Source organism: Pseudomonas sp. MAFF 730105 (assembly GCF_055380705.1).
Map to the genome: position 1 here is coordinate 6,211,778 of NZ_AP018438.1, position 111,869 is coordinate 6,323,646.

Genomic DNA, 111,869 nt, shown 5'->3' on the forward strand with positions numbered 1-111,869 from the left:
TCTACACCCATGACGAGCGCCTGACCACGTTCGAAGCCAAGGGCGAACGCCTCGAGCGTGGCGGGCAGAAAGGCAGTTACCGCGACAACCCGGTGGACGCCATCGCCGCCGCCCTGCTGCTGCAGGGCTGGCTCGATGCCAATAGCGCCCTGTTCGACACCTGATTTTGAAAGCGCCGCCAAGGCGCTTTCTTTTAGCGATAGACCGGGCCTTTCACCGCCGGCCCGGGAACCTGAAGGAGCCAGCATGAGCCTGCCCAATCCTGCCGACCTGATCAGCCAGATGGCGATCCGTCTCACGGCACACCTGGAACAACGCGGCATCCGCGAACCGCGCTACATCGGCATTCGCACCGGCGGCGTCTGGGTTGCCCAGGCCTTGCTCGAGGAGCTTGGCAGCCAATCGCCGCTGGGCACCCTGGACGTGTCCTTCTACCGCGACGACTTCAGCCAGAACGGCCTGCACCCACAGGTACGCCCTTCGGCGCTGCCGTTCGAGATCGAGGGCCAGCACCTGGTCCTGATCGATGACGTGCTGATGAGCGGCCGGACCATTCGCGCCGCCATGAACGAGTTGTTCGACTACGGTCGCCCGGCCAGCGTGACCCTGGTGTGCCTGCTGGACCTGGATGCCGCCGAGTTGCCGATCCGCCCGAACGTGGTCGGCGCGACGCTGACACTGGCCGCACACCAGCGGGTCAAGCTCTCCGGCCCCGCACCGCTACAACTCGAACTGCAAGACCTTGCCCTTTAACTGCCCTTGTAAGAGTCCATCGCGATGACGCCTCTCGAAACCAAGCGCCCGCTGCAGCTCAACGATCAGGGCCAGCTGCGGCACTTCCTGTCCCTCGACGGCCTGCGCCGCGAGCTGCTGACGGAAATCCTAGACACCGCCGACTCGTTCCTCGAAGTCGGTGCCCGGGCGGTGAAGAAAGTCCCGTTGCTGCGCGGCAAGACCGTGTGCAACGTGTTCTTCGAAAACTCCACCCGCACCCGCACCACCTTTGAACTGGCGGCCCAGCGGCTGTCGGCGGACGTGATCACCCTCAACGTGTCGACGTCCTCGGCGAGCAAGGGCGAAACCCTGCTCGATACCCTGCGCAATCTCGAAGCCATGGCGGCGGACATGTTCGTCGTGCGTCACGGAGACTCCGGCGCGGCACACTTCATTGCCGAACACGTCTGCCCGCAGGTGGCGATCATCAACGGCGGCGACGGCCGTCACGCCCACCCGACCCAAGGCATGCTGGACATGCTGACCATTCGCCGGCACAAGGGCAGCTTCGAGAACCTCTCGGTGGCCATTGTCGGCGACATCCTGCACTCGCGGGTGGCTCGCTCGAACATGCTCGCCCTTAAGACCCTCGGTTGTCCGGACATCCGCGTGATCGCGCCGAAAACCCTGCTGCCCATCGGCGTCGAGCAGTACGGCGTGAAGGTCTACACCGACATGACCGAAGGCCTCAAGGACGTCGACGTGGTGATCATGCTGCGCCTGCAACGTGAGCGGATGACCGGCGGCCTGCTGCCCAGCGAAGGCGAGTTCTACCGCCTGTTCGGCCTCACTACCGCCCGCCTGGCCGGGGCCAAGCCGGACGCCATCGTCATGCACCCGGGGCCGATCAACCGCGGGGTGGAGATCGAGTCGGCGGTGGCCGATGGCCCCCATTCGGTAATTCTCAACCAGGTGACCTACGGCATCGCCATCCGCATGGCCGTGCTGTCCATGGCCATGAGCGGGCAAACGGCCCAGCGCCAATTCGACCAGGAGAACGCCCAGTGAAGCTCAGCATTCTCGGCGCACGCGTGATCGATCCGGCCAGCGGCCTGGATCAAGTGACTGACATCCATATCGATGCCTGCAAAATCGTCGCCCTGGGCGCCGCCCCGGCCGGTTTCGTGGCGGTCGAGACCCTCGACGCCCAAGGCCTGGTGGCCGCCCCCGGCCTGGTCGACCTGAACGTTGCCCTGCGCGAGCCTGGCTACAGTCGCAAAGGCAGCATCGTCAGCGAGACCCGGGCCGCCGCCGCCGGTGGCGTGACCAGCCTGTGCTGCCCGCCACAGACCAAGCCGGTGCTGGATACCTCGGCCGTGGCCGAACTGATCCTCGACCGCGCTCGCGAAGCCGGCAATACCAAGGTCTTTCCGATTGGTGCATTGAGCAAAGGCCTCGATGGCGAACAACTGGCGGAGCTGATTGCGTTACGCGATGCCGGCTGCGTGGCGTTCGGCAACGGCCTGAACAGCTTCCGCAACACCCGTACCCTTTGCCGCGCCCTGGAATACGCAGCCACCTTCGGCCTGACGGTGATCTTCAACTCCCAGGATCACGACCTGGCCGAAGGTGGCCTGGCCCACGAAGGCCCGACCGCCAGCTTCCTCGGCCTGCCGGGCATACCTGAGACCGCCGAGACCGTGGCCCTGGCCCGCGACCTGTTGCTGGTGGAGCAAAGCGGTGTGCGCGCGCACTTCAGCCAACTGACCAGTGCCCGCGGCGCGGCGCTGATCGCCCAGGCCCAGGCCCGCGGCTTGCCGGTGACCGCCGATGTGGCGCTGTACCAACTGATCCTGACCGACGAAGCCCTGATCGACTTCAACAGCGTCTATCACGTCCAGCCACCGCTGCGCACCCGCGCTGACCGGGATGGCCTGCGCGAGGCAGTGAAATCCGGAGTGATCTCGGCCATCTCCAGCCATCACCAACCCCATGAGCGCGATGCCAAGCTGGCACCCTTCGGCGCCACCGAACCGGGCATCAGCAGCGTCGAACTGCTGTTGCCGCTGGCGATGACACTGGTGGAAAACGGCCTGCTTGACCTGCCGACCTTGCTGGCGCGCCTTAGCGCCGGCCCGGCCCAGGCACTGCAACTACCAGCCGGGAAACTGGCGGTGGGTGCGGCAGCGGACCTGGTGCTGTTTGACCCGGCCGCCTCCACCGTGGTCGGGGAAAACTGGCGCTCCAAGGGCGACAACTGCCCGTTCCTGGGCCACAGCTTGCCGGGAGTGGTGCGTTATACCCTGATGGATGGGCGGGTCACTCATCAGGCCTGACACCGCGTCGCGCCTATCGCGAGCAGGCTCGCTCCCACATTGGGTTTCAGGGCATTCACACAATTTGTGTGCGCTGAAGATCCCTTGTGGGAGCGAGCCTGCTCGCGATGGGAGCAACCCGGTTTTACTGAAAAGCCCCACGCTTCTGCGCATTGCGAATCGAAACCTGGTCGTTCAGCGTCCAGAAGTCATACAGCACCCCCAGGAAGAACACCCCGCCAGTCAGCAGGTAGATGATCCCGCTGAGCCATTTGCCTTGATACATCCGGTGCACGCCGAACACCCCGAGAAACGTCAACAGGATCCACGCCACGGTGTATTCGATAGGTCCTGGGGTGAAGCGCAGGTCCGCTTCGCGGTCCATGGCAGGAATCAGGAACAGGTCGATCAGCCAGCCTATGCCCAGCAGGCCAAAGGTGAAGAACCAGATCGTGCCGGTGACCGGCTTGCCATAGTAGAAACGATGGGCCCCGGTGAAACCGAAAATCCAGAGCAGATACCCGATGATTTTGCTGTGGGTGTCATGGCTAGCGTCCAGCTGATAGCTGTTCATGAATGGCCTCTTTTGCCTCGATAGATAAATTTGTTCAGTTTATTTGTGACTTTTGTGTGTCTTGCCGACAAGCGGTCCTTGGCGCCTTGGGCGCAGCGGAGCCCCCGTATTCCGGGGCCTGTGCCGGACAATCGGGGCAAAATGGCGCATTTTCAGGGGTTACGCGCAGGATTTCGGATCGACAAACGGCCTCGGAATCCGCCAAAAAGCTGTTATAAAGTTGCGCGCTAACCTATAAGAGCCCTGCCTAATGCGTCCATTTTTCAAGACATGGCTAACCATTTGCCTATTATTGCCACTGGCCGCCCACGCCACCAATCGTGAGCAACGTCTTCCCAACGTCAACGGCTACACCCCGAAATCCCATGTTTCTGCTCCTTCGAGCAAGAACAAGCCCAGCGTCCAGTATACGAACACGGGCAACAGCAAGCTGGTTCCGCCCATGGCGACCAAAGCGAGCAGCAACGTATTGAGCCGTGCCGTGAATGTACTCGGCACACCTTATCGTTGGGGCGGCAGCAGCCCAAGTAAAGGCTTCGATTGCAGTGGCCTGGTGAAATATGCGTTCAACGACGCCACTTTCGACCTGCCACGCACCTCGAATGCCATGGCGGCCGGTCACGGTGAGAAAGTCGAGCGCAAGGACCTCAAGCCCGGCGACCTGATCTTCTTCAAGCTCAAGAGCCGCCGGGTCAACCACGTGGCCATCTACCTGGGCAACGACCGCTTCATTCACGCACCACGTCGCGGCAAGTCGGTGACCATCGACACCCTGAACAAACCGTACTGGGACACCCACTACGTGGTTGCCAAGCGGGTGTTGCCGAAAGAGCCGGGCGGGATGCGGGTCGTCCAGCGCTGATGATCGTTCCCACGCTCTGCGTGGGAATGCCTCAGCGGACGCTCTGCGTTCGGCTCTCAGGGACGCGGAGCGTCCCCGGCTGCGTTCCCACGCAGAGCGTGGGAACGATCGGAAAATCCCTCAGAAATTATCCGGCGTACGCGCCCGCTCCCGCGCGTGCTCACGGCTGATCAAGCCTTTGGTCACCAGGTCCTTCAGACACATATCCAGCGTCTGCATCCCCAGCGAACCGCCGGTCTGGATCGCCGAGTACATCTGCGCCACCTTGTCCTCGCGGATCAGGTTACGAATCGCCGATGTGCCCAGCATGATCTCATGAGCGGCGACCCGGCCGCCGCCGATCTTCTTGATCAGCGTCTGGGAAATCACCGCCTGCAATGATTCGGACAACATCGAGCGCACCATGGACTTCTCGTCTCCTGGGAACACGTCCACCACCCGGTCGATGGTCTTGGCCGCCGACGTGGTGTGCAGGGTGCCGAATACCAAGTGCCCGGTTTCGGCGGCGGTCAGTGCCAGGCGGATGGTTTCCAGGTCACGCATCTCCCCTACCAGGATCACGTCCGGGTCTTCCCGCAGGGCCGAACGCAGTGCCGTGGAAAAACCTTGGGTGTCGCGGTGCACTTCGCGCTGGTTGATCAGGCACTTGCGTGGTTCGTGAACAAATTCGATGGGGTCCTCGATGGTGAGGATGTGGTGATGCTTATGGGTGTTGAGGTAGTCGATCATCGCCGCCAGGGTGGTGGATTTGCCTGAGCCGGTTGGCCCGGTCACCAGCACCAGCCCGCGAGGAGCCTCGGTCACTTTGCGAAACACCTCGCCCATGCCCAGCTCTTCCATGGTCAGGACTTTCGACGGAATGGTCCGGAACACCGCCCCCGCGCCGCGATTCTGGTTGAACGCGTTGACCCGAAACCGGGCGACCCCGGGTACATCGAAGGAAAAATCGGTTTCCAGAAACTTTTCGTAATCTACCCGTTGCCGGTCGTTCATGATGTCGTAGATCAGCTCATGAACCTGTTTGTGGTCCAGTGCCGGCAGGTTGATCCGCCGCACATCGCCATCAACCCGGATCATCGGCGGCAGCCCGGCGGACAGATGCAGGTCCGAAGCCCCCTGTTTGGCGCTGAACGCCAGCAGTTCAGTGATATCCATAGCGCTCCTCAATTCCAGTAGAATGCCGCGAACCTCAGACCGCTGGCGCTTCTTTATGTCCACGATAGCAGACAACATCGCTCAGGTTAGATCGCGCATCCGCGCTGCGGAGCAAGCCGCCCACCGTGTCGCAGACAGCGTCCAATTGCTGGCTGTGAGCAAGACCAAGCCCGCCCAGGCCCTGCGTGAAGCCTATGCCGCCGGCCTGCGGGACTTCGGTGAGAACTACCTGCAGGAAGCGCTGGGCAAGCAGGCCGAACTGGCTGACCTGCCCTTGATCTGGCACTTCATCGGCCCCATTCAATCGAACAAGACCCGTGCTATCGCCGAACATTTCGACTGGGTGCATTCCGTGGACCGCTTGAAAATTGCCCAACGCCTGTCCGAGCAGCGTCCGGACGGGTTACCACCGCTGAACATCTGCATTCAAGTCAACGTCAGCGGGGAAGCCAGCAAATCCGGTTGTACCCCGGAGGATCTGCCGGCCCTGGCCGATGCCATCGGCGCATTGCCACGCCTGACGCTCCGCGGACTGATGGCGATCCCCGAGCCAACCGAAGAGCGCGCCGCCCAGGACGCAGCCTTCGCCGCCGTCCAACGTTTGCAAGCCAGCCTGGCCCTGCCGCTGGACACGCTGTCCATGGGCATGAGTCACGATCTCGAATCCGCCATTACCCAGGGCGCCACCTGGGTCAGGATCGGTACCGCCTTGTTTGGTGCTCGCGACTACAGCGCCAACCAACCGTAAGCCATGCCGACTCAACTCCTCAATCAAGGACCTGTCATGAGCAACACGCGTATTGCCTTTATCGGCGCCGGCAACATGGCCGCCAGCCTGATCGGTGGCCTGCGGGCCAAGGGCCTGGACGCTGCGCAGATCCGCGCCAGCGATCCGGGTACCGAGACCCGCACCCGGGTGAGCAGCGAACACGGCATCGAGACCTTTGCCGACAACGCACAAGCCATCGATGGCGCGGACGTCATCGTGCTGGCGGTCAAGCCGCAAGCGATGAAAACCGTGTGCGAAGCCCTTCGCCCAAGCCTCAAGCCCCATCAACTGGTGGTGTCGATTGCCGCCGGCATCACCTGCGCAAGCATGAACAAATGGCTCGGCGACCAGCCCATCGTGCGCTGCATGCCCAACACCCCGGCGCTGTTGCGTCAGGGCGTCAGCGGCCTGTTCGCCACCCCACAGGTCAGTGCTGAACAGCGCCAGCAAGCTGAAGAGCTGCTGTCGGCCGTCGGCCTGGCGCTGTGGCTGGAGACCGAGCAGCAACTGGACGCGGTCACCGCCGTTTCCGGTTCAGGCCCGGCGTACTTCTTCCTGCTGATCGAAGCCATGACCGCTGCCGGCGAAAAACTTGGCCTGCCCCGTGAGATTGCCGCGCAGCTGACCTTGCAGACGGCCCTCGGCGCAGCCCACATGGCGACTTCCAGCGACGTCGATGCCGCCGAACTGCGCCGGCGCGTGACCTCGCCGGCCGGCACCACCGAAGCCGCCATCAAAGCGTTCCAGGCCGGGGGATTCGAAGCCCTGGTGGAAAAAGCACTCGGCGCCGCCGCGCACCGCTCGGCCGAAATGGCCGAACAACTGGGCCAATAAGGAGCCATTCATGATTGGATTGAACACCGCAGCGGTCTACGTGCTGCAAACCCTTGGCAGCCTGTACCTGCTGATCGTGCTGATGCGCTTCGTGCTGCAACTGGTCCGCGCCAACTTCTACAACCCGCTGTGCCAGTTCGTCGTCAAGGCCACTCAGCCACTGCTCAAGCCCCTGCGCCGGATCATCCCGAGCCTGTTCGGCCTGGACATGTCGTCGCTGGTATTGGCGATCCTCGTGCAAATGGCACTGATGGCCCTGACCCTGCTGCTGACCTACGGCACCACCGGCAACCCGCTGCAACTGCTTATCTGGTCGATCATCGGCGTCACCGCGCTGTTCCTGAAGATCTTCTTCTTCGCCCTGATCATCAGCGTGATCCTGTCCTGGGTCGCCCCGGGCAGCCACAACCCGGGCGCCGAGCTGGTGAACCAGATCTGCGAACCAGCCCTGGCCCCGTTCCGTCGCATCGTGCCGAACCTCGGCGGCCTGGATATTTCGCCGATCCTGGCCTTCATGGTGCTCAAGCTGCTCGACATGCTGGTGATCAACAACCTCGCGGCGATGACCATGATGCCGGATATCCTGCGCGTCCTGATCTGACCTGACCCTGTGGCCTGATCGTTCCCACGCTCTGCGTGGGAACGCTGCCAAGGACGCTCCGCGTTCTGCCCTGGGGTGACGCAGAGCGTCACGGGATGCATTCCCACGCAGAGCGTGGGAACGATCGGCGTCAGTCGGCGATTTCCTTGGTTGCCGCTAACCCCAGCGGTCTTTAGACTTACGCCTCATTTCAACGAGAGCAGGGTCGATGCCAGCTGCCTTTCCCCCCGATTCCGTTGGTCTGGTGACGCCGCAAATGGCGCATTTCAGCGAGCCCCTGGCCCTGGCCTGCGGCCGTTCGTTGCCAGCCTATGACCTGATCTACGAAACCTACGGCACGCTCAACGCCACGGCGAGCAATGCCGTGCTGATCTGCCACGCCTTGTCGGGGCATCACCATGCCGCCGGCTATCACAGCGTCGACGATCGCAAGCCCGGCTGGTGGGACAGTTGCATTGGCCCCGGCAAACCGATCGACACCAACCGGTTCTTCGTCGTCAGCCTGAACAACCTGGGCGGCTGCAACGGCTCCACCGGCCCCAGCAGCCTCAACCCGGACACCGGCAAACCATTCGGCGCCGACTTTCCGGTGTTGACCGTGGAAGACTGGGTCCACAGCCAGGCCCGCCTGGCCGACCGCCTCGGCATCGGTCAATGGGCGGCGGTGATCGGCGGCAGCCTGGGCGGGATGCAGGCCCTGCAATGGACCATCACCTACCCTGATCGCGTGCGCCATTGCCTGGCAATCGCCTCGGCCCCCAAGCTGTCGGCACAGAACATCGCCTTCAACGAAGTGGCGCGCCAGGCGATCCTCACCGACCCGGAATTCCACGGCGGTTCGTTCCAGGAGCACGGCGTGATCCCCAAGCGCGGGTTGATGCTGGCGCGGATGGTCGGGCACATCACCTACCTGTCCGACGATTCCATGGGCGAGAAATTCGGCCGTGGCCTCAAGAGCGAAAAGCTCAATTACGACTTCCACAGCGTCGAGTTCCAGGTGGAAAGCTACCTGCGTTATCAAGGTGAGGAATTCTCCGGGCGCTTCGACGCCAACACCTACCTGTTGATGACCAAGGCACTGGACTACTTCGATCCGGCGGCGAACTTCGACGATAACCTGGCGAAAACCTTCGCTGGCGCCACCGCCAGGTTCTGCGTGATGTCGTTCACCACCGACTGGCGCTTCTCCCCGGCCCGTTCCCGGGAACTGGTGGACGCACTGATGGCTGCGCGCAAGGACGTCTGCTACCTGGAAATCGACGCGCCCCAGGGCCACGACGCCTTTCTGATTCCGATCCCGCGCTACCTGCAGGCGTTCGGCAACTACATGAACCGTATTACGCTGTGAGGACGCCATGAGAGCCGATCTGGACATCATCCAGGAATGGATCCCCGCCGGCAGCCGCGTGCTTGACCTGGGCTGCGGCAACGGCGAACTGCTGACTTGGCTGCGGGACAACAAGCAAGTCACCGGCTACGGCCTGGAAAACGACCCGGACAACATCGCCGAGTGCATCGCCAAGGGCATCAACGTCATCGAACAGGACCTGGACAAGGGCCTGGGCAACTTCGCCAGCAACAGCTTCGACATCGTGGTCATGACCCAGGCCCTGCAAGCGGTGCACTACCCGGACAGGATCCTCGACGAAATGCTCCGGGTCGGACGTCAGTGCATCATCACCTTCCCCAACTTCGGACACTGGCGCTGCCGCTGGTACCTGGCGAGCAAGGGCCGCATGCCGGTGTCGGAGTTCTTGCCCTACACCTGGTACAACACGCCGAACATCCACTTCTGCACCTTCGAGGACTTCGAAGCGTTGTGCCGCGAACGCCAGGCCAAGGTCATCAACCGCCTGGCGGTGGATCAGCAGCACCGCCACGGGTGGGCCAGCAAGCTATGGCCTAATCTATTAGGTGAAATAGGCATCTATCGGGTCAGCAGCCCAGGCCTTGCCGATCATCAGGTCGCCGTGTGAACCCCGACCCCGTTCCCAGGAGTGCAACATGAAACGTCTCGCGTTGTTTCTCATCACTGCTTGTCTCTGCGCCGGCGTCATGGCCGCCGACGCCATCAAGGCCGAGCGCAAGGAAGTGTTCGGTGACGTCACCGTGCACTACAACACCTTCAACTCCACCTTCCTGACATCGGACATCGCCAAGGCCGCCGAGCTGGTCCGCAGCAAGAACCAGGGCGTGATCAATGTGTCGGTGATCAAGGATGGCAAGCCGTTGATGGCCGAGGTCAGCGGCACGGTCAAGGACCTGACCAGCAAGACGGTCCCCCTGACGTTCCGCCAGATCAGCGAACAAGGCGCGATCTACTACATCGCCCAGTATCCGGTAGAGCAGCAGGAAACCCGTACCTTCGAGATCAAGGTCAAGACGGGCGACAAGGTCAACACCCTCAACTTCAACCAGGAGCTGTTCCCCGCCGAATGATGAACCTCAGCCAACTCGTACTCGCCAGCCATAATGCCGGCAAACTCAAGGAACTCCAGGCCATGCTCGGCGGATCGGTGCACCTGCGCTCGATTGGTGAGTTCAGCCAGGTGGAGCCGGAAGAAACCGGCCTGTCGTTCGTCGAAAACGCGATCCTCAAGGCCCGCAACGCCGCGCGCATCTCCGGCCTCCCGGCGCTGGCGGACGATTCCGGGTTGGCGGTGGATTTCCTCGGCGGCGCGCCGGGCATCTACTCGGCCCGCTACGCCGACGGCAAGGGTGATGCGGCGAACAACGCCAAGCTGCTCGACGCCCTCAAGGACGTGCCTGAAGCCGAGCGTGGCGCACAATTCGTTTGCGTCCTGGCGCTGGTGCGACATGCCGATGATCCGCTGCCGATCCTCTGCGAAGGGCTGTGGCAGGGGCGCATTCTCACCGAAGCCAGCGGCGAGCACGGCTTCGGCTACGACCCGCTGTTCTGGGTGCCGGAGCGCAATTGCTCCAGCGCCGAATTGGGCCCGGTGGAAAAAAATCAACTGAGCCACCGCGCCCGCGCCATGGCCCTGCTGCGTCAACGCCTGGGCCTGCAATGAACAATGACTCTCCCGCGCCGCTGATTCATGGCGGCGCACACACGCCACGGGCACCGCTGCCAGTGTTGCCGCCCCTGGCGTTGTACATCCACATCCCGTGGTGCGTACGCAAATGCCCGTATTGCGATTTCAACTCCCACACCGCCAGCCCGCAGCTGCCGGAAGAAGAGTACGTCGATGCCTTGCTGGCCGATCTCGACCAGGATCTGCACGGGGTCCATGGCCGCAAACTGAGCTCGATCTTCTTCGGCGGCGGCACTCCCAGCCTGTTCAGCGCCCAGGCCCTGGGCCGGCTGCTCAAGGGTGTCGAAGCGCGGATAGCCTTCGCCGACGACATTGAAATCACCCTGGAGGCCAACCCCGGCACCTTCGAGCAAGAGAAATTCGTGGCTTACCGGGCCTTGGGCATCAATCGCCTGTCCATTGGCATCCAGAGCTTCCAGCAAGCCAAGCTCGAAGCCCTGGGCCGGATCCATAACGGTGACGAAGCGGTGCGCGCCGCCGGCATGGCCCGCCAGGCCGGTTTCGATAACTTCAACCTTGACCTGATGCATGGTCTGCCCGACCAATCCCTCGACGATGCCTTGAGCGACCTGCGCCAGGCCATCGCCCTGAAGCCCACCCATCTCTCCTGGTATCAACTGACACTGGAGCCGAACACGGTGTTCTGGAACCAGCCGCCAACGTTGCCGGAAGACGACACGTTGTGGGACATCCAGGAAGCCGGACAAGCGCTGCTGGCCGAACACGGCTACGCCCAATACGAAGTGTCGGCCTACGCCCAACCAGGTCGGGCGGCACGGCATAACCTCAATTACTGGAGCTTCGGCGACTTCATCGGCATCGGCGCCGGCGCCCATGGCAAGCTCAGCCATCCGGACGGGCGCATCGTGCGCACCTGGAAGACCCGCCTGCCCAAGGACTACCTCAACCCGGACAAGCGTTTCCTGGCCGGCGAGAAGATCCTGGCCAACGAAGAGCTGCCGTTTGAATTCCTGATGAACGCCCTGCGCCTGACCGAAGGGGTGGACGCGCGGCTATACCCGGAACGCACCGGCTTGCCCCTGCAAAGCCTGGCCGAAGGTCGCCGTGAAGCCGAACAAAGCGGGTTGTTGCAGGTCGAACCGTCACGTCTGGCGGCCACCGAGCGCGGACAGCTGTTTCTCAATGACTTGCTGCAGAAATTTCTGAGCTGATCAACACAAGGAAATCGAATGGATCTGGTACTCGACCTGCTCGCCACCGTGTCCCGCTGGAGCCGCAGCAACCTGTCGGAAATCTCCCTGGCATTGGTCGGCTGCCTGCTGGTGCTGTTCGGCGCAGATATCAAGGCCTGGGTCGAACAACGCCTGGGCAGCATCGCCGGCGCGTTGCGCGTCCCGCTGATCGCCCTGCTGTGCATGATCGGCAGCGGCGCGGCGCTGATCTACGCCACGCCGTGGGTGGTGCGGGGGCTGAGCCAGTTCAACAACTACAGCCTCGCACCGGTGCTGTTGGTGGTGCTGGTATTGATCGGGGTGGTGGCGGACCGTCGCTGACCTTCGCAGCGCCCTGAAACAACTGTGGGAGCGAGCCTGCTCGCGATGAGGCCATCACAGTCAACATCCAGGTGACTGTCAGGCCGCCATCGCGAGCAGGCTCGCTCCCACATTGAACTGCGTATGGCTTAGGACTGCTTCTCGAACTTCAGATCCCAAACCCCATGCCCAAGCCGTTCACCACGGCGCTCGAACTTGGTGATCGGCCGTTCGGCCGGACGGGGCACGCACTTGCCGTCTTCGGCGAGGTTGCGATAACCCGGGGCGACGTTCATCACTTCCAGCATGTACTCGGCGTAGGGTTCCCAGTCGGTGGCCATGTGCAGCACACCGCCGACCTTCAACTTGCTGCGCACCAGCTCGGCGAATGACGCCTGGACGATACGACGCTTGTGGTGACGGCTCTTGTGCCATGGGTCCGGGAAGAACAGCATCAGCCGGTCCAGGCTGTTGTCGGCCACGCAACGGTTGAGCACTTCGATGGCGTCGCAATCGTAGACCCGCAGGTTGGTCAGCCCTTGGGTCAGCACGCCATTGAGCAACGCACCGACACCCGGACGGTGCACTTCCACGCCGATGAAGTCCTGCTCCGGCGCAGCGGCGGCCATTTCCAGCAGCGAATGGCCCATGCCAAAGCCGATTTCCAGCGAGCGCGGGGCCGAGCGGCCAAACACCTGGTCGAAGTCCACCGGCGCGTCGGCCAGGGGCAGGACGAACAGCGGCGCGCCCTGCTCCAGGCCGCGCTGCTGGCCTTCAGTCATACGCCCGGCGCGCATCACAAAACTCTTGATGCGGCGGTGTTGGCGCTCTTCGCCTTCGTCCGGCTGGACAGGCGTGTCGTTCGATTCAGTCATCAATGGCTCTTACTTGATCAGACCATCCAGCGGCGAGGAGGCGCTGGCGTAAAGTTTTTTCGGCATGCGGCCAGCCAGATAGGCCAGGCGCCCGGCGACAATGGCGTGTTTCATGGCTTCGGCCATCAGGATCGGCTGCTGGGCGTGGGCGATGGCGGAGTTCATCAGCACCGCTTCGCAACCCAGTTCCATGGCGATGGTGGCGTCGGATGCGGTACCGACGCCGGCATCCACCAGCACCGGGATCTTGGCTTCTTCAAGGATGATCTGCAGGTTGTAAGGGTTGCAGATCCCCAGGCCCGTACCGATCAGGCCGGCCAGCGGCATCACCGCGATGCAGCCGATTTCCGCCAGTTGCCGGGCGATGATCGGATCGTCGCTGGTGTACACCATGACGTCGAAACCTTCCTTGACCAGCGTCTCGGCGGCCTTGAGGGTTTCGATCACGTTGGGAAACAGGGTCTTCTGGTCGGCCAGCACTTCCAGCTTCACCAGGTTGTGGCCGTCCAGCAGCTCACGGGCCAGGCGGCAGGTGCGCACGGCTTCGATGGCGTCGAAGCAGCCGGCGGTGTTGGGCAGGATGGTGTAGCGATCCGGCGGCAGGATATCCAGCAGGTTCGGTTCGCCCGGGTTCTGGCCGATGTTGGTCCGACGCACCGCGACGGTGACGATTTCGGCGCCCGAAGCCTCGATGGCCAGGCGGGTTTCTTCCATATCGCGGTACTTGCCGGTGCCTACCAGCAAGCGCGACTGGTAGGTACGACCGGCCAGGACGAAGGGCTTGTCGCTACGAACGATGCTCATGGGAAATCCTCTGTTGGGATGAGGTTCTTGCGAAATGCTGCGAAACCGCTAGCCGCCGCCGATGGCGTGCACGACTTCAACCTGGTCACCCTCGTTGAGGGCGGTGTCGGCATGCTGGCTGCGCGGGACGATATCCAGATTGAGCTCCACCGCGACACGGCGTCCGGTGAGATCCAGACGGGTCAGCAGGGCCGCAACGGTTTCACCGTCGGGCAATTCAAAGGGTTCGCCGTTCAACTGAATGCGCATGCCGGATGCCGCCATCATTTTTAGGGGCTGGCATTCTAGCCCGATCAGCCTGGGCGACCCAAGCCATTCGTCATGAAATGGACCGGCCGGTCAACCCAGCCGCCAGGCGGCGAGCCCCAGGCACAGCCAACCCATCAGGAACGCCACACCACCGAACGGAGTGATAATGCCCAGCTTGCTGATACCCGTGAGCGTCAACAAGTACAAGCTACCGGAGAACAGCAGGATGCCGACCACGAAGGAAATGCCGGCCCAAGTGACGATGCGACCGGGAATGTGTGTGGCCAGCAGCGCGACGCCCAGCAACGCCAAGGTGTGCACCAATTGATAGGTGACGCCTGTATGAAAAATGGCCAGGTAGTCGGCGCTCAAGCGGTTCTTCAGACCATGGGCGGCGAAGGCCCCCAGAGCGACGCCCGTGAAGCCGAAAAAGGCAGCCAGCATCAGAAAGCTACGCAGCATGAGAACTCCAGTCAGACTCAGTGGACAGGGTCTGTATAATGGCCCGCTCGACGGGTTCGGCCAAGCCATCTCTATGCTGCGTACATTGTTTCGACGATTCCTCAAAGCCCTGCTCTGGTTCGCCGTCGGCAGCGTTGTCCTGGTGCTGCTATTGCGCGTGGTGCCACCGCCGTTCACAGCGCTGATGATCGAGCGCAAGGTTGAATCCTGGGTCGACGGCGAGCCGATCGACCTGCAACGCACCTGGCAGCCCTGGGACCGGATCTCCGACAGCCTCAAGGTGGCGGTGATCGCTGGCGAAGACCAGAAATTTCCCGAGCATTGGGGCTTCGACATCGGCGCGATCCAGGCCGCATTCGCCCATAACGGCCGCGGCGGTTCGATTCGTGGCGCCAGCACCCTCAGCCAGCAAGTTTCCAAGAACCTGTTCCTGTGGTCGGGCCGCAGCTGGCTGCGCAAGGGCTTCGAAGCCTGGTTCACTGCGCTGATCGAGGTGCTCTGGCCCAAGCAGCGGATTCTTGAGGTGTACCTCAATAGCGTGGAGTGGGACAACGGCGTATTCGGTGCCGAGGCCGCGGCGCGACACCATTTCCGCGTTGGTGCCGATGCCCTGTCCCGGCAGCAGGCAAGCCTGCTGGCGGCGGTACTGCCCAACCCTCGAAAATGGAGCGCCAGCCGGCCAAGCCCCTATGTACTGCGACGGGCAAGCTGGATACGCCAGCAGATGAGCCAACTGGGGGGCGATAGTTACCTGCTGGGACTCAATGACTCGCGACGGGCGCCCTGGGCTCAATAGCCGCCACACCACAGTTCCCTTGTGGGAGCGAGCCTGCTCGCGATGGCGGTGTGTCAGTCAGCAGTCATGTATCAGGTATACCGCTATCGCGAGCAGGCTCGCTCCCACAGGGGATGGCTTGCAGCACGGGACGCTCCGCGTCCCAAAGCGTGACGCGGAGCGTCACAGGATGCGTTCCCACGCAGAGCGTGGGGACGATCACACAACCAAAAACGCCCCGATCATCGCTGATCGGGGCGTTTTTTATTGCCGTGTGCCGGTTAAGCCGCAATCGACAACTTGAGCTTGTTCATCGCACTTTTCTCAAGCTGGCGAATCCGCTCCGCAGACACGTTGTACTTCTGCGCCAGGTCGTGCAGCGTGGCCTTTTCCTCCGCCAGCCAGCGCTGGTAGAGAATGTCGCGACTGCGCTCGTCCAGCACTTCCAAGGCTTCGTGCAGGTTGGTGTTGGAGTTGTCGCTCCAATCGGCGTCTTCCAGCTGACGCGCCGGGTCATACCGGTGGTCTTCCAGGTAGTTGGCCGGCGATTGGAAGGCGCTGTCGTCGTCCGCTTCAGCGGCCGGGTCGAAGGCCATGTCCTGGCCGGTCAGGCGACTTTCCATCTCGCGGACTTCACGAGGCTCCACACCCAGGCTTTCGGCCACCCGATGGACTTCTTCGTTGTTCAGCCAGGCCAGACGCTTCTTCTGGCTGCGCAGGTTGAAGAACAGCTTGCGCTGGGCCTTGGTGGTCGCGACCTTCACGATGCGCCAGTTGCGCAGGATGAACTCGTGGATTTCCGCCTTGATCCAGTGCACCGCGAACGATACCAGGCGCACACCCATTTCCGGGTTGAAGCGCTTGACCGCTTTCATCAGACCAACGTTGCCTTCCTGGATCAGGTCGGCCTGGGCCAGCCCGTAGCCGGAATAGCTGCGGGCGATATGTACGACAAAACGCAGGTGGGCGAGCACCATTTGCCGAGCCGCCTCAAGATCCTGCTCATAATAGAGACTCTCGGCCAGTTCACGCTCCTGCTCGGGTGTCAGCAAGGGAATGCTGTTCACCGTGTGCACATAGGCCTCCAGGTTCGCACCCGGGACCAGAGCATACGCAGGTTGCAAAGAAGTGGTCATACGAAAAAACCTCCGACTCACATAACTCGTGCAGTTCAGCACTGCGAAAATTGACCGGGAACCGTAGGACAAGTTCCCACAAAAACTGAAAGGTCAATACGCGCAAAATGACTCTATTTTGGCGCAAGCTCACGTAAGTGGCGTGCGACCGCAATCCATGCACCGATATAACCCAACAGCACCGCGCCAAGCAAGAGCGACAGACCGTCGGCGACTGGCACTCCGGCCAGCGCGAAATCACTGCCGTACAAACCGGCCAATCCCACTACCGCATCGTTCAGCCAGTCCAGGCCGAACGCCAATACGCCCCAGGACAGGATCCCGGCACCAAAGCCATACAGCGCGCCCATATAGAGGAAGGGTCTGCGCACATAACTGTCCGTGCCGCCGACGAGTTTAATCACTTCTATCTCGGTGCGGCGGTTTTCAATATGAAGACGAATGGTATTGCCTATCACCAAAAGTAATGCAGACACCAGAAGCACCGTCAGACCGAAGACAAACCGGTCGCCGAGCTTGAGGATCGCCGCAAGACGCTCGACCCAGACTAGATCAAGTTGCGCCTGTTGTACCTTCGGCAGTTCGGAAAGTCTTTGTCTTAATGCTTCAAGAGTCGGCTTGTCGACTTCCTTCGGCGTCACCAGAACCACGCCCGGCAATGGGTTTTCCGGCAGTTCCTTGAGCGCCTCACCCAGGCCGGACTGCTGCTGGAACTCCTCGAGCGCCTGATCGCGGCCGATGTATTCGGCATCGGCCACGCCCGGCATGGCTTTGATCTGCTCGAGCAGCGCCTGGCCTTCGCCCGGCGTCGCCTCCAATTGCAGGTACAGGGAGATCTGCGCCGCGCGCTGCCACGAGCCCCCCAGACGCTCCACATTATTCAGCAGTAATGACAGCCCCATCGGCAGACTGAGAGCGACCGCCATGACCATGCAGGTGAAGAAGCTGCCGATCGGCTGCTTACCCAGGCGCCGCAGGCTGTCGAGCAGGCTGGCGCGATGGCTTTCGATCCAGGCATGCAGCAGCGTGCCGAAGTCCGGGCCGTCGTCATCGTCGCGTTTTTTCTTTTGCGGTTGCGGGTCGGAGGCCTTGGGGGCCACGCGCTCGGCCACTTTCGGGCTGCGGGTTGCGCTCATACGCCAGCCTCCCCGTCACCGATCAAACGACCGCGCTGCAAGGTGAGCATGCGATGGCGCATGCGTGCGATCAGGGCCAGGTCGTGACTGGCGATCAGCACGCTGGTGCCCAAACGGTTGATGTCTTCGAATACGCCCATGATTTCCGCCGCCAGACGCGGGTCGAGGTTACCGGTAGGTTCGTCCGCCAGCAGCAAGGCCGGGCGGTGCACGATGGCTCGGGCGATGCCGACACGCTGTTGCTGGCCGGTGGACAGGTCGCCTGGGTACAGGTCGGTCTTGTCCGACAGGGCCACGCGTTCCAGAGCCGAATCCACCCGCTTGTTGATCTCGGCCTTGGACAGGCCAAGGATCTGCAAGGGCAACGCCACGTTGTTGAACACAGTACGATCGAACAGCAACTGGTGATTCTGGAATACCACGCCGATCTGCCGCCGCAGGTAGGGGATCTGTGCGTTGCTGATGGTGCTCAGGTCCTGGCCGGCCAGCAGCAACTTGCCGGTGGTGGGCCGCTCCATCGCCAGCAGCAGGCGCAGCAATGTACTTTTACCGGCGCCGGAATGGCCGGTAACGAACAGAAACTCACCTCGACGCACCCGAAAGCTCAGCTCATGCAGGCCGACGTGACCGTTCGGATAGCGTTTACCGACCTGTTCGAAACGAATCATGAATGCTCCCGCTCGGCAAACAGCGCCTGGACAAAGGGCTCGGCCTCAAAGGTACGCAGGTCGTCGATGCCTTCGCCCACGCCGATGTAGCGGATGGGCAGGCCGAACTGCTTGGCCAGGGCGAAGATCACCCCGCCCTTGGCGGTGCCGTCGAGCTTGGTCAGGGCCAGTCCGGTCAGTTCGACGGTCTGGTTGAATTGCTTGGCCTGGTTGATGGCGTTCTGGCCGGTACCGGCGTCCAGCACCAGCAGCACCTCGTGGGGCGCATCGGCATCGAGCTTGCCGATCACCCGGCGAACCTTCTTCAACTCTTCCATCAGGTTGTCTTTGGTGTGCAGGCGACCGGCCGTGTCGGCGATCAGCACGTCGATGCCACGGGCCTTGGCGGCCTGCACGGCGTCGAAGATCACCGAAGCGGAATCGGCGCCGGTGTGCTGGGCGATCACCGGGATCTTGTTGCGCTCGCCCCACACTTGCAGTTGCTCTACCGCGGCGGCGCGGAAGGTGTCGCCGGCGGCGAGCATGACCTTCTTGCCTTCGAGTTGCAGTTTCTTCGCCAGCTTGCCGATGGTGGTGGTCTTGCCGGCCCCATTGACGCCAACCACCAGGATCACGAACGGCTTGTTCTGTGAAGCGATCACCAGCGGCTGCTCCACAGGCTTGAGCAGGTTGCCCAGCTCGCTTTGCAGGGATTTGTACAGCGCGTCGGCATCGGTCAATTGTTTGCGCGCGACCTTCTGGGTCAGGCTCTGGATGATCACCGACGTCGCCTCGACGCCGACATCGGCGGTCAGCAGGCGGGTTTCGATGTCATCCAGCAATTCGTCGTCGATGACTTTCTTGCCCAGGAACAGGCTGGCCATGCCTTCGCCAATGCTGGCGCTGGTCTTGGACAGGCCCTGCTTGAGACGGGCGAAGAAACCGACCTTGCCTGGCTCGGAGGAAGGTGCCGGCTCGACGACGGTCGGTGTATCAGCCATGACGGGCTCGGCCTGGGGAGTGGCAGGAGCAACCATGGCTGACGGCACCTCGACGACAGGCTCCGCGACAGCTGGCGTCGGGGCTGGAATCGGCGGTGTGACATGGGGAGCCTGCGCATCCTCGACCAATGCCACCGGCTCTTCCGCCACCGGCAAGGTCAGCCAGGGGCTTTGCCCTACAGGCGGCGTCAGCGGTTGTTCGGCCGCCGGCGCGGTAACGGGCTCAGGCTCGGCCGGTTGCAGTACCGGTTCGGCCAGCGGCAGCACGATCGGCGCAGCGTCTTCGGCCACCGCCTCGGCGGCAGGTTCTGCGGCAGGCTCGGGCAGCGGTTGCGGCTGCTCGACGACGGTTTCCTGCGGCTTCTTGCGCAGCCATCCGAACAGGCCTTTTTTCTCGCCAGCCTCAGCTGGGGTCTTCTTGTCGTCGTTGGAACCAAACATGGAGGACGGCTATCTCACGGTAGCGATGCGCCACGAGGGCGCCTCGGTGATGAATATTCGATGCTGAACAGACTGCGTTTCATCCAGCTTGTTCACGCGCAACAGATTGTCGAAATGTCCCCAGGACATCTCATCGTCGATCTTTTCGAAGGACTGGCAAGGCATCGTCGGCGAAAACGCAGGGATCCACGGAAAAACCCGATGCTTCTGCGTAAAACCCGGACAACCCTGGGCCGATAAAACGCCCGATAGGCGTGGCCGCCAGTAAAACGGATCAGTATCCTAGCACCCTCTCGCCCGCCGACGCTAAGACCTAGCGGGCAGCCCAACAGGTTTAAACACGAATGAATGCTCTTGCCCGCCGCGTTGCAGGCCTGCTGTTCAGCACAGTTTGTCTGCCCCTTTCAGCCTTGGCTGCCGATCCACAACCCACCCATGAGTTCACCCTCGACAACGGCCTGAAGGTCGTGGTGCGCGAAGATCATCGTGCGCCGGTGGTGGTCTCCCAGGTCTGGTACAAGGTCGGCTCCAGTTATGAAACACCGGGCCAGACCGGTTTGTCCCACGCCCTGGAACACATGATGTTCAAGGGCAGCGAAAAAGTCGGCCCCGGCGAAGCGTCGCTGATCCTGCGGGACCTGGGCGCCGAGGAAAACGCCTTCACCAGCGATGACTTCACTGCTTATTACCAGGTGTTGGCCCGGGATCGCCTGGGGGTGGCCTTCGAGCTGGAAGCCGACCGCATGGCCAGCCTGCGCCTGCCGCCTGAAGAGTTCAGCCGCGAGATCGAAGTCATCAAGGAAGAGCGCCGCATGCGCACCGACGACAAGCCGATGTCCAAGGCCTTCGAGCGCTTCAAGGCCATGGCTTATCCGGCCAGCGGCTACCATACGCCAACCATCGGCTGGATGGCCGACCTGGACCGCATGACCGTCCAGGAACTGCGCCACTGGTACGAATCCTGGTACGCACCGAACAATGCCACCCTGGTGGTGGTCGGCGACGTGACACCGGACGAGGTCAAGGCCTTGGCCCAGCGCTATTTCGGCCCGATTGCCCGGCGTGCCGTACCGACGGCGAAGATTCCCCTGGAACTGGCCGAACCCGGCGAACGCCAGATCACCCTGCATGTGCAGACCCAACTGCCCAGCCTGATGCTGGCCTTCAACGTGCCGAGCATCGCCACCGCGACGGATAAGCGTTCGGTCAACGCCCTGCGGCTGATCTCGGCCTTGCTGGATGGCGGCTACAGCGGCCGGATTCCAACCCAGTTGGAGCGCGGGGAAGAACTGGTGTCCGGCGGTTCGTCGAGCTACGACGCCTACACCCGTGGCGACACGCTGTTCACCTTGTCGGCGGCGCCCAATACCCAGAAGAACAAGACCATGGCCCAGGCAGAAGCCGGCCTGTGGCGCTTGCTGGACCAATTGAAAACCACCGCGCCGACCGCCGAGGAGCTGGAGCGCGTCCGCGCCCAGGTGATCGCCGGTCTGGTGTACGAGCGCGACTCGATCACCAGCCAGGCCACCGCCATCGGCCAGCTGGAAACCGTCGGGTTGTCCTGGAAGCTGATGGACACCGAACTCGCCGAGTTGCAAAGCGTAACCCCGCAAGACATCCAGAAGGCAGCCCAGCTGTATTTCACCCGCCCGCGCCTGAGCGTTGCGCACATCCTGCCCGAGGAGAAAGCTCATGAGTGAGCGCAAATCATCACGCTTGCTGCTGATCGGCCTGGTGGTCATTACCCTGGTCGCAGCCTTGGCCTTCTATCTGTCCCCTGCCACTGATGTCACTGCCAGCCAGGCCCTGGATAACGCCAAGTCCGGCAACAAACTGCAATCGCTGGCGGAGCTGGACGGCAAGGCGCCCGGCCACCGCCAGCTCGACGTGCAAGCCTGGAAAACCGCCGACGGTGCCAAGGTGCTGTTCGTCGAGGCTCGCGAACTGCCGATGTTCGACCTGCGCCTGACCTTCGCCGCCGGCAGCAGCCAGGACGGCAACGCCCCCGGCCTGGCACTGCTGACCAACGCCATGCTCAACGAAGGCGTGGCCGGCAAGGACGTCAGCGCCATCGCCGAAGGATTCGAAAACCTCGGCGCGGACTTCGGCAACGGTGCCTATCGGGATATGGCCGTGGCCTCCCTGCGCAGCCTCAGCGCGGCGGACAAGCGTGAGCCGGCATTGAAGCTGTTCGCCGAAGTGGTCGGCAAACCGACCTTCCCCGCAGACTCCTTCGCCCGTATCAAGAACCAGATGCTTGCCGGTTTCGAGTACCAGAAACAGAACCCCGGCAAACTGGCGGGCCTGGAGCTGATGAAACGCCTGTACGGTGACCACCCTTACGCCCACTCCAGTGATGGCACCGCGCAAAGCATCCCGCCGATCACTCTGGCCCAGGCCCGTGCCTTTCACGCCAAGGCCTATACTGCTGGCAACGCAGTGATTGCATTGGTGGGAGACCTGTCCCGCGCCGAGGCCGAGGCGATTGCCAATCAGGTGTCCGCCGCGCTGCCCAAAGGTCCGGCGCTGGCAAAAACCCCATCGCCCGTGGAACCGAAGGCAAGCGTCAGCCACATCGAATTCCCGTCCAAGCAGACCAACCTGATGCTCGCACAACTGGGTATCGACCGGGACGACCCAGACTATGCGGCCGTGTCCCTGGGCAACCAGATCCTTGGCGGCGGTGGTTTCGGCACGCGATTGATGACTGAAGTACGGGAAAAACGTGGCCTGACCTACGGTGTGTATTCGGGCTTCACGCCGATGCAGGCTCGCGGCCCGTTCATGATCAACCTGCAGACCCGTGCTGAAATGAGCGAAGGCACACTCAAGCTGGTGCAGGATGTCTTCGCCGACTACCTGAAGAACGGTCCAACCGAGAAGGAGCTCGATGACGCCAAGCGCGAGCTGGCCGGCAGTTTCCCGCTGTCCACCGCGAGCAACGCCGACATCGTCGGCCAACTCGGGGCCATGGGCTTCTATGACTTGCCGCTGAGCTACCTGGAAGACTTCATTCGCAAGTCCCAGGCGTTGACGGTCGAACAGGTCAAGTCAGCAATGAACAAGCACCTGAGCACCGACAGAATGGTCATCGTCACCGCCGGTCCGACCGTGCCGCAAAAGCCGCTGCCGGCCCCCACTGACAAACCTGCCGAGCAACCGCTCGGGGTTCCGGAGCACTAATGGCCCGTCCATCGAATTCCAGCAAGAAACCCGCTCACAACGGCATCAATCAGCTGCGCATCATCGGCGGCGAATGGCGCAGCAGGCGCCTGAGCTTTCCCGATGCCCCGGGCTTGCGCCCTACACCGGACCGGGTGCGTGAAACCCTGTTCAATTGGCTCGCCCCCTACGTGCCAGGCGCCCGGGTTCTCGACCCGTTCGCTGGCAGTGGCGCGCTGTTTCTCGAAGCGCTGTCCCGTGGCGCCGCCATGGGCCAGGCCCTGGATGCCAGCAGCCTGGCGGTCTCCAGCCTGAAAGAACACCTGGGCACCCTGCGTTGCACGGTGGGCCAAGTGCAGACGGCCGACGCCTTGCGCTATCTGGACAGCCAACCGGCCAGTCCTTTCGACCTGGTGTTTCTCGATCCGCCGTTCAACCAGAACCTGTTGCCGACGGTCTGCGCGCTGCTCGAGGAACGCCAGTGGCTGGCCGAGGATGCCTGGGTCTACACTGAAAGTGAGACCGCTCCGTCGATCCTGGCTTTGCCGGGCAACTGGCGTTTGCATCGCGAGCAGAAGTCCGGACGGGTGTACTACGCATTGTGGCAACGCATGGCAGAAGCCGTTGGCTGACGGCTGGCCGCAGCATCGAGAACAATAATAATGGCCGCCGCATCTGAACGATTCATCCCCGCCAAGGGCCTAGGCAACCCGCACTTGCAAACCCTGTGGGGCCCGCTATGGCGCAAGACCACACACATCCCTCGTCAACGCGAGCGTTTGTGGCTGGACGACGGTGATTTCCTCGACCTCGACTGGCATGGCCCCCACAGCGCCAAGGCGCCGCTGGTGTTGGTGCTTCACGGACTGACGGGCTCCTCCAACTCGCCTTACGTGGCCGGTTTGCAACAAGCCCTTGGCCATCAGGGCTGGGCCAGTGTCGCGTTGAACTGGCGCGGCTGTTCAGGCGAACCGAACCTGCTGCCCCGCAGCTACCACTCCGGCGTCAGCGAAGACCTGGCCGCCGTCGTTGCTCACCTGCGAACGCGACGGCCCCTGGCGCCGCTGTTTGCGGTGGGTTATTCGCTAGGCGGCAATGTGCTGCTCAAGCACCTGGGAGAAACCGGCAGCGACAGCCAACTGCTCGGTGCCGTGGCGGTTTCGGTGCCGTTTCGTCTCGATCAGTGTGCCGACCGCATCGGGCAAGGGTTTTCCAGGTTCTATCAGGCGCATTTCATGCGGGAGTTGGTGGCTTACGTGCGCAATAAGCAACGCCGGTTCAAGCACGATGGACGTCACGAAGGGCTTGCCACCCTGGCGGCGCTGGGTCCATTGGAAAACATGCGCACCTTCTGGGATTTCGACGGCCGCGTGACCGCGCCGCTGCACGGCTTTTCCGACGCCTCGGACTATTACCGTCGCGCCTCCAGCCGCTATTACATGAGCGAAATCAACACCCCGACCCTGGTCATCCAAGCTGCCGACGACCCTTTCGTATTCCCCCACAGCCTGCCCCAACCCGACGAGCTGTCCGCCTCCACCCAGCTGGAACTGCATGCCCAGGGTGGGCACGTGGGATTTGTCGAAGGGACCTTGCGCTCACCCGGATACTACCTGGAGCGGCGCATTCCTCAGTGGCTGGCGAACCTGGGTCACGGATGAGCCGCCGCCAACACAACCCCCTGAGGGAGCGAGCCTGCTCGCGATAGCGGAGTGTCAGTCACTTCAATGCTGCTGACCCGCCGCTATCGCGAGCAGGCTCGCTCCCACAGGGACTAGCGCCAGCAGGAAGAAACACGCCGACTGCAAGGCCTCGCCCCGCCCCGCCTCGCTTTGCTTTTGCTTTTGCTTTTGATCTTCAGGCCCCGTTAACCACGCTGACCGAACGCAGGCATTGCGCAGTGGGCAACCCGGCATGGATGCCGGGTTAGCCGCGCTGGGCCATGGATGGCCCTTCGCGGCGGGCCCACGGAGCAATGCCGGAGTGAGGGCACACCGAGCCTAGGCGAGGTGCCGAGTGGTGGGGCCAAGCCTTTTTTGCTTACTTTTTTTGGCGTTTGAAAAAAAGTAAGCCGCCGTAAGGGCGGAACCCTAAGCCGCCGTTACCGCAGCAATGGATATGTACCCGGTCAAAAACACCAGGTGAGAGTGTCAGGTCGCCATTCGCAGCTATTCACCCTTCGCCACCCCACGCCCCGAATCATTAATCCACTCACTCCACGACCCGGCATACAACCTCCCCAACGGATACCCCGCCAGGCACAAGGCAAACAGGTTATGACACGCCGTCACCCCGGAGCCGCAATAAGCCACCAACTCAGTCGGCGAACGCCCCCCCATTTTTTCGGCAAAACGCTGCCTGAGCCGATCAGCCGGCAGAAAACATCCATCAGCGCCAAGGTTGTCGGTAAATGCCGCACATTGCGCTCCCGGGATGTGTCCGGCCACCGGATCGATCGGCTCGACTTCGCCCTTGAAGCGCGGCAACGCACGCGCATCCAGAAGCGTCATCTCCGCTTGGCCAAGGCGTTGTTGCAGCGCATCGGCGTCGAGCGACAGGGAATCATCCGGCGAACCGCTGAACGTCCCACGGTTACCCGTCGGCGGATCGAGGCTCAAGGGCAAACCATTGGCGTGCCAAGCCTTGAGTCCGCCATCGAGCAGGTACACACCCTCGCGTTTACCCAACCAGGCCAGCAACCACCAGGCCCGAGCCGCATAGGCACCGGGACCATCGTCGTACAACACGATGTCGCTGTCGTTGTCGATGCCCCAGGTCCGCAAGCGCTCCATCAACGCGCCGGGCTCCGGCAGCGGATGACGCCCGGTCACCCCCTTGATCACCGGGCCACTCAGGTCGCACTCAAGGTCCGCGAACGACGCACCGGCGATATGCCCCTCGGCGTAGCTGCGCTGGCCATAATCCGGGTCTTCCAGGGCGAAACGGCAATCGAGGATCACCAGCCCGGGCTGCGTCCTCCTCTGCTCGAGGGCTTGAGGGCTGATGAGTTGCGCGATGGGCATGGCGTGCTCCTGTGGCGGAATGAGTGGCCTGTAGGGTTCAGATCCGATTCCTACTGCCCTTCCTCCAGGGTCTGAGGCAGAGGGACGTAATACTCTTTGAACAGTGCATCCACCGCTTCGCGGGCCTGATCGGTCACGAAACCGGCCTCCAGCACCAACACCTGGTATACCCCGCGCTTGATGGCCTGCTCACTCAAATGATTGGAGTTTTCCCGCGTGGTGCAAAGAAACCGCACCCAGGAGGTCAGGATGATCCAGGCATTGAGGGTCAGGGACTCGATCTGCACCCGGTCCATTTTCAGGATGCCGGCCGCGACGAAGCCCTCATAGATGGCAGTCCCGTGGATCAGGCAACGCTGGGAAAACCGGCGATAGCGAGCCGCGAGGTCCGGATCGCTGTCGAGCAGATGCTCCAGGTCCCGGTGCAGGAAGCGATAGCTCCACATCGCCGATAGCAGCTCCTGGAGATAGAAGCGCTTGTCCTCCACCGTGGCCGCCCGGCCCTGGGGTGGGCGCAGAAAACTGTCCACCAGGTTTTCGTATTCGCTGAACAGCACGGCGATGATCGCCTGCTTGTTAGGGAAGTGGTAGTAGAGGTTACCCGGGGACATGTCCATGTGGGCAGCAATGTGGTTGGTGCTGACACTGCGCTCGCCCTGTTGGTTGAACAGCTCGAGGCTGTTTTGCACGATGCGCTCGCTGGTTTTCATTCGTGTGACCATGGCTTGGGCTTTAATTCGACGAAAGCATTGCGGCATCTTACGACCTATCGCCCGGAGGACAAACCCATAGCCATCAAGGATGTCATTTGACTTTCTAGAGCATAAGCTCTAGAAAACACCCACAACTAATAAGAACTGGTGCCTGACGATGCCTGCCGACATTGCTTATCTGCACGACTCCCAACGGCAATTGGATGAGCTGCAGTCACTCTTCGAGGCACAGCGCCAGGCCTATGCCGTTCACCCGATGCCTTCAGCCGACCAGCGCCGGCAATCGCTCAAGTCCCTCCGGGAGACGCTGAGCAATGAACGACAGGCCCTGATCGACGCCATCAGCAAGGATTTCAGCCACCGCAGCGCCGACGAAACGTTGTTGGCCGAGCTGATGCCGAGCCTGCACGGCATCCATTACGCCAGCCGACACCTCAAGCGCTGGATGAAACCCTCCCGACGCAAGGTAGGCATGGCCTTCCAGCCGGCTTCGGCCAAGGTGATCTATCAGCCGCTGGGCGTGGTCGGGATCATCGTGCCTTGGAATTATCCCTTGTTCCTGGCCATCGGGCCGTTGGTCGGCGCGTTGTCGGCGGGCAATCGGGTGATGCTCAAGCTCAGCGAAGCCACACCTGCCACCGGGCAGTTGCTCAAGCAATTGCTGGCGCGGATCTTCCCCAGGACCTGGTGTGCGTGGTGCTCGGTGAAGCGGACGTCGGCGTAGCCTTTTCCAGATTGCCGTTCGATCACCTGTTGTTTACCGGCGCTACCAGTATCGGCAGGCACGTCATGCGGGCCGCCGCCGAAAACCTGACCCCCGTCACCCTCGAACTGGGTGGAAAGTCGCCCGCCATCGTGTCCACCGATGTGCCCCTGAGCGATGCCGCCGAGCGCATCGCCTTCGGCAAAATGCTGAATGCCGGGCAAACCTGTGTCGCGCCTGATTACGTGTTGGTGCCGCAAAACCGCGTCGGTGAATTCGTCGATGCCTATCGCGAGGCGGTTCGCAGGCTTTATCCGAGCCTGGCTGACAACCCGGACTACACCGCAATCATCAACGAACGACAACTGGCACGGCTAAACGGTTACATCAGCGACGCGACCGGCAAGGGCGGTTTGCTGATCGAGTTGTTCGACCAGGGCCAGGGACGCCGCATGCCCCACAGCCTGCTACTCAACGTCAACGACGACATGACCGTCATGCAGGACGAGATCTTCGGCCCGCTGCTGCCTATCGTGCCCTACAACGACCTGGACCAGGCGTTTGCCTACATCAATCAACGGCCTCGTCCGTTGGCGCTCTACTATTTCGGCTACAACAAGGCCGAACAGAACCGCGTACTCCACGAAACCCATTCCGGCGGCGTCTGCTTGAACGACACCTTGCTGCACGTTGCCCAGGACGACTTGCCGTTCGGTGGCATCGGTCCGTCGGGGATGGGGCATTATCACGGGCACGAAGGTTTCCTGACCTTCAGCAAAGCCAAGGGCGTGCTGAGCAAACAGCGCTTCAATGCCGCCAGACTGATTTATCCGCCCTATGGCAAACCGCTCCAGAAGTTGATTCAGAAGCTGTTTGTCCGTTAACCGGTGCCTGCGCGGGAAATAACAATAATGAACCCAAGCCTGACCGATACACCCGTGCTGTCACGGCGCGGACTGCTGAAATTCAGCCTCGGCGCCAGCGCATTCCTGAGCACCGTTGGGCTGGGGGCCAGCCTGAGCGGCTGTTCGCCAAGCCAAGCGGCCAAGGGCCTTGCCGTCCTGCGAGACAGCGACCTGCCGTTTTTACGCGCGCTCATTCCCGTGATGCTGGAGGGCGCCGTGACCGTTGAACAGCGCACCGCCACTGCTGACGCCACCCTTGTAAGCCTGGATAACGGCCTGGCGCACCTTTCCCCACCCATGCTCAAGCTCACTCGCCAACTGTTCGACGTCCTTACCCTGGGTATTACCCGCGGGCCGCTGACCGGCGTCTGGGGCTCGTGGGAAAACGCCAGCGCCGATGACATCCGCCAGTTTCTCGATCGCTGGGAAAACAGCTCGCTGAACCTCTTGCGCCAGGGCCACAGCTCATTGCTGCAAATGGTGATGATGGCGTGGTACAGCCGGGCCGAAGCTTGGACACATTGCGGGTATCCAGGGCCGCCCAACATTTGAAGCCCAGCCGAAATCCCTGTGGGAGCGAGCCTGCTGGCGAAGGCGGAGTGTCAGCCAACCTCAATGTTGCTGGTCCACCGCTTTCGCCAGCAGGCTCGCTCCCACAGGAGGTCCATTGCACATCCATAACAACAAGAGAGCCTGAACATGCCCGTACCCGATCCCTTCCGCGAGGGTCTTGCCCGCGGCTGGACCACCTACAACGCTGCGCGATTGACCCAGGACCTGACCCTGGAGGCTGATGTGGCAATCATCGGCAGCGGCGCGGGTGGCGGTACCACGGCAGAGATCCTCAGCACTGCCGGCTACAACGTGTTGCTGATCGAGGAAGGCCCGCTCAAGACCAGCAGCGACTTCAAGCTGCTCGAGGACCAGGCCTACACCAGCCTGTATCAGGAAGGCCTGGGGCGCATGAGCAAGGATGGCGCCATCACCATCCTCCAGGGCCGGGCCGTGGGTGGCACGACCTTGATCAACTGGACCTCGAGCTTCCGCACACCGGACCAGACCCTGGGTCACTGGGCGGCCGAGCACAACGTCAAAGGGCACAGTCCTGCCGAAATGGCGCCCTGGTTCGAACGGATGGAACAACGCCTGGGTGTGGCACCGTGGCTGATTCCACCGAATGCCAACAACGATGTCATCCGCAAAGGCTGTGAACGATTGGGCTATAGCTGGCACGTCATCCCACGCAACGTGCGCGGCTGCTGGAACCTGGGCTATTGCGGCATGGGCTGCCCGACCAACGCCAAGCAGTCGATGCTGGTCACCACCATCCCGACCTTGCTCGACAAGGGCGGCGCGCTGCTTTACCTGGCGCGGGCCGAGCGCCTGACCCTCAAGAACGATTCGGTCATCGACCTGCAATGCCTGGCCATGGACGAGCGCTGTGTGGCCCCCACCGGACGGCGCATTACCGTCAAGGCGCGCCACTACGTACTGGCCGGCGGCGGCATCAACAGCCCGGCATTGTTACTGCGCTCCGATGCACCAGACCCGCACGAACGCCTGGGCAAACGGACCTTTCTGCATCTGGTGAACATGTCGGCCGCGCAGTTCGAAGAGGTCATCAACCCGTTCTACGGCGCGCCACAGTCGATCTATTCGGATCACTTCCAATGGCAGGACGGCGCTACCGGCAAAATGTCCTACAAGCTCGAAGTACCACCCTTGCACCCAGCCCTCGCCGCCACGCTGCTGGGCGGCTTCGGCACACAGAACGCTGCTCACATGGCGCAACTGCCCCATACCCATGCCATGCTGGCGTTGCTGCGCGACGGCTTTCACCCGGACAGCCCGGGCGGCAGTGTCGAGTTACGCAGCGATGGCACCCCGGCGCTCGACTACCCTGTTTCACCCTACGCCTGGGACGGCTTGCGCCGCGCATTCCACAGCATGGCCGAGATCCAGTTCGCCGGCGGTGCCAAGGCAGTCATGCCGCTGCACAGCGATGCCCGCTACGTGAAAACCCTGGCCGAAGCCCGAACCCTGATCGACGGGCTGGACCTGGCCTTGTATCGCACACGCCTGGGCAGCGCCCATGTGATGGGCGGTTGCGCGATGGGCGAAACGCCGCAAACCGCCGTCGTCGACAGCCTCGGCCGCCATCATCAACTCAGCAACCTTTCGATCCACGACGGTTCGCTGTTCCCCACCAGCATCGGTGCCAACCCGCAATTGTCGGTGTATGGGCTGACGGCGAAACTGGCGACATTTCTGGCCGAACGTCTGAGAAACTCATGAATATCCAGATCATTCGCAGCGTCTATAGTGCTTTCTTATCCCACAGCCGACTTGGCCGACCGAGAAGGCTGCGATACCATCCGACTCCCCAACGGACTCCCGCCAGGACGACGCGATGAACCGAGTGTTGTACCCAGGTACCTTCGACCCTATTACCAAGGGCCATGGCGATCTGGTCGAACGCGCCGCGCGCCTGTTCGATCATGTGATCATCGCCGTTGCCGCCAGCCCGAAGAAAAACCCGCTGTTCCCGTTGGAACAACGCGTGGAGCTGGCCCGTGAAGTCACCAAGCATCTGCCCAACGTAGAAGTGGTCGGCTTCTCCACGCTGCTGGCGCACTTTGCCAAGGAACAGAACGCCAATGTGTTCCTGCGCGGTCTGCGAGCGGTTTCGGACTTCGAATACGAGTTCCAGCTGGCCAACATGAACCGCCAGTTGGCCCCGGACGTCGAAAGTCTTTTCCTGACGCCGTCGGAGCGCTACTCGTTCATCTCATCGACCCTGGTGCGTGAGATTGCGGCCCTGGGCGGCGACATCACCAAGTTCGTCCACCCGGCCGTGGCCGATGCGCTGACCCTGCGCTTCAAGAAATAATCCCGCTTGCTGCGAGCCACTTCGCGGCAGAGCGAGCGCAGTCCATCGCACCCGCGTGCACTGCGCTCGCCAATGCGGCACAATTGCGCATATTCGTTTTCAGATGCCCGGGCCCAACGCCTCGGCAGGAGCCTGCATGTCCCTGATCATCACCGACGACTGCATCAATTGCGACGTCTGCGAACCCGAATGCCCGAATGAAGCCATTTCACAAGGCGAAGAGATCTACGTCATCGACCCGAACCTGTGCACCCAGTGCGTCGGCCATTACGACGAGCCCCAGTGCCAGCAGGTCTGCCCGGTGGATTGCATTCCGCTGGACGAAGCCCATCCGGAAACCGAAGAACAGTTGATGGCGAAATATCGCAAGATCACTGGCAAGGCTTGAGCCAGAAGGTTTTGTAGCGCCAGCACCGACCTCATCGCGAGCAGGCGCGCTCCCATAGGGGATCTGCCGTGTTCATACCATGTGTGCCTGGTCCAAATCCCTTGTGGGAGCGAGCCTGCTCGCGATGAGGCCATCAGCACCACCACAACTCATTCCTGCTGCTCAAACCCCTCCCCAACACACCCCAGGCACCGCACAAAGGTGGCCTTCGCCGGGTCCACCACCAGCGCCTTCCCGGCATCACCGACCCCACCGCCCAGCGCGGTAAAGGGCAACGACACCACGAATGCCCCCGCACCGATCACGGTGGCGGCGAGCAGCAGCGGCCGGGCGATCAACAAGTCGCCGATCATGGCGAAGGCGGGCGGATTCTGGATGGTGTAGCGCGGATCGCCACTGCCGCTGTTCGCCAGGACGGGCAACCCCAGGGTCAGCAGCAGCGTTAGAACAACAGGTCGAAGCAGTCTCATGGGATCGATCCTTCGGCTGATCAGTATGACTACTGACTATAGACCGTAGGACGAATCAGCTTTGGCAACGCGGACACCAGACACTCGCACGCTGTCCCAGGCGAATTTCCCGCAAGCCCGTGCCGCAGACCTTACACAACTCACCACCCCGGCCGTACACGAACAGTTCCTGCTGGAAATACCCGGGCTGGCCATCGCCACCAATGAAATCCCGCAGCGTGGTACCGCCGCGCTCGATGGCATGGGTAAGGATGCGTTTGATCTCGACGGCCAGTTTCAGGTACCGGGCCCGGGAAATGCCACCGGCCGGCCGACGCGGGTCGATGCCGGCGGCAAACAGCGCTTCGGTCGCATAGATATTGCCCACGCCCACCACCACCGCGTTGTCCATGATGAACGGCTTGACCGCCATGGAGCGCCCACGGGAGAGCTGGAACAGGCGCTCACCGTCAAACAGATCGGTCAATGGCTCCGGTCCGAGGCGAACCAGCAATTCATGGTTGAGCGGGTCGAGGCTCCAGAGCATCGCGCCAAAGCGTCGCGGGTCGGTGTAGCGCAAGGCCAGGCCAGACTCCAGCTCGATGTCCACATGCTCGTGCCTGGCGGCAGGCATGCCCACCTCCACCAGCCGCAGGTTGCCGGACATGCCCAAGTGGCTGATCAAGGTGCCGACCTCGGCATTGATCAGCAGGTACTTGGCTCGCCGTTCCACCTGCACGATGCGCTGGCCCGAAAGCCGCACATCGAGGTCTTCCGGAATCGGCCAGCGCAGACGACGGTCGCGCACGATTACACGGCTGACCCGCTGCCCCTCAAGGTGTGGCGCGATTCCGCGGCGGGTGGTTTCGACTTCCGGCAGTTCTGGCATGAGGCTCTCGAGTCAGGCGAACCGGGCACTCAACGAGAGGCCAGGTCGCGGATTTCCTGTTTCTGGGTCTGGAAGTCGTATTCCGACAAACCGATGTAATCGAGCACCAGGGCACCGACGCAATCCCACTCATGGTCTTCGGCCTGATTGCCCAGCACCCGGTGAGACGCACAGATGTTCTCGGACATTTTCAGGATCGCCAACAGGTTCTTCAGCGGACTGTTGTTGCGTGAAGACTCGTCGCTGAAAACCGCCAGGGCGTTGTGGTGATTGGCGATGGCCTGGCTGACGTGATCCGGCAGGCGCCAGGATTTGGAGGTGTAGTAACCGACGACGGCGTGGTTGGTATTGAACACGCGGTTTTCCGTGTCCACCACCCGGCATTCGGCGCTCGCGTTGGCATAGGCCTCCTCGAGCACGCCCATGTAGTTGGGGAACTGCTTGAGCATCAGCGGCACGCCGCAATCATGGAACAGCCCCAAGGCATAGGCTTCGTCGCCATTCTCCAGGCCGACCCGCTTGGCCAGGGTCAGACAAGTCATGGCCACGTCCTGGGCCGTATCCCAGAAGCGGTTCAAGGTGACGATGGCATCGTCGTGCAACTCACCCTTGATCGACTGCGCGTTGATCAGATTGATGATCGAACGGCTGCCCAGCAGGTTCACCGCGCGCTGGATCGAGGTGATCTTGTTGCGCAGGCCGTAATACGGCGAGTTGACGATTTTCAGCAAGGCCCCCGAAAGCCCCGGGTCCTGGGAGATCAACTTGGCGATGGTCTCCAGGTCCGGATCGGGCATGTACTGCTCCATCTGCAGATCCACCATGATCTGCGGCTGGGGCGGCACACTGATGCCTTGCAGGGACTGTTGGATCTGTTCGGTGGAGAGCTCTTTGGACATGGGCACACACTCTGGGGCAGACAGGGATTCTAACCCTGAAAAACGGGTCCGACACACCGCCTGGGTAGATCGGCGAAACTTTCATGGAGACTCAGGCCTGAATCGGCAGCGACTCCATTGAGCTTGAACTGTTTTTTTGTGCCGACGATCCGGTGCCACATATCGACCTCCAGGCCCGCCGACCACCTCAACACGGTATACTCCCGCTCTTTTTTTCGGAGCGACGTCATGTCCCTGCCCAGCCTGCGCCTCAAAGCCAACGCCGACCGTCGCCTGCGCGCCGGCCACCTGTGGGTCTACAGTAACGAAATCGATGTGGGCGCCACGCCGCTGCATGGTTTCAAGGCCGGCGACCAGGCGATCCTCGAAGCCGCTGGTGGCAAGCCGCTGGGCATCGTCGCGATGAGCCCCAACAACCTGATCTGCGCCCGCCTGCTGTCCCGTGACGCGAAGCTGCCGCTGGACAAATCCCTGTTGGTCCATCGTCTCAACGTCGCGTTGTCCCTGCGTGAGCGGCTGTTCGACAAGCCGTTCTATCGCCTGGTCTATGGCGACTCCGACCTGTTGCCGGGCCTGGTGGTCGACCGCTTCGGCGACATCCTGGTGGTGCAGATCGCTTCCGCCACCATGGAAGCCCACAAGGATGACGTGATCGCAGCCCTGACCCAGGTGCTCAAGCCCAGCGGCATTCTGTTCAAGAACGATTCTGCGGCCCGCGACGCCGAAGGCCTGGAACGCTACGTCGACACCGTGTTCGGCCTGGTGCCGGAATGGGTTGCCCTGGAAGAGAACGGCGTGAAATTCGAAGCGCCAGTCATGGAAGGCCAGAAGACCGGCTGGTTCTACGATCACCGCATGAACCGCGCACGCCTGGCCCCCTACGCCAAGGGCAAGCGCGTACTGGACCTGTTCAGCTACATCGGCGGCTGGGGCGTACAAGCCGCGGCATTCGGCGCCAGCGAAGTCTTCTGCGTCGACGCCTCGGCCTTCGCCCTCGATGGTGTCGAACGCAACGCAGCGCTGAACGGCTTTGCCGAAAAACTGACCTGCATCGAAGGCGACGTGTTCGAAGCCCTGAAGGAACTCAAGGCCAGCGAAGAGCGTTTCGACGTGATCGTGGCCGACCCACCGGCCTTCATCAAGCGCAAGAAAGACCTCAAGAATGGTGAAGGCGCTTATCGTCGTCTCAATGAACAAGCCATGCGCCTGCTCACCAAGGACGGCATCCTGGTCAGCGCTTCGTGCTCGATGCACTTGCCTGAAGACGACCTGCAAAACATCCTGCTGACCAGTGCCCGTCACCTGGACCGCAATATTCAATTGCTTGAACGCGGCGGCCAGGGCCCGGACCATCCGGTTCACCCGGCCATCCCCGAAACCCGCTACATCAAGAGCATCACCTGCCGGCTGTTGCCTAACAGCTAAAGGATGGCCCCCGCCCCTCTGCGTCCTGCGCATCGGTAGCCAGCCAACACCCCAATCGCAGCTTCGGCTGCGATTGTTTTTTGTGTACGAAAAGTTACCGCTCATTGAAGTTAATAGCACCGCCTGCATTATTTGTAAGAAGACTCTCACATTATTACTGGAGCCTTCCTACTCAATCTCCTCTTGCCAAGCACTCATTAAAAACTATGATTGAACTGTCACTGCGCAAGTGACAACTATTAAAAACACAACACTTATTCAACGCAAAGGAGCTGCATCATGAAAGCAATCAATCTGGAAGCTGACAAAATCGCAAACCTGGCAGGCCTGATTGTTCCAAAGTGCCGCTAAGCCAGTAAACGCTTGAAGTAAACGATGGGCTGAGGAGTGCCGGCACCTCAGCCTCATCTGGACGTTTTGCCCCAGCGGAAACCATTTGCATGCATATAAATCCGTGCCTTTTCATTCTTGCGCGCCCGCCGCACCAAATTGTATGGAACTACGAGCGCCATACCCAGTTCGAACTCGACCAGCATTATTCGACACGACTGGCGCAACTTATCGCCAACCCGCTGCAATTCGACATCAACAACTCTATCGACGCCGACTTCCTGAAGGCGGACATACTTATCGAAACACCAAGAAGACCCAATGAGTGGCGCTGGGATGAGTTGTCCAGGATATTCCACATCGGTACAAAGAATATTCCTTGTGCACAGGTTCCCAGGAATGTGAATGAATGGGCGACCGAGTACCTGCAACATTGCAATGAAGTGCTGTCGTCACCGGCACCTCCCGCCCGGACAAGAACGTATTCCGCCGAACGGATCGTCCTGGCTCCCTGTGCGTTGATCGACATGCCGGACGTTTCACTGTCCCAGACCCTGGTCGGTCGAAGCACTTCCCGCTCATTCGACGAACGAGCCATCTCGATCGAACAGGTCGGCACGCTCTTGTACCTGAGCCTGGGCTACCTGAGCGAACGCCGGGGCGGCCAGGAGGCCACCTGTCCCGATGCGCTGGGGGCAAGACGCAGCAGCCCTTCGGGGGGCGGCCTGAATGCCTGCGAAGGTTACCTGTATGTGCGCAACGTGACGGGCCTGGCACCCGGCATCTACGCCTATCATCCGGACGCACATGCCTTGAGCCCGATCCGCCCCCTGCCCGATGAGCCCCTGGGGAATCTGTTGTGCGGTCAGCACTTCATCAATCCCCTGCCGTTCGGGCTGTTCCTCACGTCACGCTTCGACAAGCTCTGGTGGAAATACCCGCACTCTCGCGCCTACCGGATGGCTTTCGTCGAAACCGGTCATGTGTCCCAGACCTTCCTGATGGTTGCGACTGCGTTGGGCCTCGATACCTGGCTGACCGGCGCCTTGGCCGACCGTGAAGTCGAACACCTGCTCGACCTTGAAGGCACTTGCGAGCAACCGTTGTTTTTTGTCGGCTGCGGCCATGGCGACGGGCAGGTGCACTGCAAGGAATTGATGGCGTTGATCGACCGGCAGGAGATCGTGTCATGACCGGCTCAGTCTCCAGCCGGGCGCCTCATTACACATTGGGCGATTGGAATCACAAGGCCGCCGTGCGCACGGGTAAAGGCGACTATCGTCTGCCGGAGAACCTGGAACAGCAGCTCCGTAGTCGAGACTGGTTTCCGTCAGCCTTCATTCCTTATACCGAACATCCGTTGATCCAGGAGGCGGGCCGCTCCATTGCCCAGCGTCTTGCGGCCAACCACCTGGTGCATTTTCTCGACTACACCACACTGCTTGAACACCGGGTCGTCAATCGCGCCGTGGAAACCATCGTCCATGGCGAGTTGGCCTTGCCGATTCCCCAGCCGATGAAAACCGCCGCCCTGCAGCTCTATACCGATGAGGGCTACCACGCACTTTTTTCCAATGACGTGGCCGAACAGGTCGCAGCCCTCTACGGCATCAGCGACCGACCATCCCCCAGGCGTATCCAGCGCCTGCTGGGCCTGATCGATGCCGTCACCCCCGGGGATCGGCCTCTGGCGTGGTTTCTGCTGGGGTTCGTCTCCGAGACGATCATCGCCAAGGAATTACTAGCCATTACCCGCGACACCCTGGTCTGCACCGTATACCGGATGCTCAGGAGCCATCTCGAGGACGAGGCACGCCACAGCCGCTACTTCAGCGAAGTGTTCCAGTACCTGTGGTCCGCCCTGGATCCCACGCAACGCGACCTGGCCGCGAGCATGCTGCTGCAGATCATCGGCCTCTATTTCGAACCGGACCTGCCCTGGCTGAAGCGCAGCCTCGCCAGTGTCGGTTTCAACGAGCGGTCGGCCCTCCAGATCGTTGCCGATGTCCTGCTGCCGGACGCCCATGGCCGACGAGTACGCTCGGGAGCGGTGTCGACCTTCGCGGCCATGCGCAAGGCAGGGTTCTTCGACAACGAACACCACCGGCGGCTTTTCGCCCAGGCAGGGTTTATCGATGATTGAGCGCAAAGAACTTCCAGCCCCCCGTAAACCCGCCGCCGTCGGCTTATTGCTGACGATGACCTTGCTCGGCGTGTTCCCGATCGACGTTGTGTTGCCCTCGTTCCCGGCTTTGTCCGAACATTTCGGGCGTCCCTCGTCCGACATCGCCCTGTCGGTCAGCCTGTTCGCGATAGGTATCGCCCTTTCGCAACTGCTGGTCGGCCCGCTCTCCGACACCATGGGGCGAAAGAGCCTGCTGTTGATCGGGATCACCGTTTCAGCCATCGGCGCCACGGGCTGCGTACTCACCGACGACTACGGGGCCTTCCTGTTCTTCCGTGTCGTGCAGGCGCTGGGATGCGGTTGTTTCGTACTGTCCCAGGCACTGATCCAGGACCTGTTCAGCGGCCTGGAGCAGCAACGGCTGCGGATCTTCCTGGTCACTTGCGGCGGTATTTTCATCTCCGTTTCTCCCCTGGCCGGTACCGGGTTGCAGCACTGGATGGGGTGGCGCGGCAGCTTCGTGGTGTTTGTTGCCCTGGCAGCAGGTGTATTCGTGGGCGCCTGGCGTTTACTGAGCCGTACCGCGGTGAGTAGCCATGCCAGGCCCCTGGATTTCATCGGTGCCTATCGAACGGTATGCGGCGATTTCCGCTTCATGGCTTACTGGCTGACCTCGGCGTTGGCTTTTTCCTGTCACTTTTCATTCATCGTCATTTCGCCGCTGGTGTTCATCGACCAGCTACAGCTCTCGCCCGAGACATTTTCCCTGGCGCTGCTGGGCTACGGACTGGCCTACATCGGCGGCGGCGCGCTGGCGACGGTGCTGAGCAACCGGATCGACCCACAGACGCAGATCATCACCGGCCTGAGCCTGATCCTGCTAGCGGGCGTCTTGATGTTCGGGCTTTCCAGCCAACTCGGGTTGTCGGTCACCACCGTATTGCTGCCCATGATCGTCTGTACCGCCGGAACCACCATTGCCCGTGCGGCGGCCCACACCCGGGCCATGAACCTGTTTCCTGAGCAAGCCGGTACGTCCGCTTCGGCCGGCAGCGTGCTCATCTTCATCGTCGGCGGGCTGACCAGTGCCGCGATCAGCCTCACTCCGCTTGCCCTGCAAACCACCCTGGCGTTATGCCTGGTGCTGCTCAGCCTCCTGGGATTGGCTCTCAATGGCCTGATCCGGCATCGTCACCGGGGATTGTTGACCGGTTGAGCGCCGCCAGTCGTCATTCCGAGCGCGACATTGGCGTCCGATCAGCGCTTTGCGTCATTTCATCCTGGCGCCAGCGGTGTAGAATCGCGACATTCATCGCCATTCATCCCCCGGCGGGTTTATGAGCTCATGCTGAGGCGCGCAGCGATCCTGCACAGTCATCGGCCACTTCCGGACACACGGCCAACCCCGAGTGCTCCAGACGTCAATAGAAGCTCACTTTCCCCTTGATATCTGATTAGCCGCCCGGAGTGTTCCATGCCTGATTACCGCTCGAAAACATCCACCCACGGCCGCAACATGGCCGGCGCCCGCGCATTGTGGCGCGCCACGGGGATGAAGGATGACGACTTCAAGAAGCCGATCATCGCCGTTGCCAACTCCTTCACCCAGTTCGTACCCGGTCACGTCCACCTCAAGGACCTGGGCCAACTGGTTGCCCGCGAGATCGAACGCGCAGGCGGTGTTGCCAAGGAATTCAACACCATTGCCGTGGATGACGGCATCGCCATGGGCCACGACGGCATGCTTTATTCGCTGCCGAGCCGGGAGATCATCGCCGACTCCGTCGAATACATGGTCAACGCCCACTGCGCCGACGCTATCGTGTGCATCTCCAACTGCGACAAGATCACCCCCGGCATGCTCATGGCGGCCCTGCGCCTCAACATCCCGGTGATCTTCGTATCCGGCGGCCCGATGGAAGCCGGCAAGACAAAGCTCGCCAGCCACGGCCTGGACCTGGTGGATGCCATGGTCATCGCTGCCGACTCCAGCGCCTCTGACGAGAAGGTCGCCGAATACGAGCGCAGTGCTTGCCCGACCTGCGGCTCGTGCTCCGGCATGTTTACCGCCAACTCGATGAACTGCCTGACCGAAGCCCTGGGCCTGGCCCTGCCGGGCAACGGTTCGACCCTGGCCACCCACAGCGATCGCGAACAACTGTTCCTGCAGGCCGGGCGGACCATCGTCGAGCTGTGCAAGCGCTACTACGGCGAGAGCGACGAGTCGGTGTTGCCGCGCAACATCGCCAACTTCAAGGCGTTCGAAAATGCCATGACCCTGGACATCGCCATGGGCGGTTCCACCAATACCATCCTGCACCTGCTGGCCGCCGCCCAGGAGGCCGAGATCGATTTCGACCTGCGCGACATCGACCGCCTGTCCCGGAACGTGCCACAACTGTGCAAGGTTGCGCCGAATATCCAGAAGTACCACATGGAAGATGTGCACCGTGCCGGCGGGATCATCAGCATCCTCGGTTCCCTGGCCCGTGGCGGCCTGCTGCACACCGACCTGCCGACCGTGCACAGCAGGACCATGGCCGATGCCATCGCCAAGTGGGACATCACCCAGACCACCGACGAAGCCGTGCATCACTTCTTCAAAGCCGGCCCGGCGGGCATTCCGACGCAAACCGCGTTCAGCCAGTCGACTCGCTGGGAAACCCTGGACGACGACCGTGAAAATGGCTGCATCCGCAGCGTCGAACACGCCTATTCCAAGGAGGGCGGCCTGGCCGTGCTCTACGGCAACATCGCCCTGGACGGCTGCGTGGTGAAAACCGCGGGTGTCGACGAGTCGATCCACGTGTTCGAAGGCAACGCCAAGATCTTCGAAAGCCAGGACAGCGCCGTGCGCGGGATCCTTGCCGATGAAGTGAAGGCCGGCGATATCGTGATCATCCGTTACGAAGGTCCGAAAGGTGGTCCGGGCATGCAGGAAATGCTCTACCCCACCTCCTACCTCAAGTCCAAGGGCCTGGGCAAAGCCTGCGCCCTGCTGACTGACGGTCGTTTCTCCGGCGGCACCTCGGGCCTGTCCATCGGCCACGCTTCGCCTGAAGCGGCCGCTGGCGGCGCCATCGGCCTGGTGCGTGACGGCGACAAAGTGCTGATCGATATTCCGAACCGCTCGATCAACCTGTTGATCAGCGACGAAGAACTGGCCGCGCGTCGCGTCGAACAGGACAAGAAAGGTTGGAAGCCGGTGGAAGTGCGTCCACGTAAAGTGACCACCGCACTCAAGGCCTATGCCCTGCTCGCCACCAGCGCCGACAAGGGCGCGGTGCGCAACAAGGCGATGCTGGACGGGCTGTAAGCGTTTAGCGCCGCAATAAAAAAGCCCCGCAAGTGCGGGGCTTTTTTATTGCCTGTGGCAAATGGTGATCAACTGTGGGAGCGAGCCTGCTCGCGATGGCGGTGGATCAGCTGCATCGATGTGCCTGACACGCCGTTATCGCGAGCAGGCTCGCTCCCACAAGGGTTAGTGGGCTTACTGAATGTCCTCAGGCTTCACGATCACCCAGTTCTTGTCCGCCGTAACCGTCAGCCCTTCCTTGGCCTGGGCGGCAGCGTGCTTGGCCATCATGCCGTTGATCTGGGTCATGTACTTGTCCTTGCGGTTGACCCACAGGTGGATGCCGCCCTTGGCCACATCCACATCGTGGAACAGCATGTAGCCGTCGCTGCTCGGCGTATCGCCACCCACCAGGACCGGTTTCTTCCACTCATCGATGTACGTCAGGATCGCCGCATGCTTGCCGGCCATCCAGGTCGCCGGGGTCCACAGGTAAGGTGTGTATTCCAGGTCCAGGTTGGCCTTCTCGTCATACTTGCCGGCGGTGATCTGCTTGCGAGCGGTGGTCAGCTCGCCGGTCTTGCGATCCTTGAGCAGCGTGGTCACGCCGATGACGTTCTGTGGCTTGAGGTTGTAGCCGTATTTCGGATCGGCGGCGACCATGCGCACCAGCTCTTCCGACGCCGCGGTCATGACATAGACCTCGATGCCGTTTTCCATCAGTTTGTTGTACAGCTCGGCCTGGCCAGTGAAGACTTTCGGTGGGTTGACGTTGTATTTGACCACCTTGTCGCCATCGTAATACGTGGTCGGTACAGGCTTGCCGGACGCCATCAGCTCGTCGACGTAGCCCTTGAGTTCCTTGAGAGTGAAGCCGGAGAACACCTGGGCTACCCATGGGTAGCAGACCATGTCGTCCACTTCGCAGAGGCGGTAGTAGTAACTGAACAGGCTTTCCTTGTGATCAGCGGTGTCCTTGAACGGAATCAGCTTCAGGGAAGGATCCAGGCTTTCCCGGGTGATGAGGCCCTTGTTCTCCATGAACGGCAGCAACGACTCTTCCAGGTCATAGCGGTAACTGGTGTTGTCCATGTCGAACACCGCAAAGTTACCCTTGTTGGCGTTGGCCGCGATCATCGCCTCCAGCGCCTTGGCCTGTTCTGCAGGCCAGTGCTTGAGTTCGGTGGCAAGTGCCTGGCCGGCGAGACCAAGGCTCAAGGCAACAGCGAGAAAACGAGGTACGAGCTTCATCGGCATTTCTCCCAGGTTCAAAGAACCCGACGCTAACAAATGCTTGTGACAGTCCTCGCCTGTCCACGACCGCTTGCGTCTCGATAACGTCAGCGACGTGTCTGCAAACGCCACGTCCTTATTCCATAAACGACATTCAACATGCTTTTTTAATATTAATTCATTAGTTTTCAGGCTGTTAGGCTTCCCTGCTCGCAGTCGCAGCTTCAGGCGACTGGCAAGTCTTAACGGAGCTCTTTTTGATGAATCTGCCGCTGTTCCTCAATCTGCTGGTGTTCCTCGCCTTGCTGTTCGGCTTGGCGCAAACCCGTCACCGCAACTGGAGCCTGGCGAAAAAGGTGCTGCTGGCGCTGGTGCTCGGGGTGGGGTTCGGGATAGCCCTGCACACGGTCCATGGCGCCGGCAGCCCGGTGCTCAAAGCCTCCATCGGCTGGTTCGACCTGGTGGGCAACGGTTACGTACAGTTGCTGCAAATGATCGTGATCCCGCTGGTCTTCGCCTCGATTCTCAGCGCCGTGGCCCGGCTGCATAACGCCTCGTCCCTGGGCAAGATCAGCTTCCTGACCATCGGCACCCTGCTGTTCACCACCGCCATCGCGGCCCTGATCGGTATCGGTCTGACCAACCTGTTCGGTCTCACTGCCGAAGGCCTTGTGGCTGGCACCCAGGAATTGGCACGACTGCAAGTGATCCAGAGCGATTACGCCGGCAAGGTCGCCGACTTGAACGTCCCGCAATTGTTGCTCTCGTTCATTCCGCAGAATCCCTTCGCCGACCTGGCCCGGGCCAAGCCAACCTCGATCATCAGCGTGGTGATCTTCGCGGCATTCCTGGGTATCGCGGCACTGCAACTGCTCAAGGATGATGTCGAGAAAGGTCAGAAAGTGATCAATGCCATCGACACCCTGCAAAGTTGGGTCACACGCCTGGTGCGTCTGGTGATGAAGCTGACTCCGTATGGTGTGCTGGCGTTGATGACCAAGGTGGTGGCCGGCTCCAACCTGCAGGACATCATCAAGTTGGGCAGTTTCGTGGTGGTGTCCTACCTGGGCCTGGGCCTGATGTTCGTGGTCCACGGCCTGCTGGTGTCCGCTGCCGGGATCAACCCCCTGCGCTTCTTCCGCAAGATCTGGCCGGTGCTGACCTTTGCCTTCACCAGCCGCTCCAGCGCCGCGACCATCCCCCTGAGCATCGAAGCCCAGACCCGTCGCCTTGGCATTCCCCGAGCCATTGCCAGCTTCAGCGCATCATTCGGTGCCACCATCGGCCAGAACGGTTGCGCCGGCCTCTACCCCGCCATGCTCGCTGTGATGGTTGCGCCAACGGTGGGCATCAACCCGTTGGATCCGGTGTGGATCGCAACCCTGGTTGCCGTCGTGACCTTGAGCTCGGCCGGTGTGGCCGGCGTCGGTGGTGGTGCGACGTTCGCCGCGTTGATCGTGTTGCCGGCCATGGGCTTACCGGTTTCGCTGGTGGCGTTGCTGATTTCCGTCGAGCCTCTGATCGACATGGGCCGCACGGCATTGAACGTCAGCGGCTCGATCACCGCAGGGGCGATTACCAGCCAGGTGATGCAGCAGACCGACAAGGCGCTGCTGGATGCCGATGAGCATGGGGAGTTGGTACACGCTTGATGCCTGATGCCTGATACCTGTGGGAGCAAAGCTTGCTGGCGATGACGGTTATGCGGTTTGACCAATAAACCGCATCGCCTGAATCGCGGGCAAGCCTTGCTCCCACAACCAGCTCGGCACTTTGCTTGGAGCCTGAACTTTAAAGCTTCTCCCACACCTCAAAACTGTACGCCGGCTTATCCCCCTCTGCCGGGTTCGGCTGGTTCGAAACCAGTTCCCACCGGCTCGAATCAAACTCCGGAAACCACGCATCCCCTTCCGGGCTTAACGCCACGCGGGTCAGGTACAGCCGATCCGCCTGCTCCAGGGCCTGGGCATACAACTGGGCACCGCCGATCAACATCAGCTCATCGACGCCTTGCGCCAGCGCCCACGCCTCGGCCCGCTCCACCGCTGCCTCCAGCGAGGGGAAGACTTCCGCGCCTTCGAGCGTCAGGCCCGGCTGACGACTGACCACGATGTTCAAGCGCCCCGGCAGCGGTCGGCCGAGGGAGTCCCAGGTTTTGCGACCCATGATGATCGGCTTGCCCAGGGTGGTGGCCTTGAAATATTTGAAATCCCCCGGCAAGTGCCAGGGCATGCTGTTGTCGATGCCGATCACACGGTTTTCACCGAGGGCTGCGATCAGGCTTAAGGGGAGAGTTTTTTTCATAGTGCCGAGGATAGCAGAGGCTCAACGTACCCCGACAGGCGCTCCAGCGGTTATCCTCAACCCTCATTTGCGACGGAAGCGCCTGTGACTGCTCCCCTGACTGAACTGCAGACCCTCTGGCTGACCGAGACGGTACGCCTGCGTGAAGAACACGCAGGTCCGCTCCAAGACCAGGAAGCCAATCGCCAGGCCCGCGCGGCAGGCGGCGATCTCTCGACCCGCATTCACCATCGTGCCCACCGGTTGGCCGAGCGCGACGGTCTCACCAAAGCCCTGCGCCACTGGCTACAAGGGGCACGCCTGGCGCTGATCGTCTTGGCAGTCTTCGCCATCATCAGCGGCGCCGGCCTGGGGTTTGCCGCGCTTGGCGACGGTCGAACCCCCGTCAACGTATTCTGGGCCCTCGGCAGCCTGTTGGGGCTGAACCTGATCCTGCTCGTCGGCTGGGCGCTGGGCCTGATGTTCGCCGGAGACCAAGGCGCGGCCCTGGGACGCCTGTGGCTGTGGCTCAGCGAAAAACTCGCCCGCGATGCCAAGGCTGCCCAACTGGCGCCGGCCTTGCTGCTCTTGCTGCAACGACACAAGCTCAATCGCTGGGCCCTCGGCATGCTGGTCAACGGCCTGTGGCTGCTGGCGATGCTCAGTGCGCTGGTCATCGTACTGCTGCTGATGGCGACCCGACGCTATGGTTTTGTCTGGGAAACCACCATTCTCGGTGGCGAAACCTTCGTCACCCTGACCCGCACCCTTGGAGCCTTGCCGGCGCTGTTGGGTTTCAGTGTCCCGACCGTCGAGATGATCCGCGCCAGCGGTGATGGCGCCCTGAACATCGAAAGCGCCCGTCAGGCCTGGGCTGCGTGGCTGGTGGGCGTGGTGCTGGTGTATGGCGTGCTGCCGCGCCTGGGCCTGGCACTGCTGTGCCTGTGGCGTTGGCGCCGCGGCCGCGTCTCCCTGCGCCTGGATTTGAACCTGCCGGGCTACGCACAATTGCGCGAACACTTGATGCCCAGCAGTGAACGGCTGGGGATCAACGACGCCGCGCCCGGACAATTGCATCAGATTGAGCGCTCTGTCGGCACGATGGACAGCGCAGGGGCGCTGCTGGTGGCGATTGAACTGGACGAGCGGCCCTGGCCGCCGAAGCTGCCGGATTCAGTGAAAAACGCCGGCGTCCTCGACAGCCGCGAGTCACGTCACAAACTCCTCGAACAGCTGTCGCGTTTTCCTCCGGCGCGCCTGGCGATTGCCTGCGACCCACGGCGCTCTCCCGACCGCGGCAGCCTGGCGTTGATCGCCGAACTGGCCCGCAGCGCCAGTGCGACCCGTGTCTGGCTGTTGCAGGCGCCCCCCGGCGAGGCCCTGGACGCCGAGCGCCTGGGCGACTGGCACAACGCATTGCAACAGTTGCAGTTGCCCTTCGCCGACTGTGCGCCCCTGAACTGGCTGGAGACCGGCCATGACTGAGCCCATGAAACCGCTGAAGTTGGCCGTGGTCGGCCACACCAACGTCGGCAAGACCTCACTGCTGCGCACCCTGACCCGGGATGTCGGCTTTGGCGAAGTGTCCCATCGCCCGAGCACCACCCGGCACGTCGAGGGGGCGCGCCTGTCCGTGGACGGCGAAGCACTGCTGGAGCTGTACGACACGCCGGGCCTGGAGGACGCGATTGCCTTGCTCGATTACCTTGAGCGCCTGGAACGTCCCGGTGAACGCCTCGACGGCCCGGCGCGTCTGGCCCGTTTCCTGGAGGGCAGCGAGGCGCGACAACGTTTCGAGCAGGAAGCCAAGGTGCTGCGGCAACTGCTGGCCAGCGATGCCGGGCTCTATGTGATCGATGCCCGGGAGCCGGTGCTGGCGAAATACCGCGATGAACTGGAAGTCCTCGCCAGCTGCGGAAAACCGCTGCTGCCGGTGCTGAACTTCGTCAGCAGTACCCACCACCGCGAACCCGATTGGCGCGAGGCCCTGGCCCGGCTGGGGCTGCACGCCCTCGTGCGTTTCGACAGCGTGGCCCCGCCCGAAGATGGCGAGCGGCGCCTGTATGAAAGCCTTGCGCTGTTGTTGGAAAACGCTCGCGGCCAGCTGGAACGGTTGATCGCCGACCAGCAATCCCAACGTCTGGCTCGCCAGCAGAGCGCGGCGCGCTTGATCGCCGAGTTGCTGATCGATTGCGCCGCCTGCCGACGCAGCGTGACCAGCGACACCGAACTGGAGCGCCAGGCCATCAGCGAGCTGCGTCATGCGGTGCGCCAACGGGAACAGCGCTGCGTCGAGGCGCTGCTCAAGCTCTACGCCTTCCGTCCCCAGGACGCCGCGGCCAGTGACCTACCGCTGCTCGATGGACGCTGGGGCGATGACTTGTTCAACCCGGCCACCCTCAAGCAACTGGGCGTACGGGTCGGCGGCGGAATCGCCGCCGGTGCTGCCGCCGGTGCCGGTGTGGATTTGCTGGTGGGCGGCCTGACCCTCGGCGCCGCCGCCCTGGCCGGCGCCATTGTCGGCGGCGCCCTGCAAACCGCCCGCGGCTATGGCAACCGGTTGATGGGCAAGCTGAAGGGGCAGCGGGAACTGACTGTGGACGACAGCGTGCTGCGCCTGCTGGCCCTGCGCCAACGGCAACTGCTGCAAGCGCTGAACCAACGCGGCCATGCGGCGCTGGACAGCATCAGGATCGACACGTCCCAGGACAAGAGCTGGCGCGAAGGCAAACTGCCCGAAGCCTTGAACAAGGCCCGGGCGTATCCGCAGTGGTCATCGCTCAATGCCCATCCAAGGTTGAGCGAGGCCGAGCGGCAGGAGCAGATCGAGCAGCTTGCCGCGCAGTTATAGGCGATCCGGTCCCTGTGGCGAGGGGATTTATCCCCGCTGGGGTGCGAAGCGCCCCCAAAAGGATTGAGGCGGTCTACCTGACGCACCGCGGTGCCAGTTTTTAGGGGGGCTGCGCACCCCAGCGGGGCGGTGCGACGGTTCGCTAAATCCCCTCGCCACAAAAAGCGGTTGTGTCAGGTAGGGATTCTGCCATCGAGCAAGATTTCGAGCGCCGCCGCGGCCTCAGCCAATTCCAACTCGCTGAACACCCGCACCCCGTGACGCTTGAGCAACGCCGCCGTCACGCCTTCACCAGGGACCTTCACGCCGCCGAACGTCCCATCATAAGTCAGCAGATTGCCGCAGGAGGGGCTGTTGGCCTTGAGCACGGCGATCCGGATACCGTGTTCACGCACCAGCTCCAGGGCCTGGTACGCACCCGACAGGAACTGCGCACTCACATCCTCACCCTCGGTGGTCATCACCGCCGCCTGGCCATCGAGCACCTGTGCGCCCTGCCCGCCGGGAATTTCCGCCGCCGCCCGAGGCGTGGGCAAGCCCTCCGCGACTTCCGGGCACAGCGGCACGACACGGCCCTCATCGACCCACGACTGAAGTTGTTCGAACGGCCCGCTCGCACCTGCGTCGTAACGCACGCGGTGTCCGAGCAGGCAACGACTGACCAGGATCTTTTCCATACTCAGAACAACTCGTTGCCACGACGTCGGAACCAGCCGGTCAAGGACAGGCGATCCCGCGTGGCCGGCAGGACTTCATGGGGGATGTTCCCCGACAGGAATACCACCAGGCAGCCGCCAGTGGGCACCACGTCCTGCTCCCTCCCTTCATCCAGGTACATGCGCAACTGGCCGCCATGCTCCGGCAACCAGGCGTCATTGAGGTAGAGCACCGCGGACACCATACGCCGGTCATCATCGCGAAAGCGATCGACGTGCTTGAGGTAGAACGCGCCGGGCGGGTACAGGGCGAAGTGGCTTTCGAAATCCTCAAGGCCCAGGAAGAGCCCACGGTTCAGCGCCTCGCGCAGGCTGTCCATCAGCTTCAGGTAACGGTCGCAGGCCTCGGCCTGGCCGGGTTCGATCCACTGGATGCGATCACCCCGTATGCCTTCGCGGATCTCCGAAGACAAGCCGCGCCCGACCGCAGCCGGGGCCAGTTCGCCTTCGGCGGCACGCTGGCGACACTCGGCCGCCAGGGCACGGGTCAGCGCATCCGGCAGGAAGATGTTCTGCTGCGACCAGCCGCGCTCGGCCAGGTCGTCGACGATACGTAACAGCAACGGGTGATCAGAAGGTATTTGCATGGCGCGCATAGTATGCCTGTACCTGCAAAACCGACAGCGCCACGCAGCGGGTTTGCGGCGCCAGGTGGCACCGCAGTACGAACTTGATACGAATTCTCGACAAGTCCCCACACCCCACGGAGAATAGTCGGCTGCTGACAGGAGTCCCTATGCGCCGTTTGCTTTTCTCACTGTTGATGTTCTGCGTTTTGCCCGCCTGGGCAGACAGCTACGACCAGTTGTACAAGGTCGCCGGCTGGCCGGAACAGCGGGCGCATTTCAACGATGCCTTGAGCGCCGCGCAGCAGCGTTACCAGAATAGCCTGCCGCCGGCGGTGTTCCAGGCCCTGGTGAACAACAGCAATCAGCGTTTCGCCCCCCAGGCCATGGACCAGCGGGCCGAGGCGCAGATGCGCAGGAATCTTCGTGATCCGAACCCGGCCCTGACGTTCTTCCAGTCGCCGCTGGGACGCAAGGTCGTGGCCGCCGAGCTGTTGGCGACCCGTCGCGACCAATTGGCAAAGAACGCCAAGGGCCTGCCCAAGATGCAGGCCAGCGATAACCGCCTGCTGATCATCGGCCACCTGGCCCAGGCCCTGCCCGCCCGCGAGGCTGGCGCCGAAGTCAGCCTGGCCATCGCTGGCGTGGCGGCCGACAGCCTCAGCTCGATGATCCCCGGCCTGCTGGGCGGTGGCCAGGCCCAGGGCATGCTGAACGGCCAGCGCCAGCGGCTGATGGATCAGATCGGCGCCGACCTGAACAACACCCTGCTGTACGTCTACCGTGACCTGACCGATACCGAGCTGGAGGAGTTTTCCACGTTTGCCGAATCGGCCGAGGGCCAAGCCTATTACCAGGCGGCCCTGGCGGCGATCCGAGCGGGGTTGGCGGTGGGGCAGAACCTCGGGCAGTAGACACTTCAGCGCCTGAGATTCCGCCATCGCGAGCAGGCTCGCTCCCACAGGGGATCGGCTGTGTACACGGATTTTGTGACCCGCCGAGATTCATTGTGGGAGCGAGCCTGCTCGCGATAGGGCCCTTGAAGTCACCGCCGGACCCGGCTCATCCGCTTGGTCAGGAACCCAAACATCTCCTGCCGCATCGCCAGCACTTCATTGGCCAGGTGATGCCGGCCCTCGGGCAGCATCAACACTTGGGGCCGGTCGAATTTGCCGCGCAGCACTTGCAGATTGTGTTTCCAATCCACCGTCATGTCCGCCTGTCCCTGCACGATCAGCGGCTGGCGCGGGCTGCTCGGAGCGGCTTCGATACGCTTGATCCAGCGCCCCAGTGCGCCCACCCAGGCGGTAGGCAGGCGTAGCGGTTGCAGCGGGTCGGCTTGCAGGAACGGCAGGAACTGCGGATCGGTGGAGTTTTCGCTGAAGCGCCGGGCGATGCCGGTCACGAAGGGCTTGAGCAGGTAATAACTCAGCCGTGACCAGCCCCAGGCCCGAGGGCGCACCAGGGGCGACAACAGGATGACCTGGCCCTGGGCCGGGCTGCTCGCCCCTTGGTTGAGCACATGATCGACCACGATGGCGCCGCCGGTGCTTTGTCCGCAGAGGTGCCAGGGCTGTGGCAGGTCCAGCGTCCCGGCCTCAGCCAGCAGCTTCTGCAGCGTGGCCTGGTACTCGGCGAAATCACCGATGCTGGCGCGTTCGCCGCTGGACAACCCATGGCCCGGAAGGTCGCAGGCGATCACCGCGAACTGCTGCTCCAGCGCCCACTCGATCAGGTGCCGGTAAAGCCCCATGTGATCGTAGTAACCGTGGAACAGGAATAACGTCGCCACGGCTTTTTCCGGCCACCAGACCTGGCCGACCAATTCATACCCCTCGATTTCGAAACGCCCAAGGCCCTTGCGCAAGGTCCGCTGGGGGAAATCCAATCCGTAGAAACGCTGATAGGCCTGCGCCTGCGCAGACAACGGTTGCCACTGGGCCAACGGTTGCAAGCTGGCACGCAGGCGATCGGGGTCGAAAGTGGCAGGCATCGATATTTCCAGGCAAATGCGCAAGGCGCGAAACAGACTTTGTAGACCTGCGATATTCATCTGTCGCGACAGGCATGGCAAGCTAGGCGGCTTAAGAGGATGAATCCATGCGCCCGTCCCACCGCACAACGCTGCTTGCCGGTCTGCTTGCCCTTGGGTGCGCCGCCGTATTGTGGATCGCCTACGACTGGTTCCAGGGACGTTTCCTGCGCGCTTTCAGCCAACACACGGCGGTATTTTCCGGCGACCCTCTGCGCCTGCCGCCCGAGCTGGCAGGGCCCGGCCCGATCCGCCTGGTGCACTTCTGGGATCCGGCCTGTCCGTGCAACGTCGGCAATCAGCAGCACCTGTCCGAACTGGTCGACAAATATGCCCCACAAGGTGTCGAGTTTTATGCGATACAGAAAAGCGGCACTCAAGGCCAGCTACCGGCCACACTGAGCACCCTCAAGCCGCTTCCGGCATTGCCCGGCTCGGAGCAGATTCCCGCCAGCCCCGCCGTGGCGATCTGGAATCGCACCGGCGAACTGGCTTACTTCGGTCCCTACAGCGAAGGCTTGACCTGTAATTCGAGCAACAGCTTCATCGAACCGATTCTGGAGGCCTTGAACGTCGGACGCGCGGTCAATGCCACCCACACACTGGCGGTAGGCTGTTATTGTCCGTGGGGCAAGGATGCATCATCCAAATAAGGGAACACCATGAAACGCAGCCTCATTGCCTTTCTGTCATTGGTCGTCACCGCCATCATCGTCACCGGCGGTTATCTCTACAGCAAGCAGCCCACCCGCCAGGGCACAGTGCAGTTGCAGGGGCTGCAAGGCTCGGGGACCGTGCGCTACGACGAACGCGGCGTGCCCCATATCCGCGCCGAGAACGAAACCGACCTGTACCGTGCGCTGGGTTATGTCCATGCCCAGGACCGGTTGTTCCAGATGGAGATCATGCGTCGCCTCGCCCGTGGTGAGCTCGCCGAGGTGCTGGGGCCGAAACTGCTCGACACCGATAAACTGATGCGCAGCCTGCGTATCCGCGAGCGCGCCGCCCGCTACGTGGCGGAACAGGACCCACAATCTCCGGCCTGGATCGCGATGCAGGCTTATCTCGACGGCATCAACCGTTACCAGGACAGCCACGCCCGGCCAGTGGAATTCGATGTCCTGGGCATCCCCAAGCGCCCGTTCACCGCTGAAGACACGGTAAGCATTACCGGTTACATGGCCTACAGCTTCGCCGCCGCCTTTCGTACCGAACCGCTGCTGACCTACGTGCGCGATCAACTGGGCGCTGATTACTTGAACATATTCGACCTCGACTGGCAGCCCAAGGGTGTGCTGGGCGAGCACCACAAGACCGCCCTGCCCCTGGCCGACGCCGATTGGAAAGGCCTCGACGCCCTGGCCCGTTTGAGCGAACAGGCCCTGGTCGGGAGCGGCCTGCCACAATTCGAAGGCAGCAACGCCTGGGCCGTTGCCGGCAGTCATACCCGCAGCGGCAAACCTTTGTTGGCGGGGGATCCGCACATCCGCTTTTCCGCCCCCTCGGTGTGGTACGAGGCCCACCTTTCGGCACCGGGCTTCGAACTCTACGGGCACTACCAGGCATTGTTGCCGTTTGCGACGCTGGGCATGAACAAGGATTTCGGCTGGAGCATCACCATGTTCCAGAACGACGACCTGGACCTGATTGCCGAGAAGATCAACCCGGACAACCCCGAACAGGTCTGGTATCGCGACCAATGGGTGGACATGACCCGCAGCGAACAGCAGATCGCGGTAAAGGGCCAGGCACCGGTAACGCTGGTACTGCGCCAGTCACCCCATGGCCCGATCGTCAACGATGTGCTCGGCGCCAATGCCGGTCACACGCCGATTGCCATGTGGTGGGGCTTCCTGGAAAGCCGTAATCCGATCCTCGAGGCCTTCTACCAGCTCAACCGTGCCGACACACTGGCCAAGGCGCGCGGAGCGTCAGCCAAGATCCACGCACCGGGGCTGAATATCGTCTGGGCCAATGCCAAGGGTGATATCGGCTGGTGGGCCGCAGCCCAACTGCCCAAACGGCCGGCGGGAGTGAAGCCCGGCTTCCTGCTCGATGGCAGCAGCCCAGAGGCTGAGAAGGAAGGCTTCTACCCTTTCAGCAACAATCCCCAGGAAGAGAACCCTGCCCGCGGCTATATCGTTTCGGCGAATGTCCAGCCGGTTTCACCCGGTGGTATCGAGATTCCGGGCTACTACAACCTCCCCGACCGTGGGCAGCAACTCAATCTCCAGCTCAGCGACAAACAGGCAAAGTGGGACATCGAAACCGCCCGCAAACTGCAACTGGGCACCACCACCGCCTATGGCCCGCGCTTGCTGGCACCTTTGCTGCCGGTGTTGAGGAACGTGGTCAGCGATCCGCAGGAACGCAAGTGGGTGGAACAACTGGCGCAGTGGCAGGGTGATTACCCTCTGGATTCCGTCAGCGCCACGCTGTTCAACCAGTTCCTGTTCAACCTGGCGGATGCCGCCCTGCACGATGAACTGGGGGACGGTTTTTTCGACACCGCCCTGTCCACCCGAGTGATCGACGCCGCACTGCCGCGCCTGGCCGCCTCGGCGGATTCGCCCTGGTGGGACGATCGCACAACCCTGAGCAAGGAAACCCGTAGCGACATCGTCAAAACAGCCTGGAACAAGAGCCTGGCGCACCTGAAGACCACCTTCGGTGACGATGCCACGCAGTGGCAATGGGGCAATGCCCATACCCTCACACACGGGCACCCATTGGGCATGCAAAAACCGTTGGACCGGATCTTCAATGTCGGCCCGTTCGCCGCACCCGGCACCCATGAAGTGCCCAACAATCTTTCCGCCAGGATCGGCCCGGCTCCCTGGCCGGTCACCTACGGCCCGTCCACCCGGCGCATCATCGATTTCGCCGACCCGACCCACAGCGTCACCATCAACCCGGTCGGCCAGAGCGGCGTGCCGTTCGACAAGTATTACGCTGACCAGGCCGAGGCCTACATCGAGGGCTTGTATCACCAGGCGCACCTGGCCGAGGAAGAAGTGACCGCCAACACCCATGACACCCTGAAGCTGTTGCCGGCCAGGGCAGCGCCCTGAGTCGGCCGGCCTTCAATTTTTTCCGTCACCGACAGGCTTGATCGGCATTGTTGGTCAAGACTACAGAGGGTTCCTCTCCGTCCACCCCCAATGGAGTCATCGCGATGTTCAATAACTGGTCCGAACTGCTGCCCACCATCAAGAGCGCCTTTGGTGCCCTGGGCAAGAGCAACCCGAAAATGGTCAAGGCCTACATGGCCCTGGATGAAGCCGCGGCCGAGAACGACGTGCTCGATGCCAAGACTCGGGAGCTGATTTCCATCGCCGTGGCGATCACGACCCGCTGCGACGGTTGCATCGGCGTGCACACCGACGCCGCCATCAAGGCCGGTGCCACCCGCGAAGAAATCGCCGCGACCCTGGCTACCGCAGTGTCCTTGAATGCCGGCGCGGCCTACATCTACTCGCTGCGAGCGCTGGAAGCCCATGACACGCTGAAGAAATGACCTAGGCCATTGCTGCGAAATTGAGTCTGAACTGTTGCGGCGTCACGCCCAGCCTGCGATTAAAGACATTGCGCATGTGTTGAGCATCGCGAAAGCCGCATTGCCAAGCCACGGTCTTGAGCGGGGCCCGGGTGCTTTCCAGTATTACGCGCGCTGCGTCTACCCGGGCCCGCTCGACGAATTCCGCCGGGGTGACCTTGGCCTCCCGAGTGAACACCCGGGAAAAGTTGCGCTGGCTCATGTTCGCGGCATTGGCCAGGTCGGCGAGTCCCAAGTCACCGTTCAGGTTCGCCAGCACATAGGCCTGGACCCGGGCCACGGCAGACGTCGGCGCGGCATGGGGCGCAAGAAAAGGACTGAACTGCGATTGCCCGCCTGAACGCTGGGTAAATACCACCAGCCGCTTGGCTACGCTCAACGCCACGTCCGCCCCATGATCCTGCGCCAGCAGGAACAACGACAGATCGATCCCTGCGGTGACACCGGCCGAGGTATAAAGCGCGCCGTCCTGCATGTACAGGCGATCCGCTTCGACCCGGGTCGAAGGACACAATTGCGCCAGCGCCCCGGCATCGCCCCAATGGGTGGTGACGGTCCGCCCCTCCAGCAAACCGGCCCGGGCGAGCATGAACGCGCCGTTGCAGATCGAGCCAAAGCGCCGCGCCCGCCCACAGGCCCCACGTAACCAGGCATCGAACGTCGCGCCGAAATCCATGAACGGCAAATGCGGCCCGCCCGCCACCAACAGCAGGTCATACGCCTGTGTAGCTTCACTGAATTGACGATGGGCATTGAGGGACAGACCGTTGGAACAGGGAACCGCCCCCGGCTCGATCCCGATGACCTCAAGCCGATAGTGATCCTCCGGCGCCAGGAACCGATTGGCCTCACAGAACACGTCCATGGGACCGCTCACGTCCAGCGACTGGACGCCAGCGAATACCACGACCGCAACTGTTTTTTCCATGGGTGCCTGCTTGCCTTCGAGTTGAACGGGATCACAGCCTACGCTAGCCAATCCATCAGCAGGACGCCACCTGGCACGAAACCGAGGTTCATTGGCATGGATCGCAGCCACGGGGAGATTGTTGCCGTGTATCCCGGCGACCAGACTTGTACCCTCGGCGCCGCCCTGGCGCATCGTCAAGAGGAGAGCAGCATGAACAGCATCGCCGGCGTCAAGATCCCCGACAGCACCCTTGCCCGCGCCACTACCGAATACATCCGCGACGTTGAGTCCGATCTGCTGTACCACCATTCCCGGCGGGTATTTCTGTTCGGCGCCTTGAGCGGCCAGCGTCGGCAATTGGCCTACGAGCCGGAGTTGCTGTACGTCGGTGCGATGTTCCATGACATTGGCCTGGTGGAAGGCCATCGCAGCGACGATGAGCGCTTTGAAGTGGATGGTGCAAATGCTGCCGCAGCGTTTCTCAAACCCTATGGGCTGAGTGATGACGATATCGAACAGGTGTGGCTGTCCATCGCCCTGCATACCACGCCGGGCATACCGAAACACCTGCGTCCTACCGTCGCCCTGGTGACCGCCGGGGTGGAGATGGATGTATTGGGCATGGACTACGCCGCCTTCCCGGCAGCGCATCGCGAAGCCGTGGTGCATGCCCATCCACGTGGGGAGGGGTTCAAGGAGTGCATCATCTGCGCATTCGCCAACGGCTTGCGGCATCGCCCGCAGACGACCTTCGGCAATGTGAAGACCGATGTCCTGATGGATCAGGAGCCGGGGTTCAAACCGACGAACTTCGTGGAAATCATCCGCACATCCCCTTGGAACTCATGAGCCCTGTGGGAGCGAGCCTGCTCGCGATGACGGATGGACAATCGACATTTTCGTCGACTGTCACACCGCCTTCGTGAGCAGGCTCGCTCCCATAAGGCCTGCGTGCGGTCAGACTGGCTCAGCCACCGCCCGGCGGACTTCCGGCTGCTTCCAGGAGTCGGCGGCGCTTTCTTCGATAGCTTGCTGGATCGCCCGCTTGCGGTTTTCTTCAGCGCGGCGGCTGAAGTACCAGACCAGGAAGGTCACCAGCGACACCGCCAGCAAGATCAGGCTCGCCACGGCGTTGATCTCCGGCTTCACGCCCAGGCGCACCGCCGAGAACACTTCCATCGGCAAGGTCGTCGACCCGGGGCCCGACACGAAGCTCGCCAGTACCAGGTCATCCAGCGACAGCGCGAACGACATCATGCCCCCCGCCGCCAGCGATGGCGCGATCATCGGGATGGTGATCAGGATGAACACCTTCCACGGCCGTGCACCGAGGTCCATGGCCGCTTCTTCGATGGACAGGTCCAGCTCACGCAAGCGTGACGAGACCACCACCGCCACATAGGCCGCGCAGAACGTGGTGTGGGCAATCCAGATCGTGACGATGCCACGCTCCTGAGGCCAACCGATCATCTGCGCCATGGCCACGAACAGCAGCAACAGCGACAGACCAGTGATCACTTCCGGCATCACCAGCGGCGCGGTGACCAGGCCACCAAACAGCGTGCGACCCTTGAAGCGGGTGATGCGGGTCAGCACGAAGGCCGCCAGCGTACCCAGGGCCACCGCGGCCACCGCCGTGTAGCAGGCGATTTCCAGCGAACGCACCACCGAGCCCATCAATTGGGTGTTGTCCAACAGGCCGACGTACCACTTGATCGACCAGCCGCCCCACACCGTCACCAGTTTCGAGGCGTTGAACGAATAGATCACCAGGATCACCATCGGCGCATAGATGAACAGCAATCCCAGCACCAGCATCAGGCTTGAAAAACTGAAGCGCTTCATTCCTTGCCCTCCATTTCTTTGGCCTGACTACGGTTGAACAGGATGATCGGCACGATCAGGATCGCCAGCATCACCACCGCCAGGGCGGACGCCACCGGCCAGTCACGGTTATTGAAGAATTCCTGCCACAGCACTTTACCGATCATCAGGGTTTCCGGGCCGCCCAGCAGTTCCGGGATCACGAACTCGCCCACCACCGGGATGAACACCAGCATGCAGCCGGCGATGATGCCGTTCTTGGACAACGGCACGGTGATTTTCCAGAAGCTGTTGAAGGTGCTCGAACCCAGGTCGGAGGCAGCCTCCAGCAGGCTGGGGTCATGTTTGACCAGGTTGGCGTACAGCGGCAGGATCATGAATGGCAGGTACGAATAGACCACGCCGATATAGACCGCCAGGTTGGTGTTGAGGATCTGCAGCGGTTCGCTGATCCAGCCCATGCTCATCAGGAAGCCGTTGAGCAGGCCGTTGTTGCTGAGGATGCCCATCCACGCGTAGACGCGGATCAGGATCGCGGTCCAGGTCGGCATCATGATCAGCAGCACCAGTACCGTCTGCGTCTCTTTGCGCGCATTGGCGATGGCGTAGGCCATCGGGTAGCCGATCAGCAGGCACAAGGCGGTGCTGATCAGGGCCATTTTCAGCGAGCCCAGGTACGCGGCGATGTACAGCTCGTCCTCGCTGAGCATCGCGTAGTTGGCGAGATTGAGCAGGATTTGCAGCTTCTGGTCGACGTAGCTATAGATCTCGGTGTACGGCGGAATGGCCACGTCGGCTTCGGCAAAGCTGATCTTCAGGACGATGAAGAACGGCAGCATGAAGAACAGGAACAGCCAGATGAAGGGCACCCCGATGACCAGTTGACGGCCACCGGGCGTTATTCGATCCAGTCGGCGTTTGAATTTGCGCATGTTCATGAGCGAAGCACCACGCCGCTGTCATCTTCCCACCAGACGAACACCTGGTCGCCCCAGGTCGGACGCTGGCCACGGCGCTCGGCGTTGGCGACGAACGACTGCACCAGCTTGCCGCTCGGCAGTTCGACGTAGAACACCGAGTGTCCACCCAGGTAGGCGATGTCATGGACCTTGCCGCTGGACCAGTTGTGCTCGCAGGTCGGTTGTTCGGCGGTCACCAGCAATTTTTCCGGGCGAATGGCGTAGGTCACCGACTTGTCCTGCACCGAAGTGCTGATGCCGTGGCCCACGTAGATGTTGCGGTCCAGGTCCTTGCAGGTCAGTACCGCGTGGCCCTCGGCGTCGTCCACCACTTCGGTTTCGAAGATGTTGACGTTGCCGATGAACTCGCAGACCAGGCGGCTGGTCGGGGTTTCGTAGATATCGATCGGGCTGCCGATCTGGGCGATCCAGCCCAGGTGCATGATCGCGATACGCTCGGCCATGGTCATGGCCTCTTCCTGGTCGTGGGTCACCATGACGCAGGTCACGCCGACTCGCTCGATGATCTCGACAAGCTCAAGCTGCATCTGCGAGCGCAGCTTCTTGTCCAGAGCACCCATCGGTTCGTCGAGCAGCAACAGCTTCGGACGCTTGGCCAGGGAACGGGCCAGGGCCACGCGCTGACGCTGGCCGCCGGAGAGCTGGTGCGGCTTGCGCTTGGCGTACTGGCTCATCTGTACCAGCTTGAGCATTTCGGCCACACGGGCTTCGATGTCGGCCTTCGGGATCTTGTCCTGTTGCAGGCCGAAGGCGATGTTCTGCGCCACGGTCATGTGCGGGAACAAGGCATAGGACTGGAACATCATGTTGATCGGCCGCTCATAGGGCGGCATGTCGGTGATGTCCTCACCGTCGAGAAAAATCCGCCCCTCCGTGGGCCGCTCGAAGCCGGCAAGCATGCGCAGCAAGGTGGATTTGCCCGAACCCGAACCGCCGAGCAAGGCGAAGATTTCGCCTTTCTTGATTTCCAGGGACACATCGTCCACGGCAATCGTCTCGTCGAACTTCTTCGTGACCCGGTCGATTTTGACCAGCACCTGCTTGGGTGTCTGGTCGCCCTCGAGGGCTTTCTTATAGGCGCCGGAGGCAACAGCCATTTACGAAACTCCCACAGAATTTACAGTTCGCCCCATGCGGGCGAACCTTGGTTAGAGCGGTTATTTACCCGACTTGACCTTGGTCCAGCTGCGGGTCATCAGTCGTTGAATCTTGGGCGGCAACTCGGAGTTGACGTAGAGCTTGTCGACGACCGCTTGCGGTGGGTAAACCGCCTCGTCGGTACGGACTTTCTGATCCATCAGCTCGCCAGCCTTTGGGTTCGGGTTGGCATAACCGACGGTGTCGCTGACCTGGGCGATCACCTCAGGCTTGAGCAGATAGTTGATGAATGCATGGGCTTGCTTGACGTTGGTGGCGTCGCGCGGGATCGCCAGCATGTCGAACCAGAGGTTGCCGCCCTCCTTGGGAATCACGTAGGCAATCTCGACACCCTTGCCGGCCTCGCTGGCACGTGAGCGGGCCTGGAAGATATCGCCGGAGAAACCGGCCGCCACGCAGATCTCGCCGTTGGCCAGATCGGAGATGTACTTGGAGGAGTTGAAGTAGGTCACGTAAGGCCGGATCTTGAGGAGCTGGGCCTCGGCCTTCTTGTAATCTTCAGGGTCTTCGCTGTTGGGATTCAGGCCCAGGTAATTGAGCATCGCCGGGATCATCTCGTCTCCCGAGTCGAGGAACGAGACGCCGCAACTGGAGAGTTTCTTGATGTTCTCCGGCTCGAACAGCATGGCCCACGAATCGATCTTGTCGACACCCAGGACCGCCTTGATCTTCTCGACGTTGTAGCCGATACCGTTGGTGCCCCACAGGTAGGGCACCGCGTACTGGTTGCCTGGATCGTTACGCTCCAGGCGCTTGAGCAGCGCAGGGTCGAGATTGGCATAGTTGGACAACTGCGCCTTGTCGAGCTTCTGGAAGGCCCCGGCCTTGATCTGCTTGCCCAGGAAGTGGTTGGACGGCACCACCACGTCGTAGCCGGTACGACCGGCCAGCAACTTGCCCTCCAGGGTTTCATTGGAATCGAACACGTCGTAGACCGGCTTGATCCCAGTGGCTTTTTCGAAATCCGCCAGGGTGGTCTCACCGATATAGTCCGACCAGTTATAAATATGCACGGTGGAAGCAGCCTGGACGCTGACCGCGAGCGTCAGGCCTGCACCGACCAGCAAGGCGTTGCGTAACAAAGAAAAGACTGGCACGTGGAGGTCCTCTTAAATAGTCGGGCCCAAGTTGCCCCCGTTACCTGGCCGCGCTGGGCCCTGCAACAAAACCGGCGCGCAACTTACCCTCGATAAACCGATCCAGCAAAACTTTTAGTTATTTAATTGTTCCTGTTGCCGCCGCCGCGATGACCGCGACAACAGGAAAATGCCTCAGGCCGGTTTATTTACCGGATTTGATCTTGGTCCAGCTGCGGGTCAGGAGCCGCTGCGTGGCCGGCGGCAAGTCGCTGATCGCGTAGAGCTTGGCTTTCACGGCGTCCGACGGATAGATGTTCGGGTCACCGGAGATTTCCTTGTCCACCAATGGCGTCGCTGCCTTGTTGCCGTTCGGGAAGCGTACGTTGTCAGTGATCTCAGCCATGATTTCCGGCTGCATCAGGAAGTTCATGTACTTGTAGGCAGCCTCGACGTTCTCGGCATCCTTTGGAATAGCGACCATGTCGTAGAACGAACCGGCGCCTTCTTTTGGAATGGCGTAGGCCACCTTCACCTTGCCACCCGCTTCGGCCGCACGGGACTTGGACTGCTCGATATCACCCGAGTAACCCACGGCCACGCAGATGTTGCCGTTGGCCAGGTCGGAGATGTACTTGGACGAATGGAAATAGCTGATCGAAGGACGGATCTTGAGGAACAGCGCCTCGGCGTCAGCCAATTGTTTCTTGTCCTGGCTGTCGGTCGGGTAGCCCAGGTAGTGCAACGCCACCGGGATCATTTCGGTCGGCGAATCGAGGAAGCTCACGCCGCAGCCCTTGAGCTTGGCGATGTTTTCCGGCTTGAGCAGGGTGTCCCACGAGTCGATCTTGTCGACGCCCAATGCCGCCTTGACCTTCTCGGGGTTGTAGCCGATGCCGATGGTGCCCCACATATAAGGGAAGGCATGCTGGTTACCCTTGTCGCTGGCATCGCCCACGGCCTTGAGCAGGTCGGTGTCGAGGTTTTTCCAGTTCGGCAACTTGGACTTGTCCAGTGGCTGGTAGACGCCGGCCTTGATCTGCTTGGCCAGGAAGTTGTTCGACGGTACCACGATGTCATAGCCCGACTTGCCGGCCAGCAACTTGGCTTCCAGCGTCTCGTTGCTGTCGAACACGTCGTAGACCACTTTGATCCCCGACTCTTTCTCGAACTTGGCGACCGTGTCCGGTGCGATGTAGTCGGACCAGTTATAGACGTGCAGCACTTTATCGTCCGCCTGAACGGCACTCGCCATCACGCCCATCAGGGACATGGCGAGGAGGGTCTTGCCAGCTATCTTCATACCTATTGCCTTCATGGATGATGCTCCAGTTATTCTTTTTAGCCACAGTTCAGCAGCCGGCTCGCGGGCAACTTGAACAACGGTAGTCTGGCAAGTTACAGGGCTGGCTTTCAACACAAGCCCGACCTTTTGTTCAGACTGGGCGAGGCCCTTGGGAGCGCCTCGCACAGAGCCTAGCACTTAGCCTTGCAACGCACTGAGGGTCAGGTCCAGGCACTGCCGTGCCTTGGTCACCAGCTCATCCACCTCGGCCTTGCTGATCACCAGCGGCGGCGCAATGATCATGGTGTCGCCGACGGCACGCATGATCAGCCCGTTATCGAAGCAGAACTGCCGGCAGATCATGCCTACGCCCTTGCCTTCGTAGCGCTGGCGCGTGGCCTTGTCCCGGACCAGCTCGATTGCCCCCAGCAGACCGACACCGCGCACCTCACCCACCAGCGGGTGGTCGTTCAGTTCCCTCAGACGTTTCTGCAAATAGGGTGCCGTTTCGCTGCGGACCCGCTCGATAATCTTTTCTTCCCGCAGGATACGGATGTTTTCCAGGGCCACCGCGGCGGCCACCGGGTGACCGGAATAGGTGAAACCGTGATTGAAATCACCGCCTTCGTTGAGCACCTCGACCACGTCATCACGCACGATCAGGCCGCCCATGGGGATGTAACCAGACGTCAGGCCCTTGGCGATGGTCATCAGGTGCGGCTTCAACCCGTAGAAGTCGGTACCGAACCACTCACCGGTGCGACCGAAGCCGCAGATCACCTCGTCGGCCACGAACAGGATGTCGTACTTGGCGAGGATCTCCTTCATGCGGGGCCAGTAGCTGTCCGGTGGCACGATCACGCCGCCCGCGCCCTGGATCGGTTCGGCGATGAAAGCACCGACGTTGTCCACGCCGATCTCCAGGATCTTCTCTTCCAGTTGATTGGCCGCCCACACGCCGAACTCCTCCGGGCTCATGTTGCCGCCTTCGCCGTACCAGTAAGGCTGGGCGATGTGGACGATGCCCGGGATCGGCAGGTCGCCCTGCTCGTGCATATAAGTCATGCCACCCAGGCTCGCGCCGGCCACGGTGGAGCCGTGGTAACCGTTCTTGCGGCTGATGATGACCTTCTTGTTCGGCTGGCCCTTGATCGCCCAGTAGTGGCGGACCATGCGCAGCATGGTGTCGTTGCCTTCAGAGCCGGAACCGGTGAAGAACACATGGTTCATGCCTTCAGGGGCAATGTCGGCGATGGCTTTGGACAACTCCAGCGCCGGCGGGTGGGCAGTCTGGAAGAACAGGTTGTAGTACGGCAACTCACGCATCTGCTTGCTGGCGGCGTCGGCCAGCTCATCGCGGCCGTAGCCGACGGCCACGCACCAGAGGCCGGCCATGCCATCGAGAATCTTGTTGCCTTCACTGTCCCAGAGATAGACGCCCTTGGCGTGGGTGATGATGCGCGGGCCTTTCTCTTTGAGCTGCTTGAAATCGCTGAACGGGGCCAGGTGATGATCGCTGCTCAGGGCCTGCCATTCACGGGTTTGCGGGTTGTTGCCGGTCATGCGAATTCTCCTTTATATCGATGGGGGCGAGGCTGCCGGAGGCAACCCCGCCCGGCGCCTCAGACGGCAAAAAGCAGGAATTCCCGCTCCCATGAACTGATGACGCGCTTGAAGTTTTCATGCTCGGCCCGCTTGACTGCGACGTAGCCCGTGATGAATTTCTTGCCCAGGTACTTCTCGATGGTGCTGCTGTTTTCCATGCGTTCCAGGGCGTCTTCGATGGTCAGCGGCAAGCGCAGGTTGCGACGCTCGTAACCACGCCCTACCACCGGTGCGCTCGGATTGATGCCTTCGACCATGCCGATGAAGCCGCACAACAGGCTGGCGGCAATCGCCAGGTATGGGTTGGCGTCGGCACCCGGCAAGCGGTTTTCCACCCGGCGGTTCTGTGGCCCGGCATCCGGCACCCGCAGGCCCACGGTACGGTTCTCCTCACCCCACTCCACGTTCACCGGCGCCGACGTGTCCGGCAGGAAGCGACGGAACGAGTTGACGTTGGGGGCGAACAGCGGCAGCAGCTCGGGAATGAATTTCTGCAGGCCACCGATGTGATGCAGGAACAGCTCGCTCATGGTCCCGTCTTCATTGGAGAAAACGTTCTTGCCGGTCTCCTTGTCGATGATGCTCTGGTGCAGGTGCATCGCACTGCCGGGCTCGCCGGTCATGGGCTTGGCCATGAAGGTCGCGGCTACGTTGTGCTTGAGCGCCGCCTCGCGCATGGTGCGCTTGAACACCAGGATCTGGTCAGCCAGGGACAGCGCATCACCGTGACGGAAATTGATTTCCATCTGCGCCGTGCCGTCCTCGTGGATCAGGGTATCGAGGTCCAGCTCCTGCAACTCGCACCAGTCGTAGACGTCTTCGAACAGCGGGTCGAATTCGTTGGCCGCTTCAATAGAGAAAGACTGGCGCCCGGTTTCCGGACGGCCGGAACGGCCTACGGGCGGTTGCAGCGGGAAGTCCGGGTCGTCGCTGCGCTTGGTCAGGTAGAACTCCATTTCCGGCGCGACAATCGGCTGCCAGCCCTTGTCGGCATAGAGCTTGAGCACCTTCTTGAGCACGTTGCGCGGCGACAGCTCGATGGGGTTGCCCTGCTTGTCGTAGGAGTCGTGGATCACCTGGGCGGTGGGCTCGATGGCCCAGGGCACGAGGAACACTGCGTTTTCGTCCGGGCGGCACATCATGTCGATGTCGGCAGGGTCGAGCAGTTCGTAATAGATGTCGTCTTCGACATAGTCGCCCGTAACGGTCTGGAGCAGGACGCTCTCGGGCAGGCGCATGCCTTTTTCGGCAATGAACTTGTTGGTCGGCGAGATCTTGCCCCGGGTAATGCCGGTCAGGTCGCCAATCATGCATTCGACTTCTGTGATCTTATGGTTTTTCAACCAATCGGTGAGCTGGTCGAGGTTGTTACTCATAAATGCCTCTAGGCGTGAGTTTCCTGGCTGCTTTCAGTAGCCAGGCGTTGTTTGACGCATCGGCGTCGCGTTGTGTTGCCCTTGCCCAACCATCGGCTGGAAAAAGGTTCTAAAGTTGAAGGAGAGCCGCTAAAGGGAAATTCGTCCAGGGCGTCCAGAATATTGGACGAAGATGACGACTGATCCGCCGGGAGCGACATCAGCATGGACAGGCACTTGGCGGCCCTCGTCATGGCCGGGGAGCAGATGTCGCCACTGATGCGATGAGCATTGCGACGAGCATGCCAACCGATCTGCTGGAACAGTTGGTGAGGCCGTTGGTACGGCAGGCGAGACATGAAGCACCCCGGTATTATTGCTGTTATGGGTTTGAATCGAGCTTAGCCTTGTTCATTTTTTTACACAACACCCCCGTAAAAAATACAACACGGCCCGCTCAAGCTTGCGGGCGCCAAGTCCCTCAAAGGGAAAAAAACGCCCCAAACTGCCTCAAAAAAGCCCCCCAGGTGCTTTTTTAGGGCAAAAAAGGCCCTGCTTGACTTCGGCATGCCGTTCGGGTTGACTGGCTTTCGAAGAGATCAATGATTGATATTTTTAACAACAAAGGTGTTGCATCATGTCGGTACCCCCGCGTGCCGTTCAGCTTAACGAAGCGAACGCGTTCCTTAAGGAACATCCTGAGGTTCTGTACGTTGACCTTCTGATTGCGGATATGAATGGTGTGGTGCGCGGCAAGCGCATCGAACGCACCAGCCTCCACAAGGTTTACGAGAAAGGCATCAACCTGCCGGCCTCCCTGTTTGCCCTGGATATCAATGGTTCGACGGTGGAAAGCACCGGCCTGGGCCTGGACATCGGCGACGCCGATCGGATCTGCTATCCAATCCCGGGCACCCTTTCCAACGAACCCTGGCAGAAGCGCCCTACCGCGCAACTGCTGATGACCATGCACGAACTGGAAGGCGAGCCTTTCTTCGCCGACCCTCGCGAAGTCCTGCGCCAGGTCGTGACCAAGTTCGACGAGCTGGGCCTGACCATCTGCGCGGCATTCGAGCTGGAGTTCTACCTGATCGACCAGGAGAACGTGAATGGACGTCCACAACCGCCTCGCTCGCCGATCTCCGGTAAACGCCCGCACTCGACTCAGGTCTACCTGATCGACGACCTGGACGAATACGTCGACTGCCTCCAGGACATCCTGGAAGGTGCCAAGGAGCAAGGCATTCCCGCCGACGCCATCGTCAAGGAAAGTGCCCCGGCGCAGTTCGAAGTGAACCTGCACCACGTCGCCGACCCGATCAAGGCTTGCGACTATGCGGTACTGCTCAAGCGCCTGATCAAGAACATCGCCTACGACCATGAAATGGACACCACCTTCATGGCCAAGCCGTATCCGGGCCAGGCAGGCAATGGTCTGCACGTTCACATTTCGATTCTGGACAAGGATGGCAAGAATATCTTTGCCAGCGAGGATCCCGAGCAGAACGCCGCGCTGCGTCACGCGATCGGCGGTGTGCTCGAGACCCTGCCCGCGCAGATGGCGTTCCTCTGCCCGAACGTGAACTCCTACCGTCGCTTCGGCGCACAGTTCTATGTGCCGAACTCGCCGACCTGGGGCCTGGACAACCGCACCGTGGCCCTGCGCGTACCCACCGGCTCCGCCGACGCCGTACGCCTGGAACACCGCGTGGCGGGTGCCGATGCCAACCCATATCTGCTGATGGCCGCCGTACTGGCGGGCGTGCATCATGGCCTGGTCAACAAGATCGAGCCGGGCGCACCGGTGGAAGGCAACAGCTACGAGCAGAACGAGCAAAGCCTGCCGAACAACCTGCGCGATGCCCTGCGCGAGCTGGACGACAGCGAAGTCATGGCCAAGTACATCGATCCGAAGTACATCGATATCTTCGTGGCCTGCAAGGAAAGCGAGCTGGAAGAGTTCGAACACTCCATCTCCGACCTTGAGTACAACTGGTACCTGCATACCGTTTAAGCGGTTGCAGTAAAAAGAAACGCCGCCGCCCTCAGGGCCGCGGCGTTTTTTTATGGCCGCCTCCGGCGGATCGCGAGCAGGCTCGCTCCCACAGGGTATTGAGTGCTTCGCCAAAGATCCCTTGTGGGAGCGAGCCTGCTCGCGATGGCGGCCGGGCAGACAACCCACGTCCCTGCTCGTACAATGCCCGGCAGTCCCGCAGGAGCCACCCATGACACGCACCGCCACCCCTCGTAAACCTCGCGCACGCAGCCAGGCCCGGATCGACTCGATCCTCGATGCCGCCCGCACGCTGCTGGCGACGGAAGGCGTGGCCAGCCTGTCGATCTACAGCGTGGCCGAGCGCGCCGAGATCCCGCCCTCCTCCGTGTATCACTTTTTCGCCAGCGTTCCAGCCCTGCTCGAAGCGCTCACCGCCGATGTCCACGCCGCCTTCCGCGCCTGCCTCCAGGCACCGATCGATCACGACGCGCTGCACCATTGGCACGATCTGTCGCGGTTGGTGGAACAGCGCATGCTGACGATCTACGACCAGGACGCCGCCGCCCGCCAGTTGATCCTGGCCCAGCATGGGCTGACCGAAGTCACCCAGGCCGACCGCCAGCACGACCTCGAACTCAGTGAGCTGATGCACAAAGTCTTCTCCCGGCATTTCGAACTGCCGACACTGCCCAATGACGTCGACGTCTTCGCCCTCGCCATGGAGCTGGGCGACCGGGTCTACGCCCGCTCGGTGCAACAACACGGCCAGATCACCCCGCGCATGGCCGAAGAAGGCATGCGGGTGTTCGATGCGTACCTGGGGTTGTACCTGCCTCCGTATCTGCCCAAGCGCGAAGCGGTCTGATCTCAGACTTTCATACGCATGGCCCCCATTGCGCCTAGAGCGAGATCCAGCTCGGCGCCATTCAGGTGGCAACCGTAATGGGCGCCAAGCTCATCTTCCCAGTCGATCACTTCGTCCAGGACATTGGCTGCCTGCTCGGGCGTCAAGGCGAAGTGCTTACAGTGGCTGAGCAGGTTTTCGCGGGTGATAGCTCGTCCACTCCGACCGACCGCCATCGAAAGATAGGGCGGCGAAGAACCATCGAGTCCTGGCACCACGTCGTACATCGGCGCCAACCGCCATCGCCCTTTGAGCCAAAGGATTGCATGGTTTTTCGGATGATCGTCGTCATTGCCAACCAACGCGTTAAAACACATGCGCTTGAATAGCTCACGCAAGTCGTCATCAGGGACTCCCCGCCGCTTCATTTCATTCGCAAGCCCGGCATAAACCCAGGCGCTGCGATCATTGGATTGCCAATCGGCATCCAGCAATGTCAACCCACTCAGCATTGGTATGCGGCGCCCGGCTTCGGCGATTGGAAAACGATCGAATCGTTTGACCAGCAGTGTTGAGGGTGTGCCAGCATATAGCGCAGTTTTCGCGACATTCAGCCCCTTGGATGCCGCGAACGTCATACAAGCATGCTCCATGGCCGGAACATCACAGGTGTCATAGCGATCCCGGGGTTTGGCCAGAATGAACACGCCCTCATCCTGCAACGTTCGCTTCGGTCTTGCGCCCCCCAGAGAGGAGCGTTGCTTACGCAACTGGAGGGTCCTGATTGCCTCATCATCCAACTGGTTATCGAAGATGGCGTCGGCCGCCTCGATAAACGCAGCGAGGCCTTTCAAGGAAGGCAGCGCTTCCTGGCCGACACCATGGGGCGGATGACGAGTTGCACCGGCCATCAGATTGCCTGCGCGATCGTTGTTCGGTGACTTGAGTAAATACCCGACAGGGCTCAGATCCGTTCGATGAAGGTCCCGCAAAACGCGTTCCCCCCAACCATCAGGCATTGCATCGTTGATGAAACCCGGTACGCCACGGTTAGCGGTGATGCCAACAAAGGGTTGGACACGAAGTGGATAACGGATCGGGTCAGGTACCCAGACATGGCCGGCGACATAATCGGGGTCGTAAATAAACTCCCCTTGACCATTCTCGATGCTCAACCGGCCCAGTGTATGAACCTCTCCAGTCTCGGGATCTTCCACATAGATGTAAGCCCTGGGCATCAAAAGTCCCCCTTGCCACCGGCCAGCCGCACGCGGGCTTTGTGTGGTGCTTGAACGGACGCAAGGGATGAGGCTTCGATTTGCTGGCGGCTCTGAAACACTTCCTGGGTCAACCCCAATTGCCACAGAACCAGCATGAATGATCGCAATTCCACGGACGGGTCACCGGCCTCAATCTTGCGTACCGTCCTTTCCGAAACGGCCAATGACGCGGCGAGATCTTTTTGTCGCTGTCGGTTTTGCAGGCGCCTGCTTTTTACCAATACCCCAATGGCGTGGAGGCTGTCGGCACAGTCAATAGGGAAAAACTCATTCATAAACGGCGCTCAAAGGCTGCTAAGGCATGCTAAAGCGAACTATAGCACCGCTTAAATGCAATAGACGTTAAAGAAGCACAGGGATTAACATCCTTATAAGTCTCTTTAGCCAATATAAAGCGCATTTAAATACCTTTTATAATCATTTCTACGCTCTGCCTGGGAACGGAGCCAGAGACGCTCCGAGCCCTAAAGACTCGAACACAGAGTGTCCGTAGCGCACGCCCAAACAAAGAGCGTGGGAACGAGCCCCAAAAGGCCAATGCCATTCGGGGCATCGGGTGCACACCGTTCACAATTTGGCGATAGACACCTCCGTGGATTTGACGAAGGCGATCACTTCGCTGCCGATCGCCAGTTCCAGCTCCTTGACCGAACGGGTGGTGATGACCGAGGTGACGATGCCGGAGGCGGTCTGGACGTCGATTTCCGAGAGTACGTCGCCTTCGACGATTTCCTTGATGATGCCTTTGAACTGGTTACGCACGTTGATGGCTTTGATGGTCATGGTGTCGATTCCTATCTGGGTGGTGTTATTGCGCCCAACGCAGTTGCGTGGGCAAGGGTGAAACGGGTTCGGGTTCCGGCGGTTGGCCGGGCAGGGACAGCACGCGGTTGAGGACTTCGGTCTCCAGGGTCGCCAGGCGATGGGAGCCGCGAACCCGCGGGCGTGGCAGGTCGATGGGCAAGTCGAGACCGATCCGGCCGTCTTCGATCAGGATCACCCGGTCGGCGATTGCCACCGCTTCGCTGACGTCGTGGGTCACCAGCAGCACGGTAAAGCCGTGTTGCTGCCACAGACGTTCGATCAGTTGCTGCATCTCGATGCGGGTGAGGGCGTCGAGCGCTCCCAGGGGTTCGTCGAGCAGCAACAGGCGCGGCCGATGAATCAACGCGCGGGCCAGGGCCACCCGCTGTTTCTGGCCGCCGGACAACGCCGCCGGCCACTCATCGGCACGGTCGGCCAGACCGACGGCGTCCAGCGCCTGTAACGCCTGGACTCGCCAGTTGCCTTTGAGCCCCAGGCCGACGTTGTCGATGACCTTTTTCCAAGGCAACAGGCGCGCTTCCTGGAACATCAAGCGGGTGTCCTGTTGCGCAGCGCTCAACGGCGCCGAGCCTGCCAGCAGTTGACCATCCGAGGGCTGATCGAGACCGGCCAACAAGCGCAACAAGGTGCTTTTACCGCAGCCGCTGCGACCGACCACTGCCACGAATTGTCCAGCGGGGATGTGCAAGTCGATGTCCCGCAGCACCTGGCGCGAGCCGAAGGTTCTCTGCAGTTTGCGCACGGCCAGCGGAATGCCTTGTAACAGGCGCGGGGGTTGTTGGGCGGTCATGGGGCATTCCCCTTGTTCACCTGATACGCCGGATGCCAGCGTAGCCAGACTCGCTCAAGCCCGCGGGCCGCAAGGTCGGCCAGCTTGCCGAGTACGGCGTACAACAGAATCGCCAACACCACCACGTCAGTCTGCAGGAACTCCCGGGCGTTCATCGCAAGGTAGCCGATGCCGGAGCTGGCGGAGATGGTTTCCGCAACGATGAGCGTCAACCACATGAAGCCCAACGCAAACCGTACCCCCACCAGGATCGAAGGCAACGCGCCGGGCAGGATCACCTGGCGAAACAGACTGAAGCCGGACAAACCGTAGCTGCGGGACATTTCCACCAGCGCCGGATCAACATTGCGGATGCCGTGGTAGGTGTTGAGGTAGATCGGAAATAGCGTGCCAAGCGCCACCAGGAAAATCTTCGCCGACTCATCGATGCCGAACCACAAGATCACTAATGGAATCAACGCCAGGTGCGGCACGTTTCGCACCATCTGCACCGAACTGTCCAGCAGGCGCTCGCCCCATTTCGACAGACCGGTGATAAAGCCCAGCACCAGCCCGATACTCCCGCCGAGCAGGAAACCAACCGTCGCCCGCCAACCGCTGATCGCCAGGTGGGTCCAGATCTCCCCGCTGCGCACCAGGCTGACCCCGGCCTCGATCACGGCCACCGGGGCAGGCAGGATTCGCGTGGACAACCATCCCGCCGATACCGACAGTTGCCACACGGCCAGCAATAGCAGCGGCAGTGCCCAGGGTGTCAGGTTGTGGATAAGTTTCTTCATGGCCGCCTCAGCTCTGGGATGCGGCTTTAGGGAGGATGTCATTGGCGACCATTTCCCCGAACGGGCTCACATAGCCCTGGCTTTTCGGCTGCTCCGGGCGCTCCACGTCCAGGTGTGGAAACAACAGCTCCGCCACGCGATACGACTCTTCGAGGTGTGGATAACCGGAGAAAATAAAGGTGTCGATCCCTAGTTCAGCGTATTCCTTGACCCGCGCCGCCACCGTCGGGCCATCGCCCACCAGCGCTGTACCGGCACCGCCACGCACCAGCCCGACGCCGGCCCAGAGGTTGGGGCTGACTTCCAGCTTGTCACGCCGCCCCCCATGCAGCGCGGCCATGCGTTGCTGGCCCACCGAGTCGAAGCGCGCCAAGGAAGCCTGAGCGCGGGCGATGGTGTCGTCGTCCAGATGGGAGATCAACCGATTGGCGGCCTGCCAGGCCTCGGCATTGGTTTCGCGCACGATCACGTGCAGGCGAATGCCGAAGCGCACGGTACGACCGAGCTTCGCGGCCTTGGCACGCACCTGTTGGATTTTCTCTGCCACGGCGGCGGGTGGCTCGCCCCAGGTCAGCACCATTTCCACCTGCTCGGCAGCGAGGTCCTGGGCCGCCTCCGATGAGCCGCCGAAATACAGTGGCGGACGCGGCTGCTGGATGGGCGGATAGAGCAGTTTGGCGCCCTTCACACTGATGTGTTCGCCGTCGTAATCCACGGTCTCGCCTTCCAGCACACGACGCCAGATGCGGGTGAATTCAACCGACGCCTGGTAGCGCGCCTCGTGATCCAGGAACAGGCCATCACCGGCCAGTTCTTCTGGATCACCGCCGGTCACCAGGTTGAACAGCGCCCGTCCGCCGGACAACCGATCCAGGGTCGCGGCCTGACGCGCCGCGACCGTTGGAGAAATAATCCCGGGGCGCAAGGCAACGAGGAACTTCAAGCGTTGGGTCACCGGAATCAACGAAGCGGCCACCAGCCAGGAGTCTTCGCAGGAACGGCCGGTTGGGATCAGCACGCCGCCGAAACCCAGCCGATCCGCCGCCTGGGCGACCTGTTGCAAGTATCCGTGATCGACGGCACGGGCGCCTTCGGCGGTGCCCAGATAATGGCCATCGCCATGGGTGGGCAGGAACCAGAAAATATTGAGGCTCATGGAGTGGTCTCCTAAGGGGTCGGATTACTGCGCTTTCGCAACGGTTGCTGGCGGCGTCCAGATCACGTCCCGGATGCTCAAGGGCTTGGGGATCAGCTTGAGTTGATAGAAGGTGTCGGCAATTTTCTGCTGCGCCGCGACCACCTCAGGCGTGAGGAACGAGGCTCCGAAACCCTGGCGCTTCATTGACGTCAGGGTGACCGGCTCAGGTAGACCGAGCAGCGGCGACACCTGACGGGTCACGTCTTCGGGGTTGGCCTTGGACCACTCCCCCACTGCACGCACTTCCTCCACCAGGGCGGCGATGACCTGCGGATTTTTTTGCGCATAGGGTCGGGTAGAGAGGTAGAACTGATGGTTGTCGACGATGCCTTTGCCATCGCGCAGGGTGCGCGCCTGCAATTGTTGTTCGGCGGCAGCCTGGTACGGATCCCAGATGACCCAGGCATCGACGCTGCCCCGCTCGAACGCGGCACGGGCATCGGCCGGCGGCAGGAACACGGTGTGGATATCGGTATATGCGAGGCCGGCATCCTCCAGCGCCCGCACCAGCAGGTAATGGACATTGGAGCCTTTGTTCAGAACGACTTTCTTGCCCTTGAGGTCCTGCACCGAGTGGATCGGCGAGTCCTTGGGTACCAGGATGGCCTCACTGTTGGGGGCCGGCGGTTCGTAGGCGACATAGAGCAGATCGGCACCTGCAGCCTGGGCGAACACCGGAGGGGTTTCACCCGTCACGCCAAAATCGATGGAGCCAACGTTCAGGCCCTCAAGCAATTGCGGGCCGCCGGGGAACTCGGTCCATTGCACGTCCACGCTTTGGGCAGCGAGGCGCTTTTCCAGCGTGCCTTTGGCTTTGAGCAACACCAAGGTGCCGTATTTCTGATAACCGATCCGCAAGGTCTCGGCTTGAACCTGGGTAATGACGCCGAAGGACACAGCCGCAGCAAACAGAGCGACCAGCCCGCGACGCAAAATGACAGAGCGCATGGCGCTTCTCCTTTTTGCTGTGGGGTTTGGCTGCACCTGCTGGGCCGTTGGCGGCTGAGTAAGGTGAGTTGAATCAGAGGTATTGGGGTTCAGATACTCCAGCGAGCACTCAATAGACGTTCGTTCAACACGCTGGGCTCCAACGGCTTGGGTCGACGGGCCATGGCGCTGAAAAACTGCTCCAGCGCCTCATTCAGCCGCTGCTGCAGGGCCGGCACCAACTGCGCCTGGGCGCCACCTTCGCCATAGGCGATCTGGCTGTCTTCGGCAAAAATCCCCTGGAGCATTTCCTGGGCCTTGAGCGCCGACAGCACCGGTTTGAGGGCGTAATCCACCGCCAGCATGTGGGCGATACTGCCGCCAGTCGCCATGGGCAATACGACCTTATGGCTCAGTGCACGCTCGGGCAGCAGGTCCAACACAGTCTTCAACGCACCGGAAAAAGACGCCTTGTAGACAGGTGTGGCGATCAGCAGGCCATCGGCATTCTCGATCTGCTGGAGCAGGTCGATAACCTTTGGGCTGTCGAAGCGGGCATGGAGCAGATCTTCGGCCGGAAAATCGCGCACCTGATAGCTCACCACTTCCACACCGTGTTGCTGCAACCAGCGTTGCGAGCGTTCCAGCAGTACCTCGGAGCGGGAGCGCTGGCTGGGACTGCCACCGAGTGAGACGACCAACATGCCTGCCATTCCTTTAACGTTCTGTGCGATTCGCAGTAGGCGATCTCGCTGGATGGGTCAAACCATAGCAGGGGCTTTCATATATCCATAAATCATATTTATTCATTTGGTTATTCAATATGGAAATATGCAGACATCTATTTTTCAAAGCATAAAAAAAGGCCGTCGAAACGGCCAAAACCCTTGGTGCATGGAGAACCTGTGGGAGCGAGCCTGCTCGCGATAGCGGCGTGTCAGTCAGCATGAATATGGCTGATCTATGGCTATCGCGAGCAGGCTCGCTCCCACAAAGGTTTTGCGTCAGCGATTGGGCTGCGGAGTAAGGCGCAAATACGGCTTCACGGCGCGATAACCTTTGGGGAAGCGCTGCTTGAGTTCTTCCTCATCCTTGAGCGACGGCACGATCACCACCTCATCACCGTCCTGCCAGTTGGCCGGCGTGGCAACCTTGTAGTTGTCGGTCAGTTGCAAGGAATCGATCACCCGCAGGATTTCATTGAAGTTGCGCCCGGTGCTGGCCGGATAGGTGATAGTCAGGCGAATCTTTTTGTTCGGGTCGATCACGAACAGTGAACGCACGGTCAAGGTATCGCTGGCATTGGGGTGGATCAGGTCGTACAGGTCGGACACCTTGCGATCGGCGTCAGCCAGGATCGGGAAGTTGACGACGGTATTCTGGGTTTCGTTGATGTCGTCGATCCATTTGTGATGCGAATCCACCGGGTCGACCGAGAGGGCAATAGCCTTGACGCCGCGCTTGGCGAATTCATCCTTGAGCTTGGCGGTGAGGCCCAGCTCAGTGGTGCAGACCGGCGTAAAGTCCGCCGGGTGAGAAAACAGCACGCCCCAGCTGTTGCCAAGCCATTCGTGGAAGCGGATTTTGCCGGCGCTGGATTCCTGTTCGAAGTCGGGGGCGATGTCGCCCAGTCTGAGGCTCATGGTGTGGCTCCTGGATGAGATCTTGTGGAGCCTGACTGTGCCTCGGTTCTGGCGGTTTTAAAAAGAATGAATATTGATCTGTCTAGACTTTTTGTGAATATAAAAAACTGTTCACTGGCCCTGATGTACCTATGGGCTCAACATCCTCGATGAGGTTCGAGAAGGCCTCGAGTTGCTGTAAAGAGGAGAAGCTTCGAGGAGGGCTACAGGGGTGGGCCTGACTCGAAACGTAAAGCCCCGCCCGGCGTGTTGTCGGGCGGGGCTTTTTTGTTTCGTATCCACATTATGGAAATTATTGCCGCGATTTCAGGACGAACAGCTAGGATAGGCTGCATGAACATTCAAGCCTTGCTGACGTATCTGCAAAACCATCTGCCTGATTTATTGGCAGTGTACCTGTTCGGCAGCCATGCACAGGGAACCTCCGGGCCTGATAGCGATGTCGATATCGCCGTGCTGGTACCTGGTCATGTCGACCCGGTGTTTTTATGGCAGCTTTCGGGAGACCTGGCGGATATCGCCGGGAGCCCGGTCGACCTGATCGATCTGCGCGCGGCAACCACCGTGATGCAATACCAGATCGTGACTCGTGGTCAGCGCTTATGGGCCAAAGACGTACAGGCGGGGTTGTTCGAGAGTTTCATTCTCAGCGAGAAAACCGCTTTCGACACAGCCCGGGCGGCCCTACTCAAGGATATTCACGAAGAAGGCACCGTGTATGGTCGATGATGTATTGATCAACAAAGCGGCAAGCATAGAGCGTTGCGTCGCCAGGGTACGCGAGGAGTACGAGAAAGATCCCTCCACCTTCGCCACTGATTTCACCCGTCAGGATTCGGCCGTCCTGAATATTCAGCGTGCATGTGAAGCGGCGCTGGATATGGGGCAGCATTTGATTCGCCGCGAACGCCTAGGAGTCCCGCAAAGCGCTCGGGACGTGTTCGAGTTGCTTTTTCAAGGCGGCTGGGTGGCGGAAGGCCTGGTGAAGCATCTGAAAAACATGGTGGGTTTCAGAAATATCGCCGTGCACGACTATCAAGCCCTGCAGCTGCCGATCATGGTCGCAATCATTACCCAGCACCTGGATGATTTTCTGGCGTTCAGCGCATTCATCCTGCGTAAGGACTCTACAGACGCCTGACCCGAAAACGCAAAAGCCCCGCCCGGCGCGTGCCGGACGGGGCTTTTTTACGGCTCTACGTCTTACATGAAGTTGTAAGTGTAGTTGAAGATCAGACGGGTCTGATCCTGGCTGTCGCCCACGCCGCTGCTGCGGTAGGTACCCTGACGCAGGGTAGTGCCGAAGCCTTTCAAAGCGCCTTGCTGGATGACGTAATCCACACGCACGTCGCGTTCCCACTCGGAGTAATCGCTTCCGCCAGCAGTGGCGGATTTGACATCGTCACCACGCAGGTAGGCAATCGACGCTTTCAGACCCGGAACGCCAGCCGAGGCGAAGTCATACGAGTACTGACCGAACGTGGTGTTTTCACCGGCGCGGACAAAACCGTTGATCATGCTGTCGGTGAACAGGTAGAAGCTCGAGCCGCCGGCGCCTTCAGGACGACCGTTGCTGTTTACCACGTTGCCCTGGTTCAGGTAGACGAAGCCACCGTCATCACCGACTTGCTGGTGACCCAACAGGAAGGCACTGCCACCCAGGGTGTAGGTGAACATGGCGCTCCAGGTCTTGTTATCGACCTCGCCAGGGTTTTTGGCATAGCCACCGTTGTTGTTGAAGCGATAGCCGGCGTCGCCATTACGGCCATCCGAACTGCTGTCGAAGTAACGCAGGTCAGTCTTGAACGATTGGCCTTCGCTGATCGGGAAAACGTGTACCGCACCCAGGAAGTGCTGCTTGTAGTAATCCTGCAGGTTGGCGTAGTAGTACTGCAGGGTCAGGTCTTTGGTGACCTTCCAGTCGGCACCGCCAAAGCGGAACTGGTTGCTGTCTTCGGTACCACCTGCGATCGCCAGACCGGTGCTGTTGCTCGATGCACGACCGGTAGCGTGTTCCAGCTGACCGGCGTTGAAGGTCACATTGTCGATTTCCTTGGAGGTGATGGTGCCACCTTCAAAGGTCTGCGGCAGCAGACGGCTGTCGTTGGCGACCAGGATCGGCAGGTTTGGTGCCAGTGCGCCACCTACATGAGCCTCGGTCTTGGAGAACAGCGCCTTGACGTTGCCCGACAAACGGCTCCAATCGTGTACTGCCGAACCATCAGTATCGCTTGGCATATAGGAACCAGCGTTACGGCCCCGGCCCCCATCGAGACGAATACCCACCAGCGCCTGAGCATCGATACCGAAACCAACAACGCCTTGCGTGAAGCCAGACTTATAGTCGAACTTGAGGCCGGTGCCCGTTTCGCGCAGATCCTCATTACCATCATGGTTATCGTTATTGAAGTACAGCGTACGAGAACTGACAGACGCCTTGCTGTCTTCGATAAAACCGGCGGCGCCTGCCTGCTGCGCCAAAACCCCAACGGCCACAGCCAGGGCCAAGGTGGACTTGTTCATGCTTCGCTCCTCTCGTTTTCTAATTCTTGTGTTTCTTTGGTTCTGGATCGAACGTCCGGAATCCGCGGATGCGCGATTAGCGCCAGACCGTGACCGACAAGTCAATCGTAACCATTTATGACTACGACCAAGGTCTAACCCCACGACACCGGGCGGAAGAATAATGGATTATTTATAATTCCAAAAAGAATTGTTTCATAAGTTTTCAGTCAATTTGGACATATAGATGTCATCAGCGCATCTTCACTCCAGACCTGGCATATCGGCCAGCCTGCGAATTACTGAACGGCTAATTTTTGTGCACTTTTTCAGGGCAAAAGACTTGGATATCGAGGCTCGGAGTGCGAGCCTCGCTGTCTGTCTCAATGCGTCCGAAGCAGCATAGACCAGGATTGTGAAGTTTTTGAGACAAAAATCTTATTGTTTGAAATCAAGAAAAGTGCAATCCATCACCCCAAATGGGGCGCATGGTTGACTGGACCTATAGGGCCTTCTCGAAGATCTTCGAGTTGCGTTGATAGTTGTACAGTGATGCCCGGGCCGCCGGCAGACGCTCAACGCTGCTGGGTTCGAAGCCCCTTTCACGGAACCAGTGGGCGGTACGGGTGGTGAGCACGAACAGGGTCTTGAGCCCTTTGGCACGAGCACGGGTCTCGATCCGCTCCAGCAGTTCATCACCCCGGCCACCGTGGCGGTACTCAGGATTTACCGCCAGGCAGGCCAGCTCCCCAGCGTCCGAATCGGCGATCTGGTAGAGCGCCGCGCAAGCGATGATCATGCCTTCGCGCTCGACCACGCTGAACTGCTCGATTTCCCGCTCCAGCACTTCGCGGGAGCGACGCACCAGGATGCCCTGCTCCTCCAGCGGACTGATCAGGTCCAGCAAGCCACCGACGTCTTCGATGGCCGCTTCGCGCACCACTTCGAATTGCTCCTGGGCGACCAACGTACCGCTGCCATCGCGGGTGAACAGCTCGGCCAGCAGCGCACCGTCTTCGGCGTAGCTGACAATGTGACTGCGAGCCACGCCGCCACGGCAGGCCTGGGCTGCAGCATCCAACAATTCGGCCTGATAGTCGCTGCCCAGGCGCTGCATATGGGACGGGACCTGTTGTGGGCGCAACTCACGCACCAGACGCCCGTCTTCGCCGATCAAGCCCTGCTCGGCACCGAACAGCAACAGCTTGTCGGCCGCCAGGTCAATGGCAGCCCTGGTGGCGACATCTTCACAGGCGAGGTTGAAGATTTCTCCGGTAGGCGAATAGCCCAATGGTGACAGAAGAACTATGGAGCGCTCGTCCAGCAGACGGTTGATACCCTTGCGGTCGACCCGGCGCACTTCGCCGGTGTGGTGATAGTCCACGCCTTCCAGTACGCCGATGGGCCTTGCGGTGACCAGATTGCCGCTGGCGACCCGCAACCGCGAACCCTGCATCGGCGAAGAAGCCATGTCCATCGACAGGCGAGCCTCGATGGCAATGCGCAACTGGCCAACCGCATCGATCACGCACTCCAGGGTCGCGGCATCGGTGATGCGCATGCCGTGGTGATAATGCGGGGTCAACCCTCGCGCGGCGAGACGGGTTTCGATCTGCGGGCGCGAACCATGGACCAGCACCAGCCGCACACCGAGACTGTGCAACAGCACCAGGTCATGGACGATGTTGCCGAAATTGGGGTGCTCCACACCGTCGCCGGGCAGCATGACGATGAAGGTGCAGTCGCGGTGGGCATTGATATAGGGCGAAGCGTGACGAAGCCAATTGACGTATTCGGGCATGAACCTGGACCTGTAATAAATAACAGCCGAAAAAAGACGAAACGGAACGCACAGCAGGCTGCTGGTTATCGTCGGAACAGGCTTGGCGACACGCGCGCTCTCCTTATGAATACGGGCCCGGATAAAGGCAAACTAGTAGCCGGTGGTGGCCGGTGTCAGGCAATAGTGCTCGATCAGCTGCCGCAACAATTGCACGGTAGGTTGCAGACGTGACATTTCAAGGTGCTCGCCCGGCTGGTGGGCACAGGCGATATCGCCAGGGCCCAACACCAGGGTTTCGCAACCGAGGCGCTGAAGATAAGGCGCTTCGGTGCCGAACGCCACTGCTTCGGCACGATGGCCGGTGAGCCGCTCGGCCACGCGCACCAGTTCGGCGTCCTCGGGCTGTTCGAACGGCGGCACTTCAGGGAACAGCGGCGCATAGTCGATCTTGACCTTGTGCCGCTCGGCGATAGGGTTGAGCTTTTGCAGGATGGCCGCCCGCAACACCTGCGGATCCATGCCCGGCAAGGGACGCAAGTCGAACTCCATGGAGCATTGGCCGCAGATCCGGTTGGGGTTGTCTCCGCCGTGGATACACCCGAAGTTCAGGGTCGGTTGCGGCACCGTGAACTGCGGGTTACGGAATTCACGCTGCCATTGCAGGCGCAGGCCGCGCAGCTCGCCCATGGCGTCGTGCATGGCTTCAAGCGCGCTATGCCCCAGGCTCGGATCGGAGGAATGACCGCTGCGCCCGAGAATGTCGATGCGCTCCATCATCACGCCTTTGTGCAGGCGAATCGGTCGCAGGCCGGTCGGCTCGCCGATGACGGCGGCGCGCCCCAAGGGACGTCCGGCCTCGGCCAGCGCACGGGCGCCAGCCATGGAGCTTTCCTCGTCGCAGGTGGCGAGAATCAGCAACGGTTGCTTGAACGGCTGGTCCAGCAATGGCTTGAGCGCTTCGATGGCCAGGGCGAAAAAGCCTTTCATGTCGCAACTGCCCAGTCCGACCCAGCGCCCATCGACTTCGGTGAGCTTCAAGGGATCGGTCTTCCACAATGCGCCGTCAAACGGCACCGTATCGCTGTGCCCGGCCAGCACCAGGCCGCCGGGGCCACTGCCAAAACTCGCCAGGAGGTTGAACTTGCCGGGGCTGACCTGTTGGATATCACAGGAGAACCCGAGGTCACCGAGCCAGCCCGCCAGCAGCTCGATCACCGCGCTGTTGGACTGGTCCAGCCCAGGCTGCGTGCAACTGACCGAAGGCGCGGCGATCAGGGCAGCGAACTGATCTTTCATGGACGGCAAAGGCATCGCTGGCTCCGGACTCACAAATTGACACCCATCATAGAACCATCCGGTGCCAGGAATAAACCGTCGCGGCGCGTAGGACGGAGGACTCCTGTACACTGCACGGCCTTGGCAGCCACACCTTCCCCCGGCTGCGCACCCGATCCCTGGATTTTCCGGCCATGCAGAAAGAAACCGAAATCAAACTCCGCGTCAGCCGCGAGACCCTGACAGCCTTGCGCGAGCATCCGCTGCTGAAAAAACGCAACAAAGGCGGCTGGGAACGCCGTGAGCTGATGAACCAGTATTTCGACACCCCCGAGCGAGACCTGGCCCGGGCCAAGGTCGCCCTGCGCCTGCGCCGCGACGGTGAAGAGGTGATCCAGACCCTCAAGACCCGTGGCCAGAGCATCGCCGGCCTGTCCGAGCGCAATGAATACGACTGGCACCTGCCCAAAGCCAAGTTGGACCTGAAGAAGCTCGACGGCGAATGCTGGCCCGAGGCCTTGGCCGAACTGGACAAGAAAACCCTCAAGGCCATCTTCACCACCGATTTCGTCCGCGAGCGCGCCGAAATCGCCTGGGGTCGCGGCAAAAGCAAAGTGGTCATCGAAGCGGCACTGGACCTGGGTCATGTCGTGGTCGGCAAGCAGAAGGAAGAAATCTGCGAGCTGGAGTTGGAACTGCGCGAAGGCGAGCCCGCCGCGCTGCTGGAGCTGGCCGCCGAACTGGCCGCGACCCTGCCCTTGATGCCCTGCGACATCAGCAAGGCCGAACGTGGCTACCGCCTGTACGATGCAAACAGCTACGCCCTGAGCCTGCCCGCCCCGCAATTGACCGCCGAGATGCCGCTGGACGACGCCTTCGCCGCGCTGAGCTGGCATTTGCTGGGCAGCAGCCAGCGCCTGGCCGAGCAGTACCGCTTCAATGGCCACTGGCGCCTGCTGTTGGACTGGGTAGAGAACCTCGCCGAACTGCGAGCCTTGCTCAGCAGCCTTGGCCAGGCCGCACCGCGTCAATCGACCCACGACTTGCGCATCGCCCTGGACGCCCTGCTGGAAGACTGGCGTCCACTGGTCCAGGCCGGCCTGGACGACGAAGACGTGCGCAAGGCGGCACCGGAGCAGTTCCTTGAGGAGTTGCAGGACCCGCGTTGGGGTCTGTTCTCCCTGAACGCTTCGCGCTGGCTGCTGGCCCGCGGCTGGACGACCGAGCGCAATACCCGTGGCAATCGCCAGGGCGCGGCGCAACTCAATAGCTGGCTGCCTCGACTGCTGGGCGAGGAAGCCTCGTCCCTGCAACTGCAACGCTACCAGCAGCAACCGGAAGACCTGGCTGAACAACTGCCTCGCATCGAGCGAATCCAGGTCTGGCTGCACCATGCCCGTGCGGTGCTGGAGATACCGGAGATGGACCGCCTCTACGGCGAGCTGAACAAACTGGCGCAACTGGCGAACGAGCCCATTACCGACGAAGCCCTGGATGCACGCAAGCATCAGGCGATTGCGGTGTACCAGAATCGGGCCTGGAAGATGTTGTTGCGCCTGTAATACCGCCATCGCGAGCAGGCTCGCTCCCACACTGGATCTTCAGCGGACACAATTGATGTGTACGAACATGGCATCAATGTGGGAGCGAGCCTGCTCGCGATGGGGCCGGAGCAGACACAGCAGAAGTCAGCGCATCACCGGTAAACTCGTCGTGGACTTGATCTCCGAAAGCGCCACGATCGAGTTCACTTCCTGTATCCCCGGCACCAGCGACAGCTTCTCGAAAAAGAATCGCTCATACGCCTCGATGTCCGCCGTGACGATGCGCAGCAGGAAATCCACCGACCCCATCAGCACATAACACTCCAGGACTTCGGGAAAGCCGCGAATCGCCTCGGTGAATTCGGTGAAGTTCGAACGCCCGTGGGCGTTGAGTTTGATTTCGGCGAAGATCTGCGTGTTGAGTCCGATTTTCTTGCGGTCGAGCAGCGTCACCTGACCGCGAATGATCCCCTCCTCCTTCATCCGCTGGATCCGTCGCCAGCACGGCGACTGCGACAGGCCCACCTGTTCGGCGATCTGCGCGCTGGACAGCGAGGCATCCTCTTGCAGAAGCGCCAGTATCCTGCGGTCGTAGCCATCCAGCTCACTGTGCATAAATAAACCCATAAAAAATCAAATATAGAATTGGATAATTCATTGAACCGCCATTTCCATTCATCTTAGATAAGAAATACCCCTTCGCGCATGTAAACATTTCTCTCCAGCCCAGGAGACCCTCCATGCCCGTATTCGAAGCCCTCGCCCCCCGTGCCGATGTCTGGCATACCGCCAACGCCCATTGCCGTGTGCAATACCGGTTGCTGGCCGAAGCCGAAGCCGATTTGCTCTGCCGGGCCCTGAATCTGTTCGCCTTGCAGGGCTTGATGCCAGAGCAGGTCCACGTCGAGCGCCAGGACGAGCTGCTGACAATGGAAATCCTCATCGAAGGGCTGAGCTGGCACCGTGCCCAGGTGCTTGCGGAAAAATTACGCAACCTGATCAGCGTTTGCTCGGTGGACCTGCGCAACACTCACGATGAGTGGTTCGAGCCAGTCCAGGCGACCGCTTGAAAGGCGAAATGCAAGAATTCGAAACGCATTGGTCGGGTAGTGGCCCAACGGTTCATAGGGTCGGGACTATTCTTTTGCAGACCGACTCAGGACGCGCAAGCGTCTGTATCGCGGCTTTGCTGCAATTGTCCAATAGGAACCCGCATGTCCACCAAACACGCCACTCAGGACCGCTGGCTGGACCTCAATGAGCTGCTGCGCCAACTGGTCGCCCAAGGCTTCATCAGCCAGGATTCGGCCGAAACCGCGCTCAATGCCCGGCGACGCCACAACACCAATAGCCAGTTGCACCCGTTGGAGTTCATCGCCAACCAGCACCTTGACGACCTCAGCCGCCCCGGCAAGCGCCTGGACCTGGAGAGCCTGACCCTGTGGCTGTCACAGCAGGCCGGCCAGCCGTACATGCGCATTGACCCGCTGAAGATCAATGTCGCGGCCGTCACGCCATTGATGTCCTATGCCTTTGCCCAGCGCCACAAGATCCTCGCGGTGGCCGTCGATCGCGACGCCGTTACCGTCGCCAGCGCCCAACCGTACGTCAGCAGTTGGGAATCGGACCTGACCCATGTACTCAAGCTGCCGATCAAGCGGGTAGTCGCCAACCCCGTGGATATCCAGCGCCTGAGCGTGGAGTTCTATCGACTCGCCAAATCGGTCAGTGGAGCCACCACCACCGACCAGCAACCGAGCAACCTCAGCAACTTCGAACAACTGCTCAACCTGGGCGCCAGCGACCAGGAGCCGGACGCCAACGACGCGCATATCGTCAATATCGTCGATTGGCTGTTCCAGTACGCCTTCCAGCAGCGCGCCAGCGATATCCACATCGAGCCGCGTCGCGAACAGGGCACGGTGCGGTTTCGCATCGACGGGGTGCTGCATACCGTCTATCAGTTTCCGCCCCAGGTGACGATGGCGATCATCAGTCGCCTGAAGAACCTGGGACGGATGAACGTCGCGGAAAAACGCAAACCCCAGGACGGCCGGGTCAAGACCAAGACCCCGGACGGTAACGAAGTGGAGTTGCGCCTGTCGACATTGCCCACGGCGTTCGGCGAAAAAATGGTCATGCGGATCTTCGACCCCGAAGTCCTGCTCAAGGACTTCGACCAACTCGGCTTCTCCGCCGACGACCTGCGCCGCTGGCAGGACATGACGCGTCAGCCCAACGGCATCATCCTGGTGACCGGTCCTACCGGCTCCGGCAAGACCACCACCCTCTACACCACCCTGAAGAAACTGGCGACGCCGGAGGTGAACCTCTGCACCATCGAGGACCCGATCGAGATGGTCGAGTCGTCCTTCAACCAGATGCAGGTGCAACACAACATCGACCTGAGTTTCGCCGCCGGCGTACGCGCACTCATGCGGCAAGACCCGGACATCATCATGATCGGCGAAATCCGTGACCTGGAAACCGCCGAGATGGCGATCCAGGCGGCACTCACCGGACACCTTGTGCTCTCGACGTTGCATACCAACGATGCACCGAGCGCCATCAGTCGCCTGCTTGAACTCGGTGTGCCCCACTATCTGATCAAGGCCACGGTCCTCGGGATCATGGCCCAGCGCCTGGTGCGCACGCTGTGCCCTCATTGCAAGGCGCCCCTGACCCTGGACGAGGACGATTGGCAAACCCTGACCCGGCCCTGGCAGGCCCCGTTGCCGAGCAATGCCCAACAAGCCGTCGGTTGTCTGGAGTGCCGTGATACCGGTTATCGCGGACGCGCCGGGGTGTACGAAATACTTCAACTGAGTGACAGCATCAAAGGACTGATCCATGCCGATACCGACCTGCTGGCAGTACGCCGCCAGGCCTTCAAGGAAGGCATGCGCAGCTTGCGGCTGTCCGGTGCGCAGAAAATCGCCGCAGGGCTGACGACCGTAGAGGAGGTGCTGCGGGTGACACCGCAAAGCGAGCACAAGTAGGTCCGATGACGCTTGGGCGGCAGGTCACGGAACTGAATACAGGCGCAGGTAATCCAAATTCATAGTTAACCCAGTGGAGTCACCATCATGCGTCTCAAACTTGCTGTCGCTACCCTAGCCTTGCTGTCTCTTCCTGTTGGCTCGGCAATGGCCGACACGTTTTGGCGTAACGTCATCTCTTCCGGTGCAACCACCGGTTCCACCTATCTGACTTTCAAGGACCACAAACTGATCGTCGCCGCTCAGGACGATGCCGGTAGCTTTGTCGCCAGTGACGGCAACATCCGCGGTCCATACCTGGAAGCCGCGATGCAGAAGGTCCGTGCCGATAACCCAGGCCTGCAGGCTACCGACATGGAACTGGCCAATGCGATCCTGGCGAAAAACGCCGTCGCCCAGGACTGATACAGCCCCATGAAAAATGCCGCTCGATCGAGCGGCATTTTTTTGCCTTGCAAGTCATCTCTTGTGGGAGCGAGCCTGCTCGCGATAGCGGTAGGTCAGCAATATTCATGCTGACTGACACACCGCCATCGCGAGCAGGCTCGCTCCCACATTAGCGGTTCATCATTCGCCGATGGCAGCCTTGTAGCCAGCCGCATCAAGCAGCTTGCCGAGATCAACAGCCGCATTGGAAGGCTTGAGCTTGAAGATCCAGGCGTCGTACGGCTCGGAGTTCAACAGCTCCGGCGAACCGGCCAGCTCTTCGTTGACAGCGATCACTTCGCCGCCGACCGGGGCATAGATGTCCGAAGCAGCCTTGACCGACTCCACCACGCCCGCCGCTTCAGAGGCCTCAAAAACCTTACCGATTTCCGGCAGTTCGACGAACACCACGTCACCCAGCGCTTCCTGTGCATGGTCGGAAATGCCCACGATGACGTTACCGTCAGTGTCCAGACGCGCCCACTCATGACTTTCGGCAAAACGCAGTTCGGCAGGGATATCACTCATATTCTGTGTCCTCAAGAGAAAGTGTCAGCGGCCAGCGGCCCGCCGTGAAAGGTTAAATCAGGGTCTTGCCATGGCGGACGAAGGTCGGCTTGACCACCCGTACCGGGTACCACTTACCACGAATTTCCACCTCGGCACGGTCGGCGGTAGCCATCGGAACGCGTGCCAGGGCGATTGACTTGCTAAGCGTAGGAGAAAAACTGCCACTGGTGATCTCACCTTCGCCCACATCGGCAATGCGAACCACCTGATGGGCGCGCAAGACGCCGCGCTCTTCCAGCACCAGGCCAACCAGTTTGTGCTGCACGCCCCCCGCCAATTCGGCTTCCAGCGCACGGCGCCCGATGAACTGGCGGCTCGCCGGCTCCCAGGCAATGGTCCAGGCCATGTTCGAGGCCAATGGGGAAATGTCCTGGTGGATGTCCTGGCCGTAGAGGTTCATGCCAGCCTCCAGACGCAAGGTATCGCGAGCACCGAGACCAATGGGCGAAATGCCCGCCCCCACCAGATCATTGAAAAAGCTTGGTGCTTCGTGGGCAGGCAGGACAATCTCCAGGCCGTCTTCACCGGTGTAGCCCGTGCGCGCGATGAACCAGTCACCGTCGGCGCGGCCTTCGAAGGGCTTGAGTTGCTGGATCAATTGACCGCGCGATTGGGAGACCAGTTCGGCAATCTTGTGCCGGGCCTGGGGCCCCTGGATGGCCAGCATCGCCAGTTCGGGACGTTCGCGCAGTTGCACGGCGTATTCCCCGAGCTGCGCCTGCATCCAGGCCAGATCCTGGTCACGGGTCGAGGCGTTGAAAACCAGCCGGTAGCCCTCGTCGACACGGTAGACAATCATGTCGTCGACGATGCCGCCCCGCTCGTTGAGCATGGCGCTGTAGAGAGCACTACCCGTGTCCTGCAAGCGATCGACGTCGTTGGCGAGCAAGCGCTGCAGCCAGGCCTTGGCCTGGGTACCGGCAACATCGATCACCGTCATGTGGGATACATCGAACACACCGCAGTCGCGACGCACCTGGTGGTGCTCCTCGACTTGCGAGCCGTAATGCAGAGGCATATCCCAACCGCCAAAATCGACCATCTTCGCGCCAAGGGCGAGATGAAGGTCATACAGAGGCGTACGCTGTCCCATGGGTTTCTCCTTCCGGGCTTGGCGAAGGTGCGGACTGTCCGACAGACGGAGCACACCGAATGCCGCGCATTGTAGCCGCATGATCCGGTGTCCTGTATCACCAATCCTGTTCTTTTTTGATGGTGGCCGTTGCCGTCAGAAAAGGAACGTATTGGCGAAACAGGACACTCGTACTGACACCTGGGGACTCGCTCTATCAGCTCCGATGAGCCGAACGTCGTATCAATCCGATGACCGGCAACAATCCCACCAGTACCAGGGTCAGCGCCGGCAGCGCGGCCCTGGCCCACTCCCCTTCGCTGGTCATTTCGAAGATCCGCACCGCCAGGGTGTCCCAACCGAACGGACGCATGAGCAGGGTCGCGGGCATTTCCTTGAGCACATCCACGAACACCAGCAACGCGGCACTCAGGGTGCCGGGCAACAGCAGCGGCAGATACACGTTGAAAAACAATCGCGGCCCGCTGACACCGAGACTGCGTGCGGCTTCTGGCAACGACGGACGGATTCGTCCAAGACTGCTTTCCAGAGGCCCGTACGCCACGGCCAGGAAACGCACCAGATAGGCCAGCAACAGGGCTGACAGGCTACCCAGCAGCAGGGGCTTGCCCGCGCCGCCGAGCAAGGTCGACAGCGGGATAACCAGTTCACGGTCCAGGTAGCTGAATGCAAGCATGATCGAGACTGCCAGCACCGAACCCGGCAAGGCGTACCCCAGGTTCGCCAGCCCCACGCCGGCGCGAATAGCCCGGGTCGGGGCCAGGCGCCTGGCGAAGGCCAGCAACAAGGCCACGCAAACGGTGACCAACGCCGCCAGCCCCCCCAGGTAAAGGGTATGGATAATCAACCCGGCATAGCGCTCGTCCAGATCGAAACGGCCCCGCTGCCAGAACCACACCACCAGTTGCAGGACCGGGACGACAAATGCGCAGGCGAATACCAGCAGGCACCAACCGCTGGCTGCCGCGGCCTTGAGGCCATGCAAGGTGTACAAGGCCTTGGCCCTGGGCCGTTCGTTACTGGCCCGCTGGGCGCCCCGGGCCCGGCGTTCGCCGTAGAGCACCAGCATCACCGCCAGCAACAACAGGCTGGCCAGTTGGGCAGCACTGGATAAGCTGAAGAAGCCGTACCAGGTCTTGTAGATGGCCGTGGTGAAGGTGTCGAAGTTGAACACCGACACCGCTCCGAAATCCGCCAGGGTTTCCATCAACGCCAGCGCTACGCCCGCCCCGATGGCCGGCCGGGCCATCGGCAATGCCACGCGCCAGAAAGCCTGCCACGGCGACTGCCCGAGCACCCGCGCCGCCTCCATCAAACCCTTGCCCTGGGCCAGGAATGCACTGCGCGCCAGCAGGTACACGTAAGGATAAAAGACCAGGACCAGCACCAGGATGACCCCGCCGGTGGAGCGGACCCGGGGCATGCGCAGGCCGCTGCCGAACCAGTCACGCAACAGGGTTTGCACCGGACCGGCAAAGTCCAGCAGGCCCACGAAGACAAACGCCAGCACGTAGGCAGGAATCGCGAACGGCAGCATCAATGCCCAGTCGAGCCAACGTCGGCCCGGGAACTCACACAGACTGGTGAGCCAGGCAAGGCTGACGCCCAGCACAGTCACACCGACCCCCACGCCCACTATCAGCGTCAGGGTGTTGCCCAACAAGCGCGGCATCTGGGTTTCCCATAGGTGGGACCAGATCTGCGGGTCGATGCTTTGCCAGGACAGCAGCAGCACACTCAAGGGCAACAGGACCAGCGCGGCGATGACGAAGACCAGGGGATACCAGCGGCGTTGGGCGGGGTGGGTCAAGGAAGGTGCTCGTTCAAATGATGCATGGGCAGGCTCACACAGAACCTGTGGCGAGGGGAATTATCCCCGCTGGCTTGCGAAGCAAGCCCATGGAAAACGACTCAGTCCGCCTGACACACAGCATGGCTTCCATCAGGGTCGCTCCGCGACCCTGCGGGGATGAATCCCCTCGCCACAGGGGACCTCGTCCCGTATATCAGTTCCAGCCCGCCCGATCCATCATGCGAATGGCTTCGGCCTGGCGCTTGCCCGCGACCTCCACCGGCAGCGTGTCGGCCTTGAACTTGCCCCAGGCCGCGACTTCCTTGGACGGCTGCACTTGCGGATTGGCTGGAAACTCCTGGTTCACGTCGGCAAAGATACTTTGGGCCTCTGGCGTAGTCATCCACTCCACCAGTTTCTTGGCCGCCTCGGGGTGCGGTGCGTGCCGGGTCAGACCGATGCCCGACAGGTTGATGTGCACACCCCGGTCGGCTTGGTTCGGCCAGAACAGTTTCACTTTCAGATCCGGCTTCTGCTGGTGCAGGCGACCGTAATAATAGGTGTTGACGATGCCGACGTCGCACTGCCCGGCGTTGATTGCCTCAAGCAATGCGGTGTCGTCGGAAAACACATCGGTGGACAGGTTCCTGACCCAGCCCTTGAGGATCTGTTCGGTTTTTTCGGCACCGTGGGTTTCGATCAGGGTGGCGGTCAGGGACTGGTTGTAGACCTTCTTCGAAGTGCGCAGGCACAGGCGACCCTCCCATTGATCGTCCGCCAGGGCTTCGTAGGTGGTCAGCTCGTCGGGTTTGACCCGCTCGGTGGAGTAGGCAATGGTCCGTGCCCGCAGGCTCAAGCCGGTCCAGGCATGGGAAGAAGCACGATATTGAGATGGGATGTTGGCGTCGATCACCGGGGAGGTGAATGGCTGGAGAATGCCCATCTGCTCGGCCTGCCAGAGATTGCCGGCGTCGACGGTGAGCAGCAGGTCTGCGGTGGCATTTTCACCTTCAGCCTTGATGCGCTGCATCAACGGCGCTTCCTTGTCGGTGGTGAACTTCACCGATACACCGGTCTTTTTGGTGTAGGCATCGAAGACCGGCTTGATCAGCTCATCGATGCGTGAGGAGTAGACCACCACCTCATCGGCGGCCTGCACGGCAGTGGAGCCGATCAGGGTCAGGGCGAGGGCGGACAGCAGGCGCTTGGGTGCCAACATGGAAGCGGTCTCTCGGTGGGTGAACGAGCGCAAATGATAAAGACTCACATTTGGCAGCTCAATCAAACAGTGGGTGGAGACATTTCCAAATGTTGCCGTACTGGTAGGCTAGCCATGCAACCGTCATCGCGGGCAAGCCTTGCTCCCACAAGGACAGCTCACTTTCACAGATCCAGGCCAACCTGCTCTGTGGGAGCAAGGCTTGCCCGCGATAGGGCCATCTGCCCCACCATAACGCTCAGGCCTTGGCCAGATCCGGCAGATCCCCGATCAACCCCAGCGCTTCGCGCACGAACAGCGCTTTGGCCTCGGGCAGGCGGTCCACCAGCTTCAACCCGGTATTGCGCAACCAGCGTACCGGCAATGGATCGGCCTGGAACAGCCGCTCAAAACCTTCCATCGCCGCCATCAGCGCCAGGTTATGGGGCATGCGCCGGCGCTCGTAGCGGCTCAACACCTTGACGTCGGCCAGCCGCTCGCCTCGTGCGGCGGCCTGCAGCAGCACTTCGGCCAGCACAGCCGCGTCGAGGAAACCCAGGTTCACGCCCTGCCCGGCCAGCGGGTGAATGGTGTGGGCCGCATCACCGATCAAGGCCAGGCCTTCGGCCACATAGCGCTTGGCGTGACGCTGGCGCAGCGGTACGCACAGGCGCGGGTCGGCGCCGAGTACCTGGCCGAGTCGACCTTCGAAGGCCCGCTCCAGCTCGTTGCAGAAACCGGCGTCATCCAGTGCCATCAGGCGCTGTGCCTCGCCAGGGGTCGTGGACCAGACAATCGAACACCAATCGTGTCGGCCGTCGCGTTCCAAGGGCAGGAATGCCAGCGGGCCGTTGTCGGTGAAGCGCTGCCATGCCGTCATTCGATGAGGCCGGGCGCTGCGAACGCTGGTGACGATGGCATGGTGCAGGTAATCCCACTCGCGGGTGGCAACCCCCGTCAGGCGGCGCACGGCGGAATTCGCGCCGTCGGCGGCGATGACCAGCGGTGCCCGCAGGGTGCGGCCATCAGCCAGGGTCAGCAGCCAGTCATCGCCGGAGCGACGCATCTGTTCGAGTCGCGCATTGGCGAGCAAGCCCAGGTCGCAATCATGCAGCCGGTCCAGCAATGCGTCCTGTACCACACGGTTTTCAACGATATGCCCCAGGGTGTCGGCATGCAGGCTCTCAGCGGAAAAATGAATCTGCCCGGTGCCACTGCCGTCCCATACGTGCATGTCGGTGTAGGGACTGGCGCGGCGCGCAACGATGCCGTCCCAGACGCCAAGGCGCTCGAGGATGCGCTGGCTGGCCGTCGACAGCGCACTGACCCGGGGCTCGAATGCCGCCTGTGGATCGAAGGGTTTGACGCTCATCGGGCTGCCGTCGAGCAACAACACCTGCAAGCCGCTACCCTGCAACGCCAGCGCCAAGGCGCTACCCACCATACCGGCGCCGACAATCAGCAGATCTGCACGCAATTCCATGCTTTAAGCCTGTTTTGCGGGCGACAAGAGCCGCCCATGAAAAGAATGTCCAACCCCATGCCTATACATCGGGCCGGGTCCCAAGGCCCATGGCCTGACGGGCGAACCAGCGCTTGGCGGTGGGCAACGCGTCGAGACCGAGCAGGCCGAGGTTACGGGCCACCGACACCAGTGGCAGGCGACTGCTGAACAGCCGCGTGACCTGGTCAGAGAAACCCACCGTCAGGGCCTGATCCATCCGCTGGCGCTCGCGATAGGCCTGCAGCACGGCAAAATCCCCCGGTGCGCTTTCACTGTCCAGCAAGGCGTCCGCCAAGGCCTGGGCGTCGCGCAGCGACAGGTTGAAGCCCTGCCCGGCAATCGGATGCAAGCTGTGGGCGGCGTTGCCGAGGATCGCCAGATGCGGACGCACCTGCTCTTCGGCCTCCACCAGCGCCAACGGGTACAGATGTCGCACGCCCACCTGCTTCAACGTCCCCAGGCGATAACCGAACGCGCTCTGCAATTCACTGAGGAAACTGCGCTCGTCGAGGTCCGCCAGCCGTTGCGCATCCATGCCCTGGCGGGTCCAGACCAGGGCACAGCGATTCTCCGGCAGCGGCAACAAGGCCATCGGACCGTCATCGGTGAAGCGCTCGAAGGCCATGCCATCGTGGGCTTCGCTGGGGGTGATGTTGGCGATCAACGCGCTCTGGTCATACGGGCGCTTGCGCACACCGACACCCAGCTGCTCCCGAAGACCGGAACGACCGCCGTCGGCCAACACCGCGAGGTCGCATTCCAGGAGCGTTTCGTCATCCAGGGTCAGGCGATAACCGTCAACCAGTGGCTCCATTCGAGTGACTTGCGCCGGGCAACGCCAACTGACCACGTCCTTGTCCAGGCCTTGCCACAGGCACTGGCCAAGCCAGGCGTTTTCCACCACGTAGCCCAAGGCCGGGACGCCCTCCTCGGCGGCCGACAGCCGAGCCGTGGAAAACCGTCCGCGATCGGACACATGGATCTGTTTGATGGGCTCGGCACGCTGGGAAATCTCCTGCCAGAGCCCCAGGCGCTGATAGATCTGCCGGGAGCCGAAGGACAATGCCGAGGAGCGGGCATCGTAGCTCGGTTGCCAGGCATGACCTGGGGCGAAGGGCTCGATCAGGACGATCTTCCAGCCCCGGGCCTTGGCCCCCGCCTGCAGGGCCAGGGCCAGGCTCGCACCGACCAGGCCACCGCCGATGATCGCCAGATTGACCCGACTCATGCCACTTGATCCCGAGCGTTGGCCATCAGGGCCTCGATTTCGGCAACGGTCTTGGGTACGCCTCGGGTCAGGATTTCACAACCGCTTCTGGTCACCACTACGTCATCCTCGATGCGCACGCCAATGCCGCGCCATTTTTTCGCTACGCTGCGGTTGCCCGGCGCAATGTAGATGCCCGGCTCCACGGTCAGTGTCATGCCGACTTCCAATACCCGCCACTCACCGCCGACCCGGTATTCACCCACATCATGCACATCCATGCCCAGCCAGTGACCGGCGCGGTGCATGTAGAACGCACGGTAGGCTTCGCTGGCGATCAACTCGTCAACCTCCCCCTCCAGCAGCCCCAGGCGCACCAGCCCCTCGGTAATGACCTGGACCGTCGCCTCATGGGCCTGGTTCCAGTGTTTGTCCGGCGCGATCTCGGCAAACGCCGCTTCCTGGGCCGCCAACACCAACTCGTAGATCGCCTTCTGTTCGGGGGAAAACCTACCGTTGACCGGCCACGTACGCGTGATATCGCTGGCGTAGCAGTCGATTTCACAACCGGCGTCGATCAGCACCAGGTCGCCATCCTTGAGCAGCGCGTCGTTCTGCTGGTAATGCAGGATGCAGCTATTGCGGCCCGCCGCGACAATCGAGCCATAGGCCGGCATTTTCGCCCCACCCTTGCGGAACTCGTAATCCAGCTCGGCTTCCAGGCTGTATTCGTAGAGCCCGGGACGCGCCGCCTGCATCGCCCGGATATGCGCCAGGGCGGAGATCCGCGCCGCTTCACGCATGACCTTCACTTCCGCCGCCGATTTATACAGGCGCATGTCGTGCAGCAAGTGATCCAGGGCAACGAATTCGTTCGGCGGCTGGGCACCGAGGTTGGCCTTGGAGCGAATCACGTTGATCCACTCCATCAGGTGCCGGTCGAATTCCGGGTTGCTGCCCATGGCCGAATACACCCGGTCGCGGCCTTCGATCAGACCCGGCAGGATGTCGTCGATGTCGGTGATGGGGAATGCGTCGTCGGCACCATAATCACGGATCGCGCCTTCCTGACCGGCGCGCAGGCCATCCCACAACTCACGCTCGGCGTTGCGCTCGCGGCAGAACAGGATGTATTCGCCATGGGCCCGGCCGGGCATCAGCACGATCACCGCCTGCGGCTCGGGGAAGCCGCTGAGGTATTGGAAGTCGCTGTCCTGGCGGTAGATATGCTCGACGTCGCGGTTGCGGATCGCAACGGCGGCGGCGGGCAGGATTGCGATGCTGTTGGGTTCCATCTGCGCCATCAGGGCCTTGCGGCGACGGCTGTATTCCGATTTCGGGATATGAATCATGGGCAGACGGTGTTCCCTTTCAAGCAATCAGTGCAAGGACGGTTTGGCGGCCGGTTCAGCGGTTTTCTTCGTCTCGGTGAACAGCAGCAGTGGCGCGACTCGCAGGTATTCCATCACTTCCATATAGTCGCTTTCGCCGTCATCGGACTCTTCCAGGGCATCCTGGACCTGCGAGATCGCGGCCAGATCCTGCAACACCTCATTGGCCTCGGCGCTCAGCGCATAGGCGCGGCGGGTCAGGCCAAAGCCGGCGAGGAAGCCCTGGCACCACTGGCCCAGGGCCGCGGCACGCTCGGCCAGCGGCGCATCGTCGGTGGGTAGCAGCAGGACGACGGTCATGTCATCGCTGGTCAGCTCGCCCTTGACCATTTCCTGCAGGCCAATGAGAGCATTGCGGACATTGTCCGCCGGCTCGCCTTCGAGCAGCTCGGCGGCATCGGCCAGCCAGCCTTCGGCGTCGAAGCCGGCACCCGCGCAGCTACGGCCGAGCAACAGGCCGTGCAGTTCGGCAGGCGATACGGGGTGGCCGCTGGTGCTCAGCAGGGTGGCGAATGCTTGATACGGGGAATTCTGAATGGGCATGGGCAGCTAGGCGCCAGACGGCGCTATGTCTAGAATGGAGGCCTTGTATCCTACATCGACAGACTCGCCAAGACTATCAGAGGCTGTGCGACACACTCCCCATCAGACACAATCTTCAGTGGACACAATGGAAGACACCGACCTGCAAGCGCTGATGGCCAGACTCGAATTGCTAATTGACCGGGTCGAGCAACTAAAGAGCCAAAACGGACTCTTATTAGCTCAGGAAAAAACCTGGCGCGAGGAACGCGCTCACCTCATTGAAAAAAACGAAATCGCCCGGCGTAAGGTCGAATCGATGATTTCGCGCCTCAAGGCCCTGGAGCAAGACTCATGAGTTCAAGCAATAGCGTTACCGTGCAGATCCTCGACAAAGAATATTCGATCATCTGCCCCCAGGAAGAGCGCAGCAACCTGGTGAGCGCTGCCCGTTACCTGGATGGCAAGATGCGCGAGATCCGCAGCAGCGGCAAAGTCATCGGCGCCGACCGCATCGCCGTAATGGCCGCCTTGAACATCACCCACGACCTGCTGCATCGCCAGGATACACCTGATGTACAGGTCAGCGGATCGACCCGTGAACAGGTGCGCGACCTGCTGGAACGGGTGGATCTGGTACTGGCCACCGATCCAGACGTCAGCAAGGGCTGATTCGCGAAGCGGCCTGGGGTATACTTGCGTCACTCCCTGGGGTGCTTGCCAGTTGGTGATGTCCCTGAGCCGATACGCACAACCACGGGGGTTGCACGTTGGGGCCGGTGTGCATGTCCGCTTGACGGAAAGCCTTAACGCCTCCTGCAACTTCCACCTTGAACTCTCGGGTTCAAGGGCTAAGCCGGCAGCGGTTCATCCGGGGAGCCTGATTTTCCAGACAATGCCAGTCTTCAAGACTGGCATTGTCGTGTCTGGCGCAGGCATTTCTGGGCGGTTACGCTGTGTCATCCAAGCCAGACTCGAAGCATCGACCATGTCCGAACCCGCGTTGCTGCCCCGCCCCCAACTTCGACGCCTGCTGCGCCAGGCCCGTCGCGCCCTGACGCCGGCCCAACAACGACAAGCTGCCCAAGGGCTCTACCGGCAACTGGCCCAGCATCCAATGTTTCGCCGCGCCAGGCACGTCGCCCTGTACCTGCCCAACGATGGCGAGATTGACCCGCGCCTGCTGCTGCGCGCCGCCCAGCGCCGGGGCAAGGCCACTTACCTGCCGGTGCTCAGCCCATGGCCGCGGACCAAGATGGTTTTCCAGCGCATCCGTCCCGGTGAGCAACTGCACCCCAATCGTTTTCGTATTCTAGAACCACGGATCGATGTCGCCCGGCAACGCAAGGTCTGGACACTGGACCTGGTATTGCTGCCACTGGTGGGGTTCGACGATGTAGGCGGCCGACTGGGCATGGGGGGCGGGTTTTATGACCGCAGCCTGGCGTACCTGGCGCGACGCAAGTCATGGCGCAAACCAACGTTGCTGGGACTGGCCCATGAATGCCAGAAAGTCGAAAGACTCGCGCAGGCGAGCTGGGATGTACCGCTGCAAGGAACGGTCAGTGACAGGCATTGGTATATCGCAGGATAGGCGCCGCGCAACTCAGCGGCGCCTGGGAAACAGACTCAGCGTTTAAGCGGTGGCGCAGGTTGGGTGATGTCCATCGGCGCCTCGGTCTTGTTCGCCCACAGGCTTTGAGCATAACCCGTGGTCACGACACCCAGGCCGAACAGAATGACCAGAATCCACAACAAATCCGGTTTGCGTTTCATCGATTGCCCCCCTCAAGGCATATCACACACGATGACAGCAGCGGTTTTCTTATTTGGCCGTGCAGCAGCGTCAAGCTTGGAAGGCCGGCATTTTGCGACAACCTCGACCGCCACGCAAACTCTGGCGTCAACCGACTGTCGGTTTGTCATAAAATCGCTGAACTATTTTTAGCACACCGCCCAGGAGTAGACGTCATGGCCTATTGGCTGATGAAATCCGAGCCCGACGAATTGTCCATCCAGGACCTGGAAAAGCTCGGCCAGGCCCGCTGGGACGGGGTTCGTAACTACCAGGCACGCAATTTCCTGCGGGCCATGGCGCAAGGCGATTCCTTCTTTTTCTACCACTCCAGCTGCCCGGAGCCAGGCATTGCCGGAATCGGGCAGATCGTCCGGACGGCCTACCCGGACCCCACGGCGCTCGAGCCCGACAGCCACTACTTTGATCAGAAGGCCAGTCCGGATAAAAACCCCTGGACCGCGATCGACGTCACCCATGTCGAAACCTTTTCCCGCGTGCTGAAACTCGACTACCTCAAGCAGCAAACCGCCCTGGCCGAAATGCCGCTGGTACAGAAGGGCTCACGCCTGTCGGTGATGCCGGTGACGGCAGAACAGTGGGCAGCGGTGATGGCGCTGAGGCCCTAGCACTATCGGCGCCCCTCGGTCCGCCATCGCTAGCAGGCTCGCTCCCACAGGGGATCTTCATCGATTCAATGTGGGAGCGAGCCTGCTCGCGATGAGGCACGCTCGGACAGCAGGCGACTTACTGAATGATCAGGTTGTTGAACAACAAATCATCCACCATCGGCTTGCCGGTCTCGTCGTTCATCACTTGCTGGGTCTGCTTCAACGCTTCCTGGCGCAACTTTTCCTTGGCTTCAAGGCTGTTCATGGTCTCGCTGGTCTGCTGGGCGAACAGCGCAACCAATTGGTTACGAATCAGTGGTTCATTGGCCTTCACCGCGGCTACAGCGGCATCGCCGGTGACGCGCAGGGCCACGTCGGCCTTGTAGACCTTCAGTTTCGCCGTGCCATCCAGACCGTAGTTGCCCACAAAGGGCGGGCTCAGGGTGATGTAGCTGACCTTCGGCGCCTCACCTTCTTTTGCTTCCTTGGCTTCTTCGGCCATGACTGCCGCAGGCAACGACAGGGCTAGCATCAACACGATCCACGCTTTCACATTCGACTCCTCATCCGGTTTGCGGCCCAGCATACCGATCCGCCGTTCAAGCACAAGCTTATGGCCGGCTATCAGGGCGGGGCATGCTCGTTGACCCGTTGTCTCTCACACCTACACTTATCGGCCATCACTCCCAAAGGAATAGCCCTGATGAAAGCCGTGCTGTGCAAAGAATTCGGCCCTGCCGAATCGCTAGTGCTGGAAGAGGTCGCCAGCCCCGTCGCGAAGAAGAACGAAGTGCTGCTGGACGTGCACGCCGCCGGGGTGAACTTCCCTGACACGCTGATCATCGAGGGCAAATATCAATTCAAACCGCCCTTCCCGTTTTCTCCCGGCGGCGAAGCGGCGGGGGTCGTCAGGGATGTGGGTGAAAAGGTCAGTCACCTCAAGATCGGTGACCGAGTGATGGCGCTGACCGGCTGGGGCAGCTTTGCCGAACAGGTCGCGGTGCCGGGCTACAACGTATTGCCGATCCCGGCGTCCATGGACTTCAACACCGCGGCAGCCTTCAGCATGACCTACGGCACCTCGATGCATGCCCTCAAGCAGCGGGCCAACCTGCAGCCCGGTGAAACCCTCCTGGTGCTCGGTGCCTCCGGCGGCGTAGGCCTGGCGGCGGTGGAGATCGGCAAGGCCATGGGGGCCCGGGTGATCGCCGCCGCCAGCAACGCGGAAAAACTCGCCGTAGCCAAGGCCGCCGGCGCCGACGAATTGATCAATTACAGCGAAACCAGCCTCAAGGACGAGATCAAACGCCTCACCGACGGCCAGGGCGCCGATGTCATTTACGATCCGGTGGGCGGCGATCTGTTCGACCAGGCCATCCGCTCCATCGCCTGGAATGGCCGGCTACTGGTGGTCGGCTTCGCCAGTGGACGTATTCCCGAATTGCCAGTGAACCTGGCCCTGCTAAAAGGCGCTGCCGTGGTGGGTGTATTCTGGGGCTCCTTTGCCCAGCGCCAGCCCCAGGACAACGCCACCAACTTCCAACAATTGTTCGGCTGGTTCGCCGAGGGCAGGCTCAAGCCGCTGGTCTCGCAACTGTATCCACTGGACAACGCCGCCCAGGCGATCAACGACCTCGCCCAGCGCAAGGCTGTGGGAAAGGTGGTTGTGCAGGTGCGTTGACTGCATCGATGCGGCCCCGAAGCCCACGGCATCGGGCCGCGACTCCGTAATATCCAAGCGCTTGCAGCACCAAGGCCCACAACGTCGCCCGCTTGTGCCTGGGCGACGCGTTCGTTTATGAACATCCCTCCGGCAATATTTCCACTGTGCAGTGCAAAACAAGCGATGCTATTTTCGGTAATGAAACTGTAACATTCGCATTCGCAGTCATAACAAGAATCCGGAGTCCTTGAATGTTTGCTTTCTTTCGCCCTGCCGCACACCAGGCCCCCCTGCCTGAAGAAAAAATAGACAGCACCTACCGACGCCTTCGTTGGCAGATTTTTGCCGGGATTTTCATTGGGTATGCGGGTTACTACCTGCTGCGCAAGAACTTCACCCTGGCATTCCCTGACCTGATCGCCCAAGGCTATACAAAAGGCCAGCTTGGCGTGGCGGTGTCGGCGATTGCGATCGCCTACGGTCTTTCCAAGTTTCTGATGGGCATCGTGTCCGACCGTTCCAACCCTCGCTACTTCCTGCCGTTTGGCCTGGTGATGTCCGCCGCGGTGATGTTCGTGTTCGGTTTCGCACCGTGGGCGACGTCCAGCGTGACCATGATGTTCATCCTGTTGTTCATCAACGGCTGGGCGCAAGGCATGGGTTGGCCACCAAGCGGGCGAACCATGGTGCACTGGTGGTCGCAGAAAGAACGTGGCGGTGTGGTTTCGGTATGGAACACCGCGCATAACGTCGGTGGCGGCCTGATTGGCCCGTTGGCGATCCTTGGCATGGGATGGTTCAACGACTGGCATAGCAAGTTCTACGTACCGGCTGCCGTGGCCCTGCTGGTGGCTGCATTTGCCTTCATTGTCATGCGCGACACCCCGCAGTCAACGGGCTTGCCGCCCATCGAGAAGTACAAGAACGATTACCCGGAAGGGTACGACGCCAGCCACGAGAACGAATTCAGCGCCAAGGACATCTTCGTCAAATATGTGCTGCGCAACAAAATGCTCTGGTTCATCGCACTGGCCAACGTCTTCGTCTATTTGCTGCGCTACGGCATCCTGGACTGGGCGCCGACCTATCTTAAAGAGGTCAAGCACTTCGACTTCGACAAGACGTCCTGGGCTTACTTCCTGTACGAATGGGCAGGGATTCCCGGCACGCTGCTGTGCGGCTGGATGTCGGACAAGATCTTCCGGGGCAACCGTGGCCTGACGGGCATGGTGTTCATGGCGCTGGTGACCGTAGCGACCCTGGTGTACTGGCTCAATCCGCCGGGCAACCCGATGATCGACATGATCTCGTTGTTCGCGATCGGCTTCCTGATCTATGGCCCGGTGATGCTGGTGGGTCTGCAGGCGCTGGAATTGGTACCCAAGAAAGCGGCCGGTACGGCTGCCGGTTTTACCGGCCTGTTCGGTTACCTGGGCGGCTCAGTCGCGGCCAGTGCCCTGATGGGTTACACGGTGGACTATTTCGGCTGGAACGGCGGTTTCATCCTGCTGATTGCCGCGTGCCTGCTGGCCATGGCGTTCCTCGCGCCAACCCTTGGGCACAAGCAAGTCAGCAGTCAGAGCCGCGAGGCGGTGGCCTGATCGAGGGTTGATCTGCAACGCTTGAGCCGCGCCTCCAGATTCCGATCCGGCATGGCGTGGCTACGCAGGGCGTGGATGGTCTGCTCGACATAATCGCGAGTCGTGCCGAAACGCCCGCAGGCACTTTCGAACACCTGGCTCAGCACATGGTCCGGCAGGTTGCCGGCATAGCTGGGCAGGTGTCGCTCCAGCACAAAGCCCAGGGCCTGCACACGGTCGCCGTTCTCGAGGCGGCAACTGAGCCAGTGCGGGCGATAGGACGGAACCGGCATTTCCCGCTGCCACAAGGCAAACAACGAGTCCTCGAGATTCTCCTCCGGCAATCGGTAGGCGAAACCGCTGCATGAGCCGCCGCGATCCAGCCCGAACACCAGCCCCGGCAATTCCGGCGTACCGCGATGCTCGTGGGACCACAGGTACAAGCCGCGATGATAACCGTGGATCCGTCCGCGCATCCGCTCCACTGCCGTGCATTCAGGCCGCCAGATCAATGAACCGTAAGCGAACAACCAGACCGGGCCACCCTGGTGAAGGCTCATGGTCGATTGCATCGAAGCGAGCAATTGTTCTCGGGTCAGTTGCGCGCCCAAGTCGAGCCGTGGCGGGTAGAGGGCGCAGGTAATGGCGGTTTCGATAGCGGTCATGGCCGGTAGCGGAAGGCTCCTCGCGGGAATCGGAAAATGGATTGGCGCACGTCATGGGACTGACGTTTGTCAGAATCCAGGCAAGTTGGATGCCATGCAGGCTGTATATACGTTATCGGTATCTCGACCAAAGGCTAAATATCGAAACGAAATATAGCGAGTTATATCACTCTGTGGCGGGGTGCTTGCTCCCGCCACAACGGCGTCATCCAAGGACTGCCTGGTGATCGGCGCTCAGGCGCGTGGTGCGTAGGCAAACACGTCGGCGCGCATCTGATGGGCATCCATCCCGGCTTCCACCAGCGCGTCGAGGGTGGCATAGATCATGGCCGGTGAGCCGCTGGCGTAGACATGCACACCCGACAGGTCGCTGATGTCCTCGCATACCGCCTCATGGAGCATGCCACAGCGCCCTTCCCAGCCACACAGGTCGCTGACGACCTTGTGCAGGAACAGGTTCGGCAGCTTCTTCCACTCGTCCCAATGCTCGATTTCATAGAAATCGTCCGGCCGCCGCACGCCCCAATAGAGATGCACCGGATGCTTGAAGCCCTCTGCCCGACAGTGCTCGATCAGGCTGTGCATCTGCGCCATGCCGGTGCCGGCGGCGATCAACACCAAGGGGCCGTCCGGCAATTCGGACAAGTGAGTGTCGCCAAAAGGCATTTCGACATGAACGTTGGGGTTGCGATACAGTTGATCCAGCAGCGCCTTCGCACTGTTTTCGCGCACCAGCACATGCAATTGCAGATCGCGTCCCGAATGAGGCGCCGACGCCAGGGAAAAAGCCGACTTATCGCCGTTCTCCCGCTCGATCATCAGATACTGCCCCGCGTGATAGCGCGGCGGCTTGCCCGCCGGCGCACGCAGGCTGACCCGCCTGACATCGCCGCCCACATCAACGCAGCCAGTGACCTGACACGCCAGGCGACGCACCGGCAGCTCGCCCGGCGCCAAGACCCCGTCCCACAACACCACACAGTCCTCCAGGGGCTCGGCGATGCAGGTGAAGATCTCTCCGTGATCACGCACGTCGCCAGCCTGCTGCACGCGGCCTTCCACCAGCAACGCGCCACAGACATGGCAGTTGCCGTTGCGGCAGCTTTGCGGGCATTCATAGCCCAGGCGCCGCGCACCATCGAGAATCCGCTCGGCGGGCCGTATCTCCAGCACCGCGCCGGACGGCTGCAAGGTCACACGCATCAATCTATTCCTAACTGATTCCAAATGGCATCGATCCGTTGGGTAACGGCTTCATCCTTGACGATAACCCGGCCCCACTCACGGGTGGTTTCACCGGGCCATTTATGCGTGGCATCGAGTCCCATCTTCGACCCCAGGCCGGAGACCGGCGAAGCGAAGTCGAGGTAGTCGATCGGCGTGTTCTCGATCATCACCGTGTCGCGCTTGGGATCCATGCGCGTGGTGATGGCCCAGATCACATCGTTCCAGTCCCGTGCATTGATATCGTCGTCAGTGACGATAACGAACTTGGTGTACATGAACTGTCGCAGAAACGACCAGACACCCAGCATCACCCGCTTGGCATGCCCTGGATACGACTTCTTCATGGTCACCACGGCCATGCGGTACGAGCAGCCTTCCGGCGGTAGATAGAAGTCAGTGATCTCCGGGAACTGCTTTTGCAGGATCGGCACGAATACTTCGTTCAGCGCCACACCGAGGATGGCCGGCTCATCGGGCGGACGACCGGTGTAGGTGCTGTGGTAGATCGGTTTGATCCGATGGGTGATGCGCTCGACGGTGAACACCGGGAAGCTGTCGACTTCGTTGTAGTAGCCGGTGTGATCACCGTACGGACCTTCATCGGCCATTTCGCCGGGGTGGATCACACCTTCGAGGATGATCTCGGCGGTGGCCGGGACCTGCAGGTCGTTGCCGCGGCATTTCACCAGCTCGGTACGGTTGCCTCGCAGCAGGCCGGCGAAGGCGTATTCGGAGAGGCTGTCCGGTACAGGCGTGACCGCCCCGAGAATAGTCGCCGGGTCCGCGCCCAGTGCTACCGATACGGGGAAAGGCTGGCCGGGGTATTTTTCGCACCACTCGCGATAGTCCAGCGCACCGCCACGATGGCTCAGCCAGCGCATGATGACCTTGTTGCGGCCAATCACCTGCTGGCGATAGATACCGAGGTTCTGGCGATCCTTGTTCGGGCCTTTGGTGACGGTCAGGCCCCAGGTGATCAGCGGCCCCACATCGCCCGGCCAGCAGGTCTGCACCGGCAGCATCGCCAGGTCGACGTCATCACCCTCGATCACCACTTCCTGGCAAATCGCATCCTTGACGACTTTCGGCGCCATGGAAATGATCTTGCGGAAAATCGGCAGCTTGGACCAGGCGTCCTTCAGGCCCTTGGGTGGCTCGGGCTCCTTGAGAAACGCCAGCAGCTTGCCGATCTCGCGCAGCTCGTCGACCGACTCGGCGCCCATGCCCATGGCCACGCGCTCAGGCGTGCCGAACAGGTTGCCCAGTACCGGTATGTCGTAGCCTGTTGGGTTCTCGAACATCAACGCCGGGCCTTTGGCCCGCAGCGTGCGGTCGCAGACTTCCGTCATCTCCAGCACCGGAGAGATGGGAACCTGGATGCGTTTCAACTCGCCGCGCTGCTCAAGCTGCTGCACGAAATCCCGAAGATCCTTGAATTTCATTGAGATGCCACCCCGAAAATAGGCGTACATCCTACCTTCTCCAGCGCCCGAACAGCAGCCCGCACGTGCGCAGAGCGGTCAATTATCGGCAGTACCCAGCAGCAGCGGAGCAAACAACGGTCCCAGGCGAGCACTACCGACGTCCGACAAATGATCCTCATCCCGGTATTGCGAGTAACCATTGGCCTCAATTGGGCAGACACGATCCGAGCACATCAACGGCGTAGGGTCGATGACATGTACCCCAGGGTCGGCAGCCTTCATCGAGTCGAACAAGGCGCTCAGGAAGCGCTGGCGTGCCATGTGCTCCGAGAGAGGGCGGCCCAGCCCCTCGGCTGAACGCCCTATCCGCGCCAGACTCGTCAGTCGACCGATGGCACCCTTACGCTGCAATGGCACCTCCTTGAACAACCAGACCTGCGCACCCGTCGCCCTGATCGCTGCCACCCGCGCCTTGAGCCCTGCGGCCATGCGCGCCTCGGCTTCGGCGGTATTGTCACGAGGATCGAGCAGCACCTTCTTGTCGCCGTCCTCACGACCGTAGACATAAAGGCTCCAGTTGGATGCCAGTACTACGTCCCTGATCTTCAGGCGACGAACCTGATCCATGGTTCGCTCGTTGAAATCCTTGCAACGCGGCCTCGGGTCATCGCTGAGAATTGGCGGGCAGGCACTCATGCTGTAAAGCCAGACCGGGCCACCACCGTGCGCGGCGCTACTTTCAATTGCCGGCAACAGCGCCGCAGCGTGACTGTCGCCCCAGAACAGCCGGGTCACCGGGGCATCCTTTTGCCCGCCCAGCAGGCATGCCTTGTCCGGACGTTTGTCTGTAGTCACCAGCATGCACTTCATCTGCCCCGCTCGCCATTCCCGCGCCTGCGCGTACTCCATGGCTTTCCCGGTAAGGCGTTGGGGAAAGCCATCCGCCGACCGCACCACCGACCCGGTTACAGCCAGGACAGCCATGGCCAGCAGCCCTCCCACCAACACGGGTTTACGTCCAGCCAGCAGGCGCTTTTCACGGAACGGAAGCTCAACGAAACGCCAGCTCAGCCAGGCAAGAACCAGCGCCAGCAGAATCCAGCCCGCGGCCTCCCAGGGCTGGATTCCGTCGATGGAGATGGCGTTGGCATAGACGTAGACCGGCCAATGCCACAGGTAAAAGGAATAGGAAAGCAAACCAACCCAGACCAGAGCCCTGGTACTTAACACCTGAGCGACCCAGGTCGAACACCGGGCGCCTGACCAGATCAACGCCGTGGTACCGAGCACCGGGAATAAAGCGGACCAGCCCGGAAACACCGTTGTTTCGTCGAAAGTGAAAACCGCCGCCAGCACCGCCACCAATCCAGCCACGGCGGCGAACTGGCAGACCCACGGCCGAACTGCGTGCCTGGGCGCAGGCAAGACCGCCAGCATCGCCCCGCACAAAAGCTCCCAGGCACGGGTCGGCAGCGAGAAGAAAGCGACGTCAGGCTTGCGGTCGATGTAAGCGATATTCAGCCCGAAAGAAATCAGCAGCAGGGCAAACAGCATCCAACGCCAATGGCGAACGTGGCGCATCAACAGCACCATCAGCAGAGGAAAGAAGATGTAGTACTGCTCTTCAACAGCCAGGGACCAAGTGTGAAGCAGCGGCTTCAAATCCGAGGCAGGCGCGAAATAGCCATCTTCACGCATGAACAGGATGTTTGAGATAAACAGCGACTGATAACGAACCGTCCTGCCAAGCTCTGAAAAGTCCTTGGCCGTCAGTAGCAACCAGCCCACGGCCAACGTTGCCAGCAGCACCATGCTCAAGGCCGGGAGGATACGTCGCGCCCGACGCGCCCAGAAATCAGCGAAGCTGAAACGCTGCGCACTGATCTCGCGGAACAGGATACTGGTGATCAGGAACCCGGAAATAACGAAAAAGACGTCGACGCCGACAAAACCACCGCTGAATGTGCCGAAACCGAAGTGAAACAAAACAACCGGAATAACGGCCAGCGCCCTCAAGCCATCAATGTCACGGCGGTTGCCAAACGTATGCATAACGCTCCTTGTCGCTTTGAAGACCCATAATGAACACGGACACCAGCCGGCCCACGGAAGTTGTCCATTTTGATACAAAACTTTGCAAAAAAAAGAGCGCCTCATCTGAGGCGCCCTTTTTTCTACAACCTGACTTCGTGTTACTTGCGCTTCATCGACAGGAAGAACTCATCGTTGGTCTTGGTCGTCTTCAACTTGTCGACCAGGAACTCGATGGCAGCCACTTCGTCCATCGGGTGCAGCAGCTTGCGCAGAATCCACATGCGCTGCAACTCGTCATCGGCGGTCAGCAACTCTTCGCGGCGAGTGCCGGAGCGGTTGATGTTGATGGCCGGGAACACGCGCTTCTCGGCGATGCGACGATCCAGGGGCAGCTCCATGTTGCCGGTGCCCTTGAATTCCTCGTAGATCACTTCGTCCATCTTCGAACCGGTTTCAACCAGTGCGGTGGCAATGATGGTCAGCGAGCCACCCTCTTCGATGTTGCGCGCGGCGCCGAAGAAACGCTTCGGTTTTTCCAGGGCGTGGGCATCGACACCACCGGTCAGCACCTTGCCGGAGCTCGGGATCACGGTGTTGTAGGCACGGGCCAGACGGGTGATGGAGTCCAGCAGGATGACCACGTCCTTCTTGTGCTCGACCAGGCGCTTGGCCTTCTCGATCACCATTTCGGCGACTTGCACGTGACGGGTCGGCGGCTCGTCGAACGTCGAGGCAACCACTTCGCCGCGCACGGTACGCTGCATCTCGGTCACTTCTTCCGGACGCTCGTCGATCAGCAGCACGATCAGATGAACTTCAGGGTTGTTACGGGCGATGTTGGCCGCGATGTTCTGCAGCATGATCGTCTTGCCCGCTTTCGGCGGCGCCACGATCAGACCACGCTGACCTTTGCCGATGGGTGCGCACAGGTCGATGACACGACCGGTGAGGTCTTCGGTGGAGCCGTTGCCAGCTTCCATCTTCATGCGCACAGTCGGGAACAACGGGGTCAGGTTTTCGAAAAGAATCTTGTTCTTCGCGTTTTCCGGACGGTCGAAGTTGATCGTGTCGACCTTGAGCAGCGCGAAGTAACGCTCGCCTTCCTTCGGAGGGCGGATCTTGCCAACGATGGTGTCACCGGTGCGCAAGTTGAAGCGACGGATCTGGCTCGGCGAGACGTAGATATCGTCCGGGCCGGCGAGGTAGGAAGCGTCCGCGGAACGGAGGAAGCCGAAGCCGTCCTGGAGAATCTCCAGCACGCCATCACCGGAGATTTCCTCGCCGCTCTTCGCGTGCTTCTTGAGCAGGGAGAAAATCACGTCCTGCTTGCGCGAACGGGCCATATTTTCTATGCCCATCTGTTCGGCCAATTCGAGCAGTTCGGTAATCGGCTTTTGCTTGAGTTCAGTCAGATTCATATAGGAATGACGTAATCATTTATGGAGGGGAAATTAAGCTTTTGGCTTAATGAGGCCGCGCCGCGGAGAAGGCGACAGGATCGCGTACTTATTCGAAAGGAGTGCGTCGGCGACGGCTTGCAGGGGGCAATGGAGAAACCAGTGCGGGGCCGAATGTACCACCTGGATTTGCGAGCGTCTAGCCCCGAATAACGAAAAAGCCCCGCGATTGGCGGGGCTTTTTCAATGGCATTCGGCGCTTAGATGTTGGCGTCGAGGAAAGCAGCCAGTTGCGATTTCGACAGCGCACCGACCTTGGTGGCTTCGACGTTGCCGTTCTTGAACAGCATCAGCGTCGGGATACCACGCACGCCGTGCTTGGCCGGGGTTTCCTGGTTTTCGTCGATGTTCAGCTTGGCGACGGTCAGCTTGCCCTTGTAGGTCTCGGCAATCTCGTCCAGAACCGGAGCGATCATCTTGCAGGGACCGCACCACTCAGCCCAATAGTCGACCAGTACCGCGCCTTCGGACTTGAGTACTTCGTCGTCGAAGCTAGCGTCGGTAACGTGTTTGATCAGATCGCTGCTCATGGAAATCTCCGGGGTTGTCAGCAAAAAAACGTGGCCCATCATAGCTGCCCTTCCCGGGTTCAGGAAGTCACTGTTGATTGAGTCTCGCTATGGCGCCAGACGCATTTTGACATGAGCCAGGTCATCAGGCGGCCGGGGCGACGAAGCAGATTCCGGTGCGCAGCGCAGCGTTGCGGACATGCTCCTGCATGGCTTTCTGGGCAGAGCCCGAGGAGCGCCGGGACAGTGCCCGCAGGATTTTTCGGTGCTCCTGCCAGGTTTCCATGGCCCGTTCCGCCCTGATGAACGGCAACTTCTGGCTCTCCAGGAAGATCTCGGCGCTGGCGGTGAGGATGCTCAGCATCGCCTGGTTGCCGCCGGCCTGCAGGATTCGCCGATGAAATTCGAAATCCAGCCGCGCCGCCGCGTCGAAATCCCCTGATTTCAGTTCCCGACGCATGGCCTCGACGTTGTCACCCAGCACATCGAGCTCATCGGGGCTCAGCGTCGCCGCCGCCATTCCGGCTGCGAAGCCCTCCAGGGCATAGCGCAACTGGAAGATATCCAGTGGCGAGACCTGGGCCGCGAATGGCCAACCCGCTGTCGACTCACCGTGAGAAACCTCCACCGATGATTGTACGAACACCCCTTTGCCGGGCTGCACGCTGATCATCCCCAGCGCACTCAACGACGACAGGGCCTCGCGCAAGGACGCCCGACTCACGCCCAGTTGCAGTGCCAGATCCCGTTGCGACGGCAACGCATCCCCCGGACCGAAGCCTTCATCGGCGATCAGTTTGCGGATGCCTTGCAAGGCCACTTCGGGAACTGCACGGGAGATGGAATTCATGTTTTTTCGGGTATATCCGGCCAGTGAGCGACTAGTTGTAAAGCTATTCGCCGCGCCCGGCAAGTCGTGCCCCAGCAGGGTTCGACGGCCGATACCGACGCTCGATAAAGGTGCGAAACGCGGCCCAACTGTTCAGACCAGTCAGACCGAGCCGCGCCAGCAAATCCGCGGCCTTGGCGGGTTTGAAATCGCGTTGGCATGGCCTGTGCTCTGTCCGAACGCAGAAATCACATCACCGACCGCGGAGATTCACCATGATCCAGCGTTGCAGCGCCCTGCTCACCGTCCTGTTTGCCAGCCTGATGCTCTGCCAGTTGCCCGCCCACGCCGACGGACTGGAGGACGTGGTCAAGCGCGGCACCCTCAAAGTCGCGGTGCCCCAGGATTTCCCGCCGTTCGGCTCGGTAGGCCCGGATATGAAACCCCGCGGCCTGGACATCGATACCGCGAAGCTGCTGGCCGACCAGCTCAAGGTCAAGCTTGAGCTTACGCCGGTCAACAGCACCAATCGCATTCCGTTCCTGACCACCGGCAAGGTCGACCTGGTGATCTCCAGCCTGGGCAAGAACCCGGAACGCGAGAAGGTCATCGACTTTTCCAGCGCCTACGCGCCGTTCTATCTCGCCGTATTCGGCCCGCCCGAGGCCGCCATCAATGGCCTGGACGATCTCAAGGGCAAGACCATCAGCGTCACCCGGGGCGCCATCGAAGACATCGAACTGACCAAGGTCGCCCCGGAAGGCACCACCATCAAGCGCTTCGAAGACAATAATTCGACCATCGCAGCCTACCTCGCCGGCCAGGTGGACCTGATCGCCAGCGGCAACGTGGTGATGGTCGCCATCAGTGAGCGCAACCCCAAGCGTGTCCCGGCGCTGAAAGTGAAACTCAAGGACTCGCCGGTGTACGTCGGCGTGAACAAGAACGAGCCCGCGCTGCTGGACAAGGTCAACCAGATCCTCGCCACGGCCAAGACCGATGGCAGCCTGGAGAAAAACTCTCAGACCTGGCTCAAGCAGCCGCTGCCGGCCGATCTCTGATCGTCATTCGAGAGGCTGAGCATGGCTTATCAGTTCGATTTTCTGCCGGTGATGCAAAACACCGAGCTACTGTTGCGCGGTGCACTGTTCACCCTGGAACTGACGGCCATCGGCGCGGTGCTCGGGGTTGGCCTGGGCATCGTCGGTGCCGTGGTGCGGGCCTGGAAGATCCGCCCGTTCGCGGCGATATTCGGGGTGTATGTGGAGCTGATCCGCAATACGCCGTTCCTGGTGCAGCTGTTTTTCATCTTCTTCGGCCTGCCGTCCCTGGGCGTGCAGATTTCCGAATGGCAGGCGGCGGTACTGGCCATGGTGATCAACCTCGGCGCCTACTCCACCGAAATCATTCGTGCCGGCATCCAGGCTGTCCCCCACGGGCAGCTGGAAGCCGCCGCAGCCCTGGCGATGAGTCGCTTCGAGGCCTTTCGCCACGTGGTGCTGCTGCCGGCGCTGGGCAAGGTCTGGCCGGCCCTGAGCAGCCAGATCATCATCGTGATGCTCGGCTCGGCGGTCTGCTCGCAGATTGCCACCGAAGAATTGAGCTTTGCCGCGAACTTCATCCAGTCGCGCAACTTCCGCGCCTTTGAAACCTATGCACTGACCACGCTGATCTATCTGTGCATGGCGCTGTTGATCCGCCAGTTACTGAACTGGGTGGGTCGTCGCTGCCTGTACAAGAGCAGCGCCAGGAGCGACCGATGAGTGACTTCACTTTCTGGGACGTGGTGCGCAACCTGCTCACGGGCCTGCAATGGACCCTGGCACTGTCGCTGGTGGCGTTTATCGGTGGCGGCGTGATCGGCTTGCTGGTCATGGTGATGCGCATCGCCAAAGGCCCCCTGCCCCGCCATGTCGCCCGTACCTACATCGAGCTGTTCCAGGGCACGCCGCTGTTGATGCAGCTTTTCCTGGTGTTCTTTGGGGTGGCCCTGGCCGGGGTGGAGATTTCGCCGTGGATGGCCGCAGCCATCGCCCTGACGCTGTTTACCAGCGCCTATCTGGCGGAGATCTGGCGCGGTTGCGTCGAAGCGATCCCCAATGGCCAATGGGAGGCATCCTCGAGCCTGGCGCTGAACCGGCTGGAGCAGTTGCGCTACGTAATCCTGCCCCAAGCCCTGCGCATCGCCGTGGCACCCACCGTGGGCTTCTCGGTGCAAGTGGTCAAGGGCACCGCCGTCACGTCGATCATCGGCTTTACCGAACTGACCAAGACCGGCGGCATGCTTGCCAACGCCACGTTCGAACCCTTCATGGTCTATGGCCTGGTTGCCCTGGGCTACTTCCTCCTCTGCTACCCCCTGTCCCTCAGCGCGCGCTACCTGGAAAGGAGACTGCATGCCTCTGCTTAGAATTTCCGCCCTGCATAAATACTACGGCGATCATCACGTGCTCAAAGGCATCGATCTGACCGTCGAAGAAGGCCAGGTGGTCGCGATCATCGGCCGCAGCGGCTCGGGCAAGTCCACCTTGCTGCGCACGCTCAATGGCCTGGAGTCGATCAACGATGGCGTGATCGAAGTGGACGGCGAGTACCTCGATGCCGCTCGCGCCGATCTGCGCAGCCTGCGGCAGAAAGTCGGGATGGTGTTCCAGCAGTTCAACCTCTTCCCACACCTGACCGTTGGCGAAAACGTGATGCTCGCGCCTCAGGTTGTACAAAAAGTATCCAAGGCCAAAGCGGTCGAACTGGCGCGACAGATGCTGGAGCGGGTCGGGCTCGGTGAAAAATTCGACGCCTTCCCGGACCGTCTGTCCGGCGGTCAGCAGCAACGTGTGGCGATTGCCCGGGCCCTGGCGATGTCTCCCAAGGTATTGCTCTGCGACGAGATCACCTCGGCCCTGGACCCGGAGCTGGTCAATGAAGTGCTCGGCGTGGTGCGGCAACTGGCCAAGGAAGGCATGACGCTGATCATGGTCACCCACGAAATGCGTTTCGCCCGCGAGGTGGGGGACAAACTGGTGTTCATGCATCAGGGCAAGGTGCATGAGGTGGGGGATCCCAAGGTGTTGTTCGCCGCTCCGAAGACGGCCGAACTGGCGAATTTTATCGGAATGGTCGAGCCTGCCTGATCCACGCTGCCAAGGGCGCTTCCTCGCCACGAGGACCCGCGCTGGCTCAAGGGTTTGGTTCAGGCGCGTTGGCGTAAGCGGTTGATCGTGGCAGGATGGTAGGGTTATCGACCGAGACTTTCCGACATGCCGCCATCCCAAGCCAAGAATCTGTCCCTGATCGCTGCCATTGACCTGGGCTCCAACAGCTTCCACATGGTTGTCGCCAAGGCCCAGAATGGGGAAATCCGCATTCTTGAGCGACTCGGTGAAAAGGTCCAGCTGGCCGCCGGCATCGATGAAGAGCGCAAACTGAGCGAAGAGTCCATCCAACGCGGGCTCGATTGCCTCA

Annotated in this window: 113 protein-coding genes, 1 other RNA gene and 1 pseudogene (2 of these 115 running past the window's edge); 57 read left to right on the plus strand and 58 right to left on the minus strand. The window is 61.3% G+C overall.

Annotated elements, in window-relative coordinates; all coding sequences use genetic code 11:
* The 4 genes from ruvX to PCOSP_RS27380 all read left to right on the plus strand — a co-directional run.
* Window positions 1–164, plus strand: the 3' end of a protein-coding gene (ruvX, locus tag PCOSP_RS27365) for a Holliday junction resolvase RuvX (RefSeq protein ID WP_041023970.1). Its footprint begins 274 nt before the window's first position; the window shows 164 of its 438 coding nt (coding positions 275–438); its start codon lies off the left edge, out of view; its stop codon occupies window positions 162–164.
* An 82-nt stretch (window positions 165–246) separates the two neighbouring features.
* The gene (pyrR, locus tag PCOSP_RS27370) at window positions 247–753 is read left to right on the plus strand and encodes a bifunctional pyr operon transcriptional regulator/uracil phosphoribosyltransferase PyrR (protein ID WP_139640871.1); all 507 of its coding nucleotides are present in this window, start codon (window positions 247–249) and stop codon (window positions 751–753) included.
* Between the two features lie 24 nt (window positions 754–777).
* Window positions 778–1,782, plus strand: a complete 1,005-nt coding sequence (locus PCOSP_RS27375; RefSeq protein ID WP_003177495.1) for an aspartate carbamoyltransferase catalytic subunit — start codon at window positions 778–780, stop codon at window positions 1,780–1,782.
* Window positions 1,779–3,050 carry a dihydroorotase gene (locus tag PCOSP_RS27380; protein WP_464709892.1) on the plus strand — a complete coding sequence of 424 codons (1,272 nt, stop codon included), beginning with the start codon at window positions 1,779–1,781 and terminating at the stop codon, window positions 3,048–3,050. Before PCOSP_RS27375 ends, PCOSP_RS27380 begins: the two co-directional genes overlap by 4 nt.
* A 124-nt stretch (window positions 3,051–3,174) precedes the next feature.
* On the opposite strand, the gene PCOSP_RS27385 is transcribed toward PCOSP_RS27380, so the two are convergent.
* On the minus strand, window positions 3,175–3,603 hold the full coding sequence (locus tag PCOSP_RS27385; protein WP_139640875.1) for an NINE protein: 429 nt from the start codon (window positions 3,601–3,603) through the stop codon (window positions 3,175–3,177).
* A 250-nt stretch (window positions 3,604–3,853) separates the two neighbouring features.
* Here PCOSP_RS27385 and PCOSP_RS27390 point away from each other — a divergent pair, with 250 nt between their 5' ends.
* Window positions 3,854–4,465, plus strand: a complete 612-nt coding sequence (locus tag PCOSP_RS27390) for a C40 family peptidase (RefSeq protein ID WP_139640877.1) — start codon at window positions 3,854–3,856, stop codon at window positions 4,463–4,465.
* Between the two features lie 120 nt (window positions 4,466–4,585).
* Here the strand turns inward: PCOSP_RS27390 and PCOSP_RS27395 are convergent, their stop codons facing one another.
* A complete protein-coding gene (locus PCOSP_RS27395) occupies window positions 4,586–5,620 on the minus strand; it encodes a type IV pilus twitching motility protein PilT (RefSeq protein ID WP_139640879.1) in 1,035 nt (344 codons plus the stop codon).
* Window positions 5,621–5,675: 55 nt separating this feature from the next.
* On the opposite strand from PCOSP_RS27395, the gene PCOSP_RS27400 reads away from it, so the two are divergent.
* From PCOSP_RS27400 to PCOSP_RS27440, 9 genes are all read left to right on the plus strand, one after another.
* Window positions 5,676–6,368: a YggS family pyridoxal phosphate-dependent enzyme gene (locus tag PCOSP_RS27400; protein ID WP_464709893.1), complete on the plus strand. Its 693-nt coding sequence runs from the start codon at window positions 5,676–5,678 to the stop codon at window positions 6,366–6,368.
* A 36-nt stretch (window positions 6,369–6,404) separates the two neighbouring features.
* On the plus strand, window positions 6,405–7,223 hold the full coding sequence (proC, locus tag PCOSP_RS27405; protein ID WP_139640882.1) for a pyrroline-5-carboxylate reductase: 819 nt from the start codon (window positions 6,405–6,407) through the stop codon (window positions 7,221–7,223).
* 10 nt (window positions 7,224–7,233) lie between these two features.
* Window positions 7,234–7,824, plus strand: coding sequence for a YggT family protein (locus PCOSP_RS27410; RefSeq protein WP_041023978.1), 591 nt, complete (start codon window positions 7,234–7,236; stop codon window positions 7,822–7,824).
* A gap of 208 nt (window positions 7,825–8,032) precedes the next feature.
* The gene (gene metX, locus PCOSP_RS27415) at window positions 8,033–9,172 is read left to right on the plus strand and encodes a homoserine O-succinyltransferase MetX (protein WP_175362326.1); all 1,140 of its coding nucleotides are present in this window, start codon (window positions 8,033–8,035) and stop codon (window positions 9,170–9,172) included.
* A 7-nt stretch (window positions 9,173–9,179) separates the two neighbouring features.
* Window positions 9,180–9,800: a methionine biosynthesis protein MetW gene (gene metW / locus PCOSP_RS27420; RefSeq protein WP_175362325.1), complete on the plus strand. Its 621-nt coding sequence runs from the start codon at window positions 9,180–9,182 to the stop codon at window positions 9,798–9,800.
* 28 nt (window positions 9,801–9,828) lie between these two features.
* The gene (locus PCOSP_RS27425) at window positions 9,829–10,263 is read left to right on the plus strand and encodes a DUF4426 domain-containing protein (protein ID WP_139640888.1); all 435 of its coding nucleotides are present in this window, start codon (window positions 9,829–9,831) and stop codon (window positions 10,261–10,263) included.
* A complete protein-coding gene (rdgB, locus tag PCOSP_RS27430) occupies window positions 10,260–10,856 on the plus strand; it encodes an RdgB/HAM1 family non-canonical purine NTP pyrophosphatase (protein ID WP_139640890.1) in 597 nt (198 codons plus the stop codon). The genes PCOSP_RS27425 and rdgB overlap by 4 nt, the downstream gene beginning before the upstream one ends.
* A complete protein-coding gene (gene hemW, locus PCOSP_RS27435) occupies window positions 10,853–12,052 on the plus strand; it encodes a radical SAM family heme chaperone HemW (RefSeq protein ID WP_139640892.1) in 1,200 nt (399 codons plus the stop codon). The genes rdgB and hemW overlap by 4 nt, the downstream gene beginning before the upstream one ends.
* Before the next feature lie 18 nt (window positions 12,053–12,070).
* Entirely contained in the window at window positions 12,071–12,394 is a 324-nt protein-coding gene (locus tag PCOSP_RS27440) for a DUF3392 domain-containing protein (RefSeq protein WP_024778900.1), read from the plus strand.
* A 128-nt stretch (window positions 12,395–12,522) separates the two neighbouring features.
* Here PCOSP_RS27440 and trmB read toward each other — a convergent pair whose 3' ends face one another.
* From trmB to PCOSP_RS27460, 4 genes are all read right to left on the minus strand, one after another.
* Window positions 12,523–13,248 (minus strand): tRNA (guanosine(46)-N7)-methyltransferase TrmB, encoded by a 726-nt coding sequence (gene trmB / locus PCOSP_RS27445; RefSeq protein ID WP_139640894.1) that lies wholly within the window; start codon window positions 13,246–13,248, stop codon window positions 12,523–12,525.
* A 9-nt stretch (window positions 13,249–13,257) separates the two neighbouring features.
* Window positions 13,258–14,052 carry a thiazole synthase gene (locus PCOSP_RS27450; RefSeq protein ID WP_003177480.1) on the minus strand — a complete coding sequence of 265 codons (795 nt, stop codon included), beginning with the start codon at window positions 14,050–14,052 and terminating at the stop codon, window positions 13,258–13,260.
* A gap of 48 nt (window positions 14,053–14,100) precedes the next feature.
* A complete protein-coding gene (gene thiS, locus PCOSP_RS27455) occupies window positions 14,101–14,301 on the minus strand; it encodes a sulfur carrier protein ThiS (RefSeq protein WP_024778903.1) in 201 nt (66 codons plus the stop codon).
* Between the two features lie 90 nt (window positions 14,302–14,391).
* Window positions 14,392–14,763 (minus strand): DUF423 domain-containing protein, encoded by a 372-nt coding sequence (locus PCOSP_RS27460; RefSeq protein ID WP_139640896.1) that lies wholly within the window; start codon window positions 14,761–14,763, stop codon window positions 14,392–14,394.
* A gap of 73 nt (window positions 14,764–14,836) precedes the next feature.
* Between PCOSP_RS27460 and mtgA the strand changes: the two genes are divergently transcribed.
* Window positions 14,837–15,559 (plus strand): monofunctional biosynthetic peptidoglycan transglycosylase, encoded by a 723-nt coding sequence (gene mtgA, locus PCOSP_RS27465; protein WP_055127828.1) that lies wholly within the window; start codon window positions 14,837–14,839, stop codon window positions 15,557–15,559.
* 260 nt (window positions 15,560–15,819) lie between these two features.
* Here mtgA and rpoH read toward each other — a convergent pair whose 3' ends face one another.
* The 4 genes from rpoH to ftsY all read right to left on the minus strand — a co-directional run bounded on the left by rpoH (window position 15,820) and on the right by ftsY (window position 19,899).
* Window positions 15,820–16,674, minus strand: a complete 855-nt coding sequence (rpoH, locus tag PCOSP_RS27470) for an RNA polymerase sigma factor RpoH (protein WP_024778906.1) — start codon at window positions 16,672–16,674, stop codon at window positions 15,820–15,822.
* Between the two features lie 113 nt (window positions 16,675–16,787).
* On the minus strand, window positions 16,788–17,810 hold the full coding sequence (gene ftsX / locus PCOSP_RS27475; RefSeq protein WP_139640900.1) for a permease-like cell division protein FtsX: 1,023 nt from the start codon (window positions 17,808–17,810) through the stop codon (window positions 16,788–16,790).
* Entirely contained in the window at window positions 17,807–18,478 is a 672-nt protein-coding gene (ftsE, locus tag PCOSP_RS27480; RefSeq protein ID WP_024778908.1) for a cell division ATP-binding protein FtsE, read from the minus strand. Before ftsE ends, ftsX begins: the two co-directional genes overlap by 4 nt.
* On the minus strand, window positions 18,475–19,899 hold the full coding sequence (gene ftsY, locus PCOSP_RS27485; RefSeq protein WP_464709894.1) for a signal recognition particle-docking protein FtsY: 1,425 nt from the start codon (window positions 19,897–19,899) through the stop codon (window positions 18,475–18,477). The genes ftsE and ftsY overlap by 4 nt, the downstream gene beginning before the upstream one ends.
* 344 nt (window positions 19,900–20,243) lie before the next feature.
* Here ftsY and PCOSP_RS27490 point away from each other — a divergent pair, with 344 nt between their 5' ends.
* Genes PCOSP_RS27490 through PCOSP_RS27505 form a run of 4 tightly spaced genes read left to right on the plus strand, consistent with a single transcriptional unit; the run spans window position 20,244 to window position 24,722 of the window.
* Window positions 20,244–21,599: a M16 family metallopeptidase gene (locus PCOSP_RS27490; RefSeq protein WP_139640904.1), complete on the plus strand. Its 1,356-nt coding sequence runs from the start codon at window positions 20,244–20,246 to the stop codon at window positions 21,597–21,599.
* Complete coding sequence (locus PCOSP_RS27495; RefSeq protein ID WP_464709895.1) at window positions 21,592–23,082, plus strand: M16 family metallopeptidase; 1,491 nt, start codon at window positions 21,592–21,594, stop codon at window positions 23,080–23,082. The genes PCOSP_RS27490 and PCOSP_RS27495 overlap by 8 nt, the downstream gene beginning before the upstream one ends.
* Window positions 23,082–23,693 carry a 16S rRNA (guanine(966)-N(2))-methyltransferase RsmD gene (gene rsmD, locus PCOSP_RS27500; RefSeq protein WP_464709896.1) on the plus strand — a complete coding sequence of 204 codons (612 nt, stop codon included), beginning with the start codon at window positions 23,082–23,084 and terminating at the stop codon, window positions 23,691–23,693. The genes PCOSP_RS27495 and rsmD overlap by 1 nt, the downstream gene beginning before the upstream one ends.
* A gap of 30 nt (window positions 23,694–23,723) precedes the next feature.
* Window positions 23,724–24,722: a hydrolase gene (locus PCOSP_RS27505; protein ID WP_139640909.1), complete on the plus strand. Its 999-nt coding sequence runs from the start codon at window positions 23,724–23,726 to the stop codon at window positions 24,720–24,722.
* Between the two features lie 507 nt (window positions 24,723–25,229).
* Here PCOSP_RS27505 and PCOSP_RS27510 read toward each other — a convergent pair.
* Complete coding sequence (locus tag PCOSP_RS27510) at window positions 25,230–26,084, minus strand: sulfurtransferase (RefSeq protein ID WP_464709897.1); 855 nt, start codon at window positions 26,082–26,084, stop codon at window positions 25,230–25,232.
* A gap of 50 nt (window positions 26,085–26,134) precedes the next feature.
* Window positions 26,135–26,806, minus strand: a complete 672-nt coding sequence (locus tag PCOSP_RS27515; RefSeq protein ID WP_024780447.1) for a TetR/AcrR family transcriptional regulator — start codon at window positions 26,804–26,806, stop codon at window positions 26,135–26,137.
* 247 nt (window positions 26,807–27,053) lie between these two features.
* Between PCOSP_RS27515 and PCOSP_RS27520 the strand changes: the two are divergent.
* The 5 genes and pseudogenes from PCOSP_RS27520 (at window position 27,054) to PCOSP_RS27540 (ending at window position 31,683) form a co-directional block, all read left to right on the plus strand.
* Window positions 27,054–28,384 (plus strand): annotated as a pseudogene (locus PCOSP_RS27520) (coniferyl aldehyde dehydrogenase).
* Window positions 28,385–28,411: 27 nt separating this feature from the next.
* Window positions 28,412–28,957, plus strand: a complete 546-nt coding sequence (locus tag PCOSP_RS27525; RefSeq protein ID WP_464709898.1) for a twin-arginine translocation pathway signal protein — start codon at window positions 28,412–28,414, stop codon at window positions 28,955–28,957.
* 147 nt (window positions 28,958–29,104) lie between these two features.
* A complete protein-coding gene (locus tag PCOSP_RS27530; protein ID WP_464709899.1) occupies window positions 29,105–30,700 on the plus strand; it encodes a GMC family oxidoreductase in 1,596 nt (531 codons plus the stop codon).
* A 115-nt stretch (window positions 30,701–30,815) separates the two neighbouring features.
* Window positions 30,816–31,295, plus strand: coding sequence for a pantetheine-phosphate adenylyltransferase (gene coaD / locus PCOSP_RS27535; RefSeq protein ID WP_040071510.1), 480 nt, complete (start codon window positions 30,816–30,818; stop codon window positions 31,293–31,295).
* Between the two features lie 136 nt (window positions 31,296–31,431).
* Entirely contained in the window at window positions 31,432–31,683 is a 252-nt protein-coding gene (locus PCOSP_RS27540) for a YfhL family 4Fe-4S dicluster ferredoxin (RefSeq protein ID WP_003206534.1), read from the plus strand.
* A 149-nt stretch (window positions 31,684–31,832) separates the two neighbouring features.
* On the opposite strand, the gene PCOSP_RS27545 is transcribed toward PCOSP_RS27540, so the two are convergent.
* Genes PCOSP_RS27545 through PCOSP_RS27555 form a run of 3 tightly spaced genes read right to left on the minus strand, consistent with a single transcriptional unit; the run spans window position 31,833 to window position 33,866 of the window.
* Complete coding sequence (locus PCOSP_RS27545; RefSeq protein ID WP_047702469.1) at window positions 31,833–32,153, minus strand: hypothetical protein; 321 nt, start codon at window positions 32,151–32,153, stop codon at window positions 31,833–31,835.
* A gap of 55 nt (window positions 32,154–32,208) precedes the next feature.
* Window positions 32,209–33,021 (minus strand): bifunctional DNA-formamidopyrimidine glycosylase/DNA-(apurinic or apyrimidinic site) lyase, encoded by an 813-nt coding sequence (gene mutM, locus PCOSP_RS27550; protein ID WP_139640921.1) that lies wholly within the window; start codon window positions 33,019–33,021, stop codon window positions 32,209–32,211.
* Window positions 33,022–33,050: 29 nt separating this feature from the next.
* Window positions 33,051–33,866, minus strand: coding sequence for an HDOD domain-containing protein (locus PCOSP_RS27555; protein ID WP_175362818.1), 816 nt, complete (start codon window positions 33,864–33,866; stop codon window positions 33,051–33,053).
* Between the two features lie 282 nt (window positions 33,867–34,148).
* On the opposite strand from PCOSP_RS27555, the gene PCOSP_RS27560 reads away from it, so the two are divergent.
* The 5 genes from PCOSP_RS27560 to ilvD all read left to right on the plus strand — a co-directional run bounded on the left by PCOSP_RS27560 (window position 34,149) and on the right by ilvD (window position 41,116).
* Window positions 34,149–35,345: a class I SAM-dependent rRNA methyltransferase gene (locus PCOSP_RS27560; RefSeq protein ID WP_139640925.1), complete on the plus strand. Its 1,197-nt coding sequence runs from the start codon at window positions 34,149–34,151 to the stop codon at window positions 35,343–35,345.
* A 440-nt stretch (window positions 35,346–35,785) separates the two neighbouring features.
* On the plus strand, window positions 35,786–36,868 hold the full coding sequence (locus PCOSP_RS27565) for a SagB family peptide dehydrogenase (protein WP_464709900.1): 1,083 nt from the start codon (window positions 35,786–35,788) through the stop codon (window positions 36,866–36,868).
* Entirely contained in the window at window positions 36,865–37,818 is a 954-nt protein-coding gene (locus PCOSP_RS27570) for a diiron oxygenase (protein WP_464709901.1), read from the plus strand. Before PCOSP_RS27565 ends, PCOSP_RS27570 begins: the two co-directional genes overlap by 4 nt.
* Window positions 37,811–39,016: an MFS transporter gene (locus PCOSP_RS27575; RefSeq protein WP_464709903.1), complete on the plus strand. Its 1,206-nt coding sequence runs from the start codon at window positions 37,811–37,813 to the stop codon at window positions 39,014–39,016. The genes PCOSP_RS27570 and PCOSP_RS27575 overlap by 8 nt, the downstream gene beginning before the upstream one ends.
* A gap of 258 nt (window positions 39,017–39,274) precedes the next feature.
* Window positions 39,275–41,116 carry a dihydroxy-acid dehydratase gene (gene ilvD / locus PCOSP_RS27580; RefSeq protein ID WP_464709904.1) on the plus strand — a complete coding sequence of 614 codons (1,842 nt, stop codon included), beginning with the start codon at window positions 39,275–39,277 and terminating at the stop codon, window positions 41,114–41,116.
* A gap of 174 nt (window positions 41,117–41,290) precedes the next feature.
* Here ilvD and PCOSP_RS27585 read toward each other — a convergent pair whose 3' ends face one another.
* Complete coding sequence (locus tag PCOSP_RS27585) at window positions 41,291–42,346, minus strand: HAD family hydrolase (protein ID WP_464709905.1); 1,056 nt, start codon at window positions 42,344–42,346, stop codon at window positions 41,291–41,293.
* Between the two features lie 242 nt (window positions 42,347–42,588).
* Here PCOSP_RS27585 and PCOSP_RS27590 point away from each other — a divergent pair, with 242 nt between their 5' ends.
* Window positions 42,589–43,980 (plus strand): L-cystine transporter, encoded by a 1,392-nt coding sequence (locus tag PCOSP_RS27590; protein WP_175385255.1) that lies wholly within the window; start codon window positions 42,589–42,591, stop codon window positions 43,978–43,980.
* Window positions 43,981–44,119: 139 nt separating this feature from the next.
* On the opposite strand, the gene PCOSP_RS27595 is transcribed toward PCOSP_RS27590, so the two are convergent.
* Entirely contained in the window at window positions 44,120–44,632 is a 513-nt protein-coding gene (locus tag PCOSP_RS27595) for a dihydrofolate reductase (RefSeq protein ID WP_464709906.1), read from the minus strand.
* A gap of 96 nt (window positions 44,633–44,728) precedes the next feature.
* Between PCOSP_RS27595 and PCOSP_RS27600 the strand changes: the two genes are divergently transcribed.
* Together PCOSP_RS27600 and PCOSP_RS27605 are read left to right on the plus strand one after the other, a co-directional pair.
* Window positions 44,729–46,096 (plus strand): DUF2868 domain-containing protein, encoded by a 1,368-nt coding sequence (locus tag PCOSP_RS27600; protein ID WP_464712005.1) that lies wholly within the window; start codon window positions 44,729–44,731, stop codon window positions 46,094–46,096.
* On the plus strand, window positions 46,089–47,462 hold the full coding sequence (locus tag PCOSP_RS27605; protein WP_464709908.1) for a GTPase/DUF3482 domain-containing protein: 1,374 nt from the start codon (window positions 46,089–46,091) through the stop codon (window positions 47,460–47,462). Before PCOSP_RS27600 ends, PCOSP_RS27605 begins: the two co-directional genes overlap by 8 nt.
* Window positions 47,463–47,635: 173 nt before the next feature.
* Here PCOSP_RS27605 and PCOSP_RS27610 read toward each other — a convergent pair whose 3' ends face one another.
* Together PCOSP_RS27610 and PCOSP_RS27615 are read right to left on the minus strand one after the other, a co-directional pair.
* Entirely contained in the window at window positions 47,636–48,139 is a 504-nt protein-coding gene (locus tag PCOSP_RS27610; protein WP_464709909.1) for a 2-thiouracil desulfurase family protein, read from the minus strand.
* Between the two features lie 2 nt (window positions 48,140–48,141).
* Window positions 48,142–48,774, minus strand: a complete 633-nt coding sequence (locus PCOSP_RS27615; protein ID WP_139640948.1) for a 2OG-Fe(II) oxygenase — start codon at window positions 48,772–48,774, stop codon at window positions 48,142–48,144.
* Window positions 48,775–48,914: 140 nt separating this feature from the next.
* Between PCOSP_RS27615 and PCOSP_RS27620 the strand changes: the two genes are divergently transcribed.
* The gene (locus PCOSP_RS27620) at window positions 48,915–49,658 is read left to right on the plus strand and encodes a DUF2059 domain-containing protein (RefSeq protein WP_024780467.1); all 744 of its coding nucleotides are present in this window, start codon (window positions 48,915–48,917) and stop codon (window positions 49,656–49,658) included.
* A gap of 131 nt (window positions 49,659–49,789) precedes the next feature.
* Here PCOSP_RS27620 and bipL read toward each other — a convergent pair whose 3' ends face one another.
* A complete protein-coding gene (gene bipL, locus PCOSP_RS27625) occupies window positions 49,790–50,737 on the minus strand; it encodes a phospholipase BipL (protein WP_139640950.1) in 948 nt (315 codons plus the stop codon).
* Between the two features lie 107 nt (window positions 50,738–50,844).
* Between bipL and PCOSP_RS27630 the strand changes: the two genes are divergently transcribed.
* From PCOSP_RS27630 to PCOSP_RS27640, 3 genes are all read left to right on the plus strand, one after another.
* Complete coding sequence (locus tag PCOSP_RS27630; RefSeq protein WP_464709911.1) at window positions 50,845–51,429, plus strand: DUF6436 domain-containing protein; 585 nt, start codon at window positions 50,845–50,847, stop codon at window positions 51,427–51,429.
* Window positions 51,430–51,438: 9 nt separating this feature from the next.
* Window positions 51,439–53,847: a penicillin acylase family protein gene (locus PCOSP_RS27635; RefSeq protein ID WP_464709912.1), complete on the plus strand. Its 2,409-nt coding sequence runs from the start codon at window positions 51,439–51,441 to the stop codon at window positions 53,845–53,847.
* Between the two features lie 104 nt (window positions 53,848–53,951).
* Window positions 53,952–54,293 (plus strand): carboxymuconolactone decarboxylase family protein, encoded by a 342-nt coding sequence (locus PCOSP_RS27640; RefSeq protein WP_139640956.1) that lies wholly within the window; start codon window positions 53,952–53,954, stop codon window positions 54,291–54,293.
* 1 nt (window position 54,294) lies between these two features.
* On the opposite strand, the gene PCOSP_RS27645 is transcribed toward PCOSP_RS27640, so the two are convergent.
* Window positions 54,295–55,260 (minus strand): GlxA family transcriptional regulator, encoded by a 966-nt coding sequence (locus tag PCOSP_RS27645; protein ID WP_139640958.1) that lies wholly within the window; start codon window positions 55,258–55,260, stop codon window positions 54,295–54,297.
* 192 nt (window positions 55,261–55,452) lie between these two features.
* Here PCOSP_RS27645 and PCOSP_RS27650 point away from each other — a divergent pair, with 192 nt between their 5' ends.
* Window positions 55,453–56,091 carry an HD domain-containing protein gene (locus PCOSP_RS27650; protein WP_139641641.1) on the plus strand — a complete coding sequence of 213 codons (639 nt, stop codon included), beginning with the start codon at window positions 55,453–55,455 and terminating at the stop codon, window positions 56,089–56,091.
* A 108-nt stretch (window positions 56,092–56,199) separates the two neighbouring features.
* Here the strand turns inward: PCOSP_RS27650 and PCOSP_RS27655 are convergent, their stop codons facing one another.
* The 7 genes from PCOSP_RS27655 to PCOSP_RS27685 all read right to left on the minus strand — a co-directional run bounded on the left by PCOSP_RS27655 (window position 56,200) and on the right by PCOSP_RS27685 (window position 64,546).
* Window positions 56,200–57,087 (minus strand): ABC transporter permease subunit, encoded by an 888-nt coding sequence (locus tag PCOSP_RS27655; RefSeq protein ID WP_139640959.1) that lies wholly within the window; start codon window positions 57,085–57,087, stop codon window positions 56,200–56,202.
* Entirely contained in the window at window positions 57,084–58,004 is a 921-nt protein-coding gene (locus PCOSP_RS27660; protein ID WP_139640961.1) for an ABC transporter permease subunit, read from the minus strand. The genes PCOSP_RS27655 and PCOSP_RS27660 overlap by 4 nt, the downstream gene beginning before the upstream one ends.
* Window positions 58,001–59,143, minus strand: coding sequence for an ABC transporter ATP-binding protein (locus PCOSP_RS27665; RefSeq protein ID WP_139640963.1), 1,143 nt, complete (start codon window positions 59,141–59,143; stop codon window positions 58,001–58,003). The genes PCOSP_RS27660 and PCOSP_RS27665 overlap by 4 nt, the downstream gene beginning before the upstream one ends.
* A 60-nt stretch (window positions 59,144–59,203) precedes the next feature.
* Window positions 59,204–60,301 (minus strand): polyamine ABC transporter substrate-binding protein, encoded by a 1,098-nt coding sequence (locus tag PCOSP_RS27670; protein WP_175362762.1) that lies wholly within the window; start codon window positions 60,299–60,301, stop codon window positions 59,204–59,206.
* 184 nt (window positions 60,302–60,485) lie between these two features.
* Window positions 60,486–61,583, minus strand: coding sequence for a polyamine ABC transporter substrate-binding protein (locus tag PCOSP_RS27675; RefSeq protein WP_139641643.1), 1,098 nt, complete (start codon window positions 61,581–61,583; stop codon window positions 60,486–60,488).
* Window positions 61,584–61,763: 180 nt separating this feature from the next.
* The gene (locus PCOSP_RS27680) at window positions 61,764–63,128 is read right to left on the minus strand and encodes an aspartate aminotransferase family protein (protein WP_139640967.1); all 1,365 of its coding nucleotides are present in this window, start codon (window positions 63,126–63,128) and stop codon (window positions 61,764–61,766) included.
* A gap of 59 nt (window positions 63,129–63,187) precedes the next feature.
* A complete protein-coding gene (locus tag PCOSP_RS27685) occupies window positions 63,188–64,546 on the minus strand; it encodes a glutamine synthetase family protein (RefSeq protein ID WP_024780478.1) in 1,359 nt (452 codons plus the stop codon).
* Window positions 64,547–65,162: 616 nt separating this feature from the next.
* Here PCOSP_RS27685 and PCOSP_RS27690 point away from each other — a divergent pair.
* On the plus strand, window positions 65,163–66,539 hold the full coding sequence (locus PCOSP_RS27690) for a glutamine synthetase family protein (protein ID WP_024780479.1): 1,377 nt from the start codon (window positions 65,163–65,165) through the stop codon (window positions 66,537–66,539).
* 211 nt (window positions 66,540–66,750) lie between these two features.
* On the plus strand, window positions 66,751–67,386 hold the full coding sequence (locus PCOSP_RS27695) for a TetR/AcrR family transcriptional regulator (protein WP_139640968.1): 636 nt from the start codon (window positions 66,751–66,753) through the stop codon (window positions 67,384–67,386).
* Between the two features lie 2 nt (window positions 67,387–67,388).
* Here the strand turns inward: PCOSP_RS27695 and PCOSP_RS27700 are convergent, their stop codons facing one another.
* From PCOSP_RS27700 to PCOSP_RS27740, 9 genes are all read right to left on the minus strand, one after another.
* Complete coding sequence (locus tag PCOSP_RS27700) at window positions 67,389–68,603, minus strand: type II toxin-antitoxin system HipA family toxin (RefSeq protein ID WP_464709914.1); 1,215 nt, start codon at window positions 68,601–68,603, stop codon at window positions 67,389–67,391.
* Window positions 68,603–68,920, minus strand: coding sequence for a helix-turn-helix domain-containing protein (locus PCOSP_RS27705; protein WP_053190584.1), 318 nt, complete (start codon window positions 68,918–68,920; stop codon window positions 68,603–68,605). Before PCOSP_RS27705 ends, PCOSP_RS27700 begins: the two co-directional genes overlap by 1 nt.
* Before the next feature lie 292 nt (window positions 68,921–69,212).
* Window positions 69,213–69,428: a TOBE domain-containing protein gene (locus PCOSP_RS27710; protein WP_024780485.1), complete on the minus strand. Its 216-nt coding sequence runs from the start codon at window positions 69,426–69,428 to the stop codon at window positions 69,213–69,215.
* A 25-nt stretch (window positions 69,429–69,453) separates the two neighbouring features.
* Window positions 69,454–70,260, minus strand: coding sequence for an aliphatic sulfonates ABC transporter ATP-binding protein (gene ssuB / locus PCOSP_RS27715; protein WP_175362765.1), 807 nt, complete (start codon window positions 70,258–70,260; stop codon window positions 69,454–69,456).
* Window positions 70,257–71,039, minus strand: a complete 783-nt coding sequence (gene ssuC / locus PCOSP_RS27720; RefSeq protein ID WP_139640972.1) for an aliphatic sulfonate ABC transporter permease SsuC — start codon at window positions 71,037–71,039, stop codon at window positions 70,257–70,259. The genes ssuB and ssuC overlap by 4 nt, the downstream gene beginning before the upstream one ends.
* Before the next feature lie 7 nt (window positions 71,040–71,046).
* Window positions 71,047–72,195, minus strand: a complete 1,149-nt coding sequence (gene ssuD / locus PCOSP_RS27725) for an FMNH2-dependent alkanesulfonate monooxygenase (RefSeq protein WP_139640974.1) — start codon at window positions 72,193–72,195, stop codon at window positions 71,047–71,049.
* A gap of 24 nt (window positions 72,196–72,219) precedes the next feature.
* Entirely contained in the window at window positions 72,220–73,185 is a 966-nt protein-coding gene (locus PCOSP_RS27730; RefSeq protein ID WP_464709915.1) for a sulfonate ABC transporter substrate-binding protein, read from the minus strand.
* Between the two features lie 89 nt (window positions 73,186–73,274).
* Window positions 73,275–73,868, minus strand: coding sequence for an NADPH-dependent FMN reductase (gene ssuE, locus PCOSP_RS27735; protein ID WP_464709917.1), 594 nt, complete (start codon window positions 73,866–73,868; stop codon window positions 73,275–73,277).
* A gap of 300 nt (window positions 73,869–74,168) precedes the next feature.
* Entirely contained in the window at window positions 74,169–74,807 is a 639-nt protein-coding gene (locus PCOSP_RS27740; RefSeq protein ID WP_024780487.1) for a peroxiredoxin, read from the minus strand.
* Window positions 74,808–75,140: 333 nt separating this feature from the next.
* Between PCOSP_RS27740 and mntA the strand changes: the two genes are divergently transcribed.
* A complete protein-coding gene (mntA, locus tag PCOSP_RS27745; RefSeq protein WP_139640981.1) occupies window positions 75,141–75,536 on the plus strand; it encodes a type VII toxin-antitoxin system MntA family adenylyltransferase antitoxin in 396 nt (131 codons plus the stop codon).
* Window positions 75,526–75,948, plus strand: coding sequence for a type VII toxin-antitoxin system HepT family RNase toxin (gene hepT / locus PCOSP_RS27750; RefSeq protein WP_139640983.1), 423 nt, complete (start codon window positions 75,526–75,528; stop codon window positions 75,946–75,948). Before mntA ends, hepT begins: the two co-directional genes overlap by 11 nt.
* A gap of 62 nt (window positions 75,949–76,010) precedes the next feature.
* Here hepT and PCOSP_RS27755 read toward each other — a convergent pair whose 3' ends face one another.
* The 3 genes from PCOSP_RS27755 to argE form a co-directional block, all read right to left on the minus strand.
* The gene (locus PCOSP_RS27755) at window positions 76,011–77,330 is read right to left on the minus strand and encodes an OprD family porin (RefSeq protein WP_464709919.1); all 1,320 of its coding nucleotides are present in this window, start codon (window positions 77,328–77,330) and stop codon (window positions 76,011–76,013) included.
* A gap of 481 nt (window positions 77,331–77,811) precedes the next feature.
* Complete coding sequence (gene argA / locus PCOSP_RS27760) at window positions 77,812–79,110, minus strand: amino-acid N-acetyltransferase (protein WP_139640988.1); 1,299 nt, start codon at window positions 79,108–79,110, stop codon at window positions 77,812–77,814.
* Between the two features lie 132 nt (window positions 79,111–79,242).
* Window positions 79,243–80,403 (minus strand): acetylornithine deacetylase, encoded by a 1,161-nt coding sequence (gene argE / locus PCOSP_RS27765; protein WP_464709920.1) that lies wholly within the window; start codon window positions 80,401–80,403, stop codon window positions 79,243–79,245.
* A 158-nt stretch (window positions 80,404–80,561) separates the two neighbouring features.
* Between argE and PCOSP_RS27770 the strand changes: the two genes are divergently transcribed.
* Window positions 80,562–81,929, plus strand: a complete 1,368-nt coding sequence (locus PCOSP_RS27770) for a CYTH domain-containing protein (RefSeq protein ID WP_139640991.1) — start codon at window positions 80,562–80,564, stop codon at window positions 81,927–81,929.
* Between the two features lie 126 nt (window positions 81,930–82,055).
* Here PCOSP_RS27770 and PCOSP_RS27775 read toward each other — a convergent pair whose 3' ends face one another.
* On the minus strand, window positions 82,056–82,526 hold the full coding sequence (locus PCOSP_RS27775) for an Lrp/AsnC family transcriptional regulator (RefSeq protein WP_024780492.1): 471 nt from the start codon (window positions 82,524–82,526) through the stop codon (window positions 82,056–82,058).
* Window positions 82,527–82,651: 125 nt separating this feature from the next.
* On the opposite strand from PCOSP_RS27775, the gene PCOSP_RS27780 reads away from it, so the two are divergent.
* The 3 genes from PCOSP_RS27780 to PCOSP_RS27790 all read left to right on the plus strand — a co-directional run bounded on the left by PCOSP_RS27780 (window position 82,652) and on the right by PCOSP_RS27790 (window position 85,315).
* Window positions 82,652–82,981 carry a hypothetical protein gene (locus tag PCOSP_RS27780; protein ID WP_464709922.1) on the plus strand — a complete coding sequence of 110 codons (330 nt, stop codon included), beginning with the start codon at window positions 82,652–82,654 and terminating at the stop codon, window positions 82,979–82,981.
* A gap of 144 nt (window positions 82,982–83,125) precedes the next feature.
* On the plus strand, window positions 83,126–84,910 hold the full coding sequence (tfpB, locus tag PCOSP_RS27785; RefSeq protein ID WP_139640995.1) for a type IV pilus assembly ATPase TfpB: 1,785 nt from the start codon (window positions 83,126–83,128) through the stop codon (window positions 84,908–84,910).
* Between the two features lie 84 nt (window positions 84,911–84,994).
* Complete coding sequence (locus tag PCOSP_RS27790; protein ID WP_173668678.1) at window positions 84,995–85,315, plus strand: DUF2388 domain-containing protein; 321 nt, start codon at window positions 84,995–84,997, stop codon at window positions 85,313–85,315.
* 162 nt (window positions 85,316–85,477) lie between these two features.
* Here the strand turns inward: PCOSP_RS27790 and gcvH are convergent, their stop codons facing one another.
* The 8 genes from gcvH to PCOSP_RS27830 form a co-directional block, all read right to left on the minus strand.
* A complete protein-coding gene (gcvH, locus tag PCOSP_RS27795) occupies window positions 85,478–85,864 on the minus strand; it encodes a glycine cleavage system protein GcvH (RefSeq protein WP_139640997.1) in 387 nt (128 codons plus the stop codon).
* 52 nt (window positions 85,865–85,916) lie between these two features.
* Window positions 85,917–86,999, minus strand: a complete 1,083-nt coding sequence (gene gcvT / locus PCOSP_RS27800) for a glycine cleavage system aminomethyltransferase GcvT (RefSeq protein WP_175385242.1) — start codon at window positions 86,997–86,999, stop codon at window positions 85,917–85,919.
* A 196-nt stretch (window positions 87,000–87,195) separates the two neighbouring features.
* Window positions 87,196–88,809, minus strand: a complete 1,614-nt coding sequence (locus tag PCOSP_RS27805) for an ABC transporter permease (protein ID WP_464709923.1) — start codon at window positions 88,807–88,809, stop codon at window positions 87,196–87,198.
* Window positions 88,810–89,005: 196 nt separating this feature from the next.
* The gene (locus PCOSP_RS27810; protein ID WP_464709925.1) at window positions 89,006–90,010 is read right to left on the minus strand and encodes an extracellular solute-binding protein; all 1,005 of its coding nucleotides are present in this window, start codon (window positions 90,008–90,010) and stop codon (window positions 89,006–89,008) included.
* A 238-nt stretch (window positions 90,011–90,248) separates the two neighbouring features.
* Window positions 90,249–91,466 (minus strand): 2-octaprenyl-3-methyl-6-methoxy-1,4-benzoquinol hydroxylase, encoded by a 1,218-nt coding sequence (locus tag PCOSP_RS27815; protein ID WP_464712007.1) that lies wholly within the window; start codon window positions 91,464–91,466, stop codon window positions 90,249–90,251.
* Window positions 91,467–91,533: 67 nt separating this feature from the next.
* On the minus strand, window positions 91,534–92,721 hold the full coding sequence (gene ubiH, locus PCOSP_RS27820; RefSeq protein ID WP_464709926.1) for a 2-octaprenyl-6-methoxyphenyl hydroxylase: 1,188 nt from the start codon (window positions 92,719–92,721) through the stop codon (window positions 91,534–91,536).
* Window positions 92,718–94,052: a Xaa-Pro aminopeptidase gene (gene pepP / locus PCOSP_RS27825; RefSeq protein WP_464709927.1), complete on the minus strand. Its 1,335-nt coding sequence runs from the start codon at window positions 94,050–94,052 to the stop codon at window positions 92,718–92,720. Before pepP ends, ubiH begins: the two co-directional genes overlap by 4 nt.
* 27 nt (window positions 94,053–94,079) lie before the next feature.
* Window positions 94,080–94,634, minus strand: coding sequence for a YecA/YgfB family protein (locus PCOSP_RS27830; RefSeq protein WP_041024470.1), 555 nt, complete (start codon window positions 94,632–94,634; stop codon window positions 94,080–94,082).
* A gap of 127 nt (window positions 94,635–94,761) precedes the next feature.
* Here PCOSP_RS27830 and PCOSP_RS27835 point away from each other — a divergent pair, with 127 nt between their 5' ends.
* The 4 genes from PCOSP_RS27835 (at window position 94,762) to PCOSP_RS27850 (ending at window position 96,207) form a co-directional block, all read left to right on the plus strand.
* Window positions 94,762–94,971 carry a TIGR02449 family protein gene (locus PCOSP_RS27835; protein WP_003177365.1) on the plus strand — a complete coding sequence of 70 codons (210 nt, stop codon included), beginning with the start codon at window positions 94,762–94,764 and terminating at the stop codon, window positions 94,969–94,971.
* The gene (locus PCOSP_RS27840) at window positions 94,968–95,285 is read left to right on the plus strand and encodes a cell division protein ZapA (protein ID WP_024780504.1); all 318 of its coding nucleotides are present in this window, start codon (window positions 94,968–94,970) and stop codon (window positions 95,283–95,285) included. The genes PCOSP_RS27835 and PCOSP_RS27840 overlap by 4 nt, the downstream gene beginning before the upstream one ends.
* A 30-nt stretch (window positions 95,286–95,315) precedes the next feature.
* A non-coding RNA gene (ssrS, locus tag PCOSP_RS27845) (6S RNA) lies at window positions 95,316–95,495 on the plus strand.
* 106 nt (window positions 95,496–95,601) lie between these two features.
* On the plus strand, window positions 95,602–96,207 hold the full coding sequence (locus tag PCOSP_RS27850; RefSeq protein ID WP_139641012.1) for a 5-formyltetrahydrofolate cyclo-ligase: 606 nt from the start codon (window positions 95,602–95,604) through the stop codon (window positions 96,205–96,207).
* 35 nt (window positions 96,208–96,242) lie between these two features.
* Here the strand turns inward: PCOSP_RS27850 and PCOSP_RS27855 are convergent, their stop codons facing one another.
* Complete coding sequence (locus PCOSP_RS27855; protein WP_175362779.1) at window positions 96,243–96,389, minus strand: hypothetical protein; 147 nt, start codon at window positions 96,387–96,389, stop codon at window positions 96,243–96,245.
* A 195-nt stretch (window positions 96,390–96,584) separates the two neighbouring features.
* Between PCOSP_RS27855 and PCOSP_RS27860 the strand changes: the two genes are divergently transcribed.
* A complete protein-coding gene (locus tag PCOSP_RS27860; protein ID WP_175362780.1) occupies window positions 96,585–97,037 on the plus strand; it encodes an EVE domain-containing protein in 453 nt (150 codons plus the stop codon).
* Window positions 97,038–97,155: 118 nt separating this feature from the next.
* On the opposite strand, the gene PCOSP_RS27865 is transcribed toward PCOSP_RS27860, so the two are convergent.
* Complete coding sequence (locus tag PCOSP_RS27865; protein WP_041024473.1) at window positions 97,156–97,572, minus strand: flagellar basal body-associated protein FliL; 417 nt, start codon at window positions 97,570–97,572, stop codon at window positions 97,156–97,158.
* Window positions 97,573–97,722: 150 nt separating this feature from the next.
* On the opposite strand from PCOSP_RS27865, the gene PCOSP_RS27870 reads away from it, so the two are divergent.
* Together PCOSP_RS27870 and glpT are read left to right on the plus strand one after the other, a co-directional pair.
* Window positions 97,723–98,700: an NADPH:quinone oxidoreductase family protein gene (locus tag PCOSP_RS27870; protein WP_464709928.1), complete on the plus strand. Its 978-nt coding sequence runs from the start codon at window positions 97,723–97,725 to the stop codon at window positions 98,698–98,700.
* A 233-nt stretch (window positions 98,701–98,933) separates the two neighbouring features.
* Complete coding sequence (glpT, locus tag PCOSP_RS27875) at window positions 98,934–100,283, plus strand: glycerol-3-phosphate transporter (protein ID WP_139641018.1); 1,350 nt, start codon at window positions 98,934–98,936, stop codon at window positions 100,281–100,283.
* On the opposite strand, the gene PCOSP_RS27880 is transcribed toward glpT, so the two are convergent.
* The 7 genes from PCOSP_RS27880 to PCOSP_RS27910 all read right to left on the minus strand — a co-directional run bounded on the left by PCOSP_RS27880 (window position 100,259) and on the right by PCOSP_RS27910 (window position 108,428).
* On the minus strand, window positions 100,259–100,927 hold the full coding sequence (locus PCOSP_RS27880; protein ID WP_139641020.1) for a gamma-glutamylcyclotransferase: 669 nt from the start codon (window positions 100,925–100,927) through the stop codon (window positions 100,259–100,261). The genes glpT and PCOSP_RS27880 overlap by 25 nt on opposite strands.
* A 234-nt stretch (window positions 100,928–101,161) precedes the next feature.
* Complete coding sequence (locus PCOSP_RS27885; RefSeq protein WP_464709930.1) at window positions 101,162–102,130, minus strand: CDP-6-deoxy-delta-3,4-glucoseen reductase; 969 nt, start codon at window positions 102,128–102,130, stop codon at window positions 101,162–101,164.
* On the minus strand, window positions 102,130–103,596 hold the full coding sequence (gene ubiD, locus PCOSP_RS27890) for a 4-hydroxy-3-polyprenylbenzoate decarboxylase (RefSeq protein ID WP_464709931.1): 1,467 nt from the start codon (window positions 103,594–103,596) through the stop codon (window positions 102,130–102,132). Before ubiD ends, PCOSP_RS27885 begins: the two co-directional genes overlap by 1 nt.
* A gap of 78 nt (window positions 103,597–103,674) precedes the next feature.
* On the minus strand, window positions 103,675–105,630 hold the full coding sequence (locus PCOSP_RS27895) for an acyltransferase family protein (RefSeq protein WP_464709932.1): 1,956 nt from the start codon (window positions 105,628–105,630) through the stop codon (window positions 103,675–103,677).
* Window positions 105,631–105,770: 140 nt separating this feature from the next.
* On the minus strand, window positions 105,771–107,030 hold the full coding sequence (gene rho / locus PCOSP_RS27900; protein WP_003206716.1) for a transcription termination factor Rho: 1,260 nt from the start codon (window positions 107,028–107,030) through the stop codon (window positions 105,771–105,773).
* Between the two features lie 239 nt (window positions 107,031–107,269).
* Complete coding sequence (trxA, locus tag PCOSP_RS27905) at window positions 107,270–107,599, minus strand: thioredoxin TrxA (protein ID WP_024780513.1); 330 nt, start codon at window positions 107,597–107,599, stop codon at window positions 107,270–107,272.
* A 124-nt stretch (window positions 107,600–107,723) separates the two neighbouring features.
* Window positions 107,724–108,428 carry a FadR/GntR family transcriptional regulator gene (locus tag PCOSP_RS27910; protein WP_175362782.1) on the minus strand — a complete coding sequence of 235 codons (705 nt, stop codon included), beginning with the start codon at window positions 108,426–108,428 and terminating at the stop codon, window positions 107,724–107,726.
* Window positions 108,429–108,682: 254 nt separating this feature from the next.
* Between PCOSP_RS27910 and PCOSP_RS27915 the strand changes: the two genes are divergently transcribed.
* The 5 genes from PCOSP_RS27915 to ppx all read left to right on the plus strand — a co-directional run.
* Entirely contained in the window at window positions 108,683–109,468 is a 786-nt protein-coding gene (locus PCOSP_RS27915) for a transporter substrate-binding domain-containing protein (protein WP_139641031.1), read from the plus strand.
* A 21-nt stretch (window positions 109,469–109,489) separates the two neighbouring features.
* Window positions 109,490–110,170: an amino acid ABC transporter permease gene (locus PCOSP_RS27920; RefSeq protein ID WP_175362784.1), complete on the plus strand. Its 681-nt coding sequence runs from the start codon at window positions 109,490–109,492 to the stop codon at window positions 110,168–110,170.
* The gene (locus PCOSP_RS27925) at window positions 110,167–110,817 is read left to right on the plus strand and encodes an amino acid ABC transporter permease (RefSeq protein ID WP_139641034.1); all 651 of its coding nucleotides are present in this window, start codon (window positions 110,167–110,169) and stop codon (window positions 110,815–110,817) included. Before PCOSP_RS27920 ends, PCOSP_RS27925 begins: the two co-directional genes overlap by 4 nt.
* A complete protein-coding gene (locus PCOSP_RS27930) occupies window positions 110,804–111,538 on the plus strand; it encodes an amino acid ABC transporter ATP-binding protein (protein ID WP_464709934.1) in 735 nt (244 codons plus the stop codon). Before PCOSP_RS27925 ends, PCOSP_RS27930 begins: the two co-directional genes overlap by 14 nt.
* Window positions 111,539–111,664: 126 nt before the next feature.
* Window positions 111,665–111,869, plus strand: the 5' portion of a protein-coding gene (gene ppx, locus PCOSP_RS27935) for an exopolyphosphatase (protein ID WP_139641038.1). It continues 1,298 nt past the right edge of the window; the window shows 205 of its 1,503 coding nt (coding positions 1–205); its start codon is at window positions 111,665–111,667; its stop codon lies off the right edge, out of view.

Coding starts and splice junctions, on each gene's coding strand:
- PCOSP_RS27560 (WP_139640925.1), top strand. CDS start 34,149: ATGTCCCTGCCCAGCCTGCGCCTCAAAGCCAACGCCGACCGTCGCCTG.
- PCOSP_RS27375 (WP_003177495.1), top strand. CDS start 778: ATGACGCCTCTCGAAACCAAGCGCCCGCTGCAGCTCAACGATCAGGGC.
- PCOSP_RS27810 (WP_464709925.1), bottom strand. CDS start 90,010: ATGTTGGCACCCAAGCGCCTGCTGTCCGCCCTCGCCCTGACCCTGATC.
- PCOSP_RS27655 (WP_139640959.1), bottom strand. CDS start 57,087: ATGAAGCGCTTCAGTTTTTCAAGCCTGATGCTGGTGCTGGGATTGCTG.
- PCOSP_RS27860 (WP_175362780.1), top strand. CDS start 96,585: ATGGCCTATTGGCTGATGAAATCCGAGCCCGACGAATTGTCCATCCAG.
- ilvD (WP_464709904.1), top strand. CDS start 39,275: ATGCCTGATTACCGCTCGAAAACATCCACCCACGGCCGCAACATGGCC.
- PCOSP_RS27610 (WP_464709909.1), bottom strand. CDS start 48,139: ATGGAAAAGATCCTGGTCAGTCGTTGCCTGCTCGGACACCGCGTGCGT.
- PCOSP_RS27615 (WP_139640948.1), bottom strand. CDS start 48,774: ATGCGCGCCATGCAAATACCTTCTGATCACCCGTTGCTGTTACGTATC.
- PCOSP_RS27425 (WP_139640888.1), top strand. CDS start 9,829: ATGAAACGTCTCGCGTTGTTTCTCATCACTGCTTGTCTCTGCGCCGGC.
- PCOSP_RS27645 (WP_139640958.1), bottom strand. CDS start 55,260: ATGGAAAAAACAGTTGCGGTCGTGGTATTCGCTGGCGTCCAGTCGCTG.
- PCOSP_RS27545 (WP_047702469.1), bottom strand. CDS start 32,153: ATGAGACTGCTTCGACCTGTTGTTCTAACGCTGCTGCTGACCCTGGGG.
- PCOSP_RS27910 (WP_175362782.1), bottom strand. CDS start 108,428: ATGAATTCCATCTCCCGTGCAGTTCCCGAAGTGGCCTTGCAAGGCATC.
- tfpB (WP_139640995.1), top strand. CDS start 83,126: ATGTCCACCAAACACGCCACTCAGGACCGCTGGCTGGACCTCAATGAG.
- coaD (WP_040071510.1), top strand. CDS start 30,816: ATGAACCGAGTGTTGTACCCAGGTACCTTCGACCCTATTACCAAGGGC.
- thiS (WP_024778903.1), bottom strand. CDS start 14,301: ATGCGCATTCAGTTGAACGGCGAACCCTTTGAATTGCCCGACGGTGAA.
- rpoH (WP_024778906.1), bottom strand. CDS start 16,674: ATGACCACTTCTTTGCAACCTGCGTATGCTCTGGTCCCGGGTGCGAAC.
- proC (WP_139640882.1), top strand. CDS start 6,405: ATGAGCAACACGCGTATTGCCTTTATCGGCGCCGGCAACATGGCCGCC.
- PCOSP_RS27575 (WP_464709903.1), top strand. CDS start 37,811: ATGATTGAGCGCAAAGAACTTCCAGCCCCCCGTAAACCCGCCGCCGTC.
- PCOSP_RS27660 (WP_139640961.1), bottom strand. CDS start 58,004: ATGAACATGCGCAAATTCAAACGCCGACTGGATCGAATAACGCCCGGT.
- PCOSP_RS27695 (WP_139640968.1), top strand. CDS start 66,751: ATGACACGCACCGCCACCCCTCGTAAACCTCGCGCACGCAGCCAGGCC.
- PCOSP_RS27490 (WP_139640904.1), top strand. CDS start 20,244: ATGAATGCTCTTGCCCGCCGCGTTGCAGGCCTGCTGTTCAGCACAGTT.
- ftsY (WP_464709894.1), bottom strand. CDS start 19,899: ATGTTTGGTTCCAACGACGACAAGAAGACCCCAGCTGAGGCTGGCGAG.
- PCOSP_RS27730 (WP_464709915.1), bottom strand. CDS start 73,185: ATGCGCTCTGTCATTTTGCGTCGCGGGCTGGTCGCTCTGTTTGCTGCG.
- PCOSP_RS27755 (WP_464709919.1), bottom strand. CDS start 77,330: ATGAACAAGTCCACCTTGGCCCTGGCTGTGGCCGTTGGGGTTTTGGCG.
- PCOSP_RS27770 (WP_139640991.1), top strand. CDS start 80,562: ATGCAGAAAGAAACCGAAATCAAACTCCGCGTCAGCCGCGAGACCCTG.
- glpT (WP_139641018.1), top strand. CDS start 98,934: ATGTTTGCTTTCTTTCGCCCTGCCGCACACCAGGCCCCCCTGCCTGAA.
- ssuE (WP_464709917.1), bottom strand. CDS start 73,868: ATGTTGGTCGTCTCACTCGGTGGCAGTCCCAGCCAGCGCTCCCGCTCC.
- ssuB (WP_175362765.1), bottom strand. CDS start 70,260: ATGACCGCCCAACAACCCCCGCGCCTGTTACAAGGCATTCCGCTGGCC.
- PCOSP_RS27830 (WP_041024470.1), bottom strand. CDS start 94,634: ATGCCCATTCAGAATTCCCCGTATCAAGCATTCGCCACCCTGCTGAGC.
- ssuC (WP_139640972.1), bottom strand. CDS start 71,039: ATGAAGAAACTTATCCACAACCTGACACCCTGGGCACTGCCGCTGCTA.
- PCOSP_RS27515 (WP_024780447.1), bottom strand. CDS start 26,806: ATGGTCACACGAATGAAAACCAGCGAGCGCATCGTGCAAAACAGCCTC.
- PCOSP_RS27650 (WP_139641641.1), top strand. CDS start 55,453: ATGAACAGCATCGCCGGCGTCAAGATCCCCGACAGCACCCTTGCCCGC.
- PCOSP_RS27585 (WP_464709905.1), bottom strand. CDS start 42,346: ATGAAGCTCGTACCTCGTTTTCTCGCTGTTGCCTTGAGCCTTGGTCTC.
- PCOSP_RS27880 (WP_139641020.1), bottom strand. CDS start 100,927: ATGACCGCTATCGAAACCGCCATTACCTGCGCCCTCTACCCGCCACGG.
- PCOSP_RS27835 (WP_003177365.1), top strand. CDS start 94,762: ATGGAAGACACCGACCTGCAAGCGCTGATGGCCAGACTCGAATTGCTA.
- PCOSP_RS27915 (WP_139641031.1), top strand. CDS start 108,683: ATGATCCAGCGTTGCAGCGCCCTGCTCACCGTCCTGTTTGCCAGCCTG.
- PCOSP_RS27920 (WP_175362784.1), top strand. CDS start 109,490: ATGGCTTATCAGTTCGATTTTCTGCCGGTGATGCAAAACACCGAGCTA.
- mutM (WP_139640921.1), bottom strand. CDS start 33,021: ATGCCAGAACTGCCGGAAGTCGAAACCACCCGCCGCGGAATCGCGCCA.
- PCOSP_RS27460 (WP_139640896.1), bottom strand. CDS start 14,763: ATGCTGCGTAGCTTTCTGATGCTGGCTGCCTTTTTCGGCTTCACGGGC.
- rho (WP_003206716.1), bottom strand. CDS start 107,030: ATGAATCTGACTGAACTCAAGCAAAAGCCGATTACCGAACTGCTCGAA.
- trmB (WP_139640894.1), bottom strand. CDS start 13,248: ATGACTGAATCGAACGACACGCCTGTCCAGCCGGACGAAGGCGAAGAG.
- rdgB (WP_139640890.1), top strand. CDS start 10,260: ATGATGAACCTCAGCCAACTCGTACTCGCCAGCCATAATGCCGGCAAA.
- PCOSP_RS27710 (WP_024780485.1), bottom strand. CDS start 69,428: ATGACCATCAAAGCCATCAACGTGCGTAACCAGTTCAAAGGCATCATC.
- ssuD (WP_139640974.1), bottom strand. CDS start 72,195: ATGAGCCTCAATATTTTCTGGTTCCTGCCCACCCATGGCGATGGCCAT.
- PCOSP_RS27390 (WP_139640877.1), top strand. CDS start 3,854: ATGCGTCCATTTTTCAAGACATGGCTAACCATTTGCCTATTATTGCCA.
- PCOSP_RS27410 (WP_041023978.1), top strand. CDS start 7,234: ATGATTGGATTGAACACCGCAGCGGTCTACGTGCTGCAAACCCTTGGC.
- metW (WP_175362325.1), top strand. CDS start 9,180: ATGAGAGCCGATCTGGACATCATCCAGGAATGGATCCCCGCCGGCAGC.
- argE (WP_464709920.1), bottom strand. CDS start 80,403: ATGCCTTTGCCGTCCATGAAAGATCAGTTCGCTGCCCTGATCGCCGCG.
- metX (WP_175362326.1), top strand. CDS start 8,033: ATGCCAGCTGCCTTTCCCCCCGATTCCGTTGGTCTGGTGACGCCGCAA.
- PCOSP_RS27840 (WP_024780504.1), top strand. CDS start 94,968: ATGAGTTCAAGCAATAGCGTTACCGTGCAGATCCTCGACAAAGAATAT.
- PCOSP_RS27665 (WP_139640963.1), bottom strand. CDS start 59,143: ATGGCTGTTGCCTCCGGCGCCTATAAGAAAGCCCTCGAGGGCGACCAG.
- ftsE (WP_024778908.1), bottom strand. CDS start 18,478: ATGATTCGTTTCGAACAGGTCGGTAAACGCTATCCGAACGGTCACGTC.
- PCOSP_RS27930 (WP_464709934.1), top strand. CDS start 110,804: ATGCCTCTGCTTAGAATTTCCGCCCTGCATAAATACTACGGCGATCAT.
- PCOSP_RS27775 (WP_024780492.1), bottom strand. CDS start 82,526: ATGCACAGTGAGCTGGATGGCTACGACCGCAGGATACTGGCGCTTCTG.
- pepP (WP_464709927.1), bottom strand. CDS start 94,052: ATGATTCATATCCCGAAATCGGAATACAGCCGTCGCCGCAAGGCCCTG.
- ubiD (WP_464709931.1), bottom strand. CDS start 103,596: ATGAAATTCAAGGATCTTCGGGATTTCGTGCAGCAGCTTGAGCAGCGC.
- mtgA (WP_055127828.1), top strand. CDS start 14,837: ATGCTGCGTACATTGTTTCGACGATTCCTCAAAGCCCTGCTCTGGTTC.
- PCOSP_RS27605 (WP_464709908.1), top strand. CDS start 46,089: ATGACTGAGCCCATGAAACCGCTGAAGTTGGCCGTGGTCGGCCACACC.
- PCOSP_RS27705 (WP_053190584.1), bottom strand. CDS start 68,920: ATGAATGAGTTTTTCCCTATTGACTGTGCCGACAGCCTCCACGCCATT.
- ubiH (WP_464709926.1), bottom strand. CDS start 92,721: ATGAGTCGGGTCAATCTGGCGATCATCGGCGGTGGCCTGGTCGGTGCG.
- hepT (WP_139640983.1), top strand. CDS start 75,526: ATGGTCGATGATGTATTGATCAACAAAGCGGCAAGCATAGAGCGTTGC.
- gcvT (WP_175385242.1), bottom strand. CDS start 86,999: ATGGGACAGCGTACGCCTCTGTATGACCTTCATCTCGCCCTTGGCGCG.
- trxA (WP_024780513.1), bottom strand. CDS start 107,599: ATGAGCAGCGATCTGATCAAACACGTTACCGACGCTAGCTTCGACGAC.
- PCOSP_RS27680 (WP_139640967.1), bottom strand. CDS start 63,128: ATGACCGGCAACAACCCGCAAACCCGTGAATGGCAGGCCCTGAGCAGC.
- PCOSP_RS27640 (WP_139640956.1), top strand. CDS start 53,952: ATGTTCAATAACTGGTCCGAACTGCTGCCCACCATCAAGAGCGCCTTT.
- pyrR (WP_139640871.1), top strand. CDS start 247: ATGAGCCTGCCCAATCCTGCCGACCTGATCAGCCAGATGGCGATCCGT.
- hemW (WP_139640892.1), top strand. CDS start 10,853: ATGAACAATGACTCTCCCGCGCCGCTGATTCATGGCGGCGCACACACG.
- bipL (WP_139640950.1), bottom strand. CDS start 50,737: ATGCCTGCCACTTTCGACCCCGATCGCCTGCGTGCCAGCTTGCAACCG.
- PCOSP_RS27690 (WP_024780479.1), top strand. CDS start 65,163: ATGTCGGTACCCCCGCGTGCCGTTCAGCTTAACGAAGCGAACGCGTTC.
- PCOSP_RS27630 (WP_464709911.1), top strand. CDS start 50,845: ATGCGCCCGTCCCACCGCACAACGCTGCTTGCCGGTCTGCTTGCCCTT.
- PCOSP_RS27635 (WP_464709912.1), top strand. CDS start 51,439: ATGAAACGCAGCCTCATTGCCTTTCTGTCATTGGTCGTCACCGCCATC.
- PCOSP_RS27850 (WP_139641012.1), top strand. CDS start 95,602: ATGTCCGAACCCGCGTTGCTGCCCCGCCCCCAACTTCGACGCCTGCTG.
- PCOSP_RS27400 (WP_464709893.1), top strand. CDS start 5,676: ATGTCCACGATAGCAGACAACATCGCTCAGGTTAGATCGCGCATCCGC.
- PCOSP_RS27685 (WP_024780478.1), bottom strand. CDS start 64,546: ATGAGTAACAACCTCGACCAGCTCACCGATTGGTTGAAAAACCATAAG.
- PCOSP_RS27510 (WP_464709897.1), bottom strand. CDS start 26,084: ATGCCCATCGCGCAACTCATCAGCCCTCAAGCCCTCGAGCAGAGGAGG.
- PCOSP_RS27570 (WP_464709901.1), top strand. CDS start 36,865: ATGACCGGCTCAGTCTCCAGCCGGGCGCCTCATTACACATTGGGCGAT.
- PCOSP_RS27740 (WP_024780487.1), bottom strand. CDS start 74,807: ATGAGCCTCAGACTGGGCGACATCGCCCCCGACTTCGAACAGGAATCC.
- PCOSP_RS27440 (WP_024778900.1), top strand. CDS start 12,071: ATGGATCTGGTACTCGACCTGCTCGCCACCGTGTCCCGCTGGAGCCGC.
- PCOSP_RS27385 (WP_139640875.1), bottom strand. CDS start 3,603: ATGAACAGCTATCAGCTGGACGCTAGCCATGACACCCACAGCAAAATC.
- PCOSP_RS27525 (WP_464709898.1), top strand. CDS start 28,412: ATGAACCCAAGCCTGACCGATACACCCGTGCTGTCACGGCGCGGACTG.
- PCOSP_RS27495 (WP_464709895.1), top strand. CDS start 21,592: ATGAGTGAGCGCAAATCATCACGCTTGCTGCTGATCGGCCTGGTGGTC.
- PCOSP_RS27595 (WP_464709906.1), bottom strand. CDS start 44,632: ATGAAAAAAACTCTCCCCTTAAGCCTGATCGCAGCCCTCGGTGAAAAC.
- PCOSP_RS27885 (WP_464709930.1), bottom strand. CDS start 102,130: ATGCGTGTGACCTTGCAGCCGTCCGGCGCGGTGCTGGAGATACGGCCC.
- PCOSP_RS27855 (WP_175362779.1), bottom strand. CDS start 96,389: ATGAAACGCAAACCGGATTTGTTGTGGATTCTGGTCATTCTGTTCGGC.
- PCOSP_RS27895 (WP_464709932.1), bottom strand. CDS start 105,630: ATGCATACGTTTGGCAACCGCCGTGACATTGATGGCTTGAGGGCGCTG.
- PCOSP_RS27530 (WP_464709899.1), top strand. CDS start 29,105: ATGCCCGTACCCGATCCCTTCCGCGAGGGTCTTGCCCGCGGCTGGACC.
- PCOSP_RS27675 (WP_139641643.1), bottom strand. CDS start 61,583: ATGAAGATAGCTGGCAAGACCCTCCTCGCCATGTCCCTGATGGGCGTG.
- PCOSP_RS27590 (WP_175385255.1), top strand. CDS start 42,589: ATGAATCTGCCGCTGTTCCTCAATCTGCTGGTGTTCCTCGCCTTGCTG.
- PCOSP_RS27620 (WP_024780467.1), top strand. CDS start 48,915: ATGCGCCGTTTGCTTTTCTCACTGTTGATGTTCTGCGTTTTGCCCGCC.
- ftsX (WP_139640900.1), bottom strand. CDS start 17,810: ATGAGCGCAACCCGCAGCCCGAAAGTGGCCGAGCGCGTGGCCCCCAAG.
- PCOSP_RS27700 (WP_464709914.1), bottom strand. CDS start 68,603: ATGCCCAGGGCTTACATCTATGTGGAAGATCCCGAGACTGGAGAGGTT.
- PCOSP_RS27925 (WP_139641034.1), top strand. CDS start 110,167: ATGAGTGACTTCACTTTCTGGGACGTGGTGCGCAACCTGCTCACGGGC.
- PCOSP_RS27870 (WP_464709928.1), top strand. CDS start 97,723: ATGAAAGCCGTGCTGTGCAAAGAATTCGGCCCTGCCGAATCGCTAGTG.
- PCOSP_RS27565 (WP_464709900.1), top strand. CDS start 35,786: ATGCATATAAATCCGTGCCTTTTCATTCTTGCGCGCCCGCCGCACCAA.
- PCOSP_RS27395 (WP_139640879.1), bottom strand. CDS start 5,620: ATGGATATCACTGAACTGCTGGCGTTCAGCGCCAAACAGGGGGCTTCG.
- PCOSP_RS27780 (WP_464709922.1), top strand. CDS start 82,652: ATGCCCGTATTCGAAGCCCTCGCCCCCCGTGCCGATGTCTGGCATACC.
- mntA (WP_139640981.1), top strand. CDS start 75,141: ATGAACATTCAAGCCTTGCTGACGTATCTGCAAAACCATCTGCCTGAT.
- PCOSP_RS27540 (WP_003206534.1), top strand. CDS start 31,432: ATGTCCCTGATCATCACCGACGACTGCATCAATTGCGACGTCTGCGAA.
- PCOSP_RS27450 (WP_003177480.1), bottom strand. CDS start 14,052: ATGAGCATCGTTCGTAGCGACAAGCCCTTCGTCCTGGCCGGTCGTACC.
- PCOSP_RS27505 (WP_139640909.1), top strand. CDS start 23,724: ATGGCCGCCGCATCTGAACGATTCATCCCCGCCAAGGGCCTAGGCAAC.
- rsmD (WP_464709896.1), top strand. CDS start 23,082: ATGGCCCGTCCATCGAATTCCAGCAAGAAACCCGCTCACAACGGCATC.
- gcvH (WP_139640997.1), bottom strand. CDS start 85,864: ATGAGTGATATCCCTGCCGAACTGCGTTTTGCCGAAAGTCATGAGTGG.
- argA (WP_139640988.1), bottom strand. CDS start 79,110: ATGCCCGAATACGTCAATTGGCTTCGTCACGCTTCGCCCTATATCAAT.